The sequence below is a fragment of the Cupriavidus sp. CPT47-8839-RL05A genome (genome assembly GCF_058792255.1).
Genome location: NZ_JBYTEG010000010.1, coordinates 56,469 through 168,193 on the forward strand (window position 1 = coordinate 56,469; position 111,725 = coordinate 168,193).

Genomic DNA, 111,725 nt, shown 5'->3' on the forward strand with positions numbered 1-111,725 from the left:
ATCGCGCGCCTGCCGGCGCAGCACCGCCAGCGGCATGCGTGAGCCGTCGGCGGGCAGCGCATAGACAAAGAGCGTGTCGCCCGGTTGCGGCGTGCGCCCGGCCTTTTCGCTGAGCGTGACCATGCCGGTGATCTTCGGGGTTTGCGCCGCGGCATCCGTGCCGCGCGCGGCCGCGAGGTTGGCGGCGATGCGCGCCGCGGTCTGCGAATCCGCCGGCAGCAGCCGGTACAGGTGCTCCCAATATCCGATCGCCGCCTGCTTGTCGCCGCGTTCGGCCGCGGCGCTGGCCGCAAGCGCCAGCGCCTTGGGGTCGTCCGGGTCCAGTGCCAGGGCCTGGCGCACCTGTGCCATGGGCGGGCCTTCTAGTGAGCCGCCGTTCAGGCTGGCCGCACATCGGCGTAGTCCGAGCGCAGCGCGGCCACGTCCGGCGCCAGTTCGACTGCCCGCGCGTACGCCGCGGCGGCATCGGCGTGGCGTTTCATCACGCTGTATGAGCGCGCCAGCATGGCCCAGCCCTGCGCGTCGCCGGGCGACTCGCGCAGGCGCTGCGCGAGCTGGTTCACCATGCCCTCTATCTGCGCGCCGCTCAACTGGTGCTGGCTGCCGGTGTTTTCGGGCAGGTCGTCGGCACGCCAGAGCGCGACCGGGTTGCCCAGGTGCAGATAGAGCAGGATGGCGGCGCTGGGAAGCAATGCGAGCAGCAGCGCGGCGAGCAGCGGCGAGGTGCCTGCCCGTCCCGCGCCGGTGGCGGCGCCGGCGGCGTCATCGAGCAGCCGGCGGCCGAGCTCGTCGCGGGCTTCGGCGTGGCGCGCCGCGGTGAGGGTGCCGCCGCGCAGGTCGGTGTCGAGCTCGCGCAACTGGTCGTGGTATAGGTCAACCAGCAAGGTGCGTTCCGGCGTGCCCGGGTCTGGCACTGCCCGGCGGCGCAGCAGCGGCCACAGCAGGCAGGCCGTGGCGGCAGCGATCAGCGCGGCGGCGAGCAGCCAGAGTCGCGGGTGCGGCGCTGGGTTGGTCTGGGCGCGCGGGCGCAGGGTGGTGCCCAGGGCGTGGATTTCCCGGCACGCACGGTGCGCATCGTGATGCCGTACGCCGCGGGCGGGACCGGCGACGTGGTCGCGCGCATGGTAGCGGACGGCCTGGCCAAGGCATGGGGCAAGGCGGTTGTGTTGGACAACCGGCCAGGCGCCGGGGGCATGATCGGCGCGGACATGGTGGCCAAGGCGGAGCAGGCAGGGCCGGCTGGTGCGGGCGCCTGCCTGCCGCGCGTTTACTGGTAGGTCACTACCACCACGTACGCGTCCGGCGTGCCGCGTTGCCTGGCACGGGCGGGCTCGACGTCCAGCCTTGCCACGCCGATGCGGGCTTGCCCGGGCATCCGGGCAGGCGACAACGGCAACGGCGCCGAGACGATCTGCCCCGACGGCTGCTGGCAGCTCGCCTGCAACTGTCCGGCGGACGGACGGAAGCCGCAGGACGGATACGAGATTCCCCCAAGGAACGTAAGGGTGCCGGTATGCGCGGCAGCGGGGCCGATACCCGCGGCTGCCAGAACGCCCGCTGCGACCAGCCGGCCGGCAACGCCGGCGGCCTTCCTGCTGAGTTCGACCGTTTTCATGACTACCCCTCTCTCTTATTGTCAGCGTGGCCCCGAGACAGGGCGCCACTGAGAACCGGCACAGTGCAGGCCCACGGATCCGCGCGTGGGCCATATTCATCATAGCGACGGTTTCAGAACATTCTTAAGAGTTATGACACTTCTGTGACAATTGAGCCTGGGGACGGCCGCTGTCCTATCGCAGGATCAGCCGCGAGCGGGCAAAGCCTGCATGGGTGCGCAGCGCCTGCATCAGCTGGTCTGACGGCACGCGGTCGAGGTCGGTGACCACATAGCCGGTGTGGCCGCGCGTCTGCAGGTGCTGGCCGGTGATATTCACGCCTTCCTGCGCCAGCAGCGTGTTCAGTGCCGCCAGGGCGCCCGGCGCGTTGCCGTGCACATTGAGCAGCCGCGCCGGCGCGTGCAGCGGGCCGGGATCGACCTCGGGGAAGTTGACGGCGCCGATGGTGCCGCCGGTGGCCAGGAAGTGCGCCAGCTTGGCCGCCACTTCGGTGCCGATATTCTCCTGCGCCTCTTCGGTGCTGCCGCCCACGTGCGGGGTCAGCAGTACGTTGGGCAGGTTCTGCAGTTCGCTGACGAAGGGATCGTTGTTGGTCTTCGGCTCCTCCGGGAACACGTCGATGGCGGCGCCGCCCAGGCGCTTCTCGCGCAGCGCCGCGGCCAGCGCGGCAATGTCCACCACGCTGCCGCGCGAGGCATTGATCAGGATCGCGCCCGGCTTGCAGGCGGCCAGGATGCGCGCATCGATCATATTGCGCGTGCGCGGTGTGGCTGGCACATGCAGGGTCACCACTTCGGCCTGCGACACTGCCTCTTCCAGCGATCCCGCGGCGCGCGCGGAACCGTGCGAGAGTCGCGCCAGCACGTCGTAGTAGACCACGCGCATGCCCATCGATTCGGCCAGCACGCCTACCTGCGAGCCGATATTGCCGTAGCCGACGATGGCAATGGTCTTGCCGCGCGCCTCGAACGCGCCGGCGGCGCCCTTGGCCCACTTGCCGGCGTGTGCCAGGGCGTTCTTTTCCGGAATCCGGCGCAGCAGCATCACTGCTTCCGACACCACCAGCTCGGCCACCGAGCGGGTGTTGGAGAAGGGCGCGTTGAACACCGGGATGCCGGCCGTGGTGGCGGCTTCCAGGTCCACCTGCGAGGTCCCGATGCAGAAGCAGCCAATCGAGAGCAGCTCGGGCGCGCTGCGGATGTCGTCGGCGCGCAGGTGGGTGGCAGAGCGGATGCCGACCACGTCGTGGCTGGCCAGCACCTGGCGCAGTTCGGCACCGGCCAGGGCGCCGGTGCGGCGCTCGACCTGCAGGCCGGCTTCAGCCAGCCGGGCATTGGCGCTCTGGTGGATGTTCTCGAGCAGGATCGCAGTGGTCACGTTCGTTTCCGCATGGAGGGTTGGCGGCGCTTGCCGCATCGTCACCATTCTGCGCGCAAAAAAGCCCGTGGGCCGGGGAGCCCCTGCTGCCGGCAATGGCACCGGCTGCCTCGCTGGCGTCGCTTCAGCGCGAGCGGCGCGCGTCGCCGCCGAGCGGGTCGACGATGATCATGGTCTGGCGCAGCACGCCGGCGTCATCGAAGTAGCAGCTGAAATGCGCGGTCTGCAAGCCATCTTTGTACATGCGCCAGGACCAGGCTTCACGTTTCATCAGGGCGTAGTACTGGATGGGCTCGCGCGGCAGGCCAAAGTGCTCCTGCACGTCCTTCTTGGTCCAGGTCCCGACCTGGGCGCGGTAGATCTCCGTCTCGGTCAGCATCTGGCGATAGTTGGTGAGCTTGCCGCCGGCGTCGAAATCGGCGGCGTAGACCTCATGGCCAAGGGGCTGGCGCGACCAGATCCAGCGGCTGGTGCCGTCGGCGAGGCGGTAGGTCTCGGTGGGGGATCCGAATGTACTGCGTACGGCACTTTCCGGGCTGCCGATCATTCGCTTGCCGGTCTGTTCCGGCTGCAAGGTCGCACAGGCCCCGAGCGAGCCGAGCACGACAGCGGCGACGCACAGTTCGCCGATACACCGGGATGGCGTGCGGGATTGCATGGCGCTCTCCTGCGGACGAGATGCCCGCATCCGGCCATTCTCCGTCCGCCAGGCCGGCCCGTGCAACACCGGCTGGTGCCGGGGGCAGCCGGGGCCGCCGGTCAGTGCGGCGCCGGCGCTGGCTCAGCAGCGGCCTTTCTTGGCCTGTCCCGGCGGGCAGAAGGACTCGTTGCCGTACGGGTCGACGCGGCAGTTGCCCTTTTTTGCCTGCCCAGGCGGGCAGCCCTGGGGGCCGCTGCCGTAGGTGTCATAAGGGGCTACCACGCAGCCGCCCAGCAGTGCGCTGCAGGCGACCAGAAGGGCCAGAGCGGATTTCATCGCATTCTCCTTGTTGTGGGGGATTCCGTTTGCGACAGGAGAATAGATGGTGGCAACGTCTTTGTCTGTAAGGAATAGTGAAAACGATCCGCTCAGGATGAATGCCGGCTACTTGCCCGCGGCGCCGGCGGGGCGCTTTCCGGCTGGCCCGGGCCGGCGCACTGCACGGATCTTGCCGCTGTTGCCGCCGCCGCAGAAGAACTGGTCGCCGCCATCGGACTCCAGCCCCGACACGCCCGCACCGGCCGGCATGGTGACCGATTCCAGCACCGCGCCCGATTGCGGGTCGATGTGCCGCAGCTCGCTCTGGTCACCTTCCCAGGTGCCGTGCCAGAGCTCGGCATCAACCCAGGTGACGCCGGTGACAAAGCGGTCGGACGTGATGGTGCGCAGGATCGCCCCCGTCTGTGGATCGACCTGGTGGATCTTCCGCTCCCGGTACTGGCCCACCCACAAGGTGCCTTCGGCCCAGGCAAGCCCCGAGTCGCCGCCGCCGCCCGGCGCGGGGATCGTGGCCAGCACGCGGCCGCTTTGCGGATCGATCTTCTGGATCCGGTCCTCGGCAATCTGGTACAGGTGCTGGCCGTCGAAAGCCGTTCCGGCATGGGCGGCGACATCGAGCGAGCGCAGTGTCCTGCCGGTGACCGGGTCCAGGGCATTGAGCTTGTCTCCGCTGGCAAACCAGACCCGCTGGCCGTCATAGCTGACACCGTGGACGTTCTCGACGCCGGGGAAGGGGCCATACTCGCGAAGCACTTCGGCTTGTGATCGTTTCATGCTGTGATCCTGTTGGCTTGGGGATGGCTACATGCTAGTCAACCGGCAGCGGCGAGGGGAGTAACAAGGTCGTCGTGAATCCCGGCACCGGCGGCGTCATCCAGCGGCGCGCGCGCCCGTGGCCAAGGGACTGGATCTTGCCCGCTGCCGCCAGCGTTTCCAGTGCCCGTTGCACCGAGCGCTGGCCGGCACCCAGCGCCAGCGCGAGCGCGGAACTGGACCATGACTCGCCATCGGCCAGCAAGGCGAGCACTGCTGCGTGCTTCTCTTCCACAGGCCGCGCCAGCACCACTACCTCGCGCGCGCGCTGCGGCACCAGTGCGAAGCCGCGCCCGGTTGCCGTGACGCCGGCAAATGCGCCAAGCACCGCCCGCAGCCGCCCGATCTCGACACGCAGCCGCGCGCGGTGCGAAGCATCGGCATGCCTGGTGCGGAAGGCGTGCGCGATCAGCGTGTCCCGGGGCACGTCGGCGGGCCAGGCCTCGGCCAGCGCGCGCGCCAGCGTGAACAACGCCGGCCGCCTGGCGAGCGAGACCGCGGTGCCAGCGCAGCGCACGGCATAGCGGCACGCATCGACGACCAGCGCTTTCGATGCCAGCAGCGCTTCGACTTCCTCGAGCAGCAGCGGCCGTTCCTCGCCGCGCGCGATGCGGCGTGCCGCGGGGCTATGCAGCGCCAGGGCCGCGCTTTCTACCTCGGCGCGCAAGGATGGGATGCCGGCGCGCTGCGCCGCGTGCGCGGCCTGTGCCAGCGCGGCGCGCGCCGGCCGGGTCTGCACGCGCCGCATCGCGATGCCCGCCACGATCAGGGCATGGGTTGTGCGCAATGCGGGCGGGAAGGGGGTGGGGTCAAGCCCGGCAAGCGCCTGCTCGGCGTCGTCGATGCGGCCGATCAGCAGCAGCCGCCGTATCTCCAGATAGCGCGCATGGGCGGCGTTGACCCAGTCGCCGTGCGCTTCCAGGGTGGCGCGCGCGCTGTCCAGCGTCTTTGCGGGCCAGCCCAGGTCGCGCGAGACAAAGGCGATTTCGGTTTCGGCCACCACGCACCTGGCGCGCGCGACGGCTTCGCGCGGACCGAAGGCGCGCGCCGCGCTGCGCAACAGTGCCCGCGCGCGGATGAGGTCGCCAAGCTGCGCCATGGCGATGCCGCGCAGCGCCAGCGCCGGCGGATCGTCGCGCAGGGCAACCCGGTTCAGCGCGCCAAGCGGATCGCCAGCGGCGAGCGCTAGCGCCGCGGCGGCAATGCGTGAGTCCATCCGAATCCCGCCAGAAATCCCGCCACACTTGTCACTCCCACCGTTGGAAGCCGGCGCCTAATCTAGCACACGAACACCAACCAACGGAGGGATGCACGATGACCACACACAGCACCGGAACCCGTGAAGCCTGGCTGGCCGCGCGGCGCGAACTGCTCGAGGCCGAGAAGGATCTCACCCGACGCAGCGATGAACTGGCACGGCAGCGCCGGGCCTTGCCGTGGGTTCGAATCGACAAGCCCTACCGGTTCGAGACCGCGGCGGGCAGCGCCTCGCTGGCAGACTTGTTCCAGGGACGTTCGCAACTGCTGGTCTACCACTTCATGTTCGGCCCGGACTACCAGGCAGGTTGCCCGTCCTGCTCCGCGATTGCGGACGGGTTTGACGGCTTTGCCGTCCACCTGGCGCATCACGACGTCACGCTGGCCGCGGTGTCGCGGGCACCGTTGGCGAAATTGCTGGCGTACCAGCGGCGCATGGGCTGGACCTTCTCGTGGGCGTCGTCGCAGGGCAGCGACTTCAACACGGACTTCAACGTCTGGTTCAGCGAAGCGCAACAGCGCCAGGGCGATATCGACTACAACTACCGGCGCGAGGCGGCATTCGCCTGGCGCCCCGAGCTGGAGGCCGGCGGCGCTGCGGCCGAGGCCCGCTTTGCTGTCATGTGCGGCACCGATGCCGCAACGTACCAGCGCGACCGGCCCGGCATGAGCGCCTTCGCGCTGGAAGATGGCGTTGTGTACCACACCTATTCCACCTATGCGCGCGGGCTGGATGGCCTGTGGGGCATGTACCAGTGGCTGGACCGCGCGCCGCGCGGACGCAACGAGGCCGGGGTCTGGTGGCGCCGGCACGACGAGTACGAGCAGGGCTGAGGCAGGCCGTGTCCAGCGTACTCACCGCGCACAGGCCGGCGCGCTCACGCAGCGCCGGCCCGCGCCTTGCCTTCTTTGGCATCGTGGCCGTGCTATACATCGCCGGCGTGGCGGCGACACTCGCCTGGCATGCGTCCATGCCCGCAATGGGCGCGACGCCGATGCCCGGCGGCTGGACCATGTCGATGGCGTGGATGCGGATGTGCGGCCAGACCTGGGCCCGCACGGCAATGGCCTTCCTCGGCATGTGGATCGCCATGATGGTGCCGATGATGCTGCCCTCGCTGGCACCGATGCTGTGGCGCTACCGCCAGGCGCTGGCGACGGCAGGGCAGGTGCGCCCGGGCATGTCGACGGTACTGGCGGGCGCCGGCTACTTCTTCGTGTGGGGCATGGTGGGCCTCGCCGTTTTCCCGGTTGGCGCTGCGCTGGCGGCGATAGCCGTGCAGGCGCAGGGCCTGGCGCGCGCGGCGCCGCTCGCTGCTGCGGTGGTCCTGGTGATGGCAGGCGTGCTGCAGTTCACCGCGTGGAAAGCACGGCAGCTTGCCTGCTGCGCCAGCGCAGCGGGCCGCACGCGCGCACTGCCGGCGGATGCCGGCTCGGCGTGGCGCCATGGCCTGCGGCTGGGCGCGCACTGCACCCGGTGCTGTGCGGGCCTGACCGCGGCATTGCTCGTCATGGGCGTGATGGACCTGCGCGTGATGGCAGCGGTGATGTTGGCGATGACGCTCGAACGATGGATGCCGGCGGGTGCGCGCGTGGCCAGGCTTGCGGTACGGCTCACCGGGGCCGTCCTGGTCGGCGTGGGCGTGGCTACGCTCGTGCAGGCAGGTTGGGGCGGATGACGGCAGGGTACTCGTGTCCTGTTCCGCAGATACCTTGCCATGAAATCGCCCAGTTGGCCGCCATGCGTCGTTGCTCGTCGTTGCCATAGCTACGGCTATGGCGCCTCCTCGCGCCTGGCCTGACGACCAACTGGACGACAAGCTATCTACGGAACAGGACACTAGCCCAGCGCGACCGCGAACAGCGCCGCAATCAGCGGCCGCTCCTTGCGCACCTCCAGGCAGCACAGCGAATAATCGATCGACAGCAGCGGCTCGTCGACCGGCACCACCTGCAGGCCCGGCAGCGGGATGCATTCGATCTGCGTGACGAAGCTGATGCCCATGCCATTGGCCACTGCATGCAGGATGGCCTCGCGGCTGTTGATCTCCATCACGCAGTTCAGCGCTACGCCATGCTGTGCGCACGCGCGTTCAACCCGGAGCCGGGTCTTCGAGCCCGGCTCGCGCAGGATCACGGCTTCGCCGGCGACCTCCTGCACCGTGATCGAAGCGCGCGCGGCCAGCGGATGGCCGGCCGGCATCACGGCAACGATGCGCTCTTTCCGATACGGCGCGATATGCAGGCCATCGACCGGATCGGGCTCGGCCAGGATGCCGACGTCGATATCGAAATCCTGCAGGCCGCGCAGCACCGAGGCTTCCGAGCCGATGGTGACCGTCAGTTCCAGCGAAGCATGGGTGGAACGGAAACTACGCGCCAGCCCCAGCGCGATCGGCGGCGACACCGCGCCCACGCGCACCAGCCCGGTCTTGAGCTTGTGCGCGCTCTGCAGGAACTGCATGGCCTCTTCTTCCTGCCCGAACAAGCCCTGGGTGATGGCGTAGAGCCGCTCGCCGGTGTCGGTCAGGCGCACGGTGCGGCCTGCGCGCAGGAACAGCTCCACGCCGAAGCGCGTCTCCAGCGCCTTGACCTGGTCGGTCACGGTCGGCTGCCCGATATGCAGGTATTGCGCCGCGGCAGTGAAGCCGCCCGTCCGGGCGACCGCATGGAAGCAGCGGATCGACTTGTAGTACTGGTGGAACATGGGGTCTCGATGGGAGCTGGCCGCCGTTCTGCGCGGCGTGTGCGGCGAGTCTCCCACAGACGCGTGCCGTTGCGTACAGGGTTTCCCCGAGGCCGGCAGCGTGCCGGCGATCCATCGGTTTTGGCGCACCTCGCCGTCAAAGATGCGATTGGACCGGGGGTTTGGCGTCTCCCAAACTTCAGCCACCAGGAAACGCGGCTCAAGCCGCCGCCCAGGCTACCCAAGAAAGAAGTGAGGAGACCCCATGAACCACGCCTACCACAACCCCGTGTCGATCCATTGCGGGGCTGGCAGCCTTGACCGGCTCCCGGCCCTGCTGCACGGCCGGCGCGTCGTCGTCGTGACCTTTCCCGAAGCGCGTGCGCTGGGACTGGTGGCGCGGCTTGAAGCCCTGCTGGGCGCAGACCTTGTCGGGCTGATCGAAGACGTGCAGCCGAACCCGGATGTCGCCCAGTTGTCCGGCCTGTACAACCGCTTCTGGGAAGACGCCGACGCCTGCGACGCCATCGTTGCGGTCGGTGGCGGCAGCGCGATCGATACCGCCAAGGCGTTGATGGTAGGGACCAGGTCGGGCCGGTTCGATTCGCTGATCAGCCTGCTGGCGACCGGCAAGGCGTTCACGCCGGCGCAGGTCAAGCCGCTGATCGCGGTGCCGACGACTGCCGGAACCGGCAGCGAAGTGACGCCCTGGGCCACCATCTGGGACGCCGCGAACCAGAAGAAGTACTCGCTTCACCTGCAGGCAACCTGGCCCGAAGCGGCCATCGTGGATGCGGAGCTGATGATGTCGGTGCCGCGGGGCACCACGATCTCCACCGGGCTCGATGCCCTGTCCCACGCGCTGGAATCGATCTGGAACGTCAACGCCAACCCGATTTCCGACACCTTCGCGATTTCGGCGGTGGAGGACATCTTCGACACCTTGCCGGAACTGGTGCGCAACCTGGACGACATTTGCCTGCGTGAGCGCATGGCGCTGGCCGCCCTCAAGGCCGGAATGGCGTTCTCCAATACCAAGACGGCACTTGCGCACTCCATCTCCTACGAAATGACGCTGCGCCATGGCCTGCCGCACGGCATCGCGTGCTCGTTCACGCTGCCGATGGTGCTTGAAAAGGCGTGGGCACGCCGGCCCGACCGCGACCGCACGCTGCAGCGGCTGTTCGGGCCGGTGCTGGGCGACGGGCAGCAGCGGCTGCGCGCCTTCCTGCAGGACCTGGGCGTGAAGACCGAGTTTGCCGACTACGGCGTCTCCGACGACGAGGCCGGCGCCATGATCGCGCGTGCGCTGGACGGCGCCCGGGGCAAGAACTTCATCGGCGCTGTGCCGGCCTAGTGGCACGACCCCTGCCGACGGGTGCAGCCGGCCAACACGAGCCCGCAATACGGGCCGACAATACAAGAGGAGACAAAAATGGAAACTGCCGATCGCATCCAGGCAGGGGCGTTCGTCGCTCCGGCCGGGCATTCGTTCCGGCGCACCCAGTGGCGCATGCTGCTGGCCGCGATGTTCTGCTACTTCTTCTTCTACACCGGGCGGCAAACCTTTGGCTTCGCCATTCCCGGCATCCAGCAGGAATTCGGGTTTTCCAAGGAAGCGCTGGGCTGGGCCTCCACCTGCCTGCTGTGGTGCTACGCCATCGGGCAGGCCATCAACGGCAACCTGGGCGACAAGTTCGGCGGCCGCCGCGTGATGACCGCCGGCGCGATCCTGTCGTGCGCCGCCAACTGGGTGGTCAGCTTCGCCGTCGGCTTCAAGAGCCTGGCGATTCCCTGGGGCATCAACGGCTACTTCCAGGCCCTTGGCTGGGCGCCCGGCAGCCGGCTGCTGTCGAACTGGTGGGGCGCCGAAGAGCGCGGCAAAGTCTACGGCTTCTACGTGTTCGCGGCCGGCTGCGCCTCGGTGCTGTCGTTCGTCACCTCGATCGTGGTCGTGAACATCCTGCACCTGGACTGGCGCTGGATCTTCCGCCTGCCGGTGCTGCTGATGCTGGTGGGCGGCATCACCTTCTTCCTGATCGTGCGCGAGCGGCCGGAAGACCTTGGCTTCAAGTCGCCCGATACCGGCGTGGCCAAGGCCGAGGATGCGGAGAAGGCCACGGCAGTCGAGACCGATGCCGGCGAAAGCTCCTGGTCGCGCTACAAGGCCGTGCTGCGCAACCCGCGGCTGCTGGTCGCGGGCCTGTCGATCGGTTTCCAGAATGCCGCGCGCTATGGCCTGATCGTCTGGGTGCCGGTCCACTTCCTGGGCAAGAACTGGAAGAGCGCCGAGACCCTGATCGACCCGGCCTGGATCTCGGTGGCGCTGCCGGTGGGCATGGCCTTCGGCGCGCTGTCCAACGGCTGGATTTCCGACCGCCTGTTCGGCTCCAGCCGCAGCAAGGCCATCATGCTCTACATGGTGCTGGGTGCGATTGCCTCGATGATCATGTACCAGCTGCCCACGGGCATGGGCGCGATCGTCGCGCTGTTCCTTGCCGGCTTCTTCGTATACGGCCCCGCCTCGTCCTTCTGGGCGCTGTGCCCGGACCTGGTCGGCGCCAGGCGGGCCGGCACCGCTACCGGCATCCTGAACTTCTTCTCGTACCTGCTCGCAGGCCTGGGCGAACCCCTGATCGGCCGCATCCTGGACCAGTCCGGCAATACCTCGCTGGTGTTCCCGATCGTGGCAACCAGCTGCATCATCAGCGCCGTGATCGCGGCCTTCATCCGCCGCTGAGCGCGCCGGGCCGGCAAGGCGCCGGCCCGCCCGCGACGGCTGCATCTCCTTCCACCCACTGCTCAAGACCCGCGAGGGCAAGCTCATGACCGCATTGCAAGCCACCCCCGAAATCCGCCACGAAGCGCTGCGCATCGCCGGCGAGAAGATCTACCGCGAAGACGTGATCGAGGTGACCTATCCGTACACCGGCGAAGTCATCGCCACCGTGCCGAAGGCCACGCTCGACGACGTGCGCCGCGCCTACCGCATCGCGCGCGACTACCAGCCCACGCTGACGCGCTATGAACGCTACAAGATCCTGATGCGCGCGGGCGAGATCATCGCCTCGCGCCTGGATGAGATCTCGCGCACCATCACGCTGGAATCCGGCCTGTGCCGCAAGGATTCGCTGTACGAGGTGGGCCGCGCCTCTGACGTGCTGCTGTTTGCCGCCAACCAGGCGCTGGTCGACGACGGCCAGGTGTTCTCGTGCGACCTGACCCACCACGGCAAGAGCCGCAAGGTCTATACGCTGCGCGAGCCGCTGCTGGGCGTGATCACCGCGATCACGCCGTTCAACCACCCGTTGAACCAGGTGATCCACAAGGTGGCGCCGTCGGTGGCCACCAACAACCGCATGGTGCTCAAGCCCAGCGAGAAGACGCCGCTGGCGGCCTACCTGCTGGCCGATATCCTGTATGAGGCCGGGCTGCCGCCGCAGATGCTGTCGGTCATCACCGGCGACCCGCGCGAGATCGCCGACGAGATGCTGACGCACCCGGACGTGGACCTGGTGACCTTCACCGGCGGCGTGCCGATCGGCAAGTATATCGCCGCCACGGCCACCTACAAGCGCCAGGTGCTGGAGCTGGGCGGCAACGACCCGATCATCGTGATGGAAGACGCCGACCTGGAAGAGGCCGCCACGCTGGCCGCCAGCGGCTCGTACAAGAACTCCGGGCAGCGCTGCACGGCGATCAAGCGCATGCTGGTGCATGAGTCGGTGGCGGACCGCTTTGTCGACCTGCTGGTGGCGAAGACCGAAGCGCTCAGCTACGGCGATCCCATGGACCCGAAGGTGGACATGGGCACCGTCATCGACGAAGCCGCGGCGATCCAGTTCGAGGCGGTGGTCAATGAAGCGATTGCCGCCGGGGCCACGCTGCGCTACGGCAATATCCGGCGCGGCGCGCTGTATTCGCCGACGGTGCTCGATCATGTCGATCCCGAAATGACCGTGGCCAGGCATGAGACCTTCGGGCCGGTGTCGCCGGTGATCCGCTTCAGGGACATTGGAGATGCGATCCGCATCTCCAACGGCACCGCCTACGGCCTTTCGTCGTCGGTCTGCACCAACCGGCTCGACTACATCACGCGCTTCGTGCGGGAGCTGAAGGTCGGCAGCGTCAATGTGCGCGAGGTGCCGGGCTATCGCCTGGAGCTGACGCCGTTCGGCGGCATCAAGGATTCCGGACTGGGCTACAAGGAAGGCGTGCTGGAGGCGATGAAGAGCTTTACCAACACCAAGACATATTCGTTGCCTTGGTAGTTAGCGCCCGGTCCTGGCGGTCACGGACTAAGCAGGCGTTCCTGTGCGTGCGGCGTGCCGTGGTTGCCGGCAGCCAGGAACGAAGTGTCTTCGCGCAGGGCGCCGGGCATGCCTGCCGGCGCGGCGCACAGCAGCGCGTTCATCTGGGACAGTTCGCGCAGGGTGTCCAGGTGCAGGGCGCTGGTTTCCACGCTTGCGGTACGGCGCTGCGCGACACGGGCAATGTGGCGGGCGGTGAAGCGCTCGGCGCGCGCCTGGAAGTCGCCGGCGCATTCGAGAAGCAACGCCGACGCTGCGCGGTCGTTGGCAACAAAGAGCGACATCCTGGTACGCAGGTTGGCCACCAGCATGTCGCAAAGTTCCAGCAGTTCGGCGCTGCCCTCGGCCGAGAAGCAGAAGTTGCGGGCGAGCTTGCGCTGGTCCAGGTCGACCAGGATCCGTTCGACGATATCGCCCGCGTACTCCAGGTTGATATTGACCAGCATGATCGCGTCCCAGCGTGCGGCATCCTCGCCGTCGAGGCTGCCGGCGTCGACGTCGGTCAGGTACATCTTGACGGACGAATAGAGGTCGTCGATGCGGTCGTCCAGCGCGCGGCAGCGGACGTTCGCGGCGCGGTCGTTGCCCACGATCGAGAGCTTCATGCCATTGAGCATCTCCTCGATCACGTCGCCGATGCGCACGACCTCGCGCGTGGCATTGCCCAGCGCGACGGACGGGTGCCGCAGGTCGCCCTGGCTCAGGTAGCGCGCGCCGCCGGGCGCCGCGTCGTCGTGCGCATCAGGCAGCCATCGGGTGCAGAGGGCCGCCACCGGGTTGACAAACCAGATCAGCGTTGCGGCCAGGGTCAGGTTGAAGGCCATGTGGAAGTCGATGGCCATGGTGCCGGCACTGCTGCCCAGGCGCGCCAGCAGCCAGGGGATGGCGTCAAGCAGCGGCAGGAATGCCAGTATCCCCACGAACCGGAAGATCAGGTTCGCGAGCGATACGCGCCGGGCAGCAGGCGCACTGCCGGAATTGGCCAGGCAGGCTATCAGTCCACTGCCCAGATTGGCGCCGAGCACCAGCGGCAAGGCGGTGGCAGGGCCGATGACACCACCCATGGCCAGCGTTGCAGTCAGCAGTACCGCGGCCAGGCTGGAGTACGCGAGCAACGTCACAAGGGCGCCGATCACCAGGGCCAGCAGTGCGTCGTTGCCAAGCGAGGTGAAGATGGCGCGCACGATCTCGGCGTGCAGCAGCGGCGCGGCGTAGAGGCGGATCAGCTGCAAGGCCAGCGTGATCAGCCCCAGTCCCACGATGACTTCGCCGGCCTGTCCGCGCAGGCTGGCCTTGCCGGACAGGCGCAGGGCAATGCCGATCACCAGCAGCAGTGGCGAGAGCCAGGAGATATCGACCGACAGCAAGCGTGCCATCAGGCTGGTGCCGACGTCGGCACCGAGCACGATCGGCAGTGCCGCCGGCAACGACACCAGGCCCCCTGCCACAAAGGCGCTGGTCATCAGCGCCGTCGCGCTGCTGCTCTGGATCAGCGCGGTCACGCCAAGCCCGGCCAGGAAGCCACGCGCGGGACTGGCCGTGCCCGCGGCCAGCACCAGCCGCAAGCGCGGCCCCAACAGCTCCAGCATGCCGTGGCGCGTCACATGCGCGCCCCAGATCAGCAGTGCGACCCCGGACATCAGGGAAAGCAGGATTTGCATGGCGCCGCCCCCTGGTGGTGGCTGTCTTCGCGGCCACCCTTATCTGCTTGTTGAGGAAGCGTGCCGGCCAGGCCGGCACACACCGGACTTAGTCCGCGTGGTTCAGCGCCAGCCGCAGGATGTCGAAATTGCGCAGCCGCTGGCCTGCGGGCGCAGTGACCTTGCGGTTGAACAGCAGCGGCACCTTCTGCTCGGACAGGCCGCCGTGCGAGCGCAGCGGGGCATCCAGGCCACTCAGGTCATGGCGCGCCGGCGTGGTGCCGAGCACGGTCAGGCGTTCGCTGACCACCACCAGGTCGCCGATGCGGTCGGGCGGCAGCTCGAAGCGCTCGCTGGCGGCGCGCTTGTCCAGCACCAGTTCGATCCCGGGCAGTGCGGCGATGGCTTCATGCACGGCCTGTTGATCGGTGCCGGCAGGCAGGTACACGGTCGCGTAGGAGCCCAGTGCGCCATGGTGGGCGACGTAGGGATCGGTGATCGGCAGCAGCACGCGCGTGGCGTCCGCGCCGAAACGCTCGTCCAGCACCTGCTGCAGGAACAGGATGTTGGCCTTGCCCAGCGAATCGGTCTTGGCATTCATGCCGTGGTCGGCGGTGACGCCGATGACCGCACCCAGCGCGTCCAGGCGCTGCAGGTAGCTGTCGATCATGGCGTAGAAGGCACTGGCCTGCGGCGTTCCCGGGGCATGCTTGTGCTGGATGTAGTCCGTGGTGGACAGGTACATCAGGTCGGGGCGGACGGTTTCCAGCAAGGCCACGCCGGCGGCGAACACGAACTCGGACAGGTCGGCGCTGTAGACCGAGGGCAGCGGCATGCCGACCTTGCGCAGCACGTCGTCGATGCCGTTGTCTTCGATGGTGGCCTGGTCGGCCTTCTCCGCCGAGAAGCAGATGCCCCTGAGGCCGTGGCCCAGCAACGCGCGCAGCTTGTCCTTGGCGGTGACCACCGCCACCGATGCGCCGGCCTGCGCTGCCGCGGCCAGCACGGTGGGGGCGCGCAGGTAGCGGGCGTCGTTCATCAGCACCTCGGCGCCGGCTTCGGTGTCGTAGAAGAAGTTGCCGCAGATGCCGTGCACCGACGGCGGCACGCCGGTCACGATCGACAGGTTGTTGGGGTTGGTGAACGATGGCACCACGCAATCGCCGGTCAGCACGGTACCGCGTTTGGCCAGGCTGGCGAAGAAGGGGGTGGCGCCCGCCTGCACGGCAAGGTTGATGTATTCCTGCTCGCAGCCGTCGATGCAGACGATGACGGTGGGGCGGGCGGGAAGCTGGTAGTGGTGGCCGTTGACCTGGATCTGGGTGCTCATGGCGTCTCTTGCGGAGGGATTGTGAATGGGATTTGCCTGAGACCCATGCTAAGTTAGGCGATAAGCTCTCACAATCGAGTTTATTTTCCAGATCCTGTCAGGAAATCTCACAATGCCGCACAAGCTGCCCCCGCTCAACGCCCTGCGCATCTTCGAGGTTGCCGCCCGCGCCGGCAGCTATTCGGCGGCCGCGCGCGAGCTGCACCTGACCCATGGCGCGGTCAGCCGGCAGATCGAGATCCTGGAGCAATGGCTGGGGCAGCCGCTGTTTATCCGCCAGGGCCAGCGCATGGTGCCGACTGTCCACGCGCAGGCGTTCGCGCGCGAGATCAGCACGGCGTTCGACCAGATCAGCGCCGCTTCCGAGCGCTATGGCCGCATCGCCACGCGCAAGGTGGTGCGGGTCAATGCCCCGGCAACCTTTGCCATGCGCTGGCTGATTCCGCGGCTGGATGACTTCCGGCGCCAGCAGCCGGAGGTCGATGTGCGTGTGTCGACCGCCTTCAGCAACGAGGCGGGATTCAACGGCACCTTTGACGTGGCGATACGGCGCACCCTCGAACGTGGCGAGCAGTTCGAGTCAGTGCCGATCTTTTCGGAGTACCAGACGGTGATCGCCAGTCCGGCGATACTGGAGCAGGTGCCGTTGCAGGGGGTAGAGGACCTGGTGGAGGGCGTCTTCCTCTATACGGAGACCCGGCCGGGAAGCTGGGAATCGTGGCTGCAGCAGGCGGGACATGCCTCGCTGCTGCCGGTGCGCACGCTGCGCTTCGACCATTTCTTTGTCACGCTGCAGGCGGTGGTGGACAGCCTTGGCTTTGCCATCGGCACCTTTCCGACCCTGGAAACGGACCGCGCGGGCGGGCGCATTGCGACGCCGTTTGCCGCCATCCGCGCACCGGGCAATACCTATCATGCGCTGGTGCCGCGCGATGCCGACAAGCCGCTGCATCTGCGCGCGTTCCTGGAGTGGCTGCAGCAGCAGGGGCAGGCGGCCGCGGCGACCTGAAGCGGCGCACGCCGGGGAAGCGGGGTGAGGGTGGCGCGCGGCCCGCGCGATGCGGGCCTGCGCTGAGACGGGAGCTCAGGCCCCGTCGAGGAACGCGCTGCGCTGGCCCAGGCGCGAGCCGAGCGCATCGGGTGCCAGGCTCATGCTGGCGGGGTCCACGGCCGAGGCGGGGCTGCCTGCCATGGACGGGTCGGCGGCTGCCGGCGCCATGCCCGGCTGGGCCGCCTGTACCGGAGCCTGGGCATAGCTGCCGCCCGCTGCGGGTGCCACCTGGGCCGACGGCGCTGCCGACGGCATGGCTTGCGCGGGCTGGGCGGACTGCACCGGCTGAGTGGATTGCATCGGCTGCATCGGCTGCGTCATTGGCATCGGCTGGCTCGGCTGCAGGGGCTGAGCCTGCTGCGCAAACAGCGGGTAGGACGCGATCATCGCGCCAGCCACGACCAGGGATTTCGCCAGATGTTGCTTCATTCGTGTACCTCCTAGAACGCCTACAGGCAAGGGAACAGTCACTGTAGCGCCGCGGCACCTGACATTCTGTTTGATTTTGCAACGGTCGTTAACCAGCCTTGCCATCGCGGCCAGGGCAGGTTAATTGCGCGCGCGGCCTGCAAATCTTGCGCGGCCGTCAACGCCGGGCCAATCGCTTGAGCGCCGCGGGGTCCAGCAGTTCGATCTGGCGGTACTCGCGGCGGATCAGGCCCGCGTCTTCCCACGCCTGCAGGTACTTGGCCACGGTCTGGCGCGAGCGGTTGACCATGTCGCCAAGGTCCTCAGCGCTGATGCGCACGACATGGTCGGTGCGGTCGGCCAGTTCCAGCAGGCGCGCCGCCATGCGCGCGTCGATGGGCGCCTGCGCCGCGCTTTGCGCGTGGTCGAACGCTACGCGCAGGCGCGCGCAGATCTGCTGCACGATCAGCTGCATGCCTTCCGGATGCGCGGCCAGGATGCGGTGGAAGTCGCGCTGGCTCAGCACCATCAGTTCCGTGTTGCCGACGGCGAAGGCGTCGTGCGTGCGCGGCTTGCCGTCCAGCAGCGAGATCTCGCCGAACCAGCGGCCACGCCCGATCACCGAGTACACCGACTCGCGCCCGCCCGTGCTGACCCGGCTCATGCGCACCCGGCCCGACAGCACCATGCAGAAGTAGGTGGGCGGATCGCCGCGCGCGAAGATCATCTCGCCGTCGCCAAAGCGCAGGCGGCGTGCGGCGTTCGCCACGGCATCGAGCACGCCCGGCGGCGCATTGCGCAGCCAGCCGCTGGCCAGCACGCTGCGCGGCAGCGTGCGCACCGGCTCCACCGCTCTCGATCCACTCTTCACATCAGCCTTCACATCGCTCTCCTGCTGGAGCCGAGATTGTCCAATACTTAACAGACTTTGGCGCGGTGCGCCCGGACAATGCATCGATTCAATGACTCACATGCCCCGGGGAGGTGTACGCATATGGCGCAAATCCAGCTCGTCGATTCAATCAGGGACCGCGTCTCCGACGCCGAATGGCAGATGCGCGTGGACCTGGCGGCCGCGTACCGCCTGGTCGCCCACTTTGGCTGGGACGACCTGATCTTCACCCATATCTCGGCACGCGTGCCCGAAGCGCCGGACCAGTTCCTGATCAACCCGTACGGGATGATGTTCGACGAGATCACGGCATCGAGCCTGGTCAAGGTCGACCACGAAGGGCAGCCCGTGCTGGAAACGCCGTATGACGTCAACCCGGCCGGCTTCATCATCCACAGCGCCGTGCATGAGGCGCGCCCCGAAGTCGGCTGCGTGATGCACACGCATACCTCGCACGGCGTCGCCGTCTCGGCGCAGCAGGCGGGCCTGCTGCCGATCTCGCAGCAGTCGATGTTCGCGCTGACCGGGCTGGCGTACCACGACTATGAGGGCGTGGCGCTGCGCGAGGACGAAAAGGCGCGGCTGGTGGCCGACCTGGGCCGCTGCAAGCAGATGATCCTGCGCAACCATGGCCTGCTGACGTGCGGGCGCACGGTATCCGATGCTTTCCTGACCATGTACACGCTCGAGTCCGCCTGCCGCATCCAGATCCTGGCGCAAAGCGGCGGCACGCCGCTGACCATGGTGCCCGAAGCCGCCAGCGCCAACATGGGCCAGCAGGCGCGCCAGGCCACCAAGGGCAAGGGCTCCAACCTGGCCTGGCCGGGCCTGCTGCGCCGCCTCGACCGCATCAACCCTGACTACCGCAACTGACCATGGCCATCCTCGTTCACCTGCCGTCGTTCATGGCGGTTCCCATCACTGCCGCGCTGCGCGAAGCCGCGCCGGACATCACCGTGTGGAACGGCCGCGAGGCCGCCGTCGCGGAACAGGTCGAAGCCATCATCGCCTGGGGCCTGAAGCCCGGCGTGCTGCCGGCCTACCCTAAGCTGCGGCTGGTCTGCGCCGCCACCGCGGGCGTCGACAAGCTGCTGGCGGCGCCGGACCTGCCGCCTGGCATGCCGGTCACGCGCATCGTCAATCCCGGCCAGCAGACCGGCATCGCCCACTACGTGCTGGCGATGGCGCTGCGCCATACCCGCGCGCTCGGCCGGTACGCCGAACAGCAGCGCCGCGGCGAATGGAAGCGCCACCCGGGGCGCGATGTGTCGCGCTGCCGCGTGGGTGTGCTGGGGCTGGGCGAGATCGGCAGCGAGGTGGCGCGCATGTTTGCCGCCATCGGCTACCCGGTCAGCGGCTGGAGCCGCAGCGCCAAGCATCTGCCCGGCGTGACCGACTTCACCGGCGACGACGGGCTGGATACGATGCTGGCGCAGAGCGAGATCCTGGCCTGCACGCTGCCGCTGACGCCGCGCACCGAGGGCATGCTGAACCGCCAGACGCTGTCGCGGCTGCCCAAGGGGGCGTTCCTGATCAACGTCGGGCGTGGCGAGCATGTGGTCGAGCCCGACCTGGTCGCACTGATCGACGAAGGCCACCTTGCCGGCGCGGCGCTTGACGTGTTTGCCAAGGAGCCGCCCGCGGCGGACGATCCGGTCTGGACCCATCCCCGCATCGAGGCCACGCCGCATATCGCGGCCGACCCCTCGTACGAACTGGTGGCGCGGCAATGCATCGACAACCTGCGGCGCGCGCGCGACGGGCGTGAACTGTTGAACCAGGTGGACCGGCAGGCGGGCTACTGAGGGCCCGGCGTGCCGGTCCGTCCGGATGGCTATGTCACGCTCACATCGGCGGTGCCGGCCGCCACCTCCAGCAGCCGCGTGCTCGCCGTGGCAGGTAGCGCCGGAGCCGTGCCGCCTTCGAGCAGCTTGAGCGTATGGAAGGTGCAGCTCAGCTTCTCGGGCGTCAGGGTGACCAGCGCGTAGCCCTCGGCGTTGGAGTCGGCGTGGCGCAGCCACGCGTTGAAGGCGCGCAAGGTGGTGTCGAAGGTGTTCACCACCGCGCCGCCCACGTTGCTGTAGACCAGTTCACGCAGCGCGGCGAAGGCCTGGTCGTTGTCGACGATCGAGCGGAATGAACTGAGCAGGGAGTTGCTAGACAGACCGGCCGTGACCAGGTCCACCATCACCGGCGCTGGCGTCGGCGCATCGTAGTCGTCCATCACCTGGCCGGCAAAGAAGGCGTGGATATCGCCGCTCAGCGCCACCACATTGCGCACGCCGTTGTTCTTCAGGAACGCCATCAGGTTCTTGCGCTCGGCGTTGTAGCCATCCCACTGGTCGGCATTGAGGATAAAGCGGTCGAGCAGCGCGATGGCCGGCAACCGGCTTTCGATCAGCGGCTTGATGTTGGCATCGAACGCGGCGCTGTCGATGCCGACCTGCGCCAGTACATTGCGCAGCGCCGTGTAGGCCAGGTTGGCATAGGTGCCGGCGGTCTTGGCCGCGCGCAAGTCGTCGGCCAGCGCATTGGCAATGGCGCTCTCCAGCGAGGACAGGGCATTGTTGGCCAGCACCAGCGCCCTGGCGATCAGCCGCGCCACCGCCTGGATCACATCCACCTGCATGCGCAACAGCGACAGCTGGTTGGCCCACAGCTTCCACGTGGTGGGGGGGGGGGGGAGGGGGGGCCGCCACCCAGCGCACCCCCCCCCCCCCCCCCCCCCCCCCGGTCCTGCCACCACGCGCGCTGCGCATCGCCCAGCATCGACACCGGTGTCAGCGTGCCGCCGGCGGCGGCAATCTTCTGCGCTTCGGCCGCGGCCAGTGTCTCGGCCGGGACGAAGTACAGCGCGCCGACTGCGCGGCCGGTGGTTTGCTCGGAGATGATGTGGTCGGCACGGTACAGGCGCTCGTCGGTCATCAGCAGGGTGGCGAGATTGCCGAAGGTGAACGAGCGATAGATCTGGATGTTCTGGAACGACGGGTTGTTGACGTCCAGGCTGACATCGGCCGGCATGAACTCGAACCACGCCTGGTTGGCAGCGCGCCGGCGCGCGGTGCGCGGCGTCAGGTCGTCGTCGGAGTCGTAGGTCTGCCGGTCCTGCCAGCAATTGTCGGCGAACTCATGGTCGTCCCAGATCGCAATCATCGGGAACGCGGCATGCAGGGCCTGCAGGCGCGCGTCGGTGCGATAGCTGCGGTACAGGTGGCGATAGTCGTCCAGCGTGGTGGCGTAGACGCTGCCGTCCGGCAGCGCGGTGCCATTGGGCAGCTGCAGCACGCCGTGGCGATCCTCCACATTGCCGGCGCGCGAGCCGCCCGGGACGGCCTCGTAGATGTAGTCGCCGACATGGACGATGAAGTCCAGCTCCTGCTGCGCCAGTTCTTCCATGCCGGCCCAGTGGTTGGCATTCCAGTCCTGGCAGCTGACAAAGGCGAAACGCAGCTGTGACAAGGGCGTGCCGGCCGCTGCCGCGGTGCGGGTGCGGCCGACGGTGCTGGGGCGGTTGCCCAGCAGGAAGCGGTAGTAGTAGCGGGTGCCGGGGCTCAGGCCCGTGACCTTGTTGCGGATGGTGTAGTCCCAGTCCGGCAGGGCCATCAGCGGTTGATTGACCAGCAGGCTCGGCGGCGGGAAGTCAGGCTGCGTCGACACCTGCAGCCGCACCACCACCGGCCGCTTGCCGTTGCTGCCTTCCACCCGCGTCCATACCACCACGCTGTCGGGCTTGGGATCGCCCGAGGCGACGCCATGGACGAAATTGAAGTTCTCCGGATTGCCGGTGTCGGGTTCCGGGTCGTCGCCGCCGCCGCAGGCGCTCAGGCCGCCGGTGGCAACGGTGACGGTCAGGAAACTTCCCCACTTGAGAAACTGTCGGCGGTCCATGGCGCTCCTCCTGTGCTTGCGGTCTCGGTCCACGCAGCGCGCAGCCGCGGCCACGATGCCGCTTGCGGCACCAGGATTCGTGGGGGCGTGCTGGTTGCTGAATGCATACTAGTGGCTGGCCTGCACGCTCGCCGTCGGTGAGGTTCCGACATCGATATAGGAGGAAGTCGACTGGTTCGTGCCGGCGCTGGCGCACCGCGCACCACCGTTGCTGGCGCGATCGGCAAGTCGGCATGCATTGCCTGCGACGCGGCCTAGACTGAAAGCAAAAGATTCGGACGCGAGGGCATCATGGCGTACGACAGCATCCTGGTCCATCTCGACGGCAACCGGCAGGCCATGCAGCGCTTGCAGGTTGCGGCACGCCTTGCCACCGCCAGCCAGTGTCCGCTGATCGGCCTGCTGGCCGGGCGCGTGCCGGACCCCAGCTGGTTCTACCGCATGAACAATGCCCAGCGCTGCCTGGCCGAAGACCAGGAGCGGCGCCGGCTGCAGCGCGAGAACATGCGTTGTGCCTTTGAGGCCGCCACGCGCGAGCTGGCGGTTGCCTGCGACTGGCGCATCGTTGAGCGCGATCCGGTGCCACTGGCGCTGCGCGAGGCGCGCGAGGCCGGCCTGATCGTCTCCGGCCAGTACGACGCCGACAACGCTGAAGGCCCGGTGGCGCGGCAGCTGTTGGAGGCGCTGCTGCTTGAGAGCGGCCGGCCGGCGCTGGTGGTGCCCTGTTCCGGCGCTTTCGCCACCGTGGGCACACGCGTGCTGGTGGCCTGGAATGGCAGCCGCGAGGCCGCGCGTGCCTTGCACGACGCGCTGCCGCTGATGGCCGGGGCACGCGCGCGGGTGCTGGGCGCCCATGCCGCCAGGGAGCCGCGTGCCGATGCCACTCCGGTCAGCCACGCCGTGCACGTGCTGGCGCGACAGGGTGTGGCAGTTGAGGTGGAGCACGGCCCGGGCGGTGGCGACCTGGCCATCGGTGAGCTGATCCTGTCGCGAGCGTCGGACTTTGGTGCCGACCTGATCGTGATGGGCGCCTACGGCCACGGCCGGCTGCGCGAGCTGGTGCTGGGCGGCGTGACCAGGGTGGTGCTGGAGTCGATGACGGTGCCGGTGCTGTTCTCGCACTGAAGCGCAGCGCCACGATTCCGGCAAGCCGCGCCAGAACAGCGTCCCCTGGTGGTCTTCAGTCGACCGTGATGTGGTTGGCCTGGATCACCTTGCCCCACACGCCCACGTCGTCGCGCACGGTCCGCGCGAACTGCTCGGCACTCCTGGCGGGCGCCATGCCCATGTTCAGCTGCAGGAAGCGCTCGCGCATGGGCGCGTCAGCCAGCAGGCGGGTCACTTCCGCATTGAGCCGCTGCACGATGGCGGCACTGGTGCCGGCCGGCGCGAACAGGCCATACCAGCTGTCGGTATCGAACGGGTAACCTTGTTCGGTCATGGTCGGCACGTCCGGCGTGGCCGGCGCGCGGCGCGTGCCGCTGATGGCCAGCGCGCGCAGCTTGCCGGCGCGGATCAGCGGCAGCGACGACGAGGTATCGACAAAGGCCACCTTGACCACGCCGCCCTGCATGTCGGTCAGGATCTGCGCCACGCCCTTGTACGGCACGTGGCGCAGCTTCATGCCGGTCTGCATCTTGAGGGCTTCCATGGTCAGGTGGCCGCCCGAGCCGATGCCCCACGAGCCGTAGTCGTATGCATCCGGGCGCTTGAGCACGTGGGCGACGAACTCCTTGAGCGTGCGCGCCGGGAAGTCCGGCGTCACCACCAGGAAATTGCCGCCCGCGCCGACCTGCGCCACCGGCAACAGGTCGCGCAGGCCGTCATAGGGCAGCCTGGGCTGCAGGGTCTGGTTGATCACCACCGTGGCGGCATAGGTGAACAGCAGCGTGTAGCCGTCGGGGCTGGCCTTGGCCACGGTATCGTTGCCGATGATGCCGGTCGCGCCGGGCTTGTTGTCGACCACGATGGTCTGGCCCAGCGGCTTGCCGAGCGATGCGGCCAGCGCGCGCGCGAACAGGTCGGTGCCGCCGCCGGGCGGGGCCGGCACCACCAGCCGGATGGGCTTGGCGGGCCAGGCATTGCTGGCGCACAGCGGGCCGGCCGCCGCGCCAAGACCGAGTGCGGCAAGCGCGCGCAGCACGTCGCGCCGGCGCGCGTTGCCAGGCAGTTCCGTCGGAACCGGGTTCATTGCTTGTGGCATGGCGTCTCCCTAGTGCATGCCGAAGTTGTCCGCCGCGTCGCTTTCCAGCGCGTCGGCGGCCGCGCCATACAGGCTGCGCGACACATAGCTGCGGATCTGCGTGGCGCGCTGGCGCAGCCAGGCGGCCTTGAGCTGGCGGGCCTCGCGCACGGTGGGCGTTTCATCGGGCGCCAGCGCCAGCACGTCGATCACGTGCAGCGCCAGCTGCGTGTCGCCGCGCGCGGCCAGGGCCTGCGCGTGGCGGATCAGTGCGCCGTGGTCGGCGACGGCCGCGGCGATCTCGGCCGCCGCCCGCTGCGGCGCGGCCGGATGCAGCGTGGTGGCATTGCGGTCCCACCAGCCGTTCTCCGAGCGGTAGATGTCGCGCGCGATGTAGCTGGGGTCGCCATAGGTGGGGCGCATCCAGGGCTGGTCGAACAGCTCAGCCGGCGGCTTGAGCGCGGCCAGCACCTGGCGTTCATTGCAGCCGGCGTTCATCAGCCGCACCACCTCCGCGCGCAGCCAGCGCAAGGCCCTGGCGGTCTGGCACAGCACGCGCTGGCATTCGTCCTCGCCCTGCAGCGTGGCGCCGAACTCTCGCACCACGGTGCGCGGCTGCAGGCCGGCCAAACGTTCCAGCGTATCGGCCCAGCGCACGGTGTCGCGCATGGTGCGGAAGGGGGTGCCGATGTTCGGGATCGAATCGATCACCGCGGGGCCGCCGTACAGCAGGCGCCGACCCGGCAGCCAGACCGCCACGGCGTCGTCGGTCTCGGACGGCGCCCACAGGATTTCCGCGCGGCGCTCGCCCCGGCCCAGCGTCAGGCCATCGGCAAAGGTCTCGGTGGGTTCGATGTGGACCAGCTTTCCCGCCAGCGCGCCGGCCGGCTGGCGGAACTGGATCTCCGCCATGCGCTCCTGCATGCGCTGGGTCTCGCGGTAGCGCGCCTGCCGCGCCAGCACATTGACGTGGGCCAGCACCCGCGGCGCGGGCTCGCCGCGCGCGGCGGCGTGGTCCAGCCATTGCTGCAGGCCGGCGTTGTAGCCCATATGGCCGTGGCTGTAGCAGATGGCCAGCACCGGCAGCCCGGTCTGCGTGCGCAGCGCCTCGATCATGCCGCGCGTGACGCGCCCGCCGGGGCCGCTGTCGACCACCAGCAGGCCGCCGCCCACGTCGGCGACAAAGCTCTGCCCTTGTCCGTGCAGCAGCCACACGCCGTCGCCGACGCTTCCGATTCCGGTGCCAGTGACCAGTGCCGCCGGCCGGTCCTCAATGTCCTGCATGCTTGCCTCCTCTGCGAACCAGGTCGCGTCCAGCGCAACTGTCACGCAAGAAGGGGCATCCCGGGGATTGGGGAAAGTCCCGCCGGGATGCGGCGTACCGGCCGCAAAGCAAGCGCCGGTGCGGCCCGGCGGAGGTTTTGGAATTTCAGGTGTAAACCGCTGGTTAGCACCGCGCGGGTGCAGGGAGTTCCCCGCCGGCGCGCGCTGCGGTAGCGGCTGCCTTCAGTCCAGTCGGCGCAGCGGACTGTCAGGCAGGTTGGACAGATAGTGGACTTCACGCCGCAGCAGGGTGGCGAACTGCGCCGCCACCGGCGTCATCGGCGAATCGGCGCGGTAGATCAGGCTGACGGTGTGGCTGGGCAGCTTGTCCTCGATCGGCAACGGCACCAGGCCATTGGCGGCCAGCCGGCCGGCCACCATCTGGCGCGGCAGCATGCACAGCAGGTGGCGGTCCTGCATCAGGTGCTCGATCATGCCGATGGTGTCGCAGCGCACCGCCACGCGCGGCAACGGCAGATCGCGTTCACGGAAGGCATCGAGGATGGCGGCGCCCGGGCCGTGCATGCGCTGGCCGGTCAGGATCCAGTCCGAGCCGATCAGTTCGCGCAGGCTGCGGGCGTTGCGCAGCGGATGCTCGCGGTGCGCCATCACGACCGAGTCGTTGTTGTAGAGCGGCTCGCAGGTGAATTCGCGCTCGATGCCCTCATCCGGGACCGGGCTGACTGCCATGTCCATCACGCCCGAGCGCAGTTCGTCCAGGTGGGTCGGGTAGCCCCAGCTGTCAATGCACACCAGCACGTCGGGATGCTGCACGCGAAAGCGCTTGACCACCGCGGGCAGCAGCACATGCGCCGGGCCGCGGGTGGTGCCGACGCGCACCACGCCGTTGCGCGCGCCCAGCATCTGCGCCATTTCCTCGCTGGCCTTGCGGGCCTCGGTGGCGATCAGCCGCGCGCGCCGCAGGAAGGCGTCGCCGTAGCGCGACAGCACCACGCCGCGGGTGGTGCGGGTCAGCAGCGGCACATGCAGCTCCTCTTCCAGCTGGCGGATGCTCTTGGTCAGTGCCGGTGCCGACACGTCGCGCGCACGGGCCCCGGCGCGGATGCTGCCGTGCTCGGCCACGGCGATGAAGTCCTGGACTTGGCTCAGACGCATGGATTTGGCTCCACTCAAACGACGCACTGGGCGCACAGCATAGCGGCATTCCGGCGGGTTCGGGATAACCCCAGGGTGCTAACCGGTGGTTTGCACCGAAGCAGTTTTGGCATCTGCCGTGATGCGCCGTGCCAACGCATGATCGCTCCACATCGTCGCAAACCGCCGGCAGCGCCGGCATCTTCGAGGAGTGGGATCGCATGGCGAACCGGCAAGACCTGCCGCTGGCAGGCATACGCGTGGTGGAGTTCGGGCAGTTCATCGCGGCGCCGGGTGCGGCCATGATGCTGGCCGACCTGGGCGCCGACGTGGTCAAGGTGGAGGCCTTGCGCGGCGACAGTGCGCGGCGCTTTGACGGCACCAGCCCGCAGAGCCCGATGTACCTGGCCTACAACCGCGGCAAGCGCGGCATCGCGCTGGACCTGCGCACGCCCGGCGGGCTGGACGCCGCACGGCGGCTGGCGCTGGCCAGCGACGTGGTGCTGCACAACACCCGCGCGGGCGTGATGGAAGCGCTGGGGCTGGACGCCGCCACGCTGCGCGCGGCGCGTCCCGACCTGATCCATGCCTCCATCAGCGGCTTCGGCACACGCGGGCCGTCGCGCACGCGGCCCGGGCTGGATATTGCCGCGCAGGCCGAGAGCGGCATGATGTCCGTGACCGGCGAGGCCGGCGGGCAGCCGCTGAAGGCCGGCTTCGCGCTGATCGACGCGGCCACCGCGCTGGCGACCGGCAACGCCATCCTGGCGGCGCTGTTCCGGCGCGAGCGCACCGGCGCCGGCGAGACTATCGAGACCTCGCTGCTTTCGGTCGGCGTGCAGATGCAGGCCCAGCTGTGGGCCGAGTACCAGTGCTCCGGCGCGCTGCCGGTGCGCAGCGGCAACAGCCAGCCCAAGGCGGCGCCGGCCGCGGATGTGATCGCGGTGGCGGACGGGCATATCGTGCTGTCGGCCTATCTCGACGAACACTGGACGCGCCTGTGCGAGGCCATCGGCCAGCCGGCGCTCGCGCAGGACGCGCGCTTTGCCTGCAATGCGCTGCGCGTGCAGAACCGCCCGGCGCTGCTGGCCATCCTGCACGACGCCATGCGCCACCTGAGCGGCGACGCCGCCCGTGCGCTGCTGGAGCGCCACCAGGTGGTGGTGGGCGTGGTGCGTGACTATCACCAGGTCAACGCGAGCGCCGACGTGCGCGCCAGCGGCGTGCTGCAAGCCGTTGACGACGGCGAGGGCGGCCAGCTGGAGCTGCCGGGCCTGCCCTTCACCATGGCCAGCATGCCGGCAGGGGCGATGCCCGCGGTGCCGCGCCTCGGCCAGCATACGACCAAGGTGCTGGCCGAACTTGGCTACAGCGCCGCGGAGATTCACACCATGGCCCGCGCCGGCGCGATCGGCGTGGAACAAGCCCAGCAGGAGCCCGCATGAACACCCCCCAAGCCCCCGTACTGCTGCAGCGCCATGCCGGCTGGGCCGAGGTGGTGCTGAACCGCCCGGCCCGCCGCAATGCCGTCGACATGTCGCTGGCCCGCGCGCTGGGCGACGCCATCGAGACCCTGGCCGCCGACGACAGCGTGCGCGCCGTGCTGCTGCGCGGCGCCGACGGCGCCTTCTGTTCCGGCCTGGACCTGCAGGCACTGCAGGCGGAGCCGGGCGGGCTGGCCGCGTTTGCGCCGGTCTGGGAGCGCGTCCACCTGGGCCTGCTGCAAAGCCGCAAGGCATGGATCGTGGCGCTGGAGCGCCATGCCATCAACGGGGGGGCGGCGCTGGCGCTGGCCGGCGACCTGCTGGTGTGCGGCGCCGGGGCCTTCCTGCAGATCGGCGAGATCCGCCTGGGCATGGCGGCGCCGCGCAATGCCGACTGGCTGGCGCTGCGCCATTCCGAGGCCGTGGCCGCGCGCCTGTGCCTGCTTGGCGACCGCGTGCCCGCGCCGGAGTTGCTGCGCCTGGGCATTGCCACCGAACTGGTCGAAGACGCCGAGGTGCTGGACCGCGCGCGCGGCCTGGCCGCCACCATCGGCGGCTTTCCGGTGGAAGGCGTGGCCGCGATCAAGGGCGGCATGCGCGCCGCGACGAGGCGCATGGCATCTGCTGCGCGCGACAAGCATTCCTGAGGACCGATATTTCCATGACAGATTCCATCACCACCGACGACGACGCGTCGCTGCAGGATTTCCGCCGCGAGGTGCGCGAGTTCGTCGCCCGGTCGCTGCCCCATGCCGTGCGCGAGAAAGTCCGCCTCGGACTGGAACTCAGCAAGCCAGAGCTGGTCGACTGGCAGCACCGGCTGGCCGAACGCGGCTGGCTGGCGCCGCACTGGCCGCCTGAATGGCAGGGCTGCAACTGGAGCGCCGAGCGCCGCGCCGCGTTCCAGGAAGAACTGGTGCTGGCGCACGCGCCCGAGAGCGGCGGCATCACCTTCGAGATGATCGGCCCGATCCTGATCCGCTACGGCACGCCGGCGCAGCAACAGTACTTCCTGCCGCGCATCCTGAACCAGGAGCACTGGTGGTGCCAGGGCTATTCCGAACCGAACGCCGGCTCCGACCTGGCGTCGCTGAAGACGCGTGCGGTGCGCAGGACGCGGCCCGACGGCACCGAGGTCTACGTGGTCAGCGGCAGCAAGATCTGGACCTCCTACGCGCAGTACGCGGACTGGATCTTCTGCCTGGTACGCACCGATACCGAGGCGCGCGCGCAGCAGGGCATCAGCTTCCTGCTGATCGACATGCGCAGCCCCGGCGTCAGCGTGCGGCCGCTGGTGGGCATCCATGGCTGGCACCTGTTCAACCAGGTGTTCTTCGACGAGGTGGAAGTGCCAGTGCAGAACCTCGTCGGCGAAGAGAACGCCGGCTGGACCATCGCCAAGTCCCTGCTCGAGCATGAGCGGCTGAACCTGGCGCGCGTGGCGGAGAACCGCCGCCGCCTGGCCAAGGTGCGCGCCATCGGCGACGAGCTGGAGGAGGGCGGCCAGCCGCTGTCGCAGCGCCCGTGGTTTGCACGCCGGATGCGCGCGCTGGAGGTGCGGCTCGAAGCGCTGGCTGCAACCGTGCTGCGCTTTCGCAAGCGCGCGCGCGCCGGCGAAACGCTGGGGCCGGAGACCGGCATGCTCAAGCTGCTGGGCAGCCGGCTGATCCAGGACATCGAGAACCTGGCGGTCGATGCGCTGGGGCCGGACACGCTGGCCTATGACCGCGCCGCGCACTTCGAGCCCGCCGTGCCGCAAGCGGGCCAGTCGGCGTACGCCGCGGCGGCATCGGCGCGCCGCTTCGTCACCCGCGGCTACACCATTGCCGGCGGCTCCAGCGAGATCCAGCACGAGCTGCTGGCCAAGCAGGTGCTGGGCCTGTAGTGGCTCCAATCGTGCCCGCAATTCAGGACAAGGAACTGAACACATGAGCGATTCAACGGACGATCGCCGCATGCTGCAGGAAAGCGTGCGGCGCTATGTCGAGCGCGGCTACGGCTTCGAGCAGCGCCGCGCGGCGCTGGCCGAGCCCGATGGCTTCTCGCGCAAGCACTGGCAGGCATTTGCCGAAATGGGCTGGCTGGCCGTGGGGCTGCCCGAAGCCTGCGGCGGCCTGGGCGATGCCGCGGACCAGGCCCTGCTGGCCGAGGAACTGGGCCGCGCCCAGCCTGCCGAGCCCTGGCTGGCCAATGCCGCGCTGTGCGCGCCGCTGCTGGCCGCCTGCGGCGATCCCGCCCACGCCGCGATCGCGGCGGCGATGGCCGAGGGTGGCGCGATGCTGGCGCTGGCCGCATGGGAAACGCAGGGACGCTATGACGCTTTCGATATCAGCACCACCGCGCAACAGCATGAGCCGGGGCAATGGACGCTGGACGGCCGCAAGACCCTGGTGCTGGGCGGCGGCAGCGCCGCGGTGCTGCTGGTGCTGGCACGTAGCGGCGGCCAGCGCCGCGACCGCGACGGCCTGACGCTGTTCGCGGTGCCGGCCGACACGCGCGGCATCAGCGTCGATGCGCTGCCGACCTACGACGGCCGCCAGACCGCCAGCGTGACGCTGCGCCGCGCGACCGTGCCGGACAGCGCGCGCATCGGCCCGGTGGACGGCGCCTGGCCGCTGGTGGAAGCCGCCATCGACCAGGCCACGGTGATGGCCTGCGCCGAAGCCGTGGGCACCATGTCGCGCGCGTTCGACCTGACCCGCGACTACCTGGTGACGCGCGAGCAGTTCGGCCGCGCGCTGACGGCCAACCAGGTGATCCGGCACCGGCTGGTGGACCTCTATGTCAGCGTCGAGCAGGCACGCGCCATCACCGAGCTGGCGGCCAACGCCCTGCATGGCGATGCGGTGGCGCGCATGCGCGCGGTATCGCATGCCAAGGCCTTTGTCTCGGATGCCGGGCGCGCGCTCGGCGAAGACGTAGTGCAGCTGCACGGTGCGGTGGGCATGACCGACGAGATGGAAATCGGCCACTGCTACAAGCGCCTGGCAGCCCACGCCAACCTGTTCGGCGATGCCGACTGGCACTACGAACGGCTGGCGGCACTCGATCACGCCGCGCAGGCGCAAGCCTGAGCCGGTTCAGCCAGGGCGCCCGGGCCGGTGCCCGGTGCGCCCACCCATGACACGCCGGCAACGCACCGGCATGCGCGGCCAATGCGCCGCAACGGAGACAGCAATATGAGCAGCCAGCACACTGGCGCCCGCAGGGCTTGTGCCACGCGCATAGCAGCCCTGGCCGCGGCGCTGGCCCTGGCGGGCGCCGCCAGCGCGCACGCCGAGGCCCCATACCCCAGCAAGCCCATCCGCATGGTGCTGCCCTCGGGCGCGGGCACCGTGACCGACCAGACGGCACGGCTTGTGGCCGAGCGCCTGACCGCCGCGCTCAGGCAGCCGGTGGTGGTCGACAACCGCCCCGGCGCCAACGGCATCATCGCCAACGAGACCGTGGCGCGCGCCGCGCCCGACGGCTACACGCTGCTGTTCACCTATGCCGCGACCATGACGGTGAACCCGTGGACCACGCCGTCGCTGCCCTATGACCCGATCAAGGACTTCACCCCCATCGCACGCCCCAGCCAGCCCGGCGGCAACCTGCTCGCGGTCAGCGCCAATGTGCCGGTGCACAGCCTGCAGGAGCTGATTGCCTACGCCAGGTCCAGCAAGACGGAACTGGCGTACTGCTCATGGGGCGTGGGCTCGGGCGGCCACCTGGCCATGGAATACCTGAAGGCCAAGACCGGCATCCACCTGCGCCATATCCCCTACAAGACCGCCACCCAGTGCAGCAACGACCTGGCCGCGGGCCACGTCACCATCGGCATCACCGACGCCATCTCGTCGGTCCCGCACCTGAAGTCCGGCCGCATCCGGGGCATTGCGGTCTCCGGACCGGAGCGCCTGCTGACGGCGCCGGACGTGCCGACCATGTCGCAGCAGGGCGTGCCCTTCCAGCAAGCCAGCTGGGTCGCGATCTTCGGCCCCAGGGGCCTGCCCGCGCCGATCGTCAACCGGCTGAACGCCGAGGTGAACCGCATCCTGCAGACACCGGGCGACCGCGACAAATTCACCGCCATGAACCTGCAGCCTGCCGCGCCGTCGAGCCCGGCCGACCTGGGCAAGCTGGTCAGCGCCGACCTGGCCGCGTGGGGCGAGGTGGTGAAGGTGGCGGGGCTGCAGGCGAAGTAAGGGCAGAACCATAACAACGCGAACGGGGGACAGAGAGCGTGAAGGCAAGACAGTGGATGGTGATGGGCGCCGCGCTGGCCGCGGGCAATGCCGTGGCCGGCACGATGCAGTTGTTCGGCGTGGTCGACGCATCGATCGAGTACGCCAAGGGCTCGGAAAGCGTGGTGCGCATGCGCGAAGGCCAGCAGGCCGCGTCGCGCTGGGGCATCCGCGGCATTGAGGACCTGGGCGGCGGGCTCAAGGCCAACTTCCTGGTCGAGTCGGGCTTCAATATCGACAACGGCATGGAGTTCTTCGGCAACAACCGGCTGTTCGGGCGGCAGGCGTATATCGGCCTGTCAGGCAACTGGGGAGAATTCCGGCTGGGGCGGCAGTACACGCCGTCGTTCTATGCGCTGCTGCGGCTCGATCCGTTCTTGCTCAATGGCGCGGTGTCGCCGTTCAACCTGCTGAGCGCCACCGCATCGCAGGGCACCGGGCACGTGGCCTACGGCGCCCGCTTCGACAACGCGGTGCAGTATTTCTCGCCCAAGTGGGGCGGCTTTTCCTTCGGCGCAGCGGTGGCGCCGGGCGAGGTGCCGGGATCGGCGCGCTCAGGGCTGAACTTCGGCATGAACGCGACCTACGAAGCCGGCAACGTCTACGCGTTCTACTCCTACCAGGGGATGTATTCGGGCGCCAACGTGCCGGTGGAGCCGACGCTGACTTCCAACCACTTCGTCGGCGGCTCGTACCGCTTCAAGCCGGTGGAGATCGGCTTGCTGTACAGCGCCGCCAGCAGCAACCTGCCCGAGACCCGTTCAGCACGCCACTACGGCGTGACCTTCAGCTGGAACGTGACGCAGCGCGACACCTTCAAGGCCGCCGCACTCAAGCGCCAGATCCTGGGCGGCGGCCAGCGGCCGCTGGCGGTGACGCTGGGGTGGGACCATGACCTGAGCAAGCGCACCACCGCCTATGTGCGGGCGGTGCTGGTGCACAACAGCCCCGGCGGCAGCGTGAGCAACAACAGCATCGTGATCGATCCGGGGAGTGGGGATGATGCGAAGTCGGTGAGCGTGGGGTTGCGGCATCGGTTCTGAAACGGACTGCTGCCCGTTCATGCGGGGCTGAGGCCAAGCGGCTGAGGCTACGGAGACCCGGGGCGGGCTGCCACCTGTCCCGCGGACGCTCCCCGCAAAGTGGGAGAGGGCGCCAATCTCAAGAACGCATCCCGGGCTGTCGCTCCGTGTCGGGTCATTTTCCTTTGTGCTTACTCTTCACGCTTCACAAGGCGAACGAAATCGCACGGAACGACCCTATAGATCATGGCGATACGAGATTGATATAGGACATCCCTTAATTTCAATTGGAATTATCATTCAATCGAAAACAATGGCGATATCTGAATAATCCACCTTCCTTCCTCAACGCATAACGGCTACCGTACGCGACGAACGTATCTTCTTGACGGTCATGCAAATGACGAGAAAAGCAAAGCACCGGAACACTGGTGCTTCTGCGGCAAGAGAAAGTTCAACGCTACGGAGTGCTGCACTTGGATAACCGACCGCCGTTCCTTTCCTCCCGCACCGTCACCGTGTCTGGTCCGGCGTTGCCGGAACTCTTCGGACAGTCCCCCTTCACCTTCGTACGCCTGGAGGGCAAGGAAGGCGTCTGCGGCCTGTTCGAATACGACATCGAACTGAAGACGCCGGACAAGGCCTATAACTTCCACGGCCCGGAAGGTAATTTCGACTTGCGCGAGATGAACGGGCGCGAGCTGACCGTCCATATCGAACTCGACGGCATGGGTACGGGGTTGGCGGGACACATTGGCGCAGGCACGCGCGAGATCAGCGGCATTGTCGATCGTGCCCGCTACCTGCGCGCCGAAGGGCGGCACTTCGTCTACGGACTGACGCTGCGTCCCTGGCTCTGGATCGCCTCCCAGAACAGGAACAGCCGCGTCTTCGAGAACCGCACCGATATCGAGATCATCGAAGAGGTCCTGTCTGCGTACTCCTTTCCGGTTGAGCGCAGGCTCGACGTGGCGAAATACCCCAGGCGGGTCTACCGCACCCAGTGCGACGAGAGCGATTACACCTTCATCGCCCGCCTCATGCAGCACTGGGGAATATCGTGGTTCTTCGAACATTCTGACGGCAAGCACCGCCTGGTTCTGGTCGATCACGTCGGTGGCTATTTCAGCATGCCGAGCGAGGCGTATCAGGTGCTGGAAATCCATCCGCCTGGCGTCAGGGTCGACCAGGAACACCTCGATGCGTTCTCGGTCGTCGATGCCGTGGTCGCAGGCAAGTACACGACCAATGCCTACAGCTTCACCCAGCCGCGCGGCAACCTGAGCGCCAGCAGTTCGGACCCGCGAGACACCGGCCTGAACACTGGCGCGCTGCACCAGGAGGTGTACGACTTCCCCAGCGAGCATGCCCAGCCGGCCACGGACAACCGCCCGTGGGACGAAGGCGACATGATCGCCCGCATCCGCATGGAGGAAATCCGTTCGCGTGGCCTGCGCTGCTTTGGCACCGGCAACCTGCGCGCGGTGGTGCCAGGCTGCACCATGAACGTGAAGGGACACCCCCAGCAGGCGGCCAACCGCGAGTACGTGGTGCTTGGCGCCAGCCTCAGGCTGGAAGACGTGGCCGAGGCCTCCGGCGAGGGCCAGCGCTGGCATTGCCGCGTCGAGTTCGAGTGCCACCCCACCCATGAGGTCTTCCGTCCGGCGCTGAGCATCCCGTGGCCGGTGGTCGCTGGGCCGCAAAGCGCGACCGTGGTCGGGCCGGAAGACCGCCATGTCGTGTGGCCGGATCAGTATGGACGCGTCCGCGTGCAGTTCCCGTGGGACCGCTTCAACAAGATGTCCTGCTGGGTACGCGTGGCGACGCCGTGGGCGGGCTCACAGTACGGCCAGGTCAGCATCCCGCGCATCGGCAGCGAAGTGCTGGTGATGTTCCTGGACGGCGGCGATCCGGACAAGCCCATTGTGATGGGGGCGGTGCCGAACAGCCTCAACATGCCGCCATGGCAGCTGCCGGACCAGCTCGCTCTCACCGGCATTCGCAGCCGCGAGCACGATGGTGGTCGTAGTAACCACCTGGTGCTGGACGACACCAAGGGACAAATCCAGGCGCAGCTCGCATCGGACCACCTGCAGTCGCAGATCAGCATGGGGTACATCACCGGCATTCCTGACGTGCAGGGACGCCGCGACAAGCGTGGTGAGGGGCTGGAGGCGCGCACCGATGGACATGCCGCGCTACGCGCGGCGTTGGGCATGCTGCTAACCACCTACCCGCGTGAACGGGCCGAGGGCAACGCCATGAACGTGGAGGATGTCATCCATGTGTTCATGGAAGCCCTGACCCTGGCGGATTCGCTCGCCCAGAGCGCGGTCAATGCCCAGGCCCAGACCGGGCAGCAGCAGGAGGTTGCCAAGACTTTGCGCAGCCAGGCCGATGCGGTCAAGGGTGGCGGCAAGCTGGGGGAATTCACCGAGCCGCACATCACCGTTGCCAGCCGGGCAGGCATTGCCACCACCGCGCCGGGATCCACGCACGTCTACAGCGGCGAACACATTGCGCTGACCAGCGGCCAGCACCTCTCATTCTCCTGCGGCGGTGGCATGTACGCCACGATCAGCGACCGTTTCTCGCTCTTCGTCCAGCGCGACGGGATCAAGCTGTATTCGGCCAAGGGCAAGGTGGAGGTGCAGGCCCAGTCGGATGGCGTTGATGTGATCGCACAGAAAGTGCTGCGCCTGCTGTCCACGACCGACTGGGTCGAGATCAGCGGCAAGAAAGGCGTTCGGGTCAATGTCGAAGGCAACGAGTTGCGCATCACGCCGGAGGGCATCGAGAACATTTCGACGGGCAAGTGGATTGTGTTCTCGGCCAGCAAGTCGCTCACCGGGCCAAAGAATGCTCCCTATACGATGCCCACCACCAAGATCTGCTCGCACCTGGCCGCGGGAGCGGCGGCATCCGGCGCCGGTGCCGTGCCTCTGCATTGAGGACGAACATGGCCGCACCCATCGGCAACCCATTGACCCAACTGCCCTGGCCGCAGGCCTGGGGCGACGGTTACCTGGTGCTCGATCCGCTAAATCACGATCCCATCCTGGCGGATCTGTCTGCCCTGAGGCTACATCAGTGCTTGCCCGCCGGCATCGGCGACAACGCACACCTGATGCCCGCCGTGGTAGAGCTGGCCACCGTGTCGCCGGCAGACCGGCAGATGCTATTGAACGTGGCCCAGGATGAAGCCGCGCGTGGAGATCCGCCCCTCATCTGCGCGTGGCTGCAGAGCGCCGCCCCTGTCCAGGAAGTCAGCAGCCATCTGGCGTCCTGCCTCACCGGCACCGACCATGCCGGCGGACACGCGCTGTGGCGCTTCTACGACCCTCGCGTATTTGCGCACATGACGTGGCTGCTGCGTCCCGTCCAACTCCGTGCGCTCCTTGGCCCGAGCGAGTCGTGGGGCTTCGCCTGGGCGGGCGATTGGTACCAGTTCGCCAGACCGACGCTGGCGGAGGCACCGACGACGTTGCCGCGACCCTGGTGGCCAGACGCCAGGCAGTGGCCCACCGTCGAGCAAACCGCCGATATTGCGCAGGTCCTGACACGCATTGCCGGGCGCAACAAGCCGTCCCTGGCACAGGCCCGCACAGTGGACCGCGCCTTGCGGCACGCCGACGAAGTGCTGCATCTGACCCTGCCGGCGGATCGCCGTCACTACGCCACACACGTCGCGGCGTTTGGGCAGCCGTTCGAGGACCAACCGAAACTGCAGGCCGCATGGCCCGCCGTGGCCGCAGGCGAAATGACGCTGCGCCAGGCACTGGGATCGCTGTCCAGCGACGACTGGGAACTCATGAAAATCATGGCGCAGCACGCCAGGCAAATCTCATTGGAACGCCACCATGGTCATGTATAACGTTGACAGCACGATGGAATGTTCATCCAAACCGGTGAAGGCGTGCAATTTTTGTCACCATGAACCCGGTTTGGCCGTGCTGCCGGTCCGGTACGCCGTCGTCGGACCCGAGGACAAGAACGGGGCGCCGCCGCTCTCAGGGAACTTCAGGATCGAGAACGCCCCTGCCCAGCTCGGCAGCGGGGTGCAGTACATCCTTCGCACGATGCGCGCCGGCTTCCTGTACGTCTTCCATGAAGCCATGCAAATGTGGGATGCCTATGTGGTCATGAAGGGCGGTCACCTGTGGAAGGTCATACCGGAGAATCCTGGCCCAGCCAAAGTCCCGGAGGCGTTCAATTGCTGTGTCAGTTCGCACCATAGCCTTGAATCCTTGTATTTCACCATTCCCGATCCCGCGCACGCGACGCATGTCTGGTACGCCTATTCGCATGTAGCCTGGACCAAGGCACAACTGGATGACAACAAGCACAAAGTCGATGTGCGTAGGGCGCATATGCAATGCCTCGACGTGGCCGCCTGGATGGGCAACCAGAACCAGCCACACGCCGGCCGCGCGACGGAAATCAACAAGCGCGTGGCATCGTTCGCCATGACGCCCGAAGCGCAACAACAAGCATTCCGGTATCTGAGCGCGACACCGCCCGGAACCATTAACCTGGGCGAGATTGCTCCGATTGGCCCCACAAGCGGTTCGATGCTTGCGGACCGGATGGAGATCGTGTCCCCCGGCAAGGCGATGATGCTGGCGTTCAATGATCCGCTCGCAATCACTGAAGACCTGGGCATCTTGACCAATCCCAAGCTGCACGCTAAGGCAAACAACGGCGTCATCTGGGACAAGGCAACAGATCTGTTCCTGGATACGCTCGAAAAGAACATCCGGGCCAACGCCGAGGCGCAGCACACGAAAGAGGCGGAGGCCGCGGCAGCCGAGGCCGAGCGCATGGCGACCACGCCGGATGGATTTCCGGCTTACGAACTCATGTCGATTCTGTTTAATGGAAAAGCGACGGCTGAGCGATGGAAACGCGAAGACGCTGCGCGCGAAGCCACGCGACTTGCCCGCAAGAAGGCCGCCAGTGACGCCGCCTGGAAACCCTACGAAGACGAACTCACGCCAGGCAAGCGCCACCAGGACCTGAGTCCCAGACTGAAGGCCCTCAACGAGAACGTGCTGGCACCCATTGCGACCTCGCTCGCACAGTGGCTCGTGAGTCCTCAGCTTGCTTCCTACATGCAATACCGGCATGACAAGATGGACCTGCCGCATGGCTATGTCTACAACGAATCCCTGACGCGCTGCCTGGAGAACGCGCTCGACACCGTGGAATGCCGTCGGGTCATCCAGCATTGGTTCAACGAGGCGAATCCGGAGAACCACAGCAATCTGCTTGCGCGCGCCCTGTTGCTGGACCACAAGCCCATCATCGACACGGTGCCGGACCCGACCGACCAGGGCTATGCCGCCATCTTCGGCATCCTGAAGAGCGGTCTCGACAAGATGGACTCCATGGCAAAGGGCCTCACCCTTCCCGAAGCCCTAGCGAAGATGGGCCTGGTACCGCGCCTGACCTGGATACTGGCCGACCAGATCATTCCGACCATTGCAAACAGCTTCAGCTCGGCATCGGCCAGGCTCGCCTTGTACGGGATGAGCCTGCTAGGCGGCGTGCGCCTGATCGCCCCGACGGCCAGCGTCATGCAAATCCGCGCGGTCGTGCTGAACGATCTCTCCACGGTGAACCCGGAGTTGTACAAGCAACTGGACCGCACCCGACGGCGCGAGGACGCCGTGGCACTCGGACGCGCGGCCAAGCGCATGGCTCAAACCGCCAGGCTGGTGTGGTTCAAGACAGAGGACCTGGAGCGCATTCCGGAACTGAGCGCCCTCAAGCTGCGTACCGCCAATGACGTGCCTGGGGTGCGGCAAGTCAAGGCGGTCCTGGGTTCACGCTTCGTGAATGTCGGGGCGGTCGCCTGCATCCTGCAGGGACTGGCGCTCTATCACGCCACGCAATCGTTCCGCGCGGCGGGCGAGTTCGACGAACCCGAAAGAGGAATCAAGCTGGTCGGAGGCCTGGTGTCCATGGCCGGGACCCTTGCCGAGCAAACTGGCGTCGTGCTGGAGAAGGCGCCGACGCACGCACTGGTCCGGCGCATCATGCGCTCACCGCCGAAGGCGGAATGGCTGGAAATGGGTAGGAAGCTGGTTGTCAGAGGGCGTTGGATTGGTTTTGCGGGGGCAGCAGTAGGAATCGGTTGGGATGGCTACCACGGGGTAGATGAATATCAGAAGGGGAACTACCTTATTTCCGGCCTTTATTTCACTTCGAGCCTCACCGGAGTGGCGATATCGGGCCTCTCGGTAGCAAGCGAAGAATTCTTGGCCGTCCTCGTTGGCGTACCGAGCTGGCCGTTCCTCGTCGTGCTGCTTGCCGTCAACGTCGGCATCCTCATGCTGGACGATCCGGCGACGGTCAAGTGGATCAAGCGCTGCCGTTTCAGCAAGGGGGCGGCCAGCGAGCACTACGGTAGCCTGGAGGCGGAATCGTTTGAATTCGTGCAACTGGGCCTCAAGGACGTCAAGTAGGAAGAATCGATGAGATTCCCGACCAAAGATGAGCGAACGCCGTTCTATTTTCGGCAACAGGGCAAAACGCTGGGAGCGTGGGAGTTGGAACACAGGCTGTCCATTGTCCGCCGCGCCAGCGAGCACGTGCTGGAGAGCGGCAACGTCTACCGCGTCAATTCGACCTGCCTGGAAATCACTGACGAGTCGCAGAGTCGGCTACAACTGGTGGGAATGGCATGCATTATCTTTTCCGTTGGAACAATTCTAGCCCTAGTAGGAGCGCTATTCTTTGCTTCGGTGCCATTCCGAGAGACAGCGGAAGTCATGGCCCGGAAGGGTAATTGGGCCGGCGTGATTCTCGGTACAACCGTCGGGATCGCCGGGACATGCTTATTCGGCCTGCTTGCCTTCGATCCGGTGCGACGCAACATGTTCACGCTGAAGCGCCGCCCCATCCGCCTGAACCGAAAGACCCGTCGCATCTATGCCATTCGCACCAAGGACCCGGATGGCATCTGGGAAGTGCCCTGGAGCCATGACGAATTCTTCTGTGTGGGCCATCGGCGCATGGGCGGCTTGTCACGCGCCTACGACATGTACGATATCCGCCACTATCAACTCGATGGCAACGGGAACGTTATCCGGGCGTTCGTGCTCGGCCAGTTCGTCTTCACTCTGGAAGAAGCCTACGCGCAGTGGGAGTACTACCGCCGCTACATGCAGGATGGGCCAGCTGAACTGCCCGAGCCTTATCGCTTCTGGGCGCCGCGGGAAACGTTTTGGGAAGGCTACAAGATCTGCAGAGGGGGTAAATTCTCTGGAGCCTTCTTCACCTTGACCGACGTCATTTTTGCACCGTTCGCATTGCTGGATGCGATCGCCCGCTGGCTCGTGCTCGTCACGTGCAGTGATCCCATGTGGCCGCAGGACATCGAGGCGGCGTGCAAGCCCTTGCCCAATGACCCGTACGCCCGCCCGTATGCCGACGACTACATCGGCGTGCCGAGCGGCCCTGATGCCAGGCCTTCCCACGAGGATCTAGCGCGAATGTTGGACCAGCAGCATGAGCGACGCAACGCTGGCGCGCTGACCCGCGAGGAAGCGAAAGCCCTGCTTCGAAGCACTACAGAACAGACCACATGACCATCCACTTCGAGACATCAACATCGGCATTCTGCTCTTGGATGGTCCCGCCACTCTACCGTGGACCAAGCGCTGCCGCTTCAGAAAAGTGCCTGCCAGCGAGCGCTACAGCAGCCTGGAGGCGGAATCGTGGGGAGGATCAATGAAGTTCCCGACCAAAGATGAGCGTACGCCGTTCCATTTTCGCCAACAGGGCAAACCGCTAGGCAAGTGGGAGCAAGAACACCGGCTCTATGTCGACCAGCCTGCCAGCGAGCATGTGCTGGAGAGCGGCAATGTCTATCGCATTGATTCGACCTGCCTGGAGATCACCGATGAGTCGCAGACTCGGATGCAGAACGTTGGGCTGCTTTGGATTATCTGTTTAGCATTTGCGTCGTTTTCTCTCTTTTACGGATTATTGCTTGCAACAAGCCTATTCAGAGACCCTGAGGAAATGATGGCGAAGAACGGGTATTGGTTCGGTACGATCGTTGGGATAGTACTTGGCTTTAGTTCTGCAGGCTTCTTCGGCCTGCTTGCCTTCGATCCGATGCGACGCAACATGTTCACCCTGAAGCGCCGCCCCATCCGCCTGAACCGAAAGACCCGTCGCATCTATGCCATTCGCACCAAGGACCCGGATGGCATCTGGGAAGTGCCCTGGAGCCATGACGAATTCTTCTGCGTTGGCCATCGGCGCATGGGCGGCTTGTCACGCGCCTACGACATGTACGACATCCGCCATTACCAGCTCGACGCGAGTGGCAACGTCGTCCGCGCATTCGTGCTCGGCCAGTTCGTCTTCACTCTGGAAGAAGCCTACGCCCAGTGGGAATACTACCGCCGCTACATGCAGGACGGGCCGGCTGGGCTGCCCGAGCCTTATCGCTTCTGGGCGCCGCGGGAAACGTTTTGGGAAGGCTACAAGATCTGCAGAGGGGGTAAATTCTCCGGAGCATTCTTCACCTTGACCGACGTCATCTTTGCACCGTTCGCACTGCTGGATGCGATTGCCCGCTGGATCGTGCTCGTCACGTGCAGTGATCCCGTGTGGCCGCCGGAGATCGAGGCGGCGTGCAGGCCCATGCCCAATGACCCGTACGCCCGCCCGTATGCCGACGACTACATCGGCGTGCCGAGCGGCCCGGATGCCAGGCCTTCCCGCGAGGATCTGGCGCGAATGCTCGACCGGCAGCAGGAGCGACGCAAGGCTGGCGCGCTGACCCGCGCGGAAGCGGAAGCCCTGCTTCGAAACACCACAGGACAGGCCACATGACAACCACTTCGCCGCTACCAGCGCCTCATGTCATCTTGATCGAGCAACCTTCCAATGTACCGGGCAAGCGCGGAATGGAAGGCTTCTGGGGCATGTGCTACGGGAACAAGACGGTCCTGACTGCCTACCTGTCGCCGATTGACCTGCTGTTGGACTCAATGCGGGGCAGTGCTCCCAATCAAGCCTTCAAGTTTCCATCCCTTGACCGGCTGCCCGCAACCCGCGTGAAGCAAACCTTCCCGACCGGCGTGGAGTTGGACATTGCCTGCGGCTTTCTCGCCCGCGACGGACAGCTCCTGCTCAGCCCAAGCGGCAAGTGGCGGCGCAACGTCTTGGTGCATGACGTGCGCGCGCCATTGCGGATGGGAAATCTTTTGCCTGAATACACCACCGATGCGCGACGCGCGATCAGCCGTCTCTTTGAGAGCGCAGGTCTCTTTGCCTGGCAGGACACACTGCTGTCGCTAGCCAGGATCTGGAAGGGCGACCGCATGAAGCACGCGATAGACAGTGCCCTGGCAACCGCAAGTACGGTAGTGCACTCAGCTGGTCAGGTCGTGAACCAGGTCGCCGTATTCGATCCGGAGGCGGAATTATGGCATTTTGTCCCTTGCCAGACGATGGACGATGTGCCGGAGAACAATCACCCACATGGATAAGCACAAATGGACAAGAGCATGATCAAGGTCGGCGATATGCATTCGCATGGCGGCCCTGTCAAATCCGGGTCGCCCGGGAGCCTGCTCGACGGCAAGCCCATTGCCCGACTCGGGGACCTCGTGGACTGCCCCCTGCACGGTGTCAACGAAATCGTAGAAGCCAGCTCGGGCATGGATGTCGATGGGCAACCCGCGGCGTTACACGGGGATCGCACGCGATGCGGGGCCACGCTGATTGGCGGCGACAGCGCCACGGTAGGGTGACGTTGATTCGGAGCGTCTCCGCCAGACGACACGTTGTTCAAATCAGCCTTTCCTTGAGGCCATTTTATTTGAGACCTTCACCTCACCACGCAGACCGGCGAAATATCAAGGAAGTCGCGCCGGCACGGTGTCCCGTGCCGGCGCCATTCACTTGCCGCTGCCTTACTTCAACTGCTGCGCAAACGCATCCAGCTGCGTAATGCAGATGCCCCAGCCCTCATAAAACCCCAGCTCCTCATGCTGCTTGCGCGTGGCCTCGTCCGGATGCATCACGCGCGCAATGTAGCGGGTGCCGTCACCCTCGTCGGCCATGGTGATGACCGCGGTCATCGACAGCCACGGCTTGTTGGGCCGGTACCCGGCCACCAGGGCCGAGGTGGAGACGATCTTCTCCATCGGCACGATCTCGAGGAAGCATCCCGGGTTGTCGCTGACGCCGCCGTCCGGGCCTTTCATGAGCGTATGGAAGGCGCCGCCGGGGCGCATGTCGAAGGCCAGGACCTCGGTGGTCCAGGGTTTGGGGCACCACCATTCCTTGAGCAGCTTGGGATCGCTCCATGCACGCCAGACCTTGGCACGCGGGGCCTTGAGCAGGCGCGAGATGACCAGGTCCTGGCTTTCAGGGCTGGCGGCGTTTTCATTCGGCATCTGACTGTTCCTCCTGATGAAGGGCTTCGACAAAGGCGGCCAGGCGGTCGGTACGGGCCTCCCACATGGCGCGCTGGTCGGCCAGCCATTGCTGCGCGTCTGACAGCGGTTGCGGTACCAGTTCGCAAGTGCGCACGCGCCCCGTCTTGCGCGAGCGGATCAGGCCGCTGCGCTCCAGCACCTGCAGGTGCTTCATGAACGAGGGCAGTGCCATCGTGAACGGTGCCGCCAGCGCCGAGACCGTTTCCGGCCCGCGGCCGAGCACGCTGACGATGGCGCGGCGGGTCGGGTCCGCCAGCGCGTAGAACACGTCGGAAAGCGGGGAAATATCGACAGCCTGGGACACGTCAGCAAACTCGGTACAATGGTTAGCCATATGGCTAAGTATAGGGGGGCAACTGGAAACTGCAAGCGCGAAATGCAAGACGCCCCGGCATCAGCCGGGGCGTCTTGTGATCGGGGAAGCGGGGCGCAGGCTATTGCTGCCGCACGTACGCCGCCAACGCCTTGACCTCATCCGCCTTCAAGCCGGCAAACGGCGGCATCGGCACCGATCCCCATTTGCCGCTGCTGCCGCCGCGGATGCTGGCTTCCAGCTTGGCCTGTGCCTGCGCATCGCCCTTGTAGCGGGTGGCGACTTCGTGATAAGCCGGGCCGACCACCTTCTGCGTCACGCTGTGGCAGCTCAGGCAGGCGTTCCTGGCCAGCAGGCCCTGCACGTCTACCGCGGCGGCAGGCGCCGAGGCGGCCGCGGGTGCGGCCGGCGCGGGCTTGCCTGCCTTCTGCGCGATCGCCACGATCTCCGGGTCCTTGATCTTGGCGGAGCCGTAGGCCACCGCGAGGTAGGCGCCGAGCTGCTCGACCTCGCCATCGTCGATCGGCGCACCATAGGCCTGCTGCATTTTCTTCATCTCGGCGGTCCACTGCGTCAGGCTCAGGCCGGGCGGCTGGTAGGAGACGTAGTCGGCCGAATGGCAGATCGCGCATTTCTGCATGGCGATGCCGTAGCCGGGCAACTTGGCGGGTTTGAGCTTGACGTTCTCCGCCGGCAGCTTGATGTCCGGGGGTGCCGCGGACGCGCTGCCCGCGCCCAGCAGGGCGAGCGCGAGCAGCACTGGGGTGATGGATCGATGCATGGTGCGCTCCTCAGGCAATGGTGACCGGCGTGGATTCAATGACGTTGCGGCGATAGCCGGCCGGGTTCCAGTTGGCCTTGGCCGGCTGCACCTCGCCCTGGACGCTGGTGGCGCGCACCATCAGCACCGCCGGGCCCTTGCGCGCGAACTTCACCGGCAGTTGCCAGGCGCGGAACGAGAAGCGCCCCAGGTCCTGGCCCAGCGTCGCGGCCTGCCAGCTCTGCCCGCCGTCCACCGAGACCTCGACGCCGCGGATGCCGGAGCCGCCATCGAAGGCAATGCCTTTCAGCTCCACCGTGCGCCCGGCGGGCAGCACGCCGCCCGTGCCCACGCTGGTGATGAAGCTGCGCACCGCCAGCGTCGAGATCGGTCGCGTCTTGCTGGCGGGGGTGCCCGGCGCCACGCATTGGCAGTCGTTATCCGGTACGCGATAGCCCTTGGTCATGAAGAACGCATCATGGCCTTCGAACGGGTGGTCCAGCACCTCGATCTCGGACAGGTGCTTGATCCAGTAGGTGCCGAAGTAACCCGGCACCACCAGCTTGACGGGATAGCCGTTGAGCAGCGGCAGGTCTTCGCCGTTCATGCCCCAGGCCAGCATCGGCTCGCCGTTCATCGCATGGGCGATATCGAGCGACTTGCGGAAATCCGGGGTGCTCGGCAGCACCGGCGTATCCATCCCGTTGAACGTGACCACCTTGGCGCCGGCCTTGACGCCCGCGTGCTCCAGCACCTTGCGCAGCGGCACGCCGGTCCAGCGCGCATTGCCCATCGCGCCGTTGGCCAGTTGCGCGCCGAACACACGTGGCTCGGAGAAGCCGCGGCTGTTGCCTGAACACTGGTTCACGGCGACGATGTCCACCGGACCGGCCAGCCGCTTCAGTTCATCGAGCGACAGCTTCAGCGGCCTGTTGACATGCCCGCCAACGGTCAGGCGGAAGGTGGCGAGATCCACCGACAGCGGAATGTTGGCCAGGTGGTAGCGCACGAAGAAGGCGTCGTTGGCGGTGATCGGCCCCTCGTTGAACGCGGAGAAGGGCGTCTCAAGGTGTGGCGGCCGGGTGCTGACGCGCACCAGCGGGCGCTTGCCCGGATAGCGCACCAGCGGGCGAGGGCCGTCGGCCAGCGTGACGCCGTCGCTGATGCGCGCGGCCTGGGCGGCCAGCGCGCCGAGCGGCGAGGCGCCGAGGGCGAGCAGGCCCGCGCCCTGGACGATGCGGCGCCGGGCCGGCACCGGCTGGGCGGCAGATTCCGCCGGACTGTTCTTGTCTCGCATGGGGCGTCTCCTTCAGGGGCTTGTTGTGTCGCGCAAGGCGCTATGGCGGGTACTTTGAGGCCGCGGCATCAACTTGTGAAACGTGTTTTGCTGCTAGCACTTATCGATTGAATCGATATAAGGGAAGACCACGGGCGCTCCGCCGAGAAACCGCTTGCATCGCGAATTCCATTTCCCTACACTTACCAAAACGTTTTTGTTAGCGGAAATCGATAATATCTGAGGCGAATTGCGCACAGATGCAGCAAGTGGCTTGCGAGCCACCGGCACAAACGCCCACACACCAAACGAGGAGCAAAGCATGTCCCACCCCGCCCCCGCGCCGGTGGATGAACGGCTGCCATGTCGGCGCCTGTTTGTCTTCGGGCTTCAACACGTACTGGTCATGGCAGCGTCGCCGATCGCGTCCGTCTTCCTGATGAGCAAGGCGCTGAACTTCCCGCCCGCGCTGGCGGTGCAGCTGCTGAGCGCCACCTTTGTGATCTGCGGCCTCGGCACGCTGTTGCAGTCGCTGGGCAAGCGCGGCATCGGTGCCCGGCTGCCGTTCGTGATGCTGCCCGGCGGCGCCCCGATCGTGCTGTTTATCCTGATCGCGCAGCAGACCGACGTGCAGACCGCTGCCGGCGCGGTGATCCTGACCGGCGTGTTCTACTTCTGCGTGCTGCCGGTGTTCCGGCGCTGTCTGCGCTATTTCCCGCCGGTGGTGGTGGGGACGATGCTGCTGCTGGTGGCGATCAACCTGGCGCAGGTATCGGGCAAGCTGGTTGCCGGCCACCCGGCCGCGGGCAGCACGGTGGACCCGCTCAACCTGCTGCTGGCGTTCGCCACCATTGCCTGCACCGTGGCGGCATCGCGCCTGCTGTCGGGCATGCTGGCGCAACTGGCGATCCTGCTCGGCCTGCTAGGCGGTGCGCTGGTGGCCGGGCTGGCCGGCGCGTTCCAGTTTGGCCATGTGTCGATGTCGCCGGTGTTCGCGTTGCCCACGCCGTTCCCGTTCGGGTGGCCGCATTTCGATGTGGTGGCGGCGATTCCGCTGATGGTGTTTGCCGTGATCTCGATGGTGGAGGCCACCGGCCAGACGCTGGCGATCAGCGATGCCGTGGGCCGGCCGGTGGACCAGCAGCGCGACGTGCCGCGCACCATCCGCGCCGATGCGCTGACTTCGCTGCTGGGCGGGATGTTCGGCACCTCGCTGATCATCACCAGTGGCGAGAACATCGGCATCGTGCGTGCCACCGGCGTGCGCTCGCGCTTCGTCACGGCGATGTCGGGCGCGATCCTGGTGGCGTTCGGGCTGCTGGTGCCGGTGTCGTCGCTGATCAGCGCCATCCCCGAGGCCGTGGTCGGCGGCACCGGGCTGGTGGTGTTCTGCATCGTCGGCACCATGGGCATCGACATGCTGCGCAAGGTGGACCTGCGCGACCACGCCAATATGTACGTGGTGGCCGTGGCGCTGGCCGTGGGCCTGCTGCCGATCCTGGTGCCCGGCATCTATGGCGGCCTGCCGGGCAACGTGCGCATCCTGGTGGGCAATGGCGTGGCGATGGGTGCCATTACCGCGGCGCTGCTCAACTTCCTGTTTTTCCATACGGGCCTGCGGGCCGCGGCAGCGGGCGCGGTTGCCCGCGACGATGCCGCCGCCACGCATTGACCCGGCTTCCTGAATTGCAATGACTGATCGTTCTGACTCGACGCCGGCCTGGCCCGGCGATACCAACCCGGCCCTGGTGCCGGACAGCTTCAGGCAGCCGCGCATCCTGCTGCCGGAATGGACCCTGCTGCGCCAGGGCGCGGTACGCGGCCACGCAGTGGTGGTTGAGGGCGGCCGCTTCACGGCAGTGGGCACGGCCGCGGAAGTCGCCGCGCGCTTCCCCGAGCTGGAGACCCTGCCGCTGCCGCGCATGCTGCTGATGCCCGGCATGATCGACACGCACCACCACCTGACGCAGTCGTTCGGCAAGTCGCTGGTGTTCGGCGAGCCGTCGGAGATCTTCCGGCGCGTGTGGGTGCCGCTGGAAGGCAGCCTGAAGGCGGAGCACCTGTACCTGTCGTCCAAGCTGGCGGCGCTGGAAGCGCTGCGCGGCGGCTTCACCACCGTGGTCGATGCCGGCACGCGCAGCGACGCCGGGCTGGATGCGGTCGCGCGCGCGGTCACCGATGCCGGCGTGCGCTGCGTGCTGGGCCTGATCTGCAACGACAAGCCCGGCGCCGAAACGCTCGACGCCGCGCCGATCCTGCGCCGCGCCGCCGCCCACCTGGACAAGTACGCCAGCGATCCGCTGGTGGCCCCGTCGCTGGCGATCTCGATTCCCGAGGTGGCCTCCGACGCGATGCTGCACCACGTCTACCAGTTGTGCGCCGAGTCCGGCCGCATCTTCCAGACCCATGCCAACGAGCACCTGGTGGCGGTGGAGCGCTCGCTCAACGCCTGCGGGCGCCGTCCGATCGAACATCTCGCGGCGGTCGGCGCACTGGGCCCGGCGGCGCTGCTGGCGCATGCCACGCTGGTGACGCCGCATGAGATCCGCTTGCTGGCCGACACCGGCACCGCGGTGGCCTACAACCCCGTGGCCAGCGCCTGGAAGGGCAACGCCGTGGCGCCGGCTGAAACCATGGCCACCTTCGGCGTGCGCCTGGGCCTGGGCACCGATGGCACCCGCAGCGACGGCTTCCGCCTGCTGGACTATGCCGAGGCCGCCCAGCGCTTCGCCTTCGGCATCGGCGTGGGCGATTCCTCCTGCGGCGCGGGCTGGCGCTGGGTCGACATGGCCACGCACGACGCGGCCGATGTGGCGGGTCTCGGTGCGCTCACCGGCGAGATCGCCGCGGGCAAGCGCGCCGACTTCCTGCTGGTCGACCTGGACGTGCCTGAGCTGACGCCGTCCTGGGACCTGACCTGGGAACTGGTGCGCCTGGCCAACCGCGACCAGATCCGCGCGGTCTTTGTCGATGGCAGCCTGCGCCTGTGGCAGGGCTGGCCCACGGACTGGGATGCACGCGCGCTGATGCGGGCGATCCACGCCATGGCCGAGGACACCGTCGCCCATGCCCCGATCCGCAAGCTGCACGATGCCGCGGACGTGCACCGCGCGCGCCAGGCTGGCACGGAGGCATCCTGACCATGGACATGACGTTGTTCAGCGTCGGCGTGGCGGTCTTTACCGGCGCGCTGGTCCAGGGTGCGACCGGCATGGGCTTCGCGCTGATCGTGGTGCCGGTGCTGGCGCTGGCCGCGCCGGCGATGCTGCCGGGCGCGCTGCTGCTGGCAATGCTGCCGCTCAATGCCTACGTGGCCTGGCGCGAACGCCATGCCATCGACCTGCGCGGCGCAGGCTGGATCAGCGCCGGGCGGCTGGCCGGCACCTTCGGCGGGCTGTGGGTGCTGGTGGCGATGCCGATGGCCTGGCTCAACGCGCTGGTCGGCGGCAGCACCATTGCCGCAGCGGTGGTGTCATTGCTGGCGCCGGCCTTTACGCCGGGGCGGCTGACCTTTGCCTCGACCGGCCTGATCACCGGCGTGACCGAGACCGCAACCGGTGTCGGCGGCCCGCCGCTGGCGCTGGCCTACCAGCACGCGCCGGTCGCGACGCTGCGCGCCACCGTGGCGCTGTGCTTCCTGGTCGGTGAAGCGATCTCGCTGGTGGTGCTGGCGTTGAGCGACCGGCTCGGCATGGAGCAGGTGCTCTATGCCATCGGGCTGCTGCCGGTGCTGATGGTCGGAATGGTGGCCAGCCACCTGGTGCACAAGCGCATCAACCAGCGCATGCTGCGCATCGGCGTGCTGGTATTTGCGCTGGTCTCCGGTGCCGTGGTGCTGCTGCGCGGCTAGCTGCCCGGCGTGGACGATGCCCGCACCACCAGTTCCGGCGCGGGCCCGGTGATCACGTCGCGGCTGCGGTCGCCGGAAAGATGTGCGAACAGCAGCTCCACTGCCAGCGATGCCACGCGCTCCAGGTGCAGGTTGACCGCGGTGATCGGCGGCTGCGCGCTGCGGGCGCGGATGCCGTCATAGCGCGTCACCACCAGCACATCGTCGGGCACGCGCTTGCCCAGCCCTTGCAGGTGGGCCATGGCGCCCACCGCGAACGCATCCACCGGCGCGCACAGCGCATCGAGCGCCGGCATCTGCGCCAGCAATTGCGCGCAGGCCTCGGCGCCCGCGGCTTCGCCGTGTTCCTCGGCTGCCTTGACGATATGGCAGGGCAAGCCCATTGACTGCGTGAACTCGCGGTAAGCGCGTTCGGTTTCCACATACGACTGGCGCGGCGCCGCGCCGATCATCAGGCCGATATGCCGGCGCCCGTGCCCGTGCAAGTGCGCCAGCAGCAGGCGGGCGGTGTCGGCCGATTGCAGGTCGACGCAAGGCACCGGCGTGTCGGTCAGCGGCTCGCGCCCGATCGACACGATGCTGACGCCGCGCTCGCGCAGCCGCGCGATATGCGGGTCGCCCGCGATCGGCTCGATCACGATCGCGCCGTCGATATCCAATGTATCGAGCAGGCCCCCGGCGCCTTCCAGCGGCGGCACCAGCACCACGCCCAGGCCGCGCCCCATTGCCGCCTCGGCGGCAATCGCCGCCACCTCCATCATGAAGCCGAGCCGCGACGTGCCGCCCGCCACCGCGAACGGCATCGACGACAACAGGGCGATGCAGTTGGCGCGGCCCGATTGCAGCCGCTGCGCGCGCACGCTGGGCCGGTAGCCCAGCTCGGCGGCAACGCGCTTGACGCGCGCACGTGTGGCCGGGTCCAGCACGCCGCGGTCGTTCAGCGCGTGCGACACCGTGGTCAGCGACACGCCGGCGGCGCGGGCGACGTCATGGATGGTGATGCGGCGAGGGCGGTCTGGCGTGGATTCGGTCATGCGGGACACGGGCGATGGTTCAGGGCGGAGCATACAACAGCGCGCGGCAAGGGGCAGGTTCAGCGGCGCGCGTTGGCAGCGCCAGCTTCGGACGACAGCGCTTTCCAGTGTTCGCGCGTGAACCGATAGAGCACCTCCAGCGCCGGCGACAGCGAGCGCGCCGCCATGCGCGCAATGCCATAGCGGCCGCAGCGGCGCGGATCGGGCGGCATCGGCACTTCGGCCATCAGCCCCGCGGCGCGCTCCTGGCGCGTGATCGACAGCACGCCGAACAGCAGCGTATCGCTGGCCAGCGTCACGCTGCGCAGCATGTCGAGGTTGTCGCAATGCAGGGTGAAGAGCTTGTCCGGCGCGGCGCCCGGCCCCCATAGCTCTGCCAGTTGCCGGCTGATGACGGTGCTGAGCGTGGTGGTTGCTACCGGGTAGGCGCGGATGGTCTCGATATCGATGCGGCGCTTGCGCAGGATCGGATGCCCGGCGCGGCATACCAGGCCTGCGGGTAGCTCACCCAATGGCTCCACGTCGATGTCGTCGGCCGCGCGCAGCACATAGGCATCGCCGACGATGGCGTCGATGGTCTCGTTGCGCAGTGCCTCCAGCAGGGCACTGGTGGCGCCGGTCTCGGTGCGCACCTTGATGCGCGGGTGGGCCTGCGCCATGTGGATCAGGAACGGCGTCAGCAGCAGCGCCGCCGGCGCGGGCGCCACGCCAATGGTCAGCGAGCCTTCCTCGCCGCCGCGCAGCAGGTCCAGGTCGCGCCGCAGCTGGCGCTCTTCCAGCCGCATGCGGCGCGCGCGGTCGGCCACCAGTTCGCCGAACACGGTCAGGCGCGCGCGCCGCGCGCCGCGGTCGAACAGTGGCGCCTTGAGTTCGTCTTCCAGCGCGCGGATGCTGCGGCTCAGCGCCGGCTGGGTCAGGTGCATGGCACGGGCCGCTTCGGAGAACGTGCCGTGCTCGACCACGGCGAGCAGGTGCAGAAGTTTCTGTGTGTCCATGCGGAAAACCATGCGCATTGGTTATGGGATCGGTTCAACATTTGCATTTGAATCATACCTCGCCCCTTCCTATGATGAGCGGAACACAAGAGCGGGCCGGTGACAGCACACACGGCGCCCCGCCATCCACCGTCCATCGGAAATCGGAGAGACATCATGCTCAAGCTGTTTATCGGCCTAGGCCTGCCGTTTATCGGCGTCATCGGAATGCTGCCCTGGGTGGCGACTGTCGAGCGCTTCGTGCTCGGCGTGCCCTTTATCTACGCCTGGATCTTTGCCTGGTTCGTGCTGACCTCCGGCTGCATGCTGGCGTGCTGGCTGCTGTTCGACCGCCACGCCGCCGACGCGGCGCATGAAGCCTGAAGGGGAGACCACCATGACCACAGCGGTATTCCTCGGCTTTATCGTGTTCTCGCTCTATCTCGCCATCCGCTCGAAGAAGGGCCACGGCGCGCAGAGCGTGCATGATTTCTTCGTGGCGTCGCGGCAGTTCGGCGCCTACCTGGTGTTCTTCCTGGCAGCGGGAGAGATCTACAGCATCGGCACGATGGTGGGCTTTCCCGGTGGCATCTATGCCAAGGGGCCGACCTACGGGGTCTGGTTCCTCGGCTACATCCTGCTGGCGTACCCGCTCGGCTATTTCCTCGGGCCCAAGATCTGGCAGGCCGGCGCGCGCTATAACGCGATCACGCTGCCGGACCTGTTCAAGGGCCACTACGGCAGCCGTGCGCTGGAGCTGATCGTGGCGGGCTCGGCGATCCTGTTCCTGCTGCCCTGGGGCCAGCTGCAGTTCACCGGGCTGGTGGCGGCGCTCAAGGGGCTGGGCTGGGAGTTCGATCCGGTGTACCTGGTGATGATCTCGGCCGCGCTGGCCTTTACCTACATTGCCATCTCCGGCGTGCGCGCATCGGCCTATATCGCCATCCTCAAGGACATCCTGATGGTGGTGGCGATCGTCGCCACCGGCGTCGCGGTGGGCTGGAAGGCGGGCGTGGGCGACGTGTTCCATGCCGCCAGCATGCAGGTCAGCAACCAGATGAATGACACCCAGCTGCGCTTCTCGATGAGCACCATGCTGTTCCAGGCGCTGGGCTTCTACGTGATGCCGTTCGCGGTGCAGAATTTCTTCACGGCCAAGAGCGCCAACACCATCCGGCGCACGCAGGTGGCGATGCCACTGTACATGCTGATGTATCCGTTCCTGGTGCTGGCGTCCTACTACGCGATCAGCCAGAACCTGCAGCTCGCATCGCCAAATGAGGCCTTCTTCGCGGCGGCGGTGCGCTTGTTGCCGGACTGGCTGCTCGGACTGGTGACCGCCGGCGCCGCGCTGTCGGGGCTGCTGGTGCTGGCCGGCATCTGCCTGGCGATCGGTCCCATCGTCACGCGCAACCTGCTGCCAGGCATGCCCGAGGCGCGCCAGAAGCAGGGCGCCAAGGTGGTGATCGTGATCTACCTGGTGCTGTCGATCGCCATGACGCTGGCCACGCCCAACCTGATGCTGACGCTGATCAACACCACCTACTACGGCGTGACGCAGTTCTTCCCTGGCGTGCTGGTGATCCTGTTCTCGCTGAAGGTGCGGGCGCTGGCGATTGGGCTCGGCATCGTCACCGGCCAGGTACTGGCGATCGCGCTGTATGTGCAGCAGGTAGATTTCGGCGGCATCAACCTCGGGCTGGTCAGCCTGGGCGTCAACCTGCTGGTGACCGCGCTGGTGAACTACGCACCCCGCCTGGCCCGCGTGCAGGCGGCGTGAATGACTGGACTCATGCAATCCATGACACAAGACGACACCGCGCGCACCCAGGTATTCGTGGCGCGCAAGATCCTCACGATGGAAGCCGGCCAGCCCGAGGCCACCCATGTCGCGGTGCGCGACGGCAAGATCCTTGCCGTGGGCGGCGCCGCCGAGATGGCCGGCTGGCCGGATGCGGTGCAGGTCGACACCTTCCGCGACAAGGTGCTGATGCCCGGGCTGGTCGAAGGCCATTGCCACCTGATGGAAGGCGCGATGTGGGATGCGGTTTACGTCGGCTACTTCGACCGCCGCGATCCGGACGGCAAGCTCTGGCACGGCCTGCGTACGCTGGAGCAGGTGATCGATCGCCTGGCGGGCGCGGCAAGCCAGATGCATGACCCGGAAACGCCGCTGCTGGCCTGGGGCTTCGACCCGATCTATTTCGGCGCCAGCCGGCTGTCGGTGCGCGAGCTGGATCGCGTCTCGGCCACGCGGCCCATCGTGGTGATGCATGCCAGCGTGCATCTGATGAACGTCAATTCCGCGATGCTGGCGCGCGCCGGCATCGACGAGGACACCGATATCGACGGCGTGCACAAGGACGCGCGGGGCTTGCCCACCGGCGAGCTGCAGGAATTCGCGGCGATGTTCCCGGTGCAGCGCGTGCTTGGCAGCGGCCTGTCGCTGGCCGCCGCCGAGAATGCCGACGCGGTGCGCCGCTTCGGCCGCGTGGCGCAACTGGCGGGCGTGACCACGGCGACGGATCTGGTCAACGACCTGTCGCCCAAGGGGCTGGAGACGCTGCAGGCGGTCACTGCCGACCCCGGCTTCCCGCTGCGCATCGTCCCGGCGTTCTCGCCGCAGCGCAATGCGCAGGGCGGCCCCGCCCGCGTGCAGGCCGCGGCGGCGGCCGGCACCGACAAGCTGCGCTTCGGTCCGGTCAAGTTCATTGTCGACGGTTCGATCCAGGGCTTTACCGCTCGCCTGCGTGCACCGGGGTATGCCGGCGGCCAGGCCAATGGCTTGTGGCTGATCCCGCCCGAGCAACTGCTCGACGCCTTCACGCCATTCCACCTGGCCGGCCTGCCGCTGCATATCCACACCAACGGCGACGAGGCGACGCAAGTGGTGCTGGACGTATTGGAAGCTATGCTGTCGCGCCATCCGCGCGCGGACCATCGCCATACGCTGCAGCACTGCCAGCTGGCGGACGAGGCACAGCTGGCGCGCGCGGCGCGGCTGGGGCTGTGCATCAACTTCTTCTCCAACCACCTGTACTACTGGGGCGATGCGCATGCCGGCCATACCGTGGGACCGGCGCGGGCTGCGCGCATGAACCCGGCGGGCACGGCGCGGCGGCTGGGGATTCCGTTCGCGATCCATTCCGATGCGCCGATCACGCCGCTGAACCCGCTCTTTACGGCGTGGTGCGCGGTGCAACGCCAGACCGCTTGCGGCAGCGTGCTGGGCGAAGCGGAGCGCCTGCCGGTCGCCGACGCGCTGTATGCCATCACCATGGGTGCGGCCTATACACTGAAGCTCGACCATTGCATCGGCAGCATCGCGTCCGGCAAGCTGGCAGACTTTGCCGTGCTGGAAGATGACCCGACCGCGGTGGGTCCCGAGTGCCTGAAGGACGTGTGCGTCTGGGGCACGGTACTGGGCGGGCGCGTGTTCGCGGCGCCGGCCCGATGAACACGCGGCCTCCGGTCCCGCTGGCGGTGGTCGGCGGCTACCTTGGCGCCGGCAAGACCACCTTGCTCAACCGCTTGCTGGCCAACGCGCACGGGCGCCGCATCGCGGTGCTGGTCAATGACTTCGGCGAGATCAATATCGATGCCGCGCTGATCCGCACGCGCAGCGACGACGTGATCCAGTTGGAGAACGGCTGCATCTGCTGCTCGATCGGCGGCCGGCTGGCCGAGGCGCTGGTGGCCATCGCAGCGCGGGAGCAGCGGCCGGACTTGCTGGTGATCGAGGCCAGCGGCGTCTCGGACCCGCAGCGCATTGCACAGGTCGGCTTGCTGGATCGGGCCCTTGTGCTCAATGCCGTGGTGGTGGCCGTGGATGTGACCGAGGTCGGCCACAGCCTGCACGATCCGCTGGTGGGCGACATGGTGCGGCAACAGATCGCGGGAGCCTCGGTAGTGGTGCTGACCAAGGCAGACCTTGCCGATGCGGATGCGCTGGCAATGGCTGCCGCCAAGGTCGACGCCATCGCGCCGCGTGCCACGGTGCTGACCGCATGCGAGGGCGAGGTACCCTTGTCGGTCTTTGTCGACGCCGCCCCGCCGGCACCACATGCCGATGCAGTGCTGCAGGCGGGCGGGCACTGGCGGCGAGCCGTCGGCACCGTGCACGCCGGCATCCGCAGCATTTCATACCAGACCGGCCGCGACTTCGACAAGGCGCTGCTGCGGCAGGCGCTGAAGACGCTGCCGGTGCGGCTGCTGCGCGCGAAGGGCATGGTCAGGCTGGCAGCCGATCCGCGCCTGCACGAAATGCATGTGGTCGCGGGCCGCATGCGGCTGAGTCCGATGGCGCAAGGCGATGCGGCAGGGTCTGCGCTGGTCCTGATCGGTGCCTTCGGTGCGGAGGAGGAGAGGCGTATCCGCGCCTGCCTCGATCTGGCGCTCGCCTGAGCGGGCGCGCGAACGGCGTCGCTGCGGCGCCGCTCAGGTGTGGAATTCTTCCGGTTCCGCATGCGCCGGCCTTCCTTCCCAGCCGCCACGCTCGAACTCCGCAATCACCTGCGCCCCAAACAGCAGCAAGGTCGCCGCGATCTCCAGGCTCAGCAGCACCACGATCGCCGTGGTCAGCGAGCCATAGACCCGGCTCACTTGCGACAAGGTGGTGAAGTACCACGCCAGCACATGGCGGGAGATTTCCCACAGCACGGCCGCAATCAACGCGCCGCTCAGCGCATGCCGCAGCGACAGCCTGCCAACCGGCATCACCATGTAGATCGAGGTCAGCATCAGCACCTCGCCGATGAAGCCGAGCAGGTAGAGCAGGCCGGTCGAGAGCCGGTCCAGCGACCAGTCTCGGCCCAGCACTTCCACATGCCGTTCGCCGATGGCCAGCAGGCCGCCCGATACCAACGTGACCAGCAGCAGGCCCACGCTCAGTACCGCGATATAGCAGTAGGGCAGCAGCGCCGAGACCAGGAAATGCCGGCGCCGGATCGCCACGCGGTGCTCGAAGATCACCGACATGGCATTCTCCAGCACGGTAAAGGCGAGCGAACTGAAGAACAGCATGGTGACCAGCAGCACCCAGCCGATCGTGCCACGGTTGCGCAGGAAGGCGGCAAGCTCGGTGACCAGGGCCCTGGACTGCCCCGGCACCACCCACTCCAGGTAGCGCGCGAGCGTGGACAACAGCGGGTCTGGTTCGATCACGTGCGACAGGGCGATGATCATCAGGATCAGCAGCGGCACGATCGACAGCAGCGCGTAGTAGGCCACCGCGCCGGCCAGCAGCAGCCCCTGGTTGGCGCGGAACTGCCTGAGCGTGTGCCAGGCAAAGCGCCCCGGATGGCGGAGCAGGTCGCGGACGCGGGCGTCGGGAAGCTGCATGGCAGACACCGGAGAGGAAGGGTTTCGCCATTATGCGGCTTCGGTGCCTGACATTCCACCGGGTTATGGCTCTATTCCGAATGCATCATTGTGGTCGGGAACCGCGTCCGCCAAGATGGCGGCCGCGGCCTGCGCCATGCGGGCTTGCACCTCATGCATACAAGGCGGCGCACCGTGCGTGCAGCCGCCTGGACAGGAATGGAGACAGCATGCAAGCGCAAACAGTGTCGCGCAGGACGGGATTCGGACGCAGTCGGGTGTGGTTGGCCGTGGCGCTGCTGGTGGCGCCGATGAGCGTTGCGCTGGCGCAGGGCACCGGCCAGCCCGTGGCCGTTGCCGAGGACGAGGTCATGCAGGGCTTTCCGCCGCCGCCCGACAAGCAAGTCAGCCGCGGCAGCGGGCTGCGTCCGCCGTATATGCGCTGGGCGTTCCGGCATGCGCGCGAGATGTCGCCGACGGCGGGGATCCGGCATGCCAGCCAGCCGCTGGCCCTGGCCGGTCAGCCCGGCACGGAACTGGACGGCACCACGTTTGCCGTGGCGGGCAAGACGGTCCGACTGGCCGACTACCTGCGCGACACCCATACCGACGGCTTTATCGTGCTGCACCAGGGCAAGGTCGTCTATGAGCGCTACCTCGCGGGCTTTGGTCCTTACCAGCCGCATATCTGGGCCTCGATGACCAAGTCCGTCACCGGGCTGCTGGCCGCCATGCTGGTCGAAGAGGGCAAGCTCGATCCGCAGGCCCGGCTGGCGCAGTATGTGCCGGAACTGGCCGGCAACCCGTTCGGCGAGGCCACGGTACAGCAGAACCTGGACATGGAGGTGCCGGTGGGCTACCCGGAGGGGCTGCCGCCGGACCTGGGGCTGTTCGGGGCGGTGGGGATCGTGCCGCGCAAGGCGGAGGCGCCGGATACCATCTATGACTTCCTCAAGGTCGTCCACGCCACCGGCGGGCGCGACGATGGCGGCGTCTGGTACTACCAGAACGGCTCGCCGGAAGCGGTGGCATGGGCGCTGCGGCGCATCACCGGCAAGAGCTGGGCGCAACTGGTGAGCGAGCGGCTGTGGTCCCGCTTTGCCGACGATGATGCCTACACCCAGGTGGACCGCCAGGGCACGGAAATGGCCAGCGGCGGCATGAATTCCACGCTGCGCGATGCCGCCCGCTTTGCCGAGGCCGTGCGCCGGGCGGCCGCCGGCGACGCCTCGGGCGGGATCTCGCCGGCGGCGGCGCGCATTGCGCTGCAGCCCGCCGGCAACCAGGCCCGCTTTGCGCGCGGCAACACCATGCCGGGCCGCGACGGCTATGGCTACCGCAACTACTGGTTCCAGCGCAACGACGGCGACGGCAGCATCGAGGCCAGCGGGCGCTTCGGACAGAAGATCTATATCAACCCGGCCAGGGGGCTGACGGTGGTGAAGTTCTCCGCCAGCCCGGACGGCGCCGCGCGTGCGACCAGCGCAGCCGCGGTGCGCAAGCGCGACGATCCGGCCCGGGCGCTGGAATCCGCCGAGGCCATGGTGGCCGCGGCGCTCGCGATCCAGCGCGCGGTCAGCCGCTGACCCACGCCGGCAGGGGCCGGCGGACTCTCCCGATCTGCCTCTCACGCACGCCGCCAGGGCGTGCGCAGGACTGCTGCGCGCCTGCGGGCCGCGCAGTCCGCAATCCAGCCATCGGCATCTTCGCCGTGGCGATGACCAACCACAACGAAAGAGAATGGATGCGGCATCGCTTTTGAGCAGCACCTAGTCCTGCGGCGCCCCCGCCGCCCGCCGCAGGCAATCCAGCATGGCCATGACCGCCGCGCGCGACTGCGCGTCGTCACGCCAGTACATCGACACCGAGCCGAACCCCGCCAGCCGCAGCGGCACGATGCGCAGCGCGCCCAGCGCTTCCAGCCGGCGCGCGGTGCGGTGCGAGGCCAGGCCGATCATGTCGCTGTTGTTGAGTAGCGTGAGATTCAGCACGGTGGAATTGCTCTCCACGCAATCTGCCGGCAGCGCACGCTCGGCGCTGGCCAGCGCGCCTTCCAGCGCGTTGCGGATGGGCGTGCCGCGCGGCCACACCACCCAGCGGTAGCGATACAGGTCGTCCCAGCCGATGCGCGCGCCTTGCAGCAGCGGGTGGCGCGGCCGGGCGACGAAGTGGATCGGCTCCATGTAGAGCGATTCGGTGCGCATGTGCGCATCCTGCAGCTCGGGCGCCGAGCGGCCCACCACGATATCCAGCTCGCTGTGCGCCAGCTGGCTCATGAGCCGGTCCATGGTCGTTTCCACCAGCCGCACGCTGGCGCGGGGCATCTGCTGCAGCAATTGCAGCGCTGCCAGCGGCACGGTATCCGCCGACGACGCGCCCGAGGTACCCACCACCACGATCCCGCTGCCGCCGTCGCGCATGGCCTGCAGGTCGTCGCGCGCGGTATCCAGCTGGGCCTCGATCCGGCGGGCGTGCTCGATCAGCGACTCGCCGTAGGGCGTGGGCCGCAGCCCGCGCGCCTGGCGCTCGAACAGGGGCAGCCCGATATCGTCCTCCAGGTCCTTCAGCCATTTGGAAAGGCCCGGCTGGGTCGTGTTCAGCATGGCCGCCGACTGGCTCATATTGCCGGTCTCGGCCAGGCTCAGCAGCATCTGCAGGTTGCGCAGCCGCAATCTCTGGGTCCAGTCCATGAGGCTACCTATATGAAAAATGGTATCGATAAGATGAAAAGTTCATTTCAAATCTTATAGGCCGCCGCGTATAACGACAACAAGACGGTGCGAGCGATGACACGCACCCACAAAAGCGCTCCCAAAGCCCTGCATAAAGTTACGGAGACAGCATGTCCGAACACACCCCAGACCCGGCCCGCGTGGCCTATTACGAAGAAATCGGCCGCAGCCACATGACCCCGCTGTGGGAGTCGCTGCACGCGCTGGTGCCGCCGCAACCGCGGCCGCAGATCGTTCCCGCCATCTGGAAGTACGCCCAGATCCGCCCGCTGGTGATGCAGGCCGGCGGCGTCATCAGCGCCGAGGAAGCGGTGCGCCGCGTGCTGGTGCTGGAGAACCCGGGCATTCCGGGCAAGTCGAGCATCACCTCCACGCTGTACGCTGGCCTGCAGCTGATCCTGCCGGGCGAGATCGCGCCCAGCCACCGCCATACCCAGTCCGCGCTGCGCTTTATCGTCGAAGGCAAGGGCGCCTGGACCGCGGTCAACGGCGAGCGCACCACCATGCATCCCGGCGACTTCATCATCACGCCGTCGTGGACCTGGCACGACCATGGCAACCCTGCCGTCGAGGACGGCGGCGAGCCGGTGGTGTGGCTGGACGGGCTGGATATTCCGCTGGTGCAGCAGTTCGATGCCGGGTTTGCCGAGAACTACCCGGAAGCCCAGCAGCCCGTGACCCGCGTCGAGGGCGACAGCTTTGCCCGCTTCGGGCACAACATGGTGCCGGTGCGACACCGTGTGACCGATCCCACTTCACCGATTTTCAGCTACCCGTACGAGCGCTCGCGCGAGGCGCTGGACCAGCTCTACCGCAACGGCGAGCTCGATGCCTGGGACGGCGTCAAGCTGCGCTATATCAACCCGGCCACCGGCGGCTGGCCGATGCCGACCATCGCCACCTTCATGCAGTACCTGCCGGCGGGCTTCCAGGGCAAGACCTACCGCAGCACCGACGCCACCGTCTACAGCGTGGTGGAAGGGCGCGGCACGGTGCGCATCGGTGACGACCAGTTCCAGTTCGAGCCGCGCGACATCTTCGTGGCCCCGTCGTGGGCGCCAGTGCAGCTGGGCGCGCTGGAAGACGCGGTGCTGTTCAGCTATTCCGACCGGCCCGTGCTGTCCGCGATGAACCTGCTGCGCGAAGCGCGCACCTGAGCGTCCCGCGACCCTGATCCGACCTGCCCCGGGCGGTGCCTGCGCGCACCGCCTGAGGCTCCCGCTTACCTGACGACTACCGGAAACCTCGAACCATGTCCTACGTCTTCACGCCCCCCGCCACCGTTTCCATCCCCGTTGCCGGCAGCGACGACCAGTTCGCCGTGCGCCGCGTCTACTGCGTGGGCCGCAACTACGCCGCCCATGCGCGCGAGATGGGCTTCGATCCCGACCGCGAGCCGCCGTTCTTCTTCTGCAAGCCGGCGGATGCGATCGTCCCGGTGCAGGCCGGCACCACGCTGGACCTGCCGTATCCGGCGCAGACGCAGAACTACCACTACGAGGCCGAGCTGGTGGCAGTGATCGGCAAGGCTGGTTCGGATATCCCGGTCGAACAGGCACTCGAACATGTCTGGGGCTATGCCGTCGGCCTCGACATGACCCGCCGCGACCTGCAGATGAAGATGCGCGAAATGGGCCGCCCCTGGGAGATCGGCAAGGCCTTCGATGCCTCGGCGCCGGTCGCGCCGATCCACCGCGCCAGCGAGATCGGCCACCCGCAACAGGCCGGCATCTGGCTGACGGTCAACGGTGAAACGAAGCAGCGCAGCGATGTGTCGCACCTGATCTGGTCGGTGGCCGAGACGGTGGCCTACCTGTCGCAGTTCTTCCGCCTGGAACCGGGTGATGTGATCTTCACCGGTACGCCGGAAGGCGTGGGCGCGGTCAAGGCCGGCGAGACCATGGTCACGGGCGTGGACGGCCTCGGCGAACTGGCCGTGCGCGTGGTCTGAACCTCTGAATCGCAGCACACGGGCATTACCGATCATGCAGCTCTATAGTTTCTTCAACAGCTCCACGTCCTACCGGGTGCGCATCGCGCTGGCCCTCAAGGGCCTGCCGTACGACTACCTGCCGGTCAATATCCGCACCGGCCAGCACCGCGAGCCGGAGTACGTCGGGAAAATCAACCCGTCCGCGACCGTGCCCGCGCTGGTGGATGGCGGTTTTACGCTCGGGCAGTCGTTCGCGATCCTCGACTACCTGGACGCGCTCCATCCGGAGCCGCGCCTTGTGCCGCAAGACCCGGTGCAGCGTGCGCGGGTGCTGGAACTGGCCACGCTGATCGGCTGCGACATCCATCCGGTCAACAACCTGCGCGTGCTGCGCTACCTGCAGGACGTGCTGAAGGTCACGCCCGAGCAGAAGGATGCCTGGTACCGCCACTGGATCGATGAAGGCATGGCCGGCGTGGAGCGCCTGCTGGCGCAGCACGGGCATGGCAGGTGGTGCTTCGGCGATGCGCCGACACTCGCTGACGTCACGCTGGTGCCGCAAGTCGCCAACGCCCTGCGCATGGGCTGCGACCTGAGCCGGTACCAGCGCGCGATGGCGGTCTACGCACACGCCAGCGCCCATCCCGCCTTTGCCCAGGCGGCGCCCGGGCGCCAGCCCGATTACACCGCCTGACGCATCGCGCAGGCGAGGAGACAAGACATGAGCAGTACCAACAACGCGACCGGCAAGGTCCTCATCATCGGCGGCGGCATCGGCGGCCTGGCCGCGGCGCTGGCGCTCGCACGCCAGGGCATCCGCATCGAACTGCTGGAGCAGGCCGAGCAGATCGGCGAGATCGGCGCGGGCATCCAGCTCGCCGCCAACGCCTTTGCCGCACTGGATGCGCTGGGCGTAGGCGAAGCTGCGCGCAGCCGGGCTGTCTTTACCGACTACCTCAGCCTGCGCGATGCGATCGATACCAGCGTGATCGCCGAGGTTGACGTCGGGCAGGCGTACCGCGAGCGCTTCGGCAACCCGTATGCGGTGATCCATCGCGCCGATATCCACCTGTCGATCCTGGAGGCGGTGCAGGACCACCCGCTGATCACGTTCCGCACCAGCACGCGCGTGGAACAGCTGCTGCAGGACGACCAGGGCGTGACCGTGATCGACCAGCACGGCGAACACCATCATGGCGATGCCGTGATCGGCTGCGACGGCGTCAAGTCCGCGATCCGCCAGGCGCTGATCGGCGACGAGCCGCGCGTCACCGGACACGTGGTGTATCGCGCCGTGGTCGGCGTCGCCGACATGCCGCAGGACCTGCAGGTCAATGCACCGGTGGTGTGGGCCGGCCCGCATTGCCACCTGGTCCACTACCCGCTGCGCGGCGGCCAGCAGTACAACCTGGTGGTGACCTTCCACAGCCGCGAGCAGGAAACCTGGGGCGTGCGCGACGGCAGCAAGGCGGAAGTGCTGTCGTACTTCGAGGGCATCCATCCGCTGCCGCACCAGATGCTGGACCGGCCCACTTCCTGGAAGCGCTGGGCCACCGCCGACCGCGACCCGGTCGAGCGCTGGAGCTTCGGCCGCGCCACCATCCTGGGCGATGCCGCGCACCCGATGACCCAATACGTGGCCCAGGGCGCCTGCCAGGCGCTGGAAGACGCGGTCACGCTGGGCGCCGCGGTGCAGGCCGCCGGCGGCAATTGCGAGGCAGCGTTCAAGCTGTACGAGCAGGCCCGCATCCCGCGTACCGCCCGCGTGCTGTATGCCGCGCGCGACATGGGCCGGGTCTACCACGCCAAGGGCGTGGACCGGCTGGTGCGCAACAGCCTGTGGACCGGCCGCACGCAGGCGCAGTTCTACGACGCGCTGCAGTGGCTGCATGGCTGGCGTGCCGACCAGTGCCTGAGCCCCACGCCGTGGCTGTAAGCCGCTGGCGCAATTTTTCTTCGCAGTCAATCCGAAACGATCTGGCGGCCGCGCATAAGGCTGCCGGACGTGACTCGCCCCTAATCCTGGCATCAAGGAGGAGACCACCATGCCTGCCAGCCAACCCCTGAACGTCACCGCGTTCATCGACCGCCAGCCGCTGTCGGCGTTCCAGGTGAGCATCGTCGTGCTGTGCTTCCTGATCGTTGCGGTCGATGGCTTCGATACGGCGGCGATCGGCTTCATCGCACCAGCCATCCGCGCGGAATGGCAGCTGACGCCGGCCCAGCTGGCGCCGCTGTTCGGCGCCGGGCTCGGCGGCCTGATGGTCGGCGCCTTCGTCTTCGGCCCGCTGGCCGACCGCTTCGGGCGCAAGGGCGTGCTGGTGCTGTCGGTGCTGTTCTTCGGTGCCGCCAGCCTGGCCTCGGCCTGGTCGCAGGACCTGTGGACGCTGGTGCTGCTGCGCTTCCTGACCGGCCTGGGCCTGGGCGGGGCCATGCCCAACGCCATCACGCTGACCTCGGAGTTCTGTCCGGAAAAGCGGCGCTCGTTCCTGGTCACGACCATGTTCTGCGGCTTCACGCTGGGCTCGGCTTTCGGCGGCCTGGCTTCCGCCGGGCTGATCGACGCCTTTGGCTGGCGCTCGGTGCTGGTCGCCGGCGGGGTCATGCCGCTGGTGCTGGCGGCGCTGCTGCTGTGGCTGCTGCCGGAATCGGTGCGCTACCTCGTGCTGGCCGGCAAGCAGCGCGAACGCATCGTCGCCACGCTGCAGAAGATCGCGCCGCAAGCCGACCTGCGCGACGCCACCTTCGTGGTCGGCGAACAGCGCAGCACCAGCTCGCCCGTGCGGCACCTGTTCCGGCCCGAGCTGCTGCGGGGCACGCTGCTGTTCTGGCTGACGTTCTTCATGAGCCTGCTGGTGATCTACCTGCTGTCCAGCTGGCTGCCGACGCTGCTGCGCACCGCCGGCCATTCGCTGCGCACGGCAGCGCTGGTGACAACCATGTTCCAGGTCGGCGGGACGGTGGGGGCGATTGCGCTGGGTTGGCTGATGGACCGGATCAATCCGCACTATGTGCTGGCGTCCAGCTATTCACTGGCGGCGCTTGGCATCGCGGCGGTGGGCAGCGTTGCTTCCGAGCCGGTGGCTGCGGGCATGGCGGTGTTTCTTGCGGGCTTCTGCGTCTCAGGGTCGCAGGTGGGTGCGAATGCGCTGTCCGCCAGCTTCTATCCGACGGACTGCCGTGCCACAGGCGTGAGCTGGGCCAACGGCGTTGGCCGGATGGGCTCGGTGGTGGGGTCGGTCGGCGGGGCCACCATGCTGTCGATGGGCCTGGGCATGCCGGCGTTGTTTGCGTTGATCGGCGTGCCGGCGCTGATCGCAGGGTTGTCGATGTTCTCGCTGGGGATGGTCAGGCGCGAGAGTGCGGTGGAGCGCCTGGCAGTCTGAAGGCGGGCGGCGGGAGTGACTGAGAGGGAGGCGGCCTGACGGTCTCCCCCTCGGCATCATGGCTGTCCGCGATCGATCAGGCGATCGGCAGTTTCAGCACCTGCTCGGTGGTCAGGATATCGCCGAAGGTGTCGTCGATGGTGGCAAGCGCGGCCCGGTGCAGGTCCCGGTGCGGCACCACGCCGCCGGCCGTATCCAGGTCGCGCGTGGCGCAGGCATCCTCCGCCACGATTACGCCGTATCCGAGCGGCGCCGCATCGCGCGCCGCGCCGGACACGCAGGCATGGGTCATCAGGCCCGTGATGATCAGGGTCTTGATGCCGGCGGCCTTCAGGCGCTGGTCCAGGTCGGTCGTCGGGAACACGCTGACCGAGGTCTTCTGCAACACGGTGTGATGCGCGGCCGGCTGCAGGTCGCTGTGGAATTCCACGCTGGCGCTCTGTTCCGCAAAGACGGGGCTGCCCGCGGGCGTCACGTGCTGGATGTGGAAAACAGGAATCCTGGCCGCATCCGCATGAGCGATCAGGCGTTGCGCATTGCCCAGGGCGCGCGCGCCGTCCGGGATCGGCATCTTGCCGCTGAAGTACTCATTCTGGAAATCGATCACCAGCAAGGCGCTGCTGGCGGCTTCGATGGCGGTGGGGGCCGGTGCGCCGGCCATGGTGCGAATCGTCGGGTGGTTCATTGTGGTCCTCGTCATGGAAAAGAAGAGGGCGGCGCCGCTGGCGAGGAGGCCGCCCCAATCACCGCAACCGCGGCATGGGAGGTAGTTTCCAACGCCGGCTGCAACCCCGAAAGTGGCCCGATGGACAACATCCGATAGAATTGGGCCATCCTCAATTCGTGTCCGTGCCAGCGAGAACGCAATGCACACCGTCGCGGTGATCGCCTTCGAAGGCATCAGCCCCTTCCACCTGTCCGTACCCTGTATCGTGTTTGGCGACGATCTTGCCCGGCTGGGCGTGCCGCGCTACCGGCTGGTCATCTGCGGCGAGAAGAGCGGGCTGATTCCCACCATGTCCGGGTTCAGGATCGAGGTCGGGCACGACCTTTCGGTGCTGGCAGAGGCCGATACGGTCATCATGCCGGCCTGGCGCGACCCGGCGGAGCGCCCGCCCCACGCCCTGGTGGAAGCGCTGCAAAGCGCCAGCGCGCGGGGCGCGCGGATTGCCGGCCTCTGCCTGGGTACGTTCGTGGTCGCCGAGGCGGGTTTGCTGGACGGGCGCACGGCGGCCACGCACTGGGCCTGGGCCGATGACTTTGCGAACCGGTATCCGCAGGTCCGGCTCGATCGCAACTCCCTGTATATCGACGATGGCGACATCCTGACCTCGGCCGGGACGGCGGCCGCCCTGGATTGCTGCCTGCACCTGCTGCGCCGCGACCATGGCGCGGACGTCGCCAACCGGGTAGCCCGCCGCATGGTCGTTGCCCCGCACCGGCATGGCGGCCAGGCCCAGTACATCGAACAGCCGCTGCCCCGGGTGGACGGCGCGGACAAGCTCAGCACGACCCTGGACTGGGCCATCGAAAACCTGGACCAGGCGCTGACACTGGACACGCTGGCGCAGCAGGCCGGGATGAGCCGGCGCAACTTCACCAGGCGCTTCAAGGCGAAGACTGGCGCAACGGTGACGCAGTGGGTGCTGAACCACAGGCTGACGGCGGCGCAGCGCCTGCTGGAGACGACGGACAAGGGGGTTGACCTGATTGCCGAGCTGGTGGGGTTTGGATCCGCCGTTTCGTTCCGGCAGCACTTCACCCAGGCCTTAGCCGTTTCTCCGTCGGCTTACCGCAAGCAGTTTGGCGGTGCGGTGCTGAGCGGGCAAGGCTCCCCATCGGCTTGATCTGGGTGCAGCCAGCCCACAACAGCCAGCGCAAGAAAACAAGGGATTTCCCTCTTCGTGTTTCGGCCATCGGTCGAGATATTCTTAATGGCTTCCATCATGGTGGTAGACAATGTTGTGCATTAAAGCCGGGCGGGGGGCGGTGCGGAGCGAGTGCATGTGGCACGGCGGCGGTGCGGGCTGACCGCATGCCCCATGTCCAGCGTGGGCCAGGCCTGTGACCGGGCAGTGGCCCGGAACTTGCGTCCGCGTGCGGCAACGCAAGCAAGGGGATTCACATGGCAGGCACCACGACCAGGACAAGGGAGGCCAGGAAAGAAGCCGCAACACGGGCGGTGGCGCCTGCCGCCAGCGCCGACCCGCCGTCACGGGAAGGGCGGGAGTGCCGGGACGGCGACAGCACCGTGCAGTCGCTGACGCGGGCGCTCCAGCTGATCGAGCTGTTGTCCGATGACGACGAGGGTTACCGGCTGGTGGATCTGGCGGCACGCAGCGGCCTGTCTACATCGACCGTCCATCGCCTGCTGACCACGCTCGAGCAACGCCAGTTTGTCCAGTTCGATCGCGAGCGCAGCCTGTGGTACGTGGGCGTGCGTTGCTTCTCGGTGGGTGCCGCTTTCGCCCGCCGGCGCCGCATCAGCGAACTCGCCCTGCCGGTGATGCAACGGTTGAGCGCGCTGTCCGGGGAGACCGTCAACCTGGGCGTGGCCAGCGACGGGCAGATTGTTTTCGCCTGCCAGGCAGAAGGCCCCCACGGCAGCCGCGCGCTGGCCAGGCCGGGCCAGCGCGCGCCGCTGCATGGCACGGCCATGGGCCAGGCGGTGCTGGCCGCCAAGAGCGAGCCCGACGTGCTGCAATACCTGCGCACCTTTGGCCTCCCGCGCCTGACCAACAACACCATTGCGCGCCCCTCGCGCCTGCATGAGACCCTGGCCGAAGTGCGCCGGCGCGGCTATGCGGTGGACGACGAGCAGAATGCGGTCGGCCTGTGCTGCATTGCCGCCGCGATTTGTGACGAGCACGGCCGGCCCTTCGCCGCGGTCTCGCTGGCCGGTTCCAGCCAGCGCATCGTGCGTGCCCGTTTCGATGAGCTTGGCGCCTGGGTGCGTTGGGCTGCCACAGAGATCAGCGCTGCCTACGGCGGGCGCTGCACCCGCGTGCCCTGCCCGATGCCAGTGCCCGCAGCGTCCTTGCCTTTCCACGCGGGCGCGCCGGAAAGCTGTTGATTCCTAAGGGTTTATTCAAGAAGTTCCGGCGTGCGGGAAAGCCGCCGCGCGGGTCTGGCCATGCGCTTCAATGGAAGCAATGTCACGACCGGCCCCCGCACCATGAAGACCCTGCTTGCCGATACCCCCTGGAGCCGACGGCTTGCCGCCGGCATTGACCGTATAGCCATCCTGTGCGGATGGTGGCTGATCGTGCTGTCGGTGGCGACCTGCGTCGAAATGCTCGGGCGCAAGCTGGGCGGCTTCAGCTTGCAGGGCATCGATGAAATCGGCGGCTATACCTACGCCATCCTTGGCACGTGCGGCTTTGCCTACACCCTGGTCGGGCGCGGCCATACCCGGGTGGACTTCCTGCTGACGCGCTTTCCGGTCAAGGTGCGGGCCGTGCTCAACCTGCTGGCGATGCTGAGCCTGGCTGCCGTGGCCGGACTCTGCGTCTGGCGCGCCGGCCATGTGCTGGTGGACACCATCGACCTGCACAGCACCGCGTCCACGCCGCTTGCCACGCCCCTGTGGATGCCCCAGACCCTGTGGCTGGCCGGCTATTCCCTGTTCGCACTGGTGGCGGCCTGCGCCGCCTGGCACGCCCTGCAGCTGCTGGTGCGGCGCGACTGGGCCCGCCTGAACAGCCAGTTCGGGCCGCAGACCCTGGCCGAGGAGATCGAGGCGGAGGCGGACATCCGCGTTGCCGCCGCGCCCGCTGAGGGCAATGGCGCGGGCCAGGGCAGCGCTGAAGGCAAGAGCGAAGGAGCGGCAGCATGATCGGTCCCATTGAAATCCTGCTCGGGCTGTGCCTGATGCTGGGGCTGATGTTCCTTGGCTTCCATGTGGCCACCAGCATGCTGGTGGTGGGCGTGGCCGGGGCGCTGGCCTATTTCGGCATGCCCGCGATCGACGCATTGGGCGAACAGTTGTGGGCGGCCGGCGAGGACTACCTGCTGCTGTCGATCCCGCTCTACATCCTGCTGGGCGAGATCCTGATGCGCGGCGGCGCGACGGACAAGATGTACCAGTCGCTCGGCGACTGGCTGAACCGCCTGCCGGGCGGCCTGCTGCATACCAATATCGGTGCCTCGGCATTGTTCTCGGCGGTTTCCGGGTCATCGGTGGCCACCGCGGCGACGATTTCCACGGTCGCGCTGCCTTCCTTCCGCAATCGCGGCTATGACCAGCGCATGGTGCTGGGCTCGATCGCGGCCGGCGCCAGCCTGGGCAACCTGATCCCGCCCGGCGTGGCCTTCATCATCTACGGCTCGATGACCAATACTTCGGCGGCGCGGCTGTATGTGGCGGGCGTGCTGCCCGGGGCCATCATGACCGTGCTGTTCCTGGCCACGATCCTGCTGATCTGCCTGTGGAAGCCCGCGGCGGGCGGCCCGCGCGAGGCCCGTGTGCCGCTGCTCGCCAGGCTGAGCAACTCGCGCCACCTGGCGGGTCCGCTGCTGGTGTTCACGGTGGTGATGGGCAGCATCTACACCGGCTGGGCCACGGTCACCGAGAGCGCCGCGCTCGGCGTGCTGGTGTGCCTGCCGGTGGCGGCCGCCTACGGCAAGCTCAGCGTCGCCATGCTGCACGACTGCTTCCGCTCCACGCTGCGCCTGACCGCGATGACCGCGCTGATCCTGGTGGCCGCGCTCTACCTGAACTTCGTGCTCTCCATGCTGGGGGTGCCGCAGGCGCTGGCCGGCCTGATGAAGCAGGTGGACGTGTCGCCGGCGGTGTTGCTGTGGCTGCTGGCAGCCCTCTACCTGGTGCTGGGCATCGCGCTGGAGACCATGCCGATGCTGGTCGGCACGGTCCCGGTGGTCTTCCCGATCGTGCAAGCGGCCGGCATCGATCCCGTGTTCTTCGGGGTGTTCATGGTGCTGATGTGCGAGATCTCGCTGATCAGCCCGCCGATCGGCATGACGCTCTACGTGATCCAGGGCGTGCGCGGCGAAGGATCGATCAATGAAGTCTTCCAGGGCACGCTGCCGTTCTTTGCCGCCATGGTGGTGATGACCGCCGTGCTGATCCATTTCCCGGCGATTGCCACCTACCTGCCCAACCTGATGTTCGGGCATTGACCTCCAAGGAAGCTCCCATGAACGCCAAACGAATCGCCGGCGCGCTGATCGCGGCCGCCCATGTCGCCTGCGCTGCCGCCGTGCTGCTGCCGGGCACTGCCCAGGCACAGCCGGCCCAGCCTGCCCAGCAAACGAAGCTGCGGGTAGCCGGCAACCTCGTCGCGACCGGCCTGATCCAGCAGAACAAGGAGCAGCCCTTTTTCGAGAACTTCGCCAGGAACACCGGCCTGCCGATCGATGCCGACTACAAGCCGATGGATGTGCTCGGCATCAAGGATTCAGACGGCCTGCGCGTGCTCCGCTCCGGGCTGTTCGACATCGTCAGCCTGCGCCTGGCCCAGGTCTCGCGCGACGAGCCATTCTTCCTCGGGCCGGACATCGTTGGCCTGAGCACCGACTACGGCTCGGCCAGCAAGGCCGTGGATGCCTACCGCAATGCCTTCGACAAGCGCCTGCAGGAACGCTACGGCGCCAAGCTGCTCGGGATCTGGCCGTTCGGGCCGCAGGTGGTGTTCTGCAAGTCGCCGATCGGCGGCCTGGCCGACCTGAAGGGCAAGAAGGTGCGCGTCTACGACCAGTCCCTGGCCAAGTTCATCGAGAAGCTCGGCGGCATTCCGGTGACGATCCCCTTCGGCGAGACCCAGCAGGCGCTCGAGCGCGGCGTCACCGATTGCGCGATCACCGGCCCGAGCTCGGCGAACACGGCGGGATGGCCCGAGGTCACCTCATACTTCATGCCAGTCGGCTTCCAGATCGCGCTCAATGCCTACGCCATCAAGCTCAGCCGCTGGAACGCGCTGCCGCCCGAGCAGCAAACGCGCCTGGCCGAGGCCTTCCAGCGTTTCGAGCGCGATACCTGGTCCTATTCGCGCGAATTGTTCGAGGATGCCTCGCGCTGCAACGTCGGCAAAGAGCCGTGCAAGACCGGCAAGAAGTTCGCCATGAAGGAGGTGCCCGTGCGTCCGGCCGACCTGCAGCTGGTGCGCGACGCGCTGACCACGGTCTCGCTGCCGACCTGGACCGAGGTCTGCGACAAGTCCTACCCGCAATGCTCGGCCATCTGGAAGCAGACCATCGGGCCGCTGGTCGGGCTCAAGTGAACACTGAGGACGGCGGAGACGACGATGGATGATCTTTGGAAACTGCCGGCACATGCGCTCACCGACGGCTACGCCACCGGCCGCTTCACGCCGCAACAGGCGCTGGCGTCCTGCCTGGCGCGCACGGCGCACTGCAATCCGGCGCTGAACGCCGTGATCGCATTCGATACTGAAGGCGCCATCGCGGCGGCACAGGAGAGCACCGCGCGCTGGCGCCGTGGCGAGCCGCTGGGTGCGCTCGATGGCGTGCCGGTCACCGTCAAGGACAACCTGCACGTGCGCGGCCTGCCCACGCATTGGGGCAGCCGCGCGCTGGCGGGCTTTGTCCCGGACCGCGACGAACTGCCGGTGGCGCGCCTGCGCGCGGCCGGGGCGCTGATCTTCGGCAAGACCAATGTGCCGGAGTTCGCCATGCAGGGCTATACCGACAACCTCGTCTTCGGCACAACCGGCAATCCCTGGCAGCCGGCCCTGACGCCGGGCGGGTCTTCCGGCGGCGCCGTGGCGGCGGTGGCATCGGGCTGCTGCCCGCTTGCGCTGGGCACCGACGGCGGCGGCTCGATCCGGCGCCCGGCCTCGCATACCGGGCTGGTGGGCTTCAAGCCGTCGCCCGGACGGCTGCCGCGCGGCAGCGGGTTGCCCGAGATCTTCATGCGCTATGAAGTGGTCGGCCCGCTGGCCCGCTGCATGGCCGATGCGATGGCCATGGCCGAGGCGCTGGGCCAGCCCGACCCGCGCGATCCCGATTCCCGGCGCTTTGCCGGCGTGCCGCTGCAGATGCCGCCGCGGCCATGCCGGGTCTTGCACGTGCCCCGCTTCGGCGATCATCCGGTGGATGCGCGCATCGCTGCCTTGACCGGGCAGGCAGCGCAAGGACTGCGTGAACTTGGCCACACGGTGGATACCGCGCAGGCGTTCGAGCTGGCGGAAGCGACCAATGCCAAGTGGTCGCTGTTGTCGCAGGCAGGACTGGCCTGGCTGGTGGAGCAGGGCGGCGCGCAACTGCCGTTCTGCCCGCCGCTCGATGCGGGCACGTTCGGTGCGGCCACGCAGGCCAATGCATCGGCAGGCGCGGGCCTGCGTGCCGTGCAGCTGTTTGATCTGCTGATGGCCGTGGAGCGTCTGCGCAGCGAGCTTTCCTTGCTGTTCGCACGCTACGACCTGCTGCTGACGCCCGCCGCAGCGGCATTGCCATGGCCGGCCGCACAGTCGCACCCGCCTGTGATCGAAGGCCGCGAGGTCGGGCCGCGTGGCCATGCGATATTCACCGCGTTTGCCAATGCTGCCGGGCTGCCCGCGATCTCGCTGCCGTGCGGTGAGGCAGAGGGCTTGCCGGTTGGTATCCAGCTGGTGGCGGCGCCGGCCGAGGATGCGCTGCTGCTGGCAATCGCGCGCCAGTTCGAGCAGGCTTTCCCGAGGCCGCCTGGGTTCCCGCTCGACGGGCAGGGCCAATGAAGACCCTGGTCGCGCCAGGTACGCCGGCGGCGCTCGCGCAGATGCTGTGCGTCGCGCGTGCGCGCGGCGAGCGCGTCGATCCGGCACTGTTGCACCCGCTTGCGCACGGCGGCAGCTACGCCGTGCAGGATGCCACGCTTGCCATGATCGGTCCCATTGGCGGCTGGAAGGTTGGTGCGAGGGGGCCGGGCCAGGAACCCGCCTGTGCGCCGTTGCCGGCGGCCGGCCTGCTGCCGGATGGCGTGGCCCTGCGGGGGCCGGCCTGGCGCCTGCGCGGCATCGAGGTAGAGGTTGCCTTTGTGCTCGGCGCCAGCCTGCCGCCGCGCGGCCGGCCTTATGCGCGCCGGGACATCGAGGCCGCGCTCGCGCTGGTGGTGCCTGTCATTGAAGTCGTGGAAAGCCGCCTGGAGGACTGGCTCGGGGCCGGCAGCGATGCGCAGCTGGCCGACCTGCTCAGCCATGGCGCACTGGTGATGGGGCGCCCCACGCCGTTCGCGCGCGAGTGGCTGCACCTGGGCGCGCTGGAGGCCACGCTGCGCTTTGGCCGGCGCACCGTGGCGCATACCGTCGGCGGGCACCAGAGCCCTGATGTCGGCGCGCTGCTGGTCTGGCTGGCCAACCACTGCGCCGCGCGCGGGGCGGGGCTGAAAGCCGGGCAAGTGGTGACCACCGGCACCTGCACCGGTCTGCTCTTTGCCTCTGCCGGAACCCGCGTCAGCGCCGGGATCGAAGGGCTGGGGACGCTTGCGGCGTGGTTCTGAGGGCGGGGGCTTACGGAACCCAGCCAGGCAGCTCCGATGCCTGCCGGACCCAGCTTGCCACCAGAGCCTCGTCAAGCTCGTCGTCTTCGTGGATGTGGAAGTAGCGCGTGTTCTTGTCCCTGGATTCGACAGGGGGAACAGGGCGCAGCGACATGCCACGGAAGAAGGCCACCTTGATGTACTTCGTCATGCAATGGAAGCTGAGGAACCAGCCCTGGCCCTCGATGCCATAGAACGGCGAGTTCCACCTCACTGCCTTGCGGACGTTGGGAACGTTGCGCTCGATGAGCGCGTCGAGACGGCGCCCGGCGTCGTGTTTCCAGCCCGGCATGGCGGCGATGTAGGCCTGCACGGGGGCATCTCCGTCGGCCTTCGCGATCTGGGGGTTGCCGCCTGCGAGCAGTGGCGGGCTGGCAGCGGCCCGCCTGGCCGGAGTCTTCGTTGCGGCGTGCGCCGGCTTCCTGGATGGTTGGTTCGCCATTGCCTTCACTCCATCGAATACACGCTAACCACCTGACAGACAGGCCAAGTCGCCCAGGGCAGACATAGCCGCTGACGACAGTGCTTGAAGCACGACAATCGGGCTATGCTAACCTGCTGAAACGGATCGGGCAACGAACGAGGGATCGACCGGAACGCTCTCTGTCATGGCCGGACGCGAGCTGCCTCATGCGCGGGACAAATTCGAGGAATAGGCATCCATGAATCCATCGGAACATATCGACGAGCTGATCGCAGGACTCACTGACTGGCGTGGCAAGACGCTGGCCAAGCTCCGCAAGACCATCCTCGAGGCCGACGGCGAGATCATCGAGGAATGGAAATGGATGGGAAGCCCGGTGTGGTCACGCGACGGCATGATCGCGGTCGCCAACGCGCACAAGGAGAAGGTGAAGATCACCTTCACCAACGGGGCGAGCCTGCCGGATCCCGACAAGCTCTTCAACGCCGGCCTCGGCGGCAACAAGTGGCGTGCGATCGATCTCTTCGAGGGCGACAAGATTGATGCGCGTGCCATGAAGAATCTCATCCGTGCCGCGATTGCGTTCAATCAGGGCAAGTCGAAGAAGAAGGCACCGTCCGCGGCTACCCGGGCGAAAGCACAAGAGAGCAAAGAGTAAAGGGACACGAAGCGTCCGGGCGTGCGGGCGCGCGCCTGAGCATCGCAAAGAACGTCCCGGGCGGCATGCTCCACGCATATGGAATGCCGGTTTTCTTCGTTGGTTTTCGCGTGCTGCGCGCGTACGTTCGTGGGTTTCCATCTCCCCGCGAATGCCATGACCGCTTCCCGACGACAGTTCCTGCGCCAGGGCGCCGCCGCCACGGCCGCGCTCGCCTCCGGCCCCATCCTTTCCTTCACCACGTTCGCCACCGGCAATGCGCAAGCGCAGGGGCGCCCGGTCCTGAAAGCCGGCGACCAGAAGGGCGGCCTGCGCGCGCTGCTCGAGTCCGCCAACGCGCTCGACGGCCTGAACTACGACATTCAATGGACCGAGTTCCCTGCCGCGGCACCGCTTGCCGAGGCGCTGAACGCGGGCGCGGTCGACAGCGGCCCGATCGGCGATGCCCCGGCGATCTTCGCGCTCGCGGCCGGCACGCGGATCAAGCTGATCGGCGCCAACCGCTCTGATCCCTACGGCACGGCAATCCTGGTGCGGCCCGACTCGCCGCTGCGGCAGGCGGCCGACCTGAAAGGCAAGAGCATCGGCACCAACCGCGGCTCGATCGGCCACCTGGTGACGCTCAAGGCGCTGGAATCCGCGGGGCTGAAGCCGGAGGACGCCAACCTGCGCTTCCTGCCGCCGGCGGATGCCAAGCTCGCGTTGAGCAGCGGCTCGGTGGATGCGTGGGCGACGTGGGAACCCTATACCGCGATGGCGGAAACCAGCGGCCACGCGCGCGTGCTGGTCAGCGGACGCGGGCTGTGGTCCGGCCTTAGCTACCTGGCAGCCACCGATGCCGCGCTGGCGTCCAAGCGCGCGGTGCTGCAAGACTTCCTGCGCCGGGTGGTGCGTGCGCAGCAATGGTCCTACCAGCATGTGCCGGAGTTCTCGGCGGCCCTCGCCCGCATCATCGGGATCCCGCCGCAGGCGGCACGGCTGCAGTTCGAGCGGCGGCACACGCAATGGCGGCAGATCGATGCCGAGCTGATCGCCGAGCAGCAGCGCACGGCGGACTTCTACCAGAAAGCTGGGTTGCTCAAGCAGCGGCTCGATGTGCGGCAGACCTTCGACTCCGGGTTCTCCCTTACCGGCTGACCGCCGCGGGCGGCGCCAGGCCGTGCACTGAGTCCATCGACGGCCTCGGCAAGCGCCTCCGGCACAACCATGGCCTCGCTGGAGGCCGCTAAGGATTTCCATGATTGACGCCGCCCCGCGCCAGCCCATTTCACGGCCTGGCGCGGCCTGCGCTGGCGTGGACCGTTCTGGTCCCAGCGAATCCGGGCAACTGGTCCTATAGGCCCGGAATGGCCCTCACCTATAAAGCCGTGACCCCCAAACATATTTCCCCTTCCGAGGAGCAAAACCATGCGGTGGATCAAGCAGATAGCGACGTATTTCGCCCTGGTGGCCGCGCTGGCGCCAGCCGCACACGCCCAGAACAAGAATGTAGTAATTGCTTACCAGGACATGGTGGTGCCCTGGCGCTACGCACAGGACATGAAGGAGCTGGAAAAGCAGACCGGCTACACGGTCTCGTTCCGGCAGTTCGGCGGCGGCGGGGACGTGATCCGCGCCATGGCTTCGGGCCAGATCGCCATTGGCGAGGCCGGCACCTCGCCGATTGCGTCGGCGCTGTCGCAAGGGCTGGATGTCGAACTGTTCTGGATCCTGGACGACATCAACGCAGCCGAGGCGATGGTGGCGCGCAATGGCAGCAAGATCGCCAGCGTCGCCGACCTGAAGGGCAAGCGCGTCGGCGTGCCCTTCGTGTCGACCACGCACTACCACACGCTGGTCGCGCTGGAGCGCGCCAAGATCAATCCGAAGGACGTCCGCATCGTCAACATGCGCCCGCCCGAGGTAGCCGCCGCCTGGGAGCGTGGCGACATCGACGCCACCTTTATCTGGGACCCGGTGCTGGCCAAGCTCAAGCAGTCCGGCACCGTGCTGATGACCTCCGGCCAGATTGCCGCCGACACCGGCAAGGCCACCTTCGACGGCATGATCGCCAACAAGAAGTTTGCCCGCGAGAACCCGGAGTTCATGGTCAAGCTGGTGCGCGTGCTGGCCGCCGCCGATGAAAACTACCGCAAGAACAAGGCGTCCTGGACCCCCGATTCGCCCATGGTGAAGGCGGTGGCCAAGGTGTCTGGCGCCAAGCCCGAGACGGTACCCGCGAGCATGGCGCTGTACGCCTTCCCCACGCTGCAGGAGCAGGTGTCGGAGCGCTGGCTGGGCGGCGGCGCGGCGCGCGCGCTGCAGTCCGCGGCGCAGTTCCTCAAGGAGCAGGGCACCATCCAGACCGTCCTGCCGGACTATGGCCCGGGCGTCAACGCGGAATGGGCAAAGCGGGCGTTGCGCTGACGCCGCGCCCATCGCGCTGAAGATGGCCGCCGCGCGCAAGCCAGTCCGGCGCGGCCGCCCCGAAAGTCCTGTTGCGGAAGCCCATCATGTACAAGCTTGAAATCGATAATCTCAGTGTCAACTACGGCGTCGCGGGCGGCGCCAAAACGCTGGCCCTGTCGCAAGTCAACCTCACCATGGAGCGCGGCGATTTCGTCGTGGCGCTCGGTGCCTCGGGCTGCGGCAAGACCACCTTGCTGTCGTGCATCGCAGGTTTCATGGAGCCTTCGGAAGGCGAGATCCGGCTGTCCGGCAAGGTGGTGCGCGGGCCGGGTGCCGAACGCGGCGTGGTGTTCCAGAAGCACGCCCTGATGCCGTGGCTCAGCGTGGCGGACAACGTCGCGCTGGGGTTGCGCCTGCGTGGGGTGTCGCGTGCCGAACGGATGCGGGTCGCGCATGAGAAGCTGGCCGCGGTCGGTCTGGAAGACGTCGCCGGCAAGCCGGTCTATCAGCTCTCGGGCGGCATGCAGCAGCGCGTCGGGATTGCCCGCGCGCTCGCCTGTGATCCGGCGGTGATGCTGATGGACGAGCCGCTGGGCGCGCTCGACGCGCTGACGCGCGAATCGATCCAGGCGCTGATTCTCAAGCTCTGGGCCAAGGAACAGAAGATCGTCTTCTTTATCACGCACAGCGTGGAAGAGGCGCTGTTCCTGGCCACGCGGCTGATTGTCATGACGCCGTCGCCTGGCCGCATCGCGCACACCTATGAACTGCCGTTCGCGCGGCGCTTCATCGAATGCGGTGACGCCCGTGCAGTCAAGGCCGACCCGGAGTTCATCCGCTATCGCGAAGAGATCATTGATCTGATCCATGCAACCGCCTGAGGAACACGAGATGCCCGCTTCCGTCCAACGCATCGAACCCACGCCGCGCGTCACCAAAGCCGCCGCGGCCGGGGCCAGCCAGCAAATGAAGACCGTCTCGGGCTACCGCCTGCCCGGCGAGGGGTCAAGCTCACGCATCTCCACCATCACCGTGGTGCTGCTGCTCGCGCTGTGGTGGCTCGCCAGCCACCTGCGCTGGCTGCCGCCGCTGTTCCTGCCCACGCCTGAGTCCATCGTCACCGCCTTTATCGATGCCTGGCAGGGCAACCTGCAAGGCGGCCAGCCGCTGACCGAGCATTTCGCGGCCAGCATGATGCGCGTGTTCGGCGCCTTCGGGCTGGCGGTGGTCACGGCGGTGCCGGTCGGCGTGATGATGGGGGTGTCGCGCATCGCACGCGGCGTGTTCGATCCGCCGATCGAGTTCTACCGCCCCTTGCCGCCGCTGGCATACCTGCCGCTGATCGTGATCTGGTTCGGCATCGACGAGACCTCGAAAGTGCTGCTGATCTTCCTGGCCTGCTTCGCGCCGCTGGCCATGTCGGCCCAGGCCGGCGTGCGCTCGGTCACCATCGAGCAGATCAACGCGGCTTACTCGATGGGCGCCACGCCGTGGCAGGTGGTCCGCCATGTGGTGATCCCCGCCGCGCTGCCCGATATCCTGACCGGGATGCGCATCGCCATAGGCTTCGGCTGGACCACCCTGGTCGCCGCTGAAATGGTGGCCGCCACCGCCGGCCTTGGCCAGATGGTGCTCAATGCCTCCAACTTCCTGCGCACCGACGTGGTGATCATGGGCATCGTGCTGATCGGGCTGATCGCCTACGTGTTCGACCTGCTGATGCGCAAGCTGGCGAAGGTCCTGGTGCCCTGGAAGGGACGGATGTGAGGTGAGGATGTAGTCAAGCTGCGACCTGGGTGTTGGGCAAGGACTGGCTGACGGCCAGTCCTTGCCGTTTTCCGGCGTTACGCCCGCAGCGCGGCCTTCATCATCGCGCCTGCGCTTCCAGGAACGGCAGCAGTTCCGCCATGAAGGCCTCCGGTGCCTCTTCCATGATGAAGTGGCCGCAGTCCGGCACCACCACGCCGCCGCACTTGGCGACCTGTATGGCGCGCTGCCGCACGGCATCTCCGTGCAGGCCCGAGACGGCGTAAGCCGCGCCCGCTTGCAGGCGATGATCGCGCCCGCGATGCTGCCGCGGTGTCAGTCTGGGAGACGGCGTAGAGCATTGCCCGAGGCCAGCGATGCGGGCTTGCTGAGTCCCAGCTGCTCGGCCTGGTCAGTGATCCAGTTCCAGTCGATGCTCAATCCCCGGTGGCAAGCGGGGCAAGTCAGTGGCTGAGGCAGCTTTCCCGAGACCATATCCTGCAGGATTTCGGAGTGGATGTGCCCGCACGCCGTGCAGGTGAAGAAGAGTGGGACAGGAGGTTTCATCGTCGCCTCGCAAGGATGGCCAGCCTCTAGGCCGCCAGATGCTCATCCCGTGCCACGGAAGGCGGAGGAAGCAGGGCCATGGCCTCTTCCAGCCTCTGGACCAGCGCGGGACTTGCCGGCTGCAACGGCAGGCGGGTTTCCGGGGAAATCACGCCGGAGAGCGCCAGGGCAGCTTTCACCGGTGCCGGATTCGGCTCCGCGAACATGAGCGAGATCAACGGCGCGAGCTTCGCGAACAAGGCGCGGGCCGCGCGGAAGCGTCCTGTCTGTGCCAGATGCAGCAGGCGCACGAACAAATCCGGACGAATATGCGAGGACGCGGCGATCACGCCGGCGCCTCCCGCAAGCAGGTGATCCAGCAGGGCCGCATCCTCGCCGCACAGCACGGCGACATGCGGATCGTTGACAAGGGCCCCGAGATTGCCGGCGTCGCACTCCTTGACCGCCGAGATCTGCGGCTGCGCGAGCAGAGATCGGATCAGCGCAGGCGACATCGCACAGCCAGTTCGCTTCGGCACGTTGTACAGCATCAGGGGGCGTTCGGTTGCGCACGCCACTTCATTGAAATGCCACACGATTCCCGCATCGGAGGGCCGCAGGTAGCAGGGCGGCGGCACCAGGTAGCCGGCAAGATCAAAGCCGTCCAGTTCGGCAACTTGCGCGCACACCGCGCGGGTATCGACCGCGCCGACGCCAGCCATCACCGGCAGCTCGCCGTGGACGGCCTCGAGCACTGCCGCCGTGAAGACTTGCCGCTCGTGCGTGGAAAGCAGGTTTCCCTCGCCGGTCGTGCCCAAGATGATCAGGCCGTTCACGCCTGCCTCGAGGTAACTCTCAGCCAGCCTGGCGGCGCCCGGCAGGTCCAGCGAGCCGGCACGCATCGGCGTGACCATGGGCACCCAGATGCCCCATGGCGACTGGCGGGAAACCGCTGCGATACCGGTGCAGGCATGCACGGCGGCGCCGGAAAAGCTCTCTTCCTCAGTGCGCCACATGGTTGTCTCCCAGGGCTGTCGTGACGCCGAACTCCGCCGCCGGAAAGGCCGTCATGATGGCGTGCATGGCCGCGTCGCGGTCCGCGCGTGCGATCTCCACGTGCAGCGTGGTTTCGCCGTGCCGGTAGTCCACGTTCACCACATAGACGCGGGCCAGTTCACCGAGCACCCGGTGCATGGTCTGCCGCAGGCCGAACACTTCGGTGGATGCCACCGCAAGACGCATGCGGATCCAGGCCGGTGCGGGCTGGGAGACCGCGCGCAGCGCGGGCATGGTGGCCTTGCTGCTGCGCAGGGCGGTACGTCGGGGAACAGTATCAACGGCCAGGCTTGACTGTCGCATGATTGGATGGACCGGCGCGGTAGCGGGTCGCGTGTTGGACATGGCTTTATGCTAGCCAGCGCCGTCTAAATTTGATGCAAGGATGTTGGGCCTTGGCGTTAAATCCGCATCAAGATCAGCGCCGCTGGCAAGGCGCTCGCGCTCAGAACGTCTTCGTCAGCGACGCCCAGGCCGCAGCCTTGCCGAGGTAGCGGCCGCGGTTGGCACTGGTGTAGGCCACTTCCTTGGCGTTGGTATCGACATAGGCAACCGCCAGCGCGAAGCCCTTGCCCAGGTCCTTGGTCAGGCCGATCTTCCAGTCGGTGTACGAGGCGTCGCTGTTGTGCTTGACGCCCTGGTAGCCGACGTGCGCGTTCAGCGTCAGGTCCCAGAAATTCAGCGGGACATTGGCGCTCAGATCGACGTAGTAGCTGTTCTTGCTGTCGGCCCAGCCAAACAGGTTGGTGACCGAGTGCGAGTACTTGAGCATGACCGGGCCCCAGCCGATGCCGGCGTACAGTTCCGTGGTGTAGGGGCGCGGGTTGTTGTAGCCGCCCGGGTAGTAGTATTCGAGCACGCCCAGGTCATAGTTGAACTCGGTGCCGGAGACCTTGAAGGTGTTCTTGAAGCCGCCGTAGAAATCCATTTCGACCGGGGCCGAGACCGCCGGGTTGGCATCCTCGAGCCAGCTGATGCTGGAGTTCCAGTTGCCCACATAGAAGCCGCTTTCGTGGGCGTAGTCAAAGCCACCCTGGATGGCCGGGCGCAGGTTGGTCTGGCTGATGCCGCGATAGCGGTAGTCCGAGACCAGCGACACGTTGGCCGTGAACGTATGCGGGGACGGCGCGGCGTCAGGCTGGGATTGCGCCATGGCCGGCATGGCAGCGAAAAGGATGGAAGATGCGGAACATGCGAGCAGCGTGGCCGCGGTTTGGCGCAGGTCAGTCATTGTTGTTGTGGCGAGAGTTGAAAAAATCCCCGTTGCAGGGAGCCTCGCCACGATATGGCCTGACGCGTAAAAACGGTATCAAAAGCCGCGGTGCCCGCGTACAAATCCAATCAATGCGCCTGGATTTCAGCGCTACCCGGCAAACCGGTAGCCCAGCCCGATTTCGGTCAGCAAGTGGGCGGGCCGCGCCGGATCCGCTTCGAGCTTGTGCCGCAGATGCCCCATATAGACGCGCAGGTACTGGCTGCTTTCGGCCTGGGAGGGTCCCCACACCTCCCGCAGCAATTCCCGGTGCGTCATCACCTTGCCGCGGTGGGCGATCAGAACCGCAAGCAGCCGATACTCGATCGGCGTCAGGTGCACGGCCTGTCCCGAACGGGTGACGACGCGGCTGGCCAGGTCAACCTGCACGTCGCCGAACAGGATCTGGCGGGAACCGTGAGCGTTGGCCCTGGCATGCCGGCGCAGCAGCACGCGCAGGCGCGCGACCAGTTCACCGACGCCAAAGGGCTTGGTCAGGTAGTCATCCGCGCCGGCATCCAGCGCACCGATCTTGTCGGCTTCTCCGCTACGTGCCGACAGGACCAGCACCGGTACGTCAGTCCACGTACGGATCTCGCTGATCAATCTCACCCCGTCTCCGTCCGGCAAGCCCAGGTCGAGAATGACGAGGTCAGGTTGCCGGGTGCCTGCCTCGATCAGTCCGCGCTTGAGCGATTCGGCCTCGTGCACCGTGCAACCTTCGGACTCCAGGGTCGAGCGGACAAAGCGCCGGATATGCGGCTCATCCTCAACCAGCAGGACTGTCGGGGAAAAATCAAATGGCATCAACTCCCTTTCTTTTTGCGCGAGACCCTAGGCATCAGTCTGCTCCGGCTCCACCGCCGGCGGATTTCCACGCGGCAACGCTACCATGAAGCGCGCGCCCGCCTGGCCGCCGGGCCGGTCCGGGCGTTGCGCGGGTTCCACCCAGATGCGCCCGCCATGGGCTTGCACGATTGCCTCGCATACGGCGAGACCCAGGCCGACACCCGCGGTCGCGGATTCGCGCTCACCGCGCGTGAATTTCTCGAAGATCTGCCGTTCCTTGCCCTTGGGCACGCCGGGGCCATCATCCTCTACCGCAATCCTGATCTCGTCGTCGACCGGCGCGGCCGAGAGCCGGATCTCCGTGCCGGCGGGCGTGTATTTGGCGGCATTCTCCAGCAGGTTGCACAGCACGCGCTCGATCAGCACGGCGTCGCATTCGACCAGGGGTACCCGGGACAAGTCGGCGACAACCACGCGGTGGTGCTCGAGCGCATCGCGCATGGCCGCCAGGCTGGCGCCAACGAGCTCCTCCACCGATTGCCACTCCTTGCTGGTCCGGACTTCCCGGCCCTGCAGCCTGGCCATGTCCAGCAGGTTCACCACCATCGTGCGCATGCGCCTGGCCTGCTCCAGCATGGCGGCGGCGGTCTCGGCCAGCGACGGCGTCAGCCCGGGATCGCTGCGCTGCATGGTTTCCGCCATGCCGATCAGGCTGGTCAGCGGGGTGCGCAGGTCATGGGAGACAGCGGCCAGCAATGAGCTGCGCAGGCGCTCTGATTCCATCGACAGCAGGGCCTGCTGCGCCACTTCGACGTAATGGAGGCGCTCGATGGCGATCGCGATCAGCGTGCAGAACACATCGACCTGGCGCCGCAGCGCGGGCTGCGCCAAGGCGTGTGATACCGCGGGCTCGACCGCCAGCACGCCACGGGTCTGCATCGGCGCCTTCAATGGCAGATACAGCACGGTGCTGCCTGGCAATGTGTGCGTGCCGGTGCCTGCGGGCTGGCCGTGATCGAATACCCACTCCGCCAGGACACGGTCGATCGAGTCGGTTCTCGTCCCGGTGTCATGCGGCTCGACATCAGACACGGGCGGCAGCAGGCGGCCTTCCGGGGAAACCAGGAAGAAGGCTGAATTGGCATCGAAGGCAGCGCGCAGGAAACGGCTGGCGATCGAAACAATCTGGTCCGGCATCAGCGCCGCGGAGAGTTCGCGGGCCAGTTCATACAGCGTGCGGGCATCGTTCTCGCGCTGCACCGCCACCTGCGCCTGTTCGCGCAAACCGGCCGTCAGTTGCCCGATGACCAGCCCGACGGATAGCAGCACCAGGAACGTCAGCAGATACTGCACGTCGCTGACGGCGAAGGACAGCCGCGGCGGTATGAAGAAGAAATCGAAGGCGGCAACGGCCAATACCGAAGCCAGCGCCGCAGGTCCGCGGCCATGGCGAAGCGCGACGCCGACCACTGCCGCCAGAAACAGCATGGCAATGTTGACGACGTCGAACCATGGAAACGCGAGGGCCGACAGCGCCGTGGCACCGGTGCACCATACCACTGCCCACAGATAGTCTCGGCGCGTGGCGCCGTCGCCTGGCGCAGGGGCGTCTGGCTCTTCAGTGCCATGGCGCGGGCGAAGATCCACCCGCGTCGTGTCCGCCGCAACGCGGATGATGTCGATCTCCGGACACCCGATCGCCAGCGCATCGGCAAAGCTGCGGCGGCCGAACAGCCACGCCGGCGCGTTCACGAATGGCGTCAAGGCCAGGCCGAGAAGGGCGCGGGCCCGCTCCGCGAGGGAGGCGCCGCCCCGGCGCCAGTCCGCCGGCGCACGGCCGATGACCACTTTGGTCAGGTTGTGGCGGCGCACGTACCCCACGACGGCCTGGACCATGTCGTTGCCCGCCAGGGTCTCGGTGCGTGCGCCCAACTCCTCAGCGAGATGCATGGCAGTCTGCAGGCGCGTCTTGGCGAAATCGGACGGGGGTGCCAGCCTGGGTGTGGCGATGGTCACCACATGCCAGTCGCAATCGAGCTGGCCGGCTAGCCGGCGCGCGCTCCTGACGACCTGTTCGGCATCGTCGCCACTGCCGATGCAAGCCAGCACGGCCTCCCGGGTCCGCCACACGCCTTGCACGGCTTCGGACTGACGCCATGCCCGCACATCGGAGTCCACCCGGTCGGCGGTCCGGCGCAGCGCCAGTTCGCGCAGGGCGATCAGATTGCCCTTTCGGAAAAAATTGCGCGCCGCGTGCCGCGCCTGCTCCGGCAGATAGACCTTGCCTTCCTTGAGCCGGCGCAGCAGTTCGTCGGCCGGCAGGTCCACCAGCACGACCTCGTCGGCGCTGTCGAAGACAACGTCCGGCACGGTTTCCCAGACGCGGATGCCGGTGATGCCGCCCACCGCCTCGTTCAGGCTGTCCAGATGCTGCACATTGACCGTGGTCCAGACGTCGATCCCGGCGGCCTGCAGTTCCTGGATGTCCTGCCACCGCTTGGGATGGCGACTGCCCGGTGCGTTGGAATGGGCCAGTTCGTCAACCAGGACCAGGGCCGGTTGCCGGGCCAGCGCCGCGTCCAGGTCGAACTCCTGCAGGACCCGCTCGCGGTATGGCACGTCCTTCATCGGCAAGCGCTCGATACCGGCGATCAGCGCTTCGGTCTCGGCGCGGCCGTGGGTCTCCACGATGCCGATGACGACATCGGTGCCCTGCGCGGACGCCGCCCGCGCGGCGGTGAGCATGGCGAAGGTCTTGCCGACCCCGGCGGATGCGCCAAAGTAGACCCTGAGCTTGCCGCGCGAAGCGCGAGCGCCTTCTTCCTGCACCATCTGGAGCAGGGCATCGGGGTCGGGGCGCGCGCCGGCTTCGCGCAATTCGACATCAGGCATCGGTCGGCTCACCCTCTATGCTGGCATTGGCAAACCGGTTCTGCTTCGCATCCGCGTCCCGGCACTGGGCTATTTCCGTGCAATGGCATCCAGGCCAAGGTTCAGCTTCAGGACATTGACTCCCGGACCGCCCAGGACCGACAGTCGCGGCGTTTCGGTATTTGCCGCAATCAGTTGCTTCACCTGTTCGATCGGAATCCCCCTGGCGCGGGCGATCCGCGCCGCCTGGTACTCAGCGGCCGCAGGGCTGATGTGCGGGTCGAGCCCGCTGCCGGAGGCGGTGACCAGGTCCACCGGCACGGGGGCCTGGTTGTCGGGATCCGCGGCGTGCAGGGCGTCGACGCGCGCGCGCGCGGCATCGGTCAGCGCCGGATTGGTGGGGCCCAGGTTGGATCCCGCCGAAGCCGCAGCGTTATACGGCATCGGCGCCGTGGCCGACAGCCGGCCCCAGAAGTACTTCGGGTCGGAGAACGGCTGGCCGATCAGTTCCGAGCCAACTGTCCTGCCATCCTTCTCGATCAGCGAGCCGGCTGCCTGATGCGGGAACACGGCCTTGGAGATTGCCGTGATCGCGCCGGGATAGAGCAGGCCGGTCACCAGCGAAAGGCCAACGAACACCACCAACATCGGCCGCAGCAAGCCACCTTGCACGGGTGCCGGCGACGGCTGCGGGGACTGCACTTGCGTATTCATGGAAACTCCGAATCGTGGCAGAAAATCAGGCCCAGCCAAACAGGGCCAGGATCATGTCGATCAGCTTGATGCCGGCAAACGGCACCAGGATGCCGCCCAGGCCGTAGACCAGCAGGTTGCGGCGCAGCAGCACCGCGGCGCCCAGCGGCCGGTAGACCACGCCCTTGAGCGCAAGCGGGATCAGCACGACGATGATGAGCGCGTTGAAGATCACCGCCGACATGATGGCCGACGCCGGCGTGGCGAGCCCCATCACATTGAGCAGGTTGAGCTGCGGATAGGTGGTGGCAAACGCCGCCGGGATGATCGCGAAGTACTTGGCGATGTCGTTGGCCACGCTGAAGGTCGTCAGCGAGCCGCGCGTCATCAGCATCTGCTTGCCGATCTCGACGATCTCGATCAGCTTGGTCGGGTTGCTGTCCAGGTCCACCATGTTGCCGGCTTCCTTGGCCGCCTGCGTGCCGCTGTTCATCGCCACGGCCACGTCGGCCTGGGCCAGTGCCGGGGCGTCGTTGGTGCCGTCTCCGGTCATCGCGACCAGCCGCCCGTCGGCCTGGTACTGGCGGATCAGCTTGAGCTTGGCTTCCGGCGTGGCTTCGGCCAGGAAGTCGTCAACGCCGGCTTCCGCCGCAATCGACGCCGCCGTCAGCCGGTTGTCGCCGGTGATCATCACGGTCTTGATGCCCATCTTGCGCAGTTCGCCGAAGCGCTCGCGAATGCCGGTCTTGACGATGTCTTTCAGCTCGATCACGCCAAGCACGCGCACCGAATCACCGTTGGCGTCGGCTACCACCAGCGGCGTGCTGCCGGCGCGGGCGACCTCATCGACGGCTTGCAGGACCGCATCGGGGAACTTGCCGGCGCGTTCCGTGACGTAGCGGCGCACGGCATCGGCCGCACCCTTGCGCACGTGACGCTCGCCGCCGCCATCGCTCAGGTCAACCCCGCTCATGCGGGTCTGGGCGCTGAACGGCACGAATTCCGGCTTCAGGCTTGCCATCACCGGTGCCGCCAGCCCCGGCAGCTGGCGTGCCAGCGTGATGATGCTGCGGCCTTCCGGGGTCTCGTCGGCCAGCGACGACAGCCACGCCGCTTCCGCGAGCTGCAGCGGCGACACGCCCGGGGCCGGGATGAAGCGCGATGCCTGGCGGTTGCCATGGGTAATGGTGCCGGTCTTGTCGAGCAGCAGCACGTCCACGTCACCAGCGGCTTCGACCGCACGGCCCGAGGTGGCAATCACGTTGGCTTCCATCATCCGGCTCATGCCCGCCACGCCTATGGCTGACAGCAGCCCGCCGATGGTGGTGGGAATCAGGCAGACCAGCAGGGCCACCAGTACCGTGATCGTCACCGGCACGCCTGCCTTTGCCACCAGCACGCTGTAGAGCGAGAACGGCTGCAGCGTGGCAGTGGCCAGCAGCAGCACGATGGTCAGCCCGACCAGCAGGATCGTCAGGGCCAGTTCGTTCGGTGTCTTTTGCCGGTTGGCGCCTTCAACCATCGTGATCATGCGGTCGATGAAGCTCTCGCCCGGGTTGGTCGTGATACGCGCCACGATCCAGTCGGACAGCACGCGCGTACCGCCGGTCACCGACGAGAAGTCACCGCCCGACTCGCGGATCACGGGCGCCGATTCGCCGGTGATGGCGCTTTCGTCGACCGAGGCCACGCCGTCGATCACTTCGCCGTCGCCGGGGATCATCTCGCCGGCCTGCACCAGCACCACGTCACCGCGGCGCAGTGCCGTCGCGGGGCGCGCTTCGGTGGCACCGCCACGCTTGCCGTCTTTCAGCACACGTGCGGTGACCGTGGTCTTCAGGCCGCGCAGCGCCTCCGCCTGCTGCTTGCTCCGGCCTTCGGCAAGTGCCTCGGCAAAGTTCGCGAACAGCACCGTGAACCACAGCCAAACCGACACCGCCAGGATGAAGCCCGCGGATTCCCCACCGGGGGCTGCCGCCGGCGCGGCCATGGCCTTCAGGAAAAGGATCGTCGTCAGGATGCTGCCCACGTAGACCACGAACATCACCGGGTTGCGCAGCTGGTCGCGCGGCGACAACTTCCTGAAGGCCGCGACCAGCGCGGGCTTCACCAGCTCCGGCGCGAACATGCTGCGCGCCGGCGGGCGATGATGGTGGGAGCCGTGTTGCCGGTCGGACACCGGCGCGCTCTTTGCCTGAATCGTGTTGGAGGAAGACGCTTCAGCCGTGTTGGCGCCGCGCTTGGCCACCGGGGCCATCGAATCTTGTTGCATGGTTTCTCCGCAATCCGCTAGAGCCATCCGGCACCTGCATCGGTGAGGCAGTGCAGGGTCCGGACGTGTAGGAATGCTCGATATTTCGTCGTCAGTCGTCGCTTTACTTCGCCGCGCTTGCCGTCACCGTGCCCTGGAGTTGCTCGGCGACCGGCCCCAGCGCCAGCGCCGGGACATAGGTCAGCGCACCGACCAGCAGCACGGTGCCCACCAGCAGGACGACGAACAGCGGGCCGTGCGTTGGCATCGTGCCGCCGCTTACCGGCACGCGCTTCTTGGCTGCCAGCGAGCCCGCCAGCGCAAGCACCGGGATGATGATCCAGAACCGGCCGAACCACATGGCCGCCGCCAGCAGCGTGTTGTAGAACGGCGTGTTGGCGGACAAGCCCGCAAAGGCGCTGCCATTGTTGTTGGCCGCCGACGAGAGCGCGTACAGGATCTCCGAGAAGCCGTGCGTGCCGGGATTGAACACACCGGCGCGTCCGGCCTCGGTCATCACCGCCACCGACGTGCCGAGCAGCACCAGCAGGGGCGTGACCAGGATCGCCACGGCCGTCATCTTCATCTCGTAGACTTCGATCTTCTTGCCGAGGTACTCCGGCGTGCGCCCGATCATCAGTCCGGCGATGAATACCGCGAGCACGGCGTAGACCAGCATGCCGTACAGCCCCGAGCCGACGCCGCCGAACACGACTTCGCCCAGCTGCATCAGCAGCATCGGCACCAGGCCACCGATGGCGGTGAAGGAGTCATGCATGGCATTGACCGCGCCGCACGACGCCGCGGTCGTGATGGTGGCGAACAGCGCCGAAGCGGCGATGCCGAAGCGCGTTTCCTTGCCTTCCATATTGCCACCGGCCTGCAGCAGCGACGCGGCGTGATCCACCGGCAATCCGGCCAGCGCCGGATTGGCCATCTGCTCGGACATCGCCGCCACGCAGGCCATCGCGACAAAGATGACCATCATGGAAGCCAGCACCGCCACACCCTGTCGCCTGTCTCCCACCATTTCGCCAAAGGTGAAGCACAGCGCCGCCGGGATCAGGAAGATCGCCAGCATCTCGAGAAGGTTGGCCAGGCCATTCGGGTTCTCGAACGGATGCGCCGAGTTGGCATTGAAGAAGCCGCCGCCGTTGGTGCCCAGCATCTTGATGGCCTCTTGCGAGGCAACCGGGCCCATCGCCAGCGTCTGCCTGTCGGTCTTCAGGTCTTCCGTCACCGGCTTGCCTTGTGCATCGAGCACCGGTTGCCCGGCCGCATCGAGCTTTGGCTGGCTGTACTCCACCGGCGTGACCAGGCTGGCTTCCTTGTAGGCATCGAAGTTCTGGATCACGCCCTGGCTGACCAGCGCAAGTGCAATCACGGTCGCGATCGGCGCCAGCACGTACAACGTGACCCGCGTCATGTCGACCCAGAAATTGCCGATGGTGGCGGCGCTCTGGCGCGCGAATCCGCGCATCAGCGCGAACACCACGGCGATGCCGGTCGCCGCGGACAGGAAGTTCTGCACGGTGAGCGCGAGCATCTGCGTCAGATAGCCCATGGTCGACTCGCCGCCATAGCCTTGCCAGTTGGTGTTGGCGACAAAGCTGATCGCCGTGTTGAAGGCCGAGTCCGGCGAAACCGCGCCAAAGCCCTGCGGATTGAGCGGCAGCATGCCCTGCAGGCGCTGCAGCGCATAGACTGCCACCACGCCAAGCAGGTTGAACGCCAGCACCGCGACGGCGTATTGCTTCCACCCCATCCCGGCATCGGCACGCACGCCACCCAGGCGATACAGCAGCCGTTCCAGCGGCCGGCCCCAGACGGTCAGCGAATAGTTGCCATCTTCCACGGCACGCCGGATATAGCGTCCGAGGAAAGGGGCGCACGCCAGCAGGATGGCGAGATAGAGGACCAGCAGGCCCACGAATTGGGAGGACATCAGAATTTCTCCGGCCGGAACAACGCAATGAGGAGGTAAACAAAAATGGCAACGGCCAGCACGCCGCTCAACAGATCCGTCCAGCTCATCACAGCCTCCTGTCCGACGCGCTGTTCTTTGCCGGCATCCGGTCATGCGCGCCGCCGTGCCCGCTGCCTGCCGGAGATTTCGGCGCAAGCACGGCGCAAAGCCCCAGCAGGGCCGCGCTCAGCACGGCGAAGCCAATCAATACGATCAAATAGATCCCGTCCATAACAAAGCACCCTTGAATGGTTTCGGCTTGCAGATTAGCGACGGGGTCGTAAAAACAGGGTAGAAAGGTGGCCGGTGCGTATAAAGAACGCATAAAGATCCGGGGCGATCAGCATGCGCGCGCGAGCCAAGGTGCACTTTTTGGGCCGCTGGCGATCGCGATGCGTGGTGCGATGCGTGGTGGCAAGGCCGCTGCTGTTGGCGCAGGTGCGGCGCCGCGCGGCGCTTCTTTATCTGATCGTTACGCGACGGCGCCATATGGGCAGGGAAGGGGCAGTGCCTACCACTCCGTCGCCAGGCTGCGGGAGCAGGAACGCAAGTTGGGCGAAGCCGCACTGGCACGTGCCACCCAAGTCCTTGATGAGTTGCCCCGGTCCCGAGCCAATGGAGAAGAAGTAGCTAATTCAACTGCGGCGGAGGCATCGCGTCAGGAGTGTTCACAAGTGCGTCCCCTTGCTCGTCGCCGCGGTGCGAATCCTGGCCCGTTGCTACGCTCGGGTTCACTCTGCCCTGGCCATCCTGCCCCCATTCTTGCTTGAGGGTGTCGGCACCGGATCCACGGCCGCGACAAGTAATGTGTCAATCAAGGGGCAAGAAGCCTCATTCCCATTGGCGTGGCATTGCCCGATGAGATTCTTCAGTTCCGCTCGCAATCGGCGCAAGTCCTTCAATCTTTCCTCCACAAGACTGAGCTTTTGCTCGGCCAGTGTGCGGGCGGTGCTGCACGTGCTGCCATCGTTCTGTCGCAGCAGTACCCGGACTTCATCCAGGGTGAACCCGAGCGACTGGGCCCGGCGAATGAAATGAAGCCGTTGCAAGCTCTGCTGCGAATACTGTCGAATGGCGCCATAGGCACGCTCTGGCACCGGCAGCAGGCCGCACCGATGGTAGTAGCGTACCGTTTCCACGCCAACACCAGCCGCCTTGGCCAGCTTCCCGATTGTCAGTGTGTGGTCCATCGCTTGACTCCGTACCTTGGTACGGGCCTAGGCTACGCCTAGACCGCACATAGGGGAAGGGCGGATTGCATTTCGATGGGCAACGCCAGGAACCAGGCCGCCAGGCATGGGGACCGTCTACTGCCCATCGGCCGTGAGGCAAAGCGAAATGATGAGCGCCGTCAAGCTGCAGTCAATCATCACCTGCCCCAGGTGCGCGCATGCAAAAGAAGAAACCATGCCCATTGATGCCTGCCAGTGGTGCTATGAGTGCGAGCACTGCCGCGCGGTGCTAAGGCCCAAGGCCGGTGATTGCTGCGTTTTCTGCTCGTATGGGACCGAAAGGTGCCCGCCCATGCAGCAGCAGTCTTGCTCGTGTGTTCGTTGACGCAGGTACAGCGATGCACGACGCACCCTCGATGCGGTTCCTCCCGGATGATCCCGGCTCTTACCCAGCCATGCTTGTCCGCGGGAACGTGTTCTTGCTCGACAGTACGCGACGCCCGCTGTATGTCGCGGGAAATCTAGAGAGGGGTCATTATGCAATCGCGGATCATTCGCGTTCTGCCTGCAGAAAATGGTTGGGCATTGGAGTTCGGCGGCCTCAATATAAGGGCCCAGAGATTTCCGACCATGGAAGCGGCAATCGCTGCGGGTTGGGAGGTGGCCAGGCGAGAGAACGCCGAATTGCACATACATCGTCACGACGGGGATGTGCACTTGCGCAACGCGTGTGGCGACAAGCAGCAGGAGCCGCAACGGTGATGCCCTCAGAAATGTGATTCAAAGGGCATTATTGTAGGGATATCTACAGCATTGAAAGACGCGTTATGGGCCCCTAACATGCGCTCATGACCGCGTTAATCGACCCCTGGGCTTTGCTGATCGTCACGCTACCAACCTCCGGCGCCACCGCCCGGATGCGGATCTGGCGCGCGATCAAGACTATTGGTTGCGCCGCACTGCGTGACGGCGCCTATCTCTTGCCTGCAGGCGATGAGCAAATCGCCCAGTTGCGCGAGTTGGCCGACGACACCCGGCAAGAAGGCGGCCAGGCCTGGCTCTTGAGTGTCCGCGCCGACAAGCCAGGGGAAGAGACCGCTTTCCAGGCGTTGTTCGACCGCAGCGCTGACTATGCGGAACTGCAGGCTGCCCTGTCAGATGCACGCAAGTCGCTGACCGATCAAAGCAGCGCCGAACTCAATCGTCTGCTGCGTCGTCACGGGCGTGCCTACGAAGCGATCCGCACGATCGACTTCTTCCCCAATGAGGCGTCGACCCGCGCCGAAGCCCAATGGAATGACTTCAGCCGCGCCATCGAGACCATCCAGTCTCCGGGCGAACCACAGGCGCTCTCGCGAGCAATCGCTCGTCGGGATCCTGCCCAGTATCAAGGGCGGATTTGGGCCACCCGCCGCCACCTGTGGGTGGACCGCGTGGCAAGCGCCTGGCTGATCCAGCGCTTCATCGATCCCCACGCCCGGTTCCTGTGGCTGGAAAGCGCCTCCGCTTGCCCGGACGATGCGCTGGGCTTCGACTTCGACGGCGCGACCTTCACGCATGTGGGCGAGCGCGTTTCATTTGAAGTGCTGCTGTCGAGCTTCGGCCTCGAATCCGACCGCGGACTCAGCCGGCTCGGCGCCATGGTCCATGCGCTGGACATTGGCGGCATTTCGGTGCCGGAAGCCAGCGGCTTTGAAGCCATGCTGGCCGGCGCACGAGCACGCCTGAAGGATGATGACGCCCTGCTGGCGGAAATCGGCCGGGTGCTGGATTCGCTTTACGCACACTTCTCCACCAACAAGAAACCCTGACTCTGCCAGGATCCCATTATGAGTCGCATGCAACAAGCCGGCATCGCGCCGCCAGGAATCTCTGAACGGCCTGTCTACACCCTCTGGCAGCTCGTGCTCTATTTCCTCCGCCTTGGCACCTTTGGCTTTGGCGGGCCGGTCGCGTTGGCCGGCTACATGCACCGCGACCTCGTGGAGCGGCGGAACTGGATCAGCGACGGGGACTACAAGGAAGGCATCGCGCTGGCACAACTGGCGCCCGGGCCGTTGGCAGCGCAACTGGCGATCTACCTCGGCTACGTCCACTATCGGGTCCTCGGTGCCACGCTGATCGGGCTGGCCTTCGTGCTGCCGTCGTTCCTGATGGTGCTGGCGCTAGGCTGGGCCTATGTCCGCTTTGGCGGGCTGACCTGGATGCAATCGGTGTTCTATGGCGTGGGCGCCGCCGTCATCGGCATCATCGCCATCAGCGCCTATAAGCTGACCATAAAGAGTGTGGGCAAGGACAGACTGCTCTGGGCAATCTACCTGGTGCTGGCTACGGTGACCATCGTCACGGAGTCCGAAATCGCCTGGCTGTTCCTGGCAGCCGGCGTGCTTGCCTGGTTCTGGCGCGCTCCGCCCAGGTGGCTGCGCCAGAGCGGCGCCAATGCGCTCGTGGCCACGCAGGTGCCGGCCGCAAGCGGCCTGCTGAGCATGCTGGACTGGCCCCTGCTGACCCAGATCGGTGTGTTCTTTGCCAAGGCAGGCGCCTTCGTCTTCGGCTCGGGTCTCGCCATCGTGCCCTTCCTCTACGGCGGTGTGGTGACGGAACACCACTGGCTCAACGAAAAGCAGTTCGTCGATGCGGTAGCCGTGGCCATGATCACGCCGGGCCCGGTGGTCATCACGGTCGGCTTCATCGGTTACCTGGTGGCCGGGCTGCCCGGCGCCTGCGTGGCGGCACTGGCAACGTTCCTGCCTTGCTATTTGTTTACCGTGCTGCCTGCCCCTTACTTCAAGAAGTACGGAAAGCTGCCGGGCATCCTCGCCTTTGTCGATGGCGTCACGGCGGCGGCGATTGGCGCCATCACCGGTGCAGTGTTCGTGCTGGCCAAGCGCTCGATTGTCGACGTGCCGACCATACTGCTGGCGCTGGGCACGATCGCGTTGCTGCTGAAATTCAAGAAGCTGCCTGAGCCGGTCATCATCACCGGCGCCGCGCTGATCGGCCTTGCCGTTTATCCGGTGCTGCACCACTGAGCCAAACGAACCGGGGGCATGTCAGGCTCGCCATGGCTGTGCATAACGACCACCCCTCGGCCGCCAGCAGTAGCTGGCTCGAACGCATCGCGCTGCCATCCGGTGTTCACCCCGACGCCTTGCCGCTGCTTGCCGGCCGCGCGCTGCGTGGCATCTGTGATGGCTATATTGCCGTGCTGCTGCCGTCCTACCTGCTGGCGCTTGGTTTCGATTCGATGGCAGTCGGGCTCATCAGCAGCGCGACACTGATCGGCTCGGCCCTCGCCACCATCCTGGTCGGGATCGTCGGGCACCGCTACCCGCAACGCCGCTTGCTGATGCTGGCGGCCGCCCTGATGTTTGCGACCGGCCTCGGCTTTGCAGGTTTCTCCACGCTGTGGCCGCTTCTGGTGATCGCCTTCATCGGCACGCTTAACCCTGGCTCTGGCGATGTCAGTGTCTTCCTGCCGCTGGAACACGCGCGGCTGGCGGAATCGGCATCGCCTGACGCCCGGACGGCGCTGTTCGCACGCTACGGCCTGATCGGCGCATTCTCATCCGCTTTGGGGGCGCTGGCAGCGGCGCTACCGGCATGGCTGGTCGAGCAATCCCGGCTGTCCTCGCTCGATGCGATGCGCCTGATGTTCGGTTTCTACGGGATCATAGGGCTGCTGCTGTGGCGTCTCTATGCGCGCGTACCTGCCACGCAGCCACATGGAGCGGCACCCACGCCGACAACACCATTGGGCCCGTCCCGTCCGATCGTATTGCGCCTGGCCATGCTATTCAGCGTGGACGCGTTCGCGGGCGGGCTCGTGGTCAATTCGCTACTGTCGCTGTGGTTGATGCAGCGTTTCGGTCTGAGTCCTGCCGCGACCGGCCAGTTCTTCTTCCTGGCAGGAATGCTGACGACGCTCTCGCAGCTCGCGGCGGTGCCACTGGCGCGAAAGATCGGCCTGCTCAACACGATGGTGTTTACGCATATCCCGTCCAGCCTGTGCCTGATTGCGGCCGCCTTCGCGCCCACGCTGGCCCTGAGCCTGGCCTTGCTGCTGGCTCGCAGCGCGCTGTCGCAAATGGATGTGCCGACCCGGACGGCTTATGTCATGGCCGTTGTCACCCCGCCGGAACGGGCCGCGGCGGCAAGCCTGACCGCGGTGCCACGCAGCCTCGCCGCGGCACTCAGTCCTGCGCTCGCCGCCGCGTTGATGGCCTACGGCTATGCCAGCACGCCGCTGGTGGCCTGCGGGCTGCTGAAGATCGCCTACGACCTCGCGATGCTGCGGGCGTTCCGTCGGGTCAAGCCACTCCACTGACCCATCGCAGCCCTTCGTGAGCCGGCACGTCCTAGTATTACTTCGCCACAAAGCGTGCCGTCACGGTCTTGCCGTCGGCAAACTTGATCGTCGCGACCAGCTTGGAGCCGGCTTTGAGCTGCAGCTTGTCGGACGCTACCAGCGCATTGTCCGTCCCGGGGTTCAGCGCCGTTTCCGTCTTCTGGGCGCCGGTCAGCACCGTCAGCTTGCCGCTGGCACCAGCCACCGGCAGCTTCTTGTCATGGTCGTCGACATAAATGGTGACGGCGCCATCCTTGTTGACCAACTCGAACTGCAGGTCGCTGGCGGTCTGCACGATGCCGCCGTATTGCGCGGGCCTGGCGCCGTGGGCCATGGCCAGACCGGAAAGGCCGGACAGTGCGAGGCTGCCGGCAAACAACATGGCTGAGATCTGTTTCTTCATCGAATCCTCCGTTGGTGCAGCGACTTGCGGGCGTCGCTGCCAAAGCCCGTAATCAGTACGCGTCGCCCGGCTGTTGCGACAGGATCCGCTCCAGCGGGCGGCGCCCGAACAACCAGAACGCCAAGGGAGTCAGCACGGAATCCAGGATGGTCGAGCTGACCAGCCCGCCGAAGATCACCACCGCCACCGGATGCAGGATTTCCTTGCCGGGCGCGTCGGCCGACACCAGCAATGGCACCAGCGCGAACGCCGCAACCAGCGCGGTCATCAGTACCGGCGTCAGTCGCTCCAGCGACCCACGCACGATCATCGGGATACCAAAGGTTTCCCCTTCAAAGCGGCACAGGTTGATGTAGTGGCTGACCTTCAGAATGCCATTGCGCGTGGCGATGCCCGTCAGCGTGATGAAGCCGACCATCGACGCCACCGACAGCGTCAGGCCGCCGAGCCACATGGCGATCACGCTGCCGATCAACGCCAGCGGGATGTTCGCCATGATGATCAGCGTGAGTGTCGCGGAGCGGTAGCGCGAGTAAAGCACCAGGTAGATCAGCGCCAGCGATACTAGCGCCAGCAACACGATCAACTGCGTCGCCTGCTCCTGCGCCTGGAACTGACCCTCGATGCTGACGAAATAGCCACCGGGCAACCCGGCGCGCGCGGCCGCGCTGCGCACATCGCCGATGATCTTTGACATATCCGAGCCGTCGGTATTGGCATAGACCAGAATGCGCCGGCGGCCGTTCTCGCGCCCGATCTGGTTCGGGCCGTCGCCATCCTCGACGTTGGCGATTGCCGACAACGGCACTGCGCCACGCGGCGAATCCAGCATGACGCGGGACAGGTCCTGCGGCGTACGGCCGGCATCGGGCAACCGCACCACCAGGTCGTAGCGGCGCACGCCCTCGATCACCTGCGTGACGCGCGTGCCATCCGACAAGGTTTGCAAGGCCTTCAGCGCCTCGCCTGCCGGGATGCCGTATTGCGCGGCCTTGCGGTAATCGAGCCGCACATTGACTTGCGGTATCAATACCTGGCGCTCGACCGTGATATCGACGAGTCCTGGTATGGCAGCAAGCCGCCCGCGCACGCTCTCCGCCAGGGCGCGCAGCGTATCGAGATCGTCGCCATAGATCTTCAGCGCGATCTGTGCCCGCACGCCGGAAAGCAAGTGATCCAGCCGGTGGGAAATCGGCTGGCCGATCGCCACCGACGCAGGGAGACTGGCAAGCTGGACGCGGATGGCGGCCATCACTTGCTCCCGGCTGCGGTCGGAGCGTTTCAGGTCGATATCGATTTCGGACGAATGCACGCCTTCGGCATGTTCGTCCAGTTCGGCACGGCCGGTGCGCCGCCCGACCTGCGTCACCTCCGGTACCTGCCGGATCAGGGTCTCCGCCAGGGCACCCATGCGGTTGGCTTCGGCCAGCGATGTGCCAGGATTGAACATCAGCGACATCACGAGCGAGCCTTCGTTGAAGGCTGGCAGGAAGGCCCGCGACATGAAAGGCACGGTGGCGGCCGCCAGCGCGACGGTGACGGCGGCGACGGCAAGCACGGTCTTGGCGCGGGGGAACGACCAGTCCAGGATCCTGGTATCGACCCGCTTGAGCCATGCCACCAGCGGGCTGTCCGGATGCTCCAGCCGCTTCATCCGCGGCAACAGGTAGTACGACAGCACCGGCGTCACCGTCATCGACACCAGCATCGATGCCAGGACCGACACGATATAGGCGATGCCCAGCGGCGCGAACAGGCGCCCTTCGATGCCCGGCAGCGCGAACAGCGGCACGAACACCAGCACCACCACCAGGGTGGCATAGACGATGCCGGAGCGGACTTCGACCGAGGCGCGCCAGATGGTCTCCAGCACGGACGGCGGGTCCTCCAGGCTTGCGCGCTGCCTGAGCCGGCGCTGGATGTTCTCCACGTCGACTACCGCGTCGTCGACGAGCTCGCCGATGGCAATGGCTAGCCCCCCAAGCGTCATCACGTTGATCGACTGGCCCAGCAGGTGGAAGGCCAGCGCGGTGACGGCCAGCGACAGCGGAATCGCCACCAGCGAGATCGCGGTGGTGCGCGCGCTCAGCAGGAAGGCGAACAGGATCACGGCCACCATGATGGCGCCGTCACGCAGCGCCTCGACCACGTTGCCGATCGAGGCCTCGATAAAGTCCGCCTGCCGGAACAGCACCTGCGGCGCGGACAGGCCCGGCGGCAGTCCCTGCTTCAGTTCGCCGAGCGCTGCTTCCAGGTTCCGCGTCAGGCGCACCGTGTCGGCCGCGGGCTGCTTCTGCACGCTGACTATCACTGCCGGCTTGCCGTTGAATCCGGCATCGCCGCGCTTGAGCGCGGCGGCATAGCGCACACCGGCCACCTGCTCGAGCAGCACCGGCGCGCCTTCCTTGTAGGCAACCGCCAGTCCCTTCAGGTCGTCGAGCCGGTTGGTGCGGCCGAGGTTGCGGATCAGGTATTCGCGGCCGTTCAGGTCGATGAAGCCGCCGCTGGTATTGGCGGCGAAGTCGCGCAACGCGCTTTCCACCTGTGGCAGCGCCACGCCGAACTGCGCCATCCTGGCGGTGTCCGGTTCGACCCGGAGCTGGCGCACCTCGCCGCCGATCGGGATGACCTGCGACACGCCAGCCACCGACAGCAGGCGCGGCCGCAGCACGAAGTCGGCATACTCGCGCGCCTGCATCGGACTGGCCCGGGCCGGGTCGATCGGTAACGCAATCAGCATGATCTCGCCCATGATCGACGAGACCGGCCCGAGGATGGGCGTCAGCCCGCCGGGCAACTGTTCCTTCACCAGCGCCAGCCGTTCCGACACGAGCTGGCGGTTGCGATAGATATCGCTGCCCCAGTCGAACTCGGCATACACGATGGACAAGCCGACGCCCGACACCGAGCGGACCCGCGTGACGCCTGGCATGCCATTGAGCGCGGTCTCGAGCGGGAACGACACCAGCAGCTCCACTTCCTGCGGCGCCATGCCGCCGGCTTCGGTGATCACGGTCACCAGCGGTTTGTTCAGGTCCGGGAAAACATCCACCGGTGTGCGCCATGCGGTCACGCCGCCGTACACCATCAGGATTAGAGCGATGGCCAGTACCATCAGCCGGTTGCCGAGGCTCGCGCGAACGATCCAGTTGAACATGCGCGCCCCTCAGCGGATCTGGTTGATCAGTGCCGCCCCGGACACCACCACCCGGTTCTCCGGTGACAGTCCCTTGACCACGACAACCGTTCCCGCATCCAGCACGCGAGCTTCAACCGGCTGAGCGATAAAGCGCTGCGTGCCGGACTTGATCCACACCACCGGCAGGTTGCTGCCATTGCGCACCAGGGCCTCGCTTGGCAATGCGATGCCCTTGACCGTCTCGGTCAGCGTCGCAACCACCGTCACTGGCTGCCCGATGGCAAGTGGTGCCGCATTGCCCGTCAGCCGGAACATCAGCGGCACGGCGCCGTTCTTCAGGCTGCGGCCGGCGCCGATGAATTCCAGCTTGCCTCCGTCCGACCGGCCCAGGGTCCCACCCTGGATACGGTTGGCAAGCGAGGCATCCGCGGTGCTGGCCTCGATCAGCATCCGGACCGGGTCAACCACTTCATACAGCACGTCGCCAGCAGAAACGACCTGGCCCGCCAGCACATTGGCAGTGGCGATAACGCCGCTGGCTGGCGCGGTCAGCGTGTCGGTCTGGTGCAGGCTCTTGCCCACCGCCTCGCGCTGGCCGGAAAGACTCTGGACCTCGGCGCGGGCGGCTTCGATCTCCTTGCGCGGGATGCTGTCCTGCAGCGATTCCAACCGCTGCAGCCGTTGCCGGGCCAGCTTCAGGTTGGCGCTCAGGTTGGCGAACTGCGCCTGCTGGTTGCCGATATCGAAGGGCTCGCTCTTGTGCCGCAGCACGGCCAGCACCTGGCCCTTGCTGACACGCTGCCCCAGCAGCGGGAAGCCTCCCGGCGGCGGCTCGATCCAGCCTGGGTGCCCTGCCTGCAGGCGCCCACCCGCATTGGGGTCGATCGCCACCACGGCATTCAGCTCTACGGTTACGGGGTGCAAGGCTGCCTGCGGCATCGTGGTTCGTATGCCCATACGGCGTTGCGCGAGCTTGGGCACCTGGACACTGCCGTCGGGCAGCCGGGCCAGGCCGCCGCTGCCGGACACCGCTCCCGGTGCATCAAGGTGTTCGCCACCGGGCCCGTGCGCACCGGGGCCGGCCAGTGCCGGCATGGTTGCGCAGGCAGCCAGCGCAATGGCGATCGTTGCAAACCTGGTTGTCTTCAGCATGTCGGGCCTCAGCTCTTCTTATGGACATTGCGGCGCCTCACGCCCCAGGCTGCGGCAGCCAGGACAGCCGCCACGAGCAGGACAAGCCACGGCCAGCGTGCTTGCCAGAAGGGGCCGAGGAGGCCATGGGCATGCCCGTCCGCGGCAACATTCAGGCTGCCCTCGATCAGGTCCGACTCATCGCCGGCAACAAGCGTGAACACGAGCGCATGGTGGCCCGGTTGGCGCAGCGCCTTGAGGAGTTTCTCGTCGGTAAAGGAGTAATCGCCGAAGTCGGCATGCAGCTTGCCTTGTGCCTTGATGCCGTTGAACTCGACCTCCAGCGTGCCGTTCAGCACCGGCTCGTTGGTGACGTAGCGGTCGACCATCACCGACAGCTCATCGGGGGCCAGCGTGCCAACCAGCTCGAACGCTTCCGTATTGGCTTCGATGACGGGCTGGGCATTCGCCGCGGCGCCGGTGCTCGCCGGCGCATCCAGATGCTCGCCATTGGGGCCATGGGCGCCCGGCGCCGCATGCGCGGCGCAGGCGAGGGACAAGAGCAGGGTAAGGAAGAACTGGCGGATCATGGCAGGACTCCGAGAGCCTGGTTCAGGTTGGCAGTGGCGATGCCGCGCCGGGCACGCTGGCGCGCCAGGTCGGCTTCGGCTTCGAGGGCCTGGTTCTGTGCGCGCAGCACTTCAGGCAAGCCGATTTCGCCGGCATTGAAAGTTCTGCGCAGTAGTGCCGCCCGTTCGGACAGCGTGGCGTTGCGCTCTTCGGCAAGTCTGAGCTGCTGCTCTGAGAGCGACAGCGTCGCCTGTGCCGCGTCGATCGCGGAGCGGACGATGCGTTCGGTGCGATCGAGTTCGGCCCGGGCTGTCATCAGTCCAGTCTGAGCGGCAGTCTCGCGTGGCAGATTGCGCGCATCGGTAGCGAACGGGATCCTGATGAACAGGCCGACGGTCTGGTCGCTGGGCATGCCGCCGCCCGCACGGTCGTTGCGGTACATCACGCCGACTTCCGGCGGGTCGCGGCGCGATTTGCGCAAGTAGCCCACCTGGCGCTCGCTGCGCAGCACGGCCTGCTGCGCAGCTTCCAGCCTTGGATGGCTCACGGCACCGGCGGCAGGATCGGTCACTGGCGCTGCCGCTTCGTCATATCGCAGCGGCAACGCCGATACGCCAGTCGCTTGCAGCAGCCGCGCCCTGGCATCCACCAGCCGGGCCTCGCTGTCCGCGAGCAGGCCCTGCGCCGCCAGGTAGTCCTGCTGCGCCAGCAGCAGGTCGGTGCGCGCCAGGTCGCCGGCGGTGACCCGCCGCCGAACATCGTCGCGCAGCGACGCGGCGATCTCTGTGCGGCGCCGCAGCACATCGCGTTCCCCTTCCACGGCCACGAGCTGCCAGACGCGCTCGCGCACCTCCGCGGCAACGTTCAGCCGCGCCAGGGCGGCGCCGGCTTCGGCCTCGGCCGCTTGTGCGTCGGCCAGGTCCCCGCGTGCCGCACGCTGGCCTGGCATCCACACCGGGACGCCAAGCTGGACCTCGCTCTCACGCAGGCCGCGCTTTTCAGTCCAGCGGTCATCGCGGTGCAGCAGGCCAAGCGTGGGCGGCCCGGCGATCAGCGAATCCGCCTGGACCCGGCTGGCCGCCGCCTCCAGGCGCCGCCCCTCGGTCGCCTGGAGGGCAACGGACCGCTCCCACGCGGTATTGAAAAGCGCGTGCAGATCCGCCGGCGCAGGCTGGCCATGGGCCGACGGCGCCAGCAGCGCGGACGCAACAATGGAAATGAAGAACTTCTGCATGGAATCCCCAACGCAAATCGCGATAACACAGGCAATGCGGCGGGGCGCGGCGCAAGCCATTGCGCCACGTCAGGCAATCAGGAGGTCAATGCCCCGCCGTCAGGCGGGCGCGTGAGGGGGGCGTAAGGGTGGACTGCCGCCGGGGTCAGGCATGCGGCCGCCGAGGAATAACGGCTCGGGCTGCGTCTGCTGCGCCAGCGGCAACAGCAGGCCCGCGGGCAGCGGCGCCTGGAAGTGGGTGCCGTAGTCGAAGTCGAGTTGATGCGACGCGGATGCTGTGGAATCGTCGAACGCGATTTCCCCGTCGTCATCGTGGTGATGGGGGACATGCTCGGCGTGCGCCGCCATATGGTCCGGCGGGAAGCCCGCTGAATGCGTGAGTTGCCGCTGCGCTGCGGCCAAGGCCTGCAGCGGCAGGATCAGCATCAGGAGGATGGCAATCACGCGCGACATAGGGCGGGATTCTACCTGACCTAAAGGGGGCTGGCGCGGGACTGGCGGGACGACCGTGTAACCGATTGTGGCGGCAAGGCCGCCGAACGTTAATCTCTTCGTAGCTCTAGCTGACGTACGCTCTACCCACTGCGCAGCGCCTCACTTTCGCAGCAGGTACGAGCCTGTGGGTTCTTGGCCGATAGCAGGCGCACGTAGGCGGACCAAGGCAAGGAGAACGCCTGGGCAAGGGTGGTGAGCTCAAGTGATGTTCTGGGCGCACATTTGCCAGGCAGTGTCTGGAAAATTCCATGAACGGGCGATTTGGGCAGATACCGTCCGGCAGATCCGATCGAACGGCCACGCTTGATGCGGCTTTCACGAGGACTGTCTGACGGTGCCGAAGCACCGCCAGCCCAGAGGCACTGCTATGCCGCAAGCGGCCCAGCTGCCATCAAGGCATCCAGCTTTGCCTTCACCATTTCAAGCAGGCAGAGCGCGCTGAAGCACGCTTCCGAGCGCACGCTTTGCTGCTCCAGCAGCACGAGCACGCCTTCAATGCCGGCACGCACTTCATGCAGGCACGCGTTGGTTTCGATTGTATCGACCATTACTGACTCCTTACCGGGTTAATGCGCGCCACTCATTTGAAGGTGAGGGTGGCGGGCCAGACAGCGAGGGTGGAAACCCGGTTAGAACAGGGAAGAACCCGGTCAGCCTTTCAGCTGCCTCGCTCGGCCCGCCTTAGAACCAGACATGTTCGTGCGAGCAGAGGCGTTGCCGTTTGAAAGCGCAACGCCTGTCCCTGTTCCGACCTTCGGGTTTCCACGCCCGGTCATCGGCGATCCGATGACGTGACCAGTATTTCCTGCCGGAGTCGTGCACGCGATAAGAGATGTCGCATTTTGGAGCGGTTGGGCGAAGCTTGCCGCAACGCGATTGAGTAGGAAATCGCTGAGTCTTGGAATGCGAGGTGGTCGCTGTGCGGTTGGTTGTCGCTCTTGACTAGCGTGGGCTGTTTCGCCGGCGTAGCCGGCGACTTACTTCTTGTCCAAGCGACAAGAAGTAAGCAAGAAACGCGTCGCCTATGCGGCTGGCCATAAATTGCACGGCGTTGGTGGTTCGCACGGTGGTGCTTGCCGTTTGGGCTTGGGTGCCCGTTCGACCCTGCTACGCCATGTGAGTGTGGGACAGTGCCTGCGTTAACCCACTATTGAACGATCCCCATGCAGGGCGTAGGCCGCCTGCTGCCAGCCGTATCGCGGGGACGCCTACGGCTGCTGCGCGGGCTCAAAATGCGCTGACGGTCATTGGGCGCTTGCGCGGAGCGCAGCCGAAGGCGTTGACGCGATATCTGCGTCCAATAGTCGGTTGACGTAGGCACCGGACAGGGAGCGTAGCTGGGTCGAACGGGCACCCAAGCCCAAACGGCAACCACCGCCGCCATATGACCAACACCGTGCAATTTATGGCCAGCCGCCCAGGCGACGCGTTCTTTGCCTACTTTCTGTCGCTCGGACAGAAAGTAGGTCGCCGGCTACGCCGGCGAAACAGCCACGCCCGCCAAGCACGACAACCGACCGCATGGAACCAAGCCAAATCATGAGTTCCCAATCCCGCCACCGATGATCTTGGCCAGAGATCCGTCCACACCATGCTCCCCCACCTGAGCCACAAAATCCTCCCCCTCCGGCAACCCCAACGAAAACCTCACCGGAAAATTCACAGCAATCCCGCCTTCACCAGGCACCGGCCGAACCACCTCCCGCGCCTGCACATGCGGATCCTCAAACAGCGCCGTCGCCCCCAGCACCGGCGAGAACGGAACATCCAGCGGCCCGAAGAATGCCTCCCACTCGGCCAGGTCGCGCGTGCGGAACACCGCCGCCATCAGGTCATTGACCTCCACCTTGTGCCCGTACCGTCCAGCCCGCGTGGCAAAACGCGGATCGCGCAGGGCCGGGAATTCTTCGCCCAGCGCCTCGCACAGATTGACCCAGAACTTGTTCTCGAGGATGCCCATCGCCAGATGCAGGCCATCACGCGTTTCGAAGAGATCGTTCTCCGGCATCACGGTAGGGGATGCCTGCGGCGATGCCTCATGCCCGCGCGCGGCCCAGGCGCCATGGGCGGTCCACGACAGGATCGCGTCATGGATCGAGACATCCAGATGTTGACCCTGTCCGTTCTGGCGCGCACTCATGATTGCCACCGCAAGCGACAGCGCCGCGTAGCCGGAGGCGGCGTAATCCGACACCCGCACGCGCGGGCGCGAGACCTTGTCGTGCACCTGCACCGGCGTCGCCCAATAGCCGGCCAGCGCCAGGTAGTTCAGGTCATGCCCGGCGTGGCTGGCATAGGGGCCAGTCTGGCCGAAGCCCGAGACCGAACACAGCACGATGGCGGGATTGACCGCCGCCAGCGCTTCATAGCCCAGCCCGAGCCGCGCCATCACGCCGGGGCGGAAGCCTTCCACTACGGCATCGGCATTGCGCACCAGGTCAAGGAAGGCTTCACGGCCTGCATCGGTCTTCAAGTCCAGCGCAACCGAGCGCTTGCCGCGGTTGAACTGCGCGAATACCGTCGGACCGAGCTGCCGCGCAGTATCGCCGGTGCCGGGTTGCTCGACCTTGATCACATCCGCGCCCAGTTGCCGCAGCAGGCTGCATGCATGCGGACCGGGCAGCAACTGGCTGACGTCGATGATGGTGACGTCCTTGAGACAGGACCATTCTGGCTTCATACAGGGCCTTGGGGGAGAAGGAAGGAAGGGGTGCCGCACGCGCGGAAGGTGGCGTGCGGCGCGGGGCGGGCAGGGCGCTCAGCCCAGGTCGCCGACCATGCCGATCGACTTCATCAGGTCGCCGTAACGCGCGTTGTCGCTGGCGACAATGGTGCCGAACTGCGCGGGCGAGGCGCTGCGGCGCAATTCGCCGGCATTGGCCTTGAGCTGGGCATCAAACACGCCGGCCGTCTGCAGGGCACCAACGGCGGCGTGGAGCTTCTGCGCCAGTTCGGCCGGGAAGTTGGCCGGTGCGAACAGGCCGCTCCAGTTGTCGATGACGAAGCCCGGGGGCAGGGCTTCGGCCATGGTCGGCACGTCCGGGAAGAACGGCGAACGGGCGGCCGCAGTGACGGCAAGCACCCTGACCTGGTTATTGCGCACGTACTGTGTCGCGGTGCCGAGCACCGGCATGCCGAACTGGGTTTGTCCTGTCAGCATGGCGGTGATGATCTCCGGCGCACCCTTGTAAGGGATATGCACGGCGTCACAGCCGGTCTGGTGCAGCATGGTTTCCACCGCGAGATGGGCGATGCTGCCCTTGCCGCCGGAGCCGTAGTTGAACTTGCCCGGCGCCTTCTTCATGGCGGCGATCAGTTCGGCAGCGGTCTTGTAGGACGACGAGACCGGCACCACCAGCGCGGACGGCCCGCCAGACAGTGCGGTGATCGGCGTGAAATCCTGCGCCGGGTCATACGGCATCTTGCGGTACATGTGCACGTTGATCACGTGCGTATTGGCCAGGATGCCCAGCGTATAGCCATCGGGCGCGGCACGGCGCAGCGCGCTGGCGCCGATGATGCCGCCAGCGCCGGGCATGTTCTCGACCACCAGCGGCTGGCCGAGCTTCTTGCCCAGCTCCGCCGACAGCGTGCGGGCCACGTTGTCGGGCGTGCTGCCGGCGATAAACGGAACGATCAGCCGGATCGGGCGGCTGGGGTAGCTGGATGAAGCGCTGGCGGCGCGGGCCGGCAGCAGCAGGCTGCCCAGCGCGGCGGCGCCGGCGGTGGCAAGCCAGTTTCGGCGGTTCATGCTTGGTCTCCGTGGTCTTGTCTTATGGTCTTCATGCCGGCGGCGACCGTGCCGCCGGCACGGTCAGGCCTTCTGCTGCTGCAGCGGTTCAAGGATAGCGCGCGCAATGGTATTGCGCTGGATCTCGCTGGTGCCGGTGAAGATGCGGAACATGCGCAGCTTGCGGAAGGTCTGCTCCACCGGGTGGCCGCGCGTGACGCCGACGTTGCCGTGGATCTGCACTGCCTTGTCCGCCACCTCGAAGCAGCGTTCCGAGACAAAGAGCTTGCACGCCGCGGCCTTCATGCGCAGGTCGGCGCCGGCATCGGCCAGCGCGGCGGTATGCGTGATCATGCTCTCGCAGGCCCACAGCGCGGCGGCCATGTCGGCCAGCATGTGCTGGATCGCCTGGAAGCGCGCGATCGGCCCGCCGAACTGGCGGCGCTGGCCGGCATATGCCACCGACGACTCATATGCCCTGGTGGCCAGCCCCAGCATGCTGGGGCAGTGCAGCAGGCGGTTCACGTTGATGCGCGACATGCCCAGCTTGAAGCCGTTGCCTTCGCCGCCAAAGATATTGGCGCGCGGCACGCGCACGTTCTCGAAGCGGATGTCGCCGTCGATATGCTGGCCCGACATCGGCACGTACTCGTTGCTTACCGTCACGCCGGGCAGGTCCAGGTCGACCAGCACCGCGGTGATGGCCGGCGGCGTGGTGGTGGCGTCGGTCACGCACATGACGATGGCAAAGTCGGCGAACGGCGCGCCGCTGATGTAGTGCTTGCCGCCGTTGATGACCAGCTCGTCGCCATCGGCCACGGCCGAGGTCCTGATGCTTTGCGCGTCGGAGCCGGAATGCGTTTCCGTCAGTGCGAAGCAGGTCGATTTCTCGCCGCGGATCACGGGCTCGAAGTAGCGCTTGAGCTGGTCCGGGGTGGCGTACTTGAGCATATTGCCCACGCGCGGCGGGCCGCCCAGGTCGCCCAGCACGTGCGCGGCCAGGGTGGAGCCGCTGGCGGCCAGGTCGGCCTTGAGCGCGCATTGCTCCTGGATGTTCAGGCCCTTGCCGCCGAGCGATGTCGGCAGGCAGGCGGCGTAGAAGCCCAGTTCGCTGGAGCGGCGCCAGACCTTGCGCAGGGTCTCGCGCGGCCACGGGTCTTCAGAGCCCAGGCCGAGTTCCTGTTCCAGCGGGCGCAGTTCTTTGTCGATAAAGCGGCGGATGCCGGCGCGGGTTTCCAGCAGTACGGGATTGGTCAGGTGGTCGAACATGGCGGACTCCTTCAGTTCACGCGGCGGCCGACGCCTTGCCAGTAGCGTTCGCGCACGATCTTACGGGCCAGCTTGCCGCTGGCGTTCTTGGGCAGCTCGGCGACAAAGTCCACCGAGCGCGGCGACTTGTAGTCGGCAATGCGCTCGCGGCAGTGCGCGATCAGCTGCTGCGCGGTGGCCTCGCGCCCGGGGCGCAGCGTGACCACGGCCTTGACGCTTTCGCCCCAGGTGTCGTCCGGCACGCTGATGACGCAGGCTTCCAGCACGTCGGGGTGCTGGTACAGCGCGGCTTCCACCTCGGTCGGATAGACGTTGAAACCGCCGGAGATGATCATGTCCTTCTTGCGGTCGACCAGGTACAGGTAGCCGGCCTCGTCCACGCGTGCCATGTCGCCGGTGTGCAGCCAGCCATCGATGATGGTCTCGCGCGTCAGCGCGGGCTCGTTGAAGTAGCCGTGGAACACGTCCTCGCCGCGGATCACCAGTTCGCCGATCTCGCCCACGGCGACCTCCTTGCCGTGCTCGTCGACCACGCGCACTTCGGTCTCGCCCAGGGCGCGGCCGCAGGAGGCCAGGCGCTCAGGATGGTTGGCAATGGCGTCGGCATGGTCGGTGGTGGACAGACGTGTGACGCCTGAGGTCGATTCGCTGGCGCCATAGCCCTGCGACAGGATCGGGCCGATGCGCTCCCAGGCCTCGCGGATGCGTGCCGGCGCCATCGGCGCGGCACCGTAGGCCAGGGTCTTCAGGCTGGACAGGTCGGCCTGGGCCAGCGTGGGCTCGGCCAGCAGCATGTTGATCATGGCCGGGACCATGAACACGTGGGTGATGCGCAGCCGCGCCACCTCGGCCAGGAAGTGCGCGGGCTCGAATTTCTCGAACAGCACCAGCGTGGCGCCCTGGTACAGGTAGGGCTGCATCAGCATGCCGGAGGCGTGCGTGACCGGCCCGATCAGCGCCAGCCGGTCGCCCGGGCGCGCCGGGCGGTCCATGCCGGACACCATCTTGCGCAGCGCCGCCATGCGGTTGCCGTAGCTCTGCATGGCAGCCTTGATCTTGCCGGTGGAGCCGGACGAGAAGTGCAGCACGGCCAGGTCGTCGGGGGCAGGGGTGATGTCAGGCGGCGTGGTGCCGGCGTTGGCCAGCAGCGCCTCATATTCGACATAGCCCGCCGGCGCATCGCCGATGGCGATAAAGGTCTCGATGGCGCCGAAGCCGGCCGTGGTGCGCGCATAGCCGGTGTAGCCGGGGCCGGCGATCAGCACGCGCGGGGTGCAGTTTTCGACCACGTCGCTGGCCTCGGCCGCGGTGAAGCGCGGGTTGAGCGCCGCCTTGACCAGGCCGGCCTTGTACAGCGCGCATTCCAGTTCGACCAGCTCGGGGCGGTTGCGCGACTGCACCGCGACGCGGTCGCCGGGCCGCAGGCCCAGTGCCAGCAGCGCATTGGCCAGGCGCGTGGAACGTTCGTCCAGCTGGCGATAAGTCACCACCTGGTCCTGGTAGAGGATGGCGGGCTGGTCGCCCCAGTAGCGCGCGGCGCGGCGCAGGAAATACGCGAAACCCATGCTGTCTCCGTTGATGCCTGTTGATTCCGGTGAGCTTTTACGTGTGCTCGTGCGCCGTAGTCTGTAAGATGACAGGCATCACCACAATGACGCATTGGCTATAAAGTCATAGCCATCAGGAATGTGAGGCAATGGAGACGCGGGATATCGAGTACATCCTCGCCGTGGCGGCGCACGGCGGCATCGGCCGTGCCGCGGACGCGCTGGGGATCAGCCAGCCGGCGCTGACCAAGGCGGTGCAGCGGGTGGAGACCCAGGCCGGGCTGCCGCTGTTCGAGCGCACCGCCAACGGCATGACCGCCACCTACGCCGGCACGCGCTTCCTGGAGCGGGCGCGGCGCATCCAGCTGGAATACGAGGACGGCATCAAGGAGATGCTGGGGATCCGCACCGGCGAGCAGGGCATCCTGCGCGTGGGCTATTCGCCGTCGATCCCGGGCAGCGTGATCCTGGGTGCTTGCCGGCAACTGGTGCGCGAGCGTCCCGTGGCGCGTCTGCGGCTGCGCCGCAGGTTGGCGCGCGACCTGCTGGACCTGCTGGCGGCGGGGGAGCTGGATGTGGCGGTGGCGCCGGCGCCTTCGGCAGCCTCATCGACCGGCCTGGCGGTACAGCCGCTCTTTGACGACCGGCTGGTGGTGGTGGCGGACGAGGGCCATGCCTTGCTGCAGCGGCGCAAGCTGCGGCTGGCGGACCTGGCGGACCAGGAATGGCTGCTGCCCGAAGGGCATATCACGCTGCGCCAGCAGGTGGACGCGGCGTTCCGCCAGCGCGGCCTGCCGGAACCGCAGCCGCGCATCGAGATCGACTTTGGCAGCAGTTCGCTGTTTGCGCTGATGCAGGGCACGCAGATGCTGAGCATCGCCAATGAAGGCGGCGATGCCATGCAGCACGGCCTGCGCGTGCTGCCGCTGGGCGTGGAGGAGCTGGACCTGCGCCGGAACATCGGCGTGATCTCGCGCGAGGGCGCCTACCTGTCGCCGCTGGCGCAGCGCCTGACGGTGCTGCTGAGCGAGCACAGCCGCTGAGGCAGCGGCAGGGCCACGCGGTTATTGCAGCGGGATCTTAGCCACCTCCGCCAGCCGCTTCCAGCGCTGGATCTCGTCCTTCTGGTACTGCAGCATTTCGGCAGGCGACGACAGGATCAGCTTGGTCGACTGGCGCGTGTAGTACTCGCGCACATCCGGGGCCCTGCCGGCCTGCGCAAACAGGTCCTGCAGCCGTTTCACCACCGCCGGCGGCGTCTTTGCCGAGACCGCAGCGGCCACCCAGTTATAGGCCAGGAAGTCGGGCAGGCCGGCTTCGACGATGGAGGGCACGTCCGGCAGCAGCGGCGAGCGCTGCGGTGCGGTGTAGGCCAGCGCGCGCACCTTGCCGCCGCGGACCAGTTCGATGGCGCCGGTGGCATCCACCACGGCGAAGTCGACATTGGCCGCCATCACGCCGTTGATGGCATCGCCCGCGCCCTTGTACGGCACGGCGGTGGTCTTGATGCGGGCCAGTTCGTTGAGCCACTCCGAGTAGAGCGTGTAGGAGATCGAGCCCGAGCCGTAGTTGAGCGCGCCGGGGCGCTTGCGGGCATCTTCCAGCAGCTCGGCCAGCGTGCGGTAGGGCGAGCTTGCCGGCACGATGATCACGCATGGCCCGCGCGACAGCAGCGTGATCGGCGCAAAGTCCGTCAGCGGGTCATACGGCAGCTTGCGGAAGGTGGCGGCATTGGTCGACAGCGTGGAATTGCTGCCGATAAAGACGGTGTAGCCGTCAGGCGGCGCGTTCAGCGCGGTCTGCACACCGATAAAGCCGTTGCCGCCGGGCTTGTTCTCAACCACCACGCCCTGGCCGGTCAGCTCGCCGATCTTCTTGGCGAACATGCGCGCGGTGGTGTCGGTGCCGCTGCCGGAAGGGAAGGGCACGATAAA

General features: G+C 67.1%; 104 protein-coding genes and 1 pseudogene (2 of these 105 cut by a window edge). 54 read left to right on the top strand and 51 right to left on the bottom strand.

Annotated features, from left to right (window positions below):
* Together AC3WVS_RS14015 and ccmI are read right to left on the bottom strand one after the other, a co-directional pair.
* Positions 1-351: the 5' portion of a c-type cytochrome biogenesis protein CcmI/CycH gene (locus AC3WVS_RS14015; RefSeq protein WP_492319113.1), read on the bottom strand. It extends 207 nt beyond the left edge of the window; only the first 351 of its 558 coding nucleotides appear in the window; it begins with the start codon at positions 349-351; the stop codon falls past the left edge of the window.
* Between the two features lie 26 nt (positions 352-377).
* Complete coding sequence (gene ccmI / locus AC3WVS_RS14020; protein ID WP_492319268.1) at positions 378-1,052, bottom strand: c-type cytochrome biogenesis protein CcmI; 675 nt, start codon at positions 1,050-1,052, stop codon at positions 378-380.
* On the opposite strand from ccmI, the gene AC3WVS_RS14025 reads away from it, so the two are divergent.
* Positions 996-1,277 (top strand): tripartite tricarboxylate transporter substrate-binding protein, encoded by a 282-nt coding sequence (locus AC3WVS_RS14025; protein WP_492319114.1) that lies wholly within the window; start codon positions 996-998, stop codon positions 1,275-1,277. The two genes, ccmI and AC3WVS_RS14025, sit on opposite strands and share 57 nt — an antisense overlap.
* Here the strand turns inward: AC3WVS_RS14025 and AC3WVS_RS14030 are convergent.
* The 6 genes from AC3WVS_RS14030 to AC3WVS_RS14055 all read right to left on the bottom strand — a co-directional run bounded on the left by AC3WVS_RS14030 (position 1,268) and on the right by AC3WVS_RS14055 (position 6,001).
* Positions 1,268-1,615 (bottom strand): hypothetical protein, encoded by a 348-nt coding sequence (locus tag AC3WVS_RS14030; protein ID WP_492319115.1) that lies wholly within the window; start codon positions 1,613-1,615, stop codon positions 1,268-1,270. The two genes, AC3WVS_RS14025 and AC3WVS_RS14030, sit on opposite strands and share 10 nt — an antisense overlap.
* 175 nt (positions 1,616-1,790) lie before the next feature.
* Entirely contained in the window at positions 1,791-3,041 is a 1,251-nt protein-coding gene (gene serA, locus AC3WVS_RS14035) for a phosphoglycerate dehydrogenase (RefSeq protein ID WP_492319116.1), read from the bottom strand.
* A gap of 76 nt (positions 3,042-3,117) precedes the next feature.
* Positions 3,118-3,651, bottom strand: coding sequence for a hypothetical protein (locus AC3WVS_RS14040; protein WP_492319117.1), 534 nt, complete (start codon positions 3,649-3,651; stop codon positions 3,118-3,120).
* A 123-nt stretch (positions 3,652-3,774) separates the two neighbouring features.
* The gene (locus AC3WVS_RS14045) at positions 3,775-3,969 is read right to left on the bottom strand and encodes a lipoprotein (protein WP_010813486.1); all 195 of its coding nucleotides are present in this window, start codon (positions 3,967-3,969) and stop codon (positions 3,775-3,777) included.
* Between the two features lie 108 nt (positions 3,970-4,077).
* Positions 4,078-4,746: a Vgb family protein gene (locus tag AC3WVS_RS14050; protein WP_492319118.1), complete on the bottom strand. Its 669-nt coding sequence runs from the start codon at positions 4,744-4,746 to the stop codon at positions 4,078-4,080.
* 34 nt (positions 4,747-4,780) lie between these two features.
* The gene (locus AC3WVS_RS14055; RefSeq protein ID WP_492319119.1) at positions 4,781-6,001 is read right to left on the bottom strand and encodes a helix-turn-helix domain-containing protein; all 1,221 of its coding nucleotides are present in this window, start codon (positions 5,999-6,001) and stop codon (positions 4,781-4,783) included.
* Between the two features lie 98 nt (positions 6,002-6,099).
* On the opposite strand from AC3WVS_RS14055, the gene AC3WVS_RS14060 reads away from it, so the two are divergent.
* Positions 6,100-6,876, top strand: coding sequence for a DUF899 domain-containing protein (locus tag AC3WVS_RS14060; protein WP_492319120.1), 777 nt, complete (start codon positions 6,100-6,102; stop codon positions 6,874-6,876).
* Between the two features lie 8 nt (positions 6,877-6,884).
* Entirely contained in the window at positions 6,885-7,721 is an 837-nt protein-coding gene (locus tag AC3WVS_RS14065) for a DUF2182 domain-containing protein (RefSeq protein ID WP_492319121.1), read from the top strand.
* Between the two features lie 161 nt (positions 7,722-7,882).
* Here AC3WVS_RS14065 and AC3WVS_RS14070 read toward each other — a convergent pair whose 3' ends face one another.
* Entirely contained in the window at positions 7,883-8,749 is an 867-nt protein-coding gene (locus AC3WVS_RS14070) for a LysR substrate-binding domain-containing protein (protein ID WP_492319122.1), read from the bottom strand.
* A gap of 244 nt (positions 8,750-8,993) precedes the next feature.
* On the opposite strand from AC3WVS_RS14070, the gene psrA reads away from it, so the two are divergent.
* From psrA to phnY, 3 genes are all read left to right on the top strand, one after another.
* Positions 8,994-10,085 (top strand): iron-containing alcohol dehydrogenase PsrA, encoded by a 1,092-nt coding sequence (gene psrA, locus AC3WVS_RS14075; RefSeq protein WP_492319123.1) that lies wholly within the window; start codon positions 8,994-8,996, stop codon positions 10,083-10,085.
* A 78-nt stretch (positions 10,086-10,163) separates the two neighbouring features.
* Positions 10,164-11,468: an MFS transporter gene (locus AC3WVS_RS14080; protein ID WP_492319124.1), complete on the top strand. Its 1,305-nt coding sequence runs from the start codon at positions 10,164-10,166 to the stop codon at positions 11,466-11,468.
* 85 nt (positions 11,469-11,553) lie between these two features.
* A complete protein-coding gene (gene phnY / locus AC3WVS_RS14085; protein WP_492319125.1) occupies positions 11,554-12,999 on the top strand; it encodes a phosphonoacetaldehyde dehydrogenase in 1,446 nt (481 codons plus the stop codon).
* A 20-nt stretch (positions 13,000-13,019) separates the two neighbouring features.
* On the opposite strand, the gene AC3WVS_RS14090 is transcribed toward phnY, so the two are convergent.
* Together AC3WVS_RS14090 and phnA are read right to left on the bottom strand one after the other, a co-directional pair.
* Positions 13,020-14,699: a Na/Pi cotransporter family protein gene (locus AC3WVS_RS14090; RefSeq protein ID WP_492319126.1), complete on the bottom strand. Its 1,680-nt coding sequence runs from the start codon at positions 14,697-14,699 to the stop codon at positions 13,020-13,022.
* A gap of 88 nt (positions 14,700-14,787) precedes the next feature.
* Positions 14,788-16,008 (bottom strand): phosphonoacetate hydrolase, encoded by a 1,221-nt coding sequence (gene phnA, locus AC3WVS_RS14095; protein ID WP_492319127.1) that lies wholly within the window; start codon positions 16,006-16,008, stop codon positions 14,788-14,790.
* Between the two features lie 112 nt (positions 16,009-16,120).
* Here phnA and AC3WVS_RS14100 point away from each other — a divergent pair, with 112 nt between their 5' ends.
* Entirely contained in the window at positions 16,121-17,017 is an 897-nt protein-coding gene (locus AC3WVS_RS14100; protein WP_492319128.1) for a LysR substrate-binding domain-containing protein, read from the top strand.
* A 75-nt stretch (positions 17,018-17,092) separates the two neighbouring features.
* Here AC3WVS_RS14100 and AC3WVS_RS14105 read toward each other — a convergent pair whose 3' ends face one another.
* Together AC3WVS_RS14105 and AC3WVS_RS14110 are read right to left on the bottom strand one after the other, a co-directional pair.
* Positions 17,093-17,488 carry a hypothetical protein gene (locus AC3WVS_RS14105; RefSeq protein ID WP_492319129.1) on the bottom strand — a complete coding sequence of 132 codons (396 nt, stop codon included), beginning with the start codon at positions 17,486-17,488 and terminating at the stop codon, positions 17,093-17,095.
* 157 nt (positions 17,489-17,645) lie between these two features.
* Positions 17,646-18,350 carry a Crp/Fnr family transcriptional regulator gene (locus AC3WVS_RS14110; RefSeq protein WP_492319130.1) on the bottom strand — a complete coding sequence of 235 codons (705 nt, stop codon included), beginning with the start codon at positions 18,348-18,350 and terminating at the stop codon, positions 17,646-17,648.
* A 111-nt stretch (positions 18,351-18,461) separates the two neighbouring features.
* Here AC3WVS_RS14110 and AC3WVS_RS14115 point away from each other — a divergent pair, with 111 nt between their 5' ends.
* A complete protein-coding gene (locus tag AC3WVS_RS14115) occupies positions 18,462-19,232 on the top strand; it encodes a class II aldolase/adducin family protein (protein WP_492319131.1) in 771 nt (256 codons plus the stop codon).
* 2 nt (positions 19,233-19,234) lie between these two features.
* Positions 19,235-20,164 (top strand): 2-hydroxyacid dehydrogenase, encoded by a 930-nt coding sequence (locus AC3WVS_RS14120; protein WP_492319132.1) that lies wholly within the window; start codon positions 19,235-19,237, stop codon positions 20,162-20,164.
* Positions 20,165-20,193: 29 nt separating this feature from the next.
* Here the strand turns inward: AC3WVS_RS14120 and AC3WVS_RS14125 are convergent.
* A pseudogene (locus AC3WVS_RS14125) lies at positions 20,194-22,247 on the bottom strand (alkaline phosphatase D family protein).
* Positions 22,248-22,538: 291 nt separating this feature from the next.
* On the opposite strand from AC3WVS_RS14125, the gene AC3WVS_RS14130 reads away from it, so the two are divergent.
* Entirely contained in the window at positions 22,539-23,372 is an 834-nt protein-coding gene (locus AC3WVS_RS14130; RefSeq protein WP_492319133.1) for a universal stress protein, read from the top strand.
* Between the two features lie 55 nt (positions 23,373-23,427).
* Here AC3WVS_RS14130 and AC3WVS_RS14135 read toward each other — a convergent pair whose 3' ends face one another.
* The 3 genes from AC3WVS_RS14135 to AC3WVS_RS14145 form a co-directional block, all read right to left on the bottom strand.
* Positions 23,428-24,450: a Bug family tripartite tricarboxylate transporter substrate binding protein gene (locus AC3WVS_RS14135; RefSeq protein WP_492319134.1), complete on the bottom strand. Its 1,023-nt coding sequence runs from the start codon at positions 24,448-24,450 to the stop codon at positions 23,428-23,430.
* Positions 24,451-24,459: 9 nt separating this feature from the next.
* Positions 24,460-25,713, bottom strand: coding sequence for an alkyl sulfatase dimerization domain-containing protein (locus tag AC3WVS_RS14140; protein ID WP_492319135.1), 1,254 nt, complete (start codon positions 25,711-25,713; stop codon positions 24,460-24,462).
* Positions 25,714-25,935: 222 nt separating this feature from the next.
* Positions 25,936-26,868, bottom strand: a complete 933-nt coding sequence (locus AC3WVS_RS14145; protein ID WP_010813374.1) for a LysR family transcriptional regulator — start codon at positions 26,866-26,868, stop codon at positions 25,936-25,938.
* 200 nt (positions 26,869-27,068) lie between these two features.
* Between AC3WVS_RS14145 and AC3WVS_RS14150 the strand changes: the two genes are divergently transcribed.
* The 13 genes from AC3WVS_RS14150 to AC3WVS_RS14210 all read left to right on the top strand — a co-directional run bounded on the left by AC3WVS_RS14150 (position 27,069) and on the right by AC3WVS_RS14210 (position 43,352).
* Positions 27,069-28,292, top strand: a complete 1,224-nt coding sequence (locus AC3WVS_RS14150; RefSeq protein WP_492319136.1) for a CaiB/BaiF CoA transferase family protein — start codon at positions 27,069-27,071, stop codon at positions 28,290-28,292.
* A complete protein-coding gene (locus AC3WVS_RS14155) occupies positions 28,289-28,978 on the top strand; it encodes an enoyl-CoA hydratase/isomerase family protein (protein ID WP_492319137.1) in 690 nt (229 codons plus the stop codon). Before AC3WVS_RS14150 ends, AC3WVS_RS14155 begins: the two co-directional genes overlap by 4 nt.
* Positions 28,979-28,992: 14 nt before the next feature.
* Entirely contained in the window at positions 28,993-30,216 is a 1,224-nt protein-coding gene (locus tag AC3WVS_RS14160) for an acyl-CoA dehydrogenase family protein (protein ID WP_492319138.1), read from the top strand.
* Positions 30,217-30,259: 43 nt separating this feature from the next.
* Positions 30,260-31,405: an acyl-CoA dehydrogenase family protein gene (locus AC3WVS_RS14165; RefSeq protein ID WP_492319139.1), complete on the top strand. Its 1,146-nt coding sequence runs from the start codon at positions 30,260-30,262 to the stop codon at positions 31,403-31,405.
* A gap of 105 nt (positions 31,406-31,510) precedes the next feature.
* Complete coding sequence (locus AC3WVS_RS14170) at positions 31,511-32,518, top strand: Bug family tripartite tricarboxylate transporter substrate binding protein (protein ID WP_492319140.1); 1,008 nt, start codon at positions 31,511-31,513, stop codon at positions 32,516-32,518.
* A 56-nt stretch (positions 32,519-32,574) separates the two neighbouring features.
* Positions 32,575-33,600 carry a porin gene (locus tag AC3WVS_RS14175; protein ID WP_492319269.1) on the top strand — a complete coding sequence of 342 codons (1,026 nt, stop codon included), beginning with the start codon at positions 32,575-32,577 and terminating at the stop codon, positions 33,598-33,600.
* Between the two features lie 455 nt (positions 33,601-34,055).
* Positions 34,056-36,530, top strand: coding sequence for a type VI secretion system Vgr family protein (locus tag AC3WVS_RS14180; RefSeq protein ID WP_492319141.1), 2,475 nt, complete (start codon positions 34,056-34,058; stop codon positions 36,528-36,530).
* Between the two features lie 8 nt (positions 36,531-36,538).
* The gene (locus AC3WVS_RS14185; protein WP_492319142.1) at positions 36,539-37,453 is read left to right on the top strand and encodes a DUF4123 domain-containing protein; all 915 of its coding nucleotides are present in this window, start codon (positions 36,539-36,541) and stop codon (positions 37,451-37,453) included.
* A complete protein-coding gene (locus AC3WVS_RS14190) occupies positions 37,440-40,046 on the top strand; it encodes a T6SS effector BTH_I2691 family protein (RefSeq protein WP_492319143.1) in 2,607 nt (868 codons plus the stop codon). The genes AC3WVS_RS14185 and AC3WVS_RS14190 overlap by 14 nt, the downstream gene beginning before the upstream one ends.
* A gap of 9 nt (positions 40,047-40,055) precedes the next feature.
* Positions 40,056-41,171, top strand: coding sequence for a DUF6708 domain-containing protein (locus tag AC3WVS_RS14195; protein ID WP_492319144.1), 1,116 nt, complete (start codon positions 40,056-40,058; stop codon positions 41,169-41,171).
* 142 nt (positions 41,172-41,313) lie between these two features.
* The gene (locus tag AC3WVS_RS14200; protein ID WP_492319145.1) at positions 41,314-42,429 is read left to right on the top strand and encodes a DUF6708 domain-containing protein; all 1,116 of its coding nucleotides are present in this window, start codon (positions 41,314-41,316) and stop codon (positions 42,427-42,429) included.
* Positions 42,426-43,088, top strand: coding sequence for a hypothetical protein (locus AC3WVS_RS14205; protein ID WP_492319146.1), 663 nt, complete (start codon positions 42,426-42,428; stop codon positions 43,086-43,088). The genes AC3WVS_RS14200 and AC3WVS_RS14205 overlap by 4 nt, the downstream gene beginning before the upstream one ends.
* Before the next feature lie 6 nt (positions 43,089-43,094).
* Positions 43,095-43,352, top strand: a complete 258-nt coding sequence (locus AC3WVS_RS14210) for a PAAR domain-containing protein (protein WP_025581855.1) — start codon at positions 43,095-43,097, stop codon at positions 43,350-43,352.
* A 162-nt stretch (positions 43,353-43,514) separates the two neighbouring features.
* On the opposite strand, the gene AC3WVS_RS14215 is transcribed toward AC3WVS_RS14210, so the two are convergent.
* From AC3WVS_RS14215 to sorA, 4 genes are all read right to left on the bottom strand, one after another.
* Positions 43,515-44,000: an SRPBCC family protein gene (locus AC3WVS_RS14215; protein ID WP_316154268.1), complete on the bottom strand. Its 486-nt coding sequence runs from the start codon at positions 43,998-44,000 to the stop codon at positions 43,515-43,517.
* On the bottom strand, positions 43,990-44,376 hold the full coding sequence (locus AC3WVS_RS14220) for an ArsR/SmtB family transcription factor (RefSeq protein WP_492319147.1): 387 nt from the start codon (positions 44,374-44,376) through the stop codon (positions 43,990-43,992). The genes AC3WVS_RS14215 and AC3WVS_RS14220 overlap by 11 nt, the downstream gene beginning before the upstream one ends.
* 100 nt (positions 44,377-44,476) lie before the next feature.
* Complete coding sequence (locus AC3WVS_RS14225; RefSeq protein WP_492319148.1) at positions 44,477-45,136, bottom strand: c-type cytochrome; 660 nt, start codon at positions 45,134-45,136, stop codon at positions 44,477-44,479.
* Positions 45,137-45,146: 10 nt separating this feature from the next.
* Positions 45,147-46,412, bottom strand: coding sequence for a SorA family sulfite dehydrogenase catalytic subunit (gene sorA / locus AC3WVS_RS14230; RefSeq protein ID WP_492319149.1), 1,266 nt, complete (start codon positions 46,410-46,412; stop codon positions 45,147-45,149).
* 301 nt (positions 46,413-46,713) lie between these two features.
* Here sorA and AC3WVS_RS14235 point away from each other — a divergent pair, with 301 nt between their 5' ends.
* From AC3WVS_RS14235 to AC3WVS_RS14245, 3 genes are read left to right on the top strand one after another with little or no spacing between them, the layout of a single operon-like run.
* Positions 46,714-48,063, top strand: a complete 1,350-nt coding sequence (locus AC3WVS_RS14235) for a uracil-xanthine permease family protein (protein WP_492319150.1) — start codon at positions 46,714-46,716, stop codon at positions 48,061-48,063.
* A 19-nt stretch (positions 48,064-48,082) separates the two neighbouring features.
* Positions 48,083-49,531, top strand: a complete 1,449-nt coding sequence (locus AC3WVS_RS14240) for an amidohydrolase family protein (RefSeq protein ID WP_492319151.1) — start codon at positions 48,083-48,085, stop codon at positions 49,529-49,531.
* Positions 49,532-49,533: 2 nt separating this feature from the next.
* Positions 49,534-50,241, top strand: coding sequence for a sulfite exporter TauE/SafE family protein (locus AC3WVS_RS14245; RefSeq protein ID WP_492319152.1), 708 nt, complete (start codon positions 49,534-49,536; stop codon positions 50,239-50,241).
* Here the strand turns inward: AC3WVS_RS14245 and AC3WVS_RS14250 are convergent.
* Both AC3WVS_RS14250 and AC3WVS_RS14255 read right to left on the bottom strand, forming a co-directional pair.
* On the bottom strand, positions 50,238-51,275 hold the full coding sequence (locus tag AC3WVS_RS14250) for a LacI family DNA-binding transcriptional regulator (RefSeq protein ID WP_492319153.1): 1,038 nt from the start codon (positions 51,273-51,275) through the stop codon (positions 50,238-50,240). The two genes, AC3WVS_RS14245 and AC3WVS_RS14250, sit on opposite strands and share 4 nt — an antisense overlap.
* A gap of 59 nt (positions 51,276-51,334) precedes the next feature.
* A complete protein-coding gene (locus AC3WVS_RS14255; RefSeq protein WP_492319154.1) occupies positions 51,335-52,270 on the bottom strand; it encodes a LysR family transcriptional regulator in 936 nt (311 codons plus the stop codon).
* A gap of 156 nt (positions 52,271-52,426) precedes the next feature.
* Between AC3WVS_RS14255 and AC3WVS_RS14260 the strand changes: the two genes are divergently transcribed.
* From AC3WVS_RS14260 to AC3WVS_RS14275, 4 genes are read left to right on the top strand one after another with little or no spacing between them, the layout of a single operon-like run.
* Positions 52,427-52,633: a DUF3311 domain-containing protein gene (locus tag AC3WVS_RS14260; protein WP_340523470.1), complete on the top strand. Its 207-nt coding sequence runs from the start codon at positions 52,427-52,429 to the stop codon at positions 52,631-52,633.
* A 13-nt stretch (positions 52,634-52,646) separates the two neighbouring features.
* Positions 52,647-54,029 carry a sodium:solute symporter family protein gene (locus tag AC3WVS_RS14265; protein WP_492319155.1) on the top strand — a complete coding sequence of 461 codons (1,383 nt, stop codon included), beginning with the start codon at positions 52,647-52,649 and terminating at the stop codon, positions 54,027-54,029.
* Positions 54,030-54,041: 12 nt separating this feature from the next.
* Entirely contained in the window at positions 54,042-55,706 is a 1,665-nt protein-coding gene (locus tag AC3WVS_RS14270) for an amidohydrolase (RefSeq protein WP_492319156.1), read from the top strand.
* Positions 55,703-56,653: a CobW family GTP-binding protein gene (locus AC3WVS_RS14275; RefSeq protein WP_492319157.1), complete on the top strand. Its 951-nt coding sequence runs from the start codon at positions 55,703-55,705 to the stop codon at positions 56,651-56,653. The genes AC3WVS_RS14270 and AC3WVS_RS14275 overlap by 4 nt, the downstream gene beginning before the upstream one ends.
* 33 nt (positions 56,654-56,686) lie before the next feature.
* Here the strand turns inward: AC3WVS_RS14275 and AC3WVS_RS14280 are convergent, their stop codons facing one another.
* Positions 56,687-57,589, bottom strand: coding sequence for a YihY/virulence factor BrkB family protein (locus AC3WVS_RS14280; protein WP_492319158.1), 903 nt, complete (start codon positions 57,587-57,589; stop codon positions 56,687-56,689).
* Positions 57,590-57,798: 209 nt separating this feature from the next.
* Between AC3WVS_RS14280 and AC3WVS_RS14285 the strand changes: the two genes are divergently transcribed.
* Positions 57,799-59,154 carry a serine hydrolase domain-containing protein gene (locus tag AC3WVS_RS14285; protein ID WP_492319159.1) on the top strand — a complete coding sequence of 452 codons (1,356 nt, stop codon included), beginning with the start codon at positions 57,799-57,801 and terminating at the stop codon, positions 59,152-59,154.
* A 183-nt stretch (positions 59,155-59,337) separates the two neighbouring features.
* On the opposite strand, the gene AC3WVS_RS14290 is transcribed toward AC3WVS_RS14285, so the two are convergent.
* Positions 59,338-60,258 (bottom strand): LysR family transcriptional regulator, encoded by a 921-nt coding sequence (locus tag AC3WVS_RS14290; protein ID WP_492319160.1) that lies wholly within the window; start codon positions 60,256-60,258, stop codon positions 59,338-59,340.
* A 152-nt stretch (positions 60,259-60,410) separates the two neighbouring features.
* Here AC3WVS_RS14290 and gtdA point away from each other — a divergent pair, with 152 nt between their 5' ends.
* The 5 genes from gtdA (at position 60,411) to AC3WVS_RS14315 (ending at position 65,619) form a co-directional block, all read left to right on the top strand.
* Positions 60,411-61,457 (top strand): gentisate 1,2-dioxygenase, encoded by a 1,047-nt coding sequence (gene gtdA / locus AC3WVS_RS14295; protein ID WP_492319161.1) that lies wholly within the window; start codon positions 60,411-60,413, stop codon positions 61,455-61,457.
* Positions 61,458-61,552: 95 nt separating this feature from the next.
* The gene (locus tag AC3WVS_RS14300) at positions 61,553-62,251 is read left to right on the top strand and encodes a fumarylacetoacetate hydrolase family protein (RefSeq protein WP_492319162.1); all 699 of its coding nucleotides are present in this window, start codon (positions 61,553-61,555) and stop codon (positions 62,249-62,251) included.
* A 34-nt stretch (positions 62,252-62,285) separates the two neighbouring features.
* Positions 62,286-62,927 (top strand): maleylacetoacetate isomerase, encoded by a 642-nt coding sequence (gene maiA / locus AC3WVS_RS14305; protein WP_492319163.1) that lies wholly within the window; start codon positions 62,286-62,288, stop codon positions 62,925-62,927.
* Positions 62,928-62,954: 27 nt separating this feature from the next.
* A complete protein-coding gene (locus AC3WVS_RS14310; RefSeq protein WP_492319164.1) occupies positions 62,955-64,169 on the top strand; it encodes a 3-hydroxybenzoate 6-monooxygenase in 1,215 nt (404 codons plus the stop codon).
* 109 nt (positions 64,170-64,278) lie between these two features.
* Entirely contained in the window at positions 64,279-65,619 is a 1,341-nt protein-coding gene (locus AC3WVS_RS14315) for an MFS transporter (protein ID WP_492319165.1), read from the top strand.
* A gap of 76 nt (positions 65,620-65,695) precedes the next feature.
* Here AC3WVS_RS14315 and AC3WVS_RS14320 read toward each other — a convergent pair whose 3' ends face one another.
* A complete protein-coding gene (locus AC3WVS_RS14320; RefSeq protein ID WP_492319166.1) occupies positions 65,696-66,304 on the bottom strand; it encodes a cysteine hydrolase family protein in 609 nt (202 codons plus the stop codon).
* A 181-nt stretch (positions 66,305-66,485) separates the two neighbouring features.
* Here AC3WVS_RS14320 and AC3WVS_RS14325 point away from each other — a divergent pair, with 181 nt between their 5' ends.
* The 7 genes from AC3WVS_RS14325 (at position 66,486) to AC3WVS_RS14355 (ending at position 74,074) form a co-directional block, all read left to right on the top strand.
* Entirely contained in the window at positions 66,486-67,466 is a 981-nt protein-coding gene (locus AC3WVS_RS14325) for a GlxA family transcriptional regulator (RefSeq protein WP_492319167.1), read from the top strand.
* A gap of 278 nt (positions 67,467-67,744) precedes the next feature.
* Positions 67,745-68,692: an IclR family transcriptional regulator gene (locus tag AC3WVS_RS14330; protein ID WP_081225766.1), complete on the top strand. Its 948-nt coding sequence runs from the start codon at positions 67,745-67,747 to the stop codon at positions 68,690-68,692.
* A 102-nt stretch (positions 68,693-68,794) separates the two neighbouring features.
* On the top strand, positions 68,795-69,454 hold the full coding sequence (locus AC3WVS_RS14335; RefSeq protein WP_492319168.1) for a TRAP transporter small permease subunit: 660 nt from the start codon (positions 68,795-68,797) through the stop codon (positions 69,452-69,454).
* Positions 69,451-70,758 carry a TRAP transporter large permease gene (locus AC3WVS_RS14340; protein WP_011616863.1) on the top strand — a complete coding sequence of 436 codons (1,308 nt, stop codon included), beginning with the start codon at positions 69,451-69,453 and terminating at the stop codon, positions 70,756-70,758. The genes AC3WVS_RS14335 and AC3WVS_RS14340 overlap by 4 nt, the downstream gene beginning before the upstream one ends.
* Before the next feature lie 17 nt (positions 70,759-70,775).
* Entirely contained in the window at positions 70,776-71,858 is a 1,083-nt protein-coding gene (locus AC3WVS_RS14345; protein ID WP_492319169.1) for a TRAP transporter substrate-binding protein, read from the top strand.
* A gap of 24 nt (positions 71,859-71,882) precedes the next feature.
* Positions 71,883-73,313: an amidase gene (locus AC3WVS_RS14350; protein ID WP_492319170.1), complete on the top strand. Its 1,431-nt coding sequence runs from the start codon at positions 71,883-71,885 to the stop codon at positions 73,311-73,313.
* Positions 73,310-74,074, top strand: a complete 765-nt coding sequence (locus AC3WVS_RS14355; RefSeq protein ID WP_492319171.1) for a fumarylacetoacetate hydrolase family protein — start codon at positions 73,310-73,312, stop codon at positions 74,072-74,074. The genes AC3WVS_RS14350 and AC3WVS_RS14355 overlap by 4 nt, the downstream gene beginning before the upstream one ends.
* Before the next feature lie 10 nt (positions 74,075-74,084).
* Here AC3WVS_RS14355 and AC3WVS_RS14360 read toward each other — a convergent pair whose 3' ends face one another.
* Positions 74,085-74,555: a DUF1801 domain-containing protein gene (locus AC3WVS_RS14360; RefSeq protein WP_492319172.1), complete on the bottom strand. Its 471-nt coding sequence runs from the start codon at positions 74,553-74,555 to the stop codon at positions 74,085-74,087.
* A gap of 220 nt (positions 74,556-74,775) precedes the next feature.
* On the opposite strand from AC3WVS_RS14360, the gene AC3WVS_RS14365 reads away from it, so the two are divergent.
* The 5 genes from AC3WVS_RS14365 (at position 74,776) to AC3WVS_RS14385 (ending at position 79,350) form a co-directional block, all read left to right on the top strand.
* Positions 74,776-75,195: a DUF1801 domain-containing protein gene (locus AC3WVS_RS14365; RefSeq protein WP_492319173.1), complete on the top strand. Its 420-nt coding sequence runs from the start codon at positions 74,776-74,778 to the stop codon at positions 75,193-75,195.
* A gap of 156 nt (positions 75,196-75,351) precedes the next feature.
* A complete protein-coding gene (locus AC3WVS_RS14370) occupies positions 75,352-76,332 on the top strand; it encodes an ABC transporter substrate-binding protein (protein WP_492319174.1) in 981 nt (326 codons plus the stop codon).
* A gap of 270 nt (positions 76,333-76,602) precedes the next feature.
* On the top strand, positions 76,603-77,601 hold the full coding sequence (tauA, locus tag AC3WVS_RS14375; protein WP_492319175.1) for a taurine ABC transporter substrate-binding protein: 999 nt from the start codon (positions 76,603-76,605) through the stop codon (positions 77,599-77,601).
* A gap of 86 nt (positions 77,602-77,687) precedes the next feature.
* The gene (locus AC3WVS_RS14380) at positions 77,688-78,464 is read left to right on the top strand and encodes a taurine ABC transporter ATP-binding protein (RefSeq protein WP_010813418.1); all 777 of its coding nucleotides are present in this window, start codon (positions 77,688-77,690) and stop codon (positions 78,462-78,464) included.
* A gap of 10 nt (positions 78,465-78,474) precedes the next feature.
* Positions 78,475-79,350, top strand: a complete 876-nt coding sequence (locus tag AC3WVS_RS14385) for an ABC transporter permease subunit (protein ID WP_010813419.1) — start codon at positions 78,475-78,477, stop codon at positions 79,348-79,350.
* 100 nt (positions 79,351-79,450) lie between these two features.
* Here AC3WVS_RS14385 and AC3WVS_RS14390 read toward each other — a convergent pair whose 3' ends face one another.
* The 12 genes from AC3WVS_RS14390 to AC3WVS_RS14445 all read right to left on the bottom strand — a co-directional run bounded on the left by AC3WVS_RS14390 (position 79,451) and on the right by AC3WVS_RS14445 (position 91,943).
* Positions 79,451-79,585 (bottom strand): alpha/beta fold hydrolase, encoded by a 135-nt coding sequence (locus tag AC3WVS_RS14390; RefSeq protein WP_492319176.1) that lies wholly within the window; start codon positions 79,583-79,585, stop codon positions 79,451-79,453.
* Between the two features lie 337 nt (positions 79,586-79,922).
* Positions 79,923-80,891: a 4-hydroxy-tetrahydrodipicolinate synthase gene (gene dapA / locus AC3WVS_RS14395; RefSeq protein WP_492319177.1), complete on the bottom strand. Its 969-nt coding sequence runs from the start codon at positions 80,889-80,891 to the stop codon at positions 79,923-79,925.
* Positions 80,878-81,234: a hypothetical protein gene (locus AC3WVS_RS14400; protein ID WP_492319270.1), complete on the bottom strand. Its 357-nt coding sequence runs from the start codon at positions 81,232-81,234 to the stop codon at positions 80,878-80,880. The genes dapA and AC3WVS_RS14400 overlap by 14 nt, the downstream gene beginning before the upstream one ends.
* Positions 81,235-81,376: 142 nt before the next feature.
* Positions 81,377-82,162, bottom strand: coding sequence for a TorF family putative porin (locus tag AC3WVS_RS14405; protein WP_492319178.1), 786 nt, complete (start codon positions 82,160-82,162; stop codon positions 81,377-81,379).
* A gap of 132 nt (positions 82,163-82,294) precedes the next feature.
* Complete coding sequence (gene kdpE / locus AC3WVS_RS14410) at positions 82,295-82,990, bottom strand: two-component system response regulator KdpE (protein ID WP_492319179.1); 696 nt, start codon at positions 82,988-82,990, stop codon at positions 82,295-82,297.
* A 27-nt stretch (positions 82,991-83,017) separates the two neighbouring features.
* The gene (locus tag AC3WVS_RS14415; protein ID WP_492319180.1) at positions 83,018-85,864 is read right to left on the bottom strand and encodes a DUF4118 domain-containing protein; all 2,847 of its coding nucleotides are present in this window, start codon (positions 85,862-85,864) and stop codon (positions 83,018-83,020) included.
* A 69-nt stretch (positions 85,865-85,933) separates the two neighbouring features.
* Positions 85,934-86,557: a potassium-transporting ATPase subunit KdpC gene (kdpC, locus tag AC3WVS_RS14420; protein ID WP_492319181.1), complete on the bottom strand. Its 624-nt coding sequence runs from the start codon at positions 86,555-86,557 to the stop codon at positions 85,934-85,936.
* Between the two features lie 25 nt (positions 86,558-86,582).
* On the bottom strand, positions 86,583-88,808 hold the full coding sequence (kdpB, locus tag AC3WVS_RS14425) for a potassium-transporting ATPase subunit KdpB (protein WP_492319182.1): 2,226 nt from the start codon (positions 88,806-88,808) through the stop codon (positions 86,583-86,585).
* Between the two features lie 103 nt (positions 88,809-88,911).
* Entirely contained in the window at positions 88,912-90,732 is a 1,821-nt protein-coding gene (gene kdpA / locus AC3WVS_RS14430) for a potassium-transporting ATPase subunit KdpA (protein ID WP_492319183.1), read from the bottom strand.
* Positions 90,732-90,821 carry a K(+)-transporting ATPase subunit F gene (gene kdpF, locus AC3WVS_RS14435; protein ID WP_035878527.1) on the bottom strand — a complete coding sequence of 30 codons (90 nt, stop codon included), beginning with the start codon at positions 90,819-90,821 and terminating at the stop codon, positions 90,732-90,734. Before kdpF ends, kdpA begins: the two co-directional genes overlap by 1 nt.
* Complete coding sequence (locus tag AC3WVS_RS14440) at positions 90,821-91,078, bottom strand: hypothetical protein (RefSeq protein ID WP_492319184.1); 258 nt, start codon at positions 91,076-91,078, stop codon at positions 90,821-90,823. Before AC3WVS_RS14440 ends, kdpF begins: the two co-directional genes overlap by 1 nt.
* A 406-nt stretch (positions 91,079-91,484) precedes the next feature.
* On the bottom strand, positions 91,485-91,943 hold the full coding sequence (locus tag AC3WVS_RS14445; RefSeq protein ID WP_492319185.1) for a MerR family transcriptional regulator: 459 nt from the start codon (positions 91,941-91,943) through the stop codon (positions 91,485-91,487).
* 151 nt (positions 91,944-92,094) lie between these two features.
* Here AC3WVS_RS14445 and AC3WVS_RS14450 point away from each other — a divergent pair, with 151 nt between their 5' ends.
* From AC3WVS_RS14450 to AC3WVS_RS14470, 5 genes are all read left to right on the top strand, one after another.
* The gene (locus AC3WVS_RS14450; RefSeq protein WP_492319271.1) at positions 92,095-92,310 is read left to right on the top strand and encodes a GDCCVxC domain-containing (seleno)protein; all 216 of its coding nucleotides are present in this window, start codon (positions 92,095-92,097) and stop codon (positions 92,308-92,310) included.
* Between the two features lie 152 nt (positions 92,311-92,462).
* Positions 92,463-92,687 carry a DUF2188 domain-containing protein gene (locus tag AC3WVS_RS14455; protein WP_492319186.1) on the top strand — a complete coding sequence of 75 codons (225 nt, stop codon included), beginning with the start codon at positions 92,463-92,465 and terminating at the stop codon, positions 92,685-92,687.
* Between the two features lie 86 nt (positions 92,688-92,773).
* Entirely contained in the window at positions 92,774-93,736 is a 963-nt protein-coding gene (locus tag AC3WVS_RS14460; protein WP_492319187.1) for a chromate resistance protein ChrB domain-containing protein, read from the top strand.
* A 27-nt stretch (positions 93,737-93,763) separates the two neighbouring features.
* Entirely contained in the window at positions 93,764-94,957 is a 1,194-nt protein-coding gene (locus AC3WVS_RS14465) for a chromate transporter (protein ID WP_492319272.1), read from the top strand.
* A 32-nt stretch (positions 94,958-94,989) separates the two neighbouring features.
* Complete coding sequence (locus AC3WVS_RS14470) at positions 94,990-96,252, top strand: MFS transporter (RefSeq protein ID WP_492319188.1); 1,263 nt, start codon at positions 94,990-94,992, stop codon at positions 96,250-96,252.
* A 37-nt stretch (positions 96,253-96,289) separates the two neighbouring features.
* On the opposite strand, the gene AC3WVS_RS14475 is transcribed toward AC3WVS_RS14470, so the two are convergent.
* The 11 genes from AC3WVS_RS14475 to AC3WVS_RS14525 form a co-directional block, all read right to left on the bottom strand.
* A complete protein-coding gene (locus AC3WVS_RS14475) occupies positions 96,290-96,676 on the bottom strand; it encodes a hypothetical protein (RefSeq protein WP_492319189.1) in 387 nt (128 codons plus the stop codon).
* A 52-nt stretch (positions 96,677-96,728) separates the two neighbouring features.
* Positions 96,729-99,833 (bottom strand): efflux RND transporter permease subunit, encoded by a 3,105-nt coding sequence (locus AC3WVS_RS14480; RefSeq protein WP_492319190.1) that lies wholly within the window; start codon positions 99,831-99,833, stop codon positions 96,729-96,731.
* Positions 99,834-99,842: 9 nt separating this feature from the next.
* Positions 99,843-100,967, bottom strand: a complete 1,125-nt coding sequence (locus tag AC3WVS_RS14485) for an efflux RND transporter periplasmic adaptor subunit (RefSeq protein ID WP_492319191.1) — start codon at positions 100,965-100,967, stop codon at positions 99,843-99,845.
* A gap of 8 nt (positions 100,968-100,975) precedes the next feature.
* Entirely contained in the window at positions 100,976-101,536 is a 561-nt protein-coding gene (locus AC3WVS_RS14490) for a hypothetical protein (RefSeq protein ID WP_492319192.1), read from the bottom strand.
* The gene (locus tag AC3WVS_RS14495) at positions 101,533-102,750 is read right to left on the bottom strand and encodes a TolC family protein (protein ID WP_492319193.1); all 1,218 of its coding nucleotides are present in this window, start codon (positions 102,748-102,750) and stop codon (positions 101,533-101,535) included. Before AC3WVS_RS14495 ends, AC3WVS_RS14490 begins: the two co-directional genes overlap by 4 nt.
* 99 nt (positions 102,751-102,849) lie before the next feature.
* The gene (locus AC3WVS_RS14500) at positions 102,850-103,203 is read right to left on the bottom strand and encodes a hypothetical protein (protein WP_492319194.1); all 354 of its coding nucleotides are present in this window, start codon (positions 103,201-103,203) and stop codon (positions 102,850-102,852) included.
* A gap of 407 nt (positions 103,204-103,610) precedes the next feature.
* Positions 103,611-103,793, bottom strand: coding sequence for a hypothetical protein (locus AC3WVS_RS14505; protein ID WP_492319195.1), 183 nt, complete (start codon positions 103,791-103,793; stop codon positions 103,611-103,613).
* Positions 103,794-104,782: 989 nt separating this feature from the next.
* Complete coding sequence (locus AC3WVS_RS14510) at positions 104,783-105,925, bottom strand: CaiB/BaiF CoA transferase family protein (protein ID WP_492319273.1); 1,143 nt, start codon at positions 105,923-105,925, stop codon at positions 104,783-104,785.
* Between the two features lie 78 nt (positions 105,926-106,003).
* Positions 106,004-106,996: a tripartite tricarboxylate transporter substrate binding protein gene (locus tag AC3WVS_RS14515; protein ID WP_492319196.1), complete on the bottom strand. Its 993-nt coding sequence runs from the start codon at positions 106,994-106,996 to the stop codon at positions 106,004-106,006.
* A 63-nt stretch (positions 106,997-107,059) separates the two neighbouring features.
* Complete coding sequence (locus AC3WVS_RS14520; protein WP_492319197.1) at positions 107,060-108,244, bottom strand: acyl-CoA dehydrogenase family protein; 1,185 nt, start codon at positions 108,242-108,244, stop codon at positions 107,060-107,062.
* Between the two features lie 11 nt (positions 108,245-108,255).
* Positions 108,256-109,809: an acyl-CoA synthetase gene (locus AC3WVS_RS14525; RefSeq protein ID WP_492319198.1), complete on the bottom strand. Its 1,554-nt coding sequence runs from the start codon at positions 109,807-109,809 to the stop codon at positions 108,256-108,258.
* A 131-nt stretch (positions 109,810-109,940) separates the two neighbouring features.
* On the opposite strand from AC3WVS_RS14525, the gene AC3WVS_RS14530 reads away from it, so the two are divergent.
* Positions 109,941-110,834: a LysR family transcriptional regulator gene (locus AC3WVS_RS14530; protein ID WP_492319199.1), complete on the top strand. Its 894-nt coding sequence runs from the start codon at positions 109,941-109,943 to the stop codon at positions 110,832-110,834.
* Between the two features lie 21 nt (positions 110,835-110,855).
* On the opposite strand, the gene AC3WVS_RS14535 is transcribed toward AC3WVS_RS14530, so the two are convergent.
* Positions 110,856-111,725, bottom strand: partial view of a Bug family tripartite tricarboxylate transporter substrate binding protein gene (locus tag AC3WVS_RS14535; protein ID WP_492319200.1) — the 3' portion only. The gene runs 135 nt beyond the window's last position; the window shows 870 of its 1,005 coding nt (coding positions 136-1,005); the start codon falls outside the window, past its right edge — the gene reads right to left on this strand; it ends in the stop codon at positions 110,856-110,858.

Excerpts from the sequence above, each read along its gene's own strand:
- AC3WVS_RS14030 (WP_492319115.1), bottom strand. The coding sequence starts at position 1,615 with ATGAAAACGGTCGAACTCAGCAGGAAGGCCGCCGGCGTTGCCGGCCGG.
- serA (WP_492319116.1), bottom strand. The coding sequence starts at position 3,041 with ATGGTGACGATGCGGCAAGCGCCGCCAACCCTCCATGCGGAAACGAAC.
- AC3WVS_RS14040 (WP_492319117.1), bottom strand. The coding sequence starts at position 3,651 with ATGCAATCCCGCACGCCATCCCGGTGTATCGGCGAACTGTGCGTCGCC.
- AC3WVS_RS14045 (WP_010813486.1), bottom strand. The coding sequence starts at position 3,969 with ATGAAATCCGCTCTGGCCCTTCTGGTCGCCTGCAGCGCACTGCTGGGC.
- AC3WVS_RS14050 (WP_492319118.1), bottom strand. The coding sequence starts at position 4,746 with ATGAAACGATCACAAGCCGAAGTGCTTCGCGAGTATGGCCCCTTCCCC.
- AC3WVS_RS14055 (WP_492319119.1), bottom strand. The coding sequence starts at position 6,001 with ATGGACTCACGCATTGCCGCCGCGGCGCTAGCGCTCGCCGCTGGCGAT.
- AC3WVS_RS14060 (WP_492319120.1), top strand. The coding sequence starts at position 6,100 with ATGACCACACACAGCACCGGAACCCGTGAAGCCTGGCTGGCCGCGCGG.
- AC3WVS_RS14070 (WP_492319122.1), bottom strand. The coding sequence starts at position 8,749 with ATGTTCCACCAGTACTACAAGTCGATCCGCTGCTTCCATGCGGTCGCC.
- psrA (WP_492319123.1), top strand. The coding sequence starts at position 8,994 with ATGAACCACGCCTACCACAACCCCGTGTCGATCCATTGCGGGGCTGGC.
- AC3WVS_RS14080 (WP_492319124.1), top strand. The coding sequence starts at position 10,164 with ATGGAAACTGCCGATCGCATCCAGGCAGGGGCGTTCGTCGCTCCGGCC.
- phnY (WP_492319125.1), top strand. The coding sequence starts at position 11,554 with ATGACCGCATTGCAAGCCACCCCCGAAATCCGCCACGAAGCGCTGCGC.
- AC3WVS_RS14090 (WP_492319126.1), bottom strand. The coding sequence starts at position 14,699 with ATGCAAATCCTGCTTTCCCTGATGTCCGGGGTCGCACTGCTGATCTGG.
- phnA (WP_492319127.1), bottom strand. The coding sequence starts at position 16,008 with ATGAGCACCCAGATCCAGGTCAACGGCCACCACTACCAGCTTCCCGCC.
- AC3WVS_RS14100 (WP_492319128.1), top strand. The coding sequence starts at position 16,121 with ATGCCGCACAAGCTGCCCCCGCTCAACGCCCTGCGCATCTTCGAGGTT.
- AC3WVS_RS14105 (WP_492319129.1), bottom strand. The coding sequence starts at position 17,488 with ATGAAGCAACATCTGGCGAAATCCCTGGTCGTGGCTGGCGCGATGATC.
- AC3WVS_RS14115 (WP_492319131.1), top strand. The coding sequence starts at position 18,462 with ATGGCGCAAATCCAGCTCGTCGATTCAATCAGGGACCGCGTCTCCGAC.
- AC3WVS_RS14120 (WP_492319132.1), top strand. The coding sequence starts at position 19,235 with ATGGCCATCCTCGTTCACCTGCCGTCGTTCATGGCGGTTCCCATCACT.
- AC3WVS_RS14130 (WP_492319133.1), top strand. The coding sequence starts at position 22,539 with ATGGCGTACGACAGCATCCTGGTCCATCTCGACGGCAACCGGCAGGCC.
- AC3WVS_RS14135 (WP_492319134.1), bottom strand. The coding sequence starts at position 24,450 with ATGCCACAAGCAATGAACCCGGTTCCGACGGAACTGCCTGGCAACGCG.
- AC3WVS_RS14140 (WP_492319135.1), bottom strand. The coding sequence starts at position 25,713 with ATGCAGGACATTGAGGACCGGCCGGCGGCACTGGTCACTGGCACCGGA.
- AC3WVS_RS14145 (WP_010813374.1), bottom strand. The coding sequence starts at position 26,868 with ATGCGTCTGAGCCAAGTCCAGGACTTCATCGCCGTGGCCGAGCACGGC.
- AC3WVS_RS14150 (WP_492319136.1), top strand. The coding sequence starts at position 27,069 with ATGGCGAACCGGCAAGACCTGCCGCTGGCAGGCATACGCGTGGTGGAG.
- AC3WVS_RS14155 (WP_492319137.1), top strand. The coding sequence starts at position 28,289 with ATGAACACCCCCCAAGCCCCCGTACTGCTGCAGCGCCATGCCGGCTGG.
- AC3WVS_RS14160 (WP_492319138.1), top strand. The coding sequence starts at position 28,993 with ATGACAGATTCCATCACCACCGACGACGACGCGTCGCTGCAGGATTTC.
- AC3WVS_RS14165 (WP_492319139.1), top strand. The coding sequence starts at position 30,260 with ATGAGCGATTCAACGGACGATCGCCGCATGCTGCAGGAAAGCGTGCGG.
- AC3WVS_RS14170 (WP_492319140.1), top strand. The coding sequence starts at position 31,511 with ATGAGCAGCCAGCACACTGGCGCCCGCAGGGCTTGTGCCACGCGCATA.
- AC3WVS_RS14175 (WP_492319269.1), top strand. The coding sequence starts at position 32,575 with ATGGTGATGGGCGCCGCGCTGGCCGCGGGCAATGCCGTGGCCGGCACG.
- AC3WVS_RS14185 (WP_492319142.1), top strand. The coding sequence starts at position 36,539 with ATGGCCGCACCCATCGGCAACCCATTGACCCAACTGCCCTGGCCGCAG.
- AC3WVS_RS14190 (WP_492319143.1), top strand. The coding sequence starts at position 37,440 with ATGGTCATGTATAACGTTGACAGCACGATGGAATGTTCATCCAAACCG.
- AC3WVS_RS14195 (WP_492319144.1), top strand. The coding sequence starts at position 40,056 with ATGAGATTCCCGACCAAAGATGAGCGAACGCCGTTCTATTTTCGGCAA.
- AC3WVS_RS14200 (WP_492319145.1), top strand. The coding sequence starts at position 41,314 with ATGAAGTTCCCGACCAAAGATGAGCGTACGCCGTTCCATTTTCGCCAA.
- AC3WVS_RS14205 (WP_492319146.1), top strand. The coding sequence starts at position 42,426 with ATGACAACCACTTCGCCGCTACCAGCGCCTCATGTCATCTTGATCGAG.
- AC3WVS_RS14210 (WP_025581855.1), top strand. The coding sequence starts at position 43,095 with ATGGACAAGAGCATGATCAAGGTCGGCGATATGCATTCGCATGGCGGC.
- AC3WVS_RS14215 (WP_316154268.1), bottom strand. The coding sequence starts at position 44,000 with ATGCCGAATGAAAACGCCGCCAGCCCTGAAAGCCAGGACCTGGTCATC.
- AC3WVS_RS14220 (WP_492319147.1), bottom strand. The coding sequence starts at position 44,376 with ATGGCTAACCATTGTACCGAGTTTGCTGACGTGTCCCAGGCTGTCGAT.
- AC3WVS_RS14225 (WP_492319148.1), bottom strand. The coding sequence starts at position 45,136 with ATGCATCGATCCATCACCCCAGTGCTGCTCGCGCTCGCCCTGCTGGGC.
- sorA (WP_492319149.1), bottom strand. The coding sequence starts at position 46,412 with ATGCGAGACAAGAACAGTCCGGCGGAATCTGCCGCCCAGCCGGTGCCG.
- AC3WVS_RS14235 (WP_492319150.1), top strand. The coding sequence starts at position 46,714 with ATGTCCCACCCCGCCCCCGCGCCGGTGGATGAACGGCTGCCATGTCGG.
- AC3WVS_RS14240 (WP_492319151.1), top strand. The coding sequence starts at position 48,083 with ATGACTGATCGTTCTGACTCGACGCCGGCCTGGCCCGGCGATACCAAC.
- AC3WVS_RS14245 (WP_492319152.1), top strand. The coding sequence starts at position 49,534 with ATGGACATGACGTTGTTCAGCGTCGGCGTGGCGGTCTTTACCGGCGCG.
- AC3WVS_RS14250 (WP_492319153.1), bottom strand. The coding sequence starts at position 51,275 with ATGACCGAATCCACGCCAGACCGCCCTCGCCGCATCACCATCCATGAC.
- AC3WVS_RS14255 (WP_492319154.1), bottom strand. The coding sequence starts at position 52,270 with ATGGACACACAGAAACTTCTGCACCTGCTCGCCGTGGTCGAGCACGGC.
- AC3WVS_RS14260 (WP_340523470.1), top strand. The coding sequence starts at position 52,427 with ATGCTCAAGCTGTTTATCGGCCTAGGCCTGCCGTTTATCGGCGTCATC.
- AC3WVS_RS14265 (WP_492319155.1), top strand. The coding sequence starts at position 52,647 with ATGACCACAGCGGTATTCCTCGGCTTTATCGTGTTCTCGCTCTATCTC.
- AC3WVS_RS14270 (WP_492319156.1), top strand. The coding sequence starts at position 54,042 with ATGCAATCCATGACACAAGACGACACCGCGCGCACCCAGGTATTCGTG.
- AC3WVS_RS14275 (WP_492319157.1), top strand. The coding sequence starts at position 55,703 with ATGAACACGCGGCCTCCGGTCCCGCTGGCGGTGGTCGGCGGCTACCTT.
- AC3WVS_RS14280 (WP_492319158.1), bottom strand. The coding sequence starts at position 57,589 with ATGCAGCTTCCCGACGCCCGCGTCCGCGACCTGCTCCGCCATCCGGGG.
- AC3WVS_RS14285 (WP_492319159.1), top strand. The coding sequence starts at position 57,799 with ATGCAAGCGCAAACAGTGTCGCGCAGGACGGGATTCGGACGCAGTCGG.
- AC3WVS_RS14290 (WP_492319160.1), bottom strand. The coding sequence starts at position 60,258 with ATGGACTGGACCCAGAGATTGCGGCTGCGCAACCTGCAGATGCTGCTG.
- gtdA (WP_492319161.1), top strand. The coding sequence starts at position 60,411 with ATGTCCGAACACACCCCAGACCCGGCCCGCGTGGCCTATTACGAAGAA.
- AC3WVS_RS14300 (WP_492319162.1), top strand. The coding sequence starts at position 61,553 with ATGTCCTACGTCTTCACGCCCCCCGCCACCGTTTCCATCCCCGTTGCC.
- maiA (WP_492319163.1), top strand. The coding sequence starts at position 62,286 with ATGCAGCTCTATAGTTTCTTCAACAGCTCCACGTCCTACCGGGTGCGC.
- AC3WVS_RS14310 (WP_492319164.1), top strand. The coding sequence starts at position 62,955 with ATGAGCAGTACCAACAACGCGACCGGCAAGGTCCTCATCATCGGCGGC.
- AC3WVS_RS14315 (WP_492319165.1), top strand. The coding sequence starts at position 64,279 with ATGCCTGCCAGCCAACCCCTGAACGTCACCGCGTTCATCGACCGCCAG.
- AC3WVS_RS14320 (WP_492319166.1), bottom strand. The coding sequence starts at position 66,304 with ATGAACCACCCGACGATTCGCACCATGGCCGGCGCACCGGCCCCCACC.
- AC3WVS_RS14325 (WP_492319167.1), top strand. The coding sequence starts at position 66,486 with ATGCACACCGTCGCGGTGATCGCCTTCGAAGGCATCAGCCCCTTCCAC.
- AC3WVS_RS14330 (WP_081225766.1), top strand. The coding sequence starts at position 67,745 with ATGGCAGGCACCACGACCAGGACAAGGGAGGCCAGGAAAGAAGCCGCA.
- AC3WVS_RS14335 (WP_492319168.1), top strand. The coding sequence starts at position 68,795 with ATGAAGACCCTGCTTGCCGATACCCCCTGGAGCCGACGGCTTGCCGCC.
- AC3WVS_RS14340 (WP_011616863.1), top strand. The coding sequence starts at position 69,451 with ATGATCGGTCCCATTGAAATCCTGCTCGGGCTGTGCCTGATGCTGGGG.
- AC3WVS_RS14345 (WP_492319169.1), top strand. The coding sequence starts at position 70,776 with ATGAACGCCAAACGAATCGCCGGCGCGCTGATCGCGGCCGCCCATGTC.
- AC3WVS_RS14350 (WP_492319170.1), top strand. The coding sequence starts at position 71,883 with ATGGATGATCTTTGGAAACTGCCGGCACATGCGCTCACCGACGGCTAC.
- AC3WVS_RS14355 (WP_492319171.1), top strand. The coding sequence starts at position 73,310 with ATGAAGACCCTGGTCGCGCCAGGTACGCCGGCGGCGCTCGCGCAGATG.
- AC3WVS_RS14360 (WP_492319172.1), bottom strand. The coding sequence starts at position 74,555 with ATGGCGAACCAACCATCCAGGAAGCCGGCGCACGCCGCAACGAAGACT.
- AC3WVS_RS14365 (WP_492319173.1), top strand. The coding sequence starts at position 74,776 with ATGAATCCATCGGAACATATCGACGAGCTGATCGCAGGACTCACTGAC.
- AC3WVS_RS14370 (WP_492319174.1), top strand. The coding sequence starts at position 75,352 with ATGACCGCTTCCCGACGACAGTTCCTGCGCCAGGGCGCCGCCGCCACG.
- tauA (WP_492319175.1), top strand. The coding sequence starts at position 76,603 with ATGCGGTGGATCAAGCAGATAGCGACGTATTTCGCCCTGGTGGCCGCG.
- AC3WVS_RS14380 (WP_010813418.1), top strand. The coding sequence starts at position 77,688 with ATGTACAAGCTTGAAATCGATAATCTCAGTGTCAACTACGGCGTCGCG.
- AC3WVS_RS14385 (WP_010813419.1), top strand. The coding sequence starts at position 78,475 with ATGCCCGCTTCCGTCCAACGCATCGAACCCACGCCGCGCGTCACCAAA.
- dapA (WP_492319177.1), bottom strand. The coding sequence starts at position 80,891 with ATGTGGCGCACTGAGGAAGAGAGCTTTTCCGGCGCCGCCGTGCATGCC.
- AC3WVS_RS14400 (WP_492319270.1), bottom strand. The coding sequence starts at position 81,234 with ATGCGACAGTCAAGCCTGGCCGTTGATACTGTTCCCCGACGTACCGCC.
- AC3WVS_RS14405 (WP_492319178.1), bottom strand. The coding sequence starts at position 82,162 with ATGACTGACCTGCGCCAAACCGCGGCCACGCTGCTCGCATGTTCCGCA.
- kdpE (WP_492319179.1), bottom strand. The coding sequence starts at position 82,990 with ATGCCATTTGATTTTTCCCCGACAGTCCTGCTGGTTGAGGATGAGCCG.
- AC3WVS_RS14415 (WP_492319180.1), bottom strand. The coding sequence starts at position 85,864 with ATGCCTGATGTCGAATTGCGCGAAGCCGGCGCGCGCCCCGACCCCGAT.
- kdpC (WP_492319181.1), bottom strand. The coding sequence starts at position 86,557 with ATGAATACGCAAGTGCAGTCCCCGCAGCCGTCGCCGGCACCCGTGCAA.
- kdpB (WP_492319182.1), bottom strand. The coding sequence starts at position 88,808 with ATGCAACAAGATTCGATGGCCCCGGTGGCCAAGCGCGGCGCCAACACG.
- kdpA (WP_492319183.1), bottom strand. The coding sequence starts at position 90,732 with ATGTCCTCCCAATTCGTGGGCCTGCTGGTCCTCTATCTCGCCATCCTG.
- kdpF (WP_035878527.1), bottom strand. The coding sequence starts at position 90,821 with ATGAGCTGGACGGATCTGTTGAGCGGCGTGCTGGCCGTTGCCATTTTT.
- AC3WVS_RS14440 (WP_492319184.1), bottom strand. The coding sequence starts at position 91,078 with ATGCGTTCTTTATACGCACCGGCCACCTTTCTACCCTGTTTTTACGAC.
- AC3WVS_RS14445 (WP_492319185.1), bottom strand. The coding sequence starts at position 91,943 with ATGGACCACACACTGACAATCGGGAAGCTGGCCAAGGCGGCTGGTGTT.
- AC3WVS_RS14450 (WP_492319271.1), top strand. The coding sequence starts at position 92,095 with ATGAGCGCCGTCAAGCTGCAGTCAATCATCACCTGCCCCAGGTGCGCG.
- AC3WVS_RS14455 (WP_492319186.1), top strand. The coding sequence starts at position 92,463 with ATGCAATCGCGGATCATTCGCGTTCTGCCTGCAGAAAATGGTTGGGCA.
- AC3WVS_RS14460 (WP_492319187.1), top strand. The coding sequence starts at position 92,774 with ATGACCGCGTTAATCGACCCCTGGGCTTTGCTGATCGTCACGCTACCA.
- AC3WVS_RS14465 (WP_492319272.1), top strand. The coding sequence starts at position 93,764 with ATGCAACAAGCCGGCATCGCGCCGCCAGGAATCTCTGAACGGCCTGTC.
- AC3WVS_RS14470 (WP_492319188.1), top strand. The coding sequence starts at position 94,990 with ATGGCTGTGCATAACGACCACCCCTCGGCCGCCAGCAGTAGCTGGCTC.
- AC3WVS_RS14475 (WP_492319189.1), bottom strand. The coding sequence starts at position 96,676 with ATGAAGAAACAGATCTCAGCCATGTTGTTTGCCGGCAGCCTCGCACTG.
- AC3WVS_RS14480 (WP_492319190.1), bottom strand. The coding sequence starts at position 99,833 with ATGTTCAACTGGATCGTTCGCGCGAGCCTCGGCAACCGGCTGATGGTA.
- AC3WVS_RS14485 (WP_492319191.1), bottom strand. The coding sequence starts at position 100,967 with ATGCTGAAGACAACCAGGTTTGCAACGATCGCCATTGCGCTGGCTGCC.
- AC3WVS_RS14490 (WP_492319192.1), bottom strand. The coding sequence starts at position 101,536 with ATGATCCGCCAGTTCTTCCTTACCCTGCTCTTGTCCCTCGCCTGCGCC.
- AC3WVS_RS14495 (WP_492319193.1), bottom strand. The coding sequence starts at position 102,750 with ATGCAGAAGTTCTTCATTTCCATTGTTGCGTCCGCGCTGCTGGCGCCG.
- AC3WVS_RS14500 (WP_492319194.1), bottom strand. The coding sequence starts at position 103,203 with ATGTCGCGCGTGATTGCCATCCTCCTGATGCTGATCCTGCCGCTGCAG.
- AC3WVS_RS14505 (WP_492319195.1), bottom strand. The coding sequence starts at position 103,793 with ATGGTCGATACAATCGAAACCAACGCGTGCCTGCATGAAGTGCGTGCC.
- AC3WVS_RS14510 (WP_492319273.1), bottom strand. The coding sequence starts at position 105,925 with ATGAAGCCAGAATGGTCCTGTCTCAAGGACGTCACCATCATCGACGTC.
- AC3WVS_RS14515 (WP_492319196.1), bottom strand. The coding sequence starts at position 106,996 with ATGAACCGCCGAAACTGGCTTGCCACCGCCGGCGCCGCCGCGCTGGGC.
- AC3WVS_RS14520 (WP_492319197.1), bottom strand. The coding sequence starts at position 108,244 with ATGTTCGACCACCTGACCAATCCCGTACTGCTGGAAACCCGCGCCGGC.
- AC3WVS_RS14525 (WP_492319198.1), bottom strand. The coding sequence starts at position 109,809 with ATGGGTTTCGCGTATTTCCTGCGCCGCGCCGCGCGCTACTGGGGCGAC.
- AC3WVS_RS14530 (WP_492319199.1), top strand. The coding sequence starts at position 109,941 with ATGGAGACGCGGGATATCGAGTACATCCTCGCCGTGGCGGCGCACGGC.